This is a genomic window from Aquabacterium humicola (assembly GCF_030167915.1).
GTDB classification, from domain to species: domain Bacteria; phylum Pseudomonadota; class Gammaproteobacteria; order Burkholderiales; family Burkholderiaceae_C; genus Pseudaquabacterium; species Pseudaquabacterium humicola.
Genome location: NZ_JARGNB010000004.1, coordinates 1 through 113,034, shown reverse-complemented (window position 1 = coordinate 113,034; position 113,034 = coordinate 1). Strand labels below are relative to the sequence as shown.

Genomic DNA, 113,034 nt, shown 5'->3' with positions numbered 1-113,034 from the left:
ACCGGCGCGAGGCCGGGATCGATCTCGACGCTGAACTCCAGCCCGCGGCTGTCGGCCAGCGCCGAGTAGGCCTGCTGCAGCGAGTGCAGCAGCTCCAGCAGGTCGAAGGGCGCGGCCTCGACGTCGAGCTTGCCGGCCTCGATCTTCGACAGGTCGAGGATGTCCGAGATGATGGCCGACAGCGTCTCGGCCGACGCGCCGATCTGCTCCAGGTACTGGCGCAGCCGGCCGGGTTCGACATCGGGCATGCGCGCCAGCCGCGCCAGGCCGACCAGTCCGTTCAGCGGCGTGCGGATCTCGTGGCTGGTATTGGCGAGGAACGCGCTCTTCGCGCGGTTGGCGGCTTCGGCCTCGTCGCGCGCGCGGGCCAGAGCCTCGGCGGCCTGGCGCTGCGCGGTGACGTCCTCGGCGATCCAGATCGTGCCGTTCTCGCCCGGCCGGTCGGGGTCGATCGCCTTCGCGCGCATGCGCACGGTGAAGGTGCTGCCGTCGCGGCGCATGGCGACGCGCTCGAACTCCACCTGCTCGCCGCGCCGCAGCAGCGGGGCGACGGACTGGCCGAGGCCCGCGTAGGCGTCGTCGCTCGGCCAGACGACGCGGCCGGGCTGGCCCACGAGTTCGCCCGGCGGCCAGCCGTACATCTGCTCGAAGCACGGGTTGACCATCACGAACTGGCGCTCGCGGGTGAAGGCGATGCCGACCGACGCGTTGTCGAGGATGGCCTCGCGCTCCAGCCGCGTGCGGGTGGTCTCGGTGATGTCGCGCGCGTTGATCACCAGGTAGCCGCGGCCGTCGCGCGCGAAGCGCGCCGCCGACACCAGCAGCGGCACGATCTGGCCGTCGCGGCCGACGAAGTCGACCGGCACGTCGCTCACCGCGTCGTGCTGCGCCAGCTGCTGCATCAGGTGCTGGCGGTCGTCGAGCGAGCGCCAGATGCCGATCTCCAGCGCGGTGCGGCCGACCACCTCGGGCTCGGTCCAGCCGGTCAGGCGCTCGAAGCTGGCGTTGACCATCTCGTAGCGGCCGGTCTGCAGGTCGGTCAGCGTGATGACGTCCGGGCTCATCGACACCACTTGCGACAGCAGCGCCTGCGAGCGCCGCAGCGCGCGCTCGGCGGCCTGTTGCGAGGTCTCGTCGACGTAGATCGACAACGTGGCCGGTTCGTCCTGCGCATCGGCGCGCACCGCGGTCTCGGTGACCTGCAGCGTGCGGCCGCCGCGGGTGACGATCTCGTCGTCGAAGGGCGGCAGCGCCTCGCCGGGCGCCAGCTGCGCGATGCACGACAGGCGTTCGCGCGCCCGCAGCGCACCATCGCCGGGCGGGTGCATCGCGGTCAGGTCGGCGCCCTGCATCGATTGCGCCGAGTCGAAGCCGAACAGCGCCGCGGCGGCCGGGTTGGCGTCGATCACCACGCCATCGCGGTGCAGCACCAGCGGCGAGGGCGTGCGCCTGAACAGCTCCTCGTGGCGCAGCTCGGTGGCCTGCAGGGTCTCGCGCGCACGGCGCTCGGCGGTGATGTCGCGCGCGGCGCCCCAGTAGCCGGTGAAGCGGCCTTCGGCATCCAGCCGCGGCTCGCCGCTGACGAGGAAGTGGCGCAGGTCGCCGTTCGGCGCGCGCCAGGTCAGCGCGACGTCGCGGAAGGTCTCGCGCGCTTCCATGTCGGCGCGCAGCGTGTCGAGCAGGTCGTCGTCGAACTGCAGCTCCGGCAGGTCCCAGGCCGGCCGGCGCGGCAGCGCGCGCAGTGCGACGAACTGGCCGTGCGCATCGCGCTGCGAGACGTGCGCCAGCCGCAGCTGCGCATCGGTTTCCCAGTAGGCCGACGCGGCGATGCCGAGCAGGCCGCGGAAGCGCCGCTCGCGCTCGCCGGCGTCGTGGCCGTGCGCGAGCACCAGGCGGCGGATCATGTGGCCGGCGCCGGCGCCGATGCCCACCGCGGCCAGCTGCACCAGGGCCCGCACCGGCAGCGGCGGCAGCGAATCGCCGCCCGGCGGCAGGAAACCGCTGGCCTCGGCGGCGATCAGCACCGCCAGCACGGCCGTGGCGCCGGCGGCGGTCATCGGTCCCTGGCGCCCTTCGGCCACCGCGCAGACCAGGCAGGCCAGCAGGCCGAAGAACAGCAGCCCGGGCGACTGCAGGCCCAGCCCGGTGGCCAGTGCCGCCGAGCCCATCACGACCAGCGCACCGACGGCCACTGCCAGCAGCGCGCGCTGCGCCTGCGCCGGGGCCAGCCGTGTCGCCGCGCCGCTGCCGACGGCCAGCACCGCGTAGCCCGCGGCCAGCAGCAGGCCGGGCGCGGTCAGCGCCTTCAGTCGCAGCAGGTGGCTGAGGAAGCCGACCACCGCCGCGGCCGCGGCCGCGATGAAGAAGCCGCGCAGGATCGCGGCCCGCAAGGCCTGGTGGGGAGGGTTCTCGGGCGGCACGCCTTGAAACTTCCGGGTTGTCGCGGCGCGAGTGTCGCAGGGATGCCGCGCGCCGGATGCCCGGGATTAGCCGGTCCGCACGAGCCGGGGCGTGATGATTTGGACGTTATGCCGGGGGGCCTTCGGCGTGCCGCCGGGCCTTCAGCGTGCCGCGGCGGCCAGCGTGCGGCGCGTCTCGTCGGCCGCGGCGCGCGCGGCACTGGCGAAATCCTCGCCCGACGACGCGTACAGGATCGCGCGCGACGAGTTGACGATGATCGGCCCGGTGCTCGCGCCGGCGGCATCGCGGCGCAGCCCGGCCTTCACGGTCGCCGCGGCATCGCCGCCCTGTGCACCGATGCCGGGAATCAGCAGCGGCAAGGTCGGCGCGATCGCGCGCACGCGTTCGATCTCGGCGGGGTAGGTCGCGCCGACCACCAGCCCGAGCTGGCCGGTCCGGTTCCACGGCCCGGCGGCCAGCCGCGCGATGTGCTCGTACAGCGGCGTGCCGTCGGCGAGGCGTTGCGCCTGCAGGTCGCTGCCGCCGGGGTTCGAGGTGCGGCACAGCAGGATCAGGCCCTTGCCGTCGTAGCGCAGGTACGGCTCGATCGAATCGAAGCCCATGAACGGCGACAAGGTCACTGCGTCGGCCTGGTAGCGCTCGAAGGCCTCGCGGGCGTACTGCTCGGCGGTCGAGCCGATGTCGCCGCGCTTGGCGTCGAGGATCACCGGCACGTCCGGCGCGACGCGGCGGATGTGCGCCATCAGGCGCTCGAGCTGGTCCTCGGCGCGCTGCGCGGCGAAGTACGCGATCTGCGGCTTGAAGGCGCTCACCAGGTCCTTGGTCGCGTCGACGATGCGGGCGCAGAAGTCGAAGGTGCGGCCGGCATCGCCCTTCCAGGCGCCGGGAAACTTCGACGGTTCGGGGTCGAGCCCGACGCAGAGCATCGAGTCGTGGCGGCGTTCGGCGGCGGCGAGGGCGGCGGTGAATTTCATCGGCGGGCGGGGGCTGGTGCGGGCGGGCGGGACCCCGATTGTCCCGCGCCAGAATCCGGGCCATGTTGATCCTGTCCACCGAGCGCCTGCACCTGCGCGAATTCGACGAAGGCGACGCCGGCTTCATCCATGCGCTGCTGACCGACCCGGCGTGGATCGCCAACATCGGCGACCGCGGCATCCGTTCGGAAGAAGACGCGCGCAGCTACATCCGCGAGCGCCTGGTCGAGAACTACCGGCGCTTAGGGTTCGGCTTCTGGGCGATGGCCCGCCGCGACGACGGTGAGCTGGTCGGCATGTGCGGCCTGACCCAGCGCGACAACCTGCCGGCGCCGGACATCGGCTATGCGCTGCTGCCGGCCTACCGGGGCTTCGGCTACGCGCGCGAAGCGGCCGCGGCCTGCCTGCAGCATGCGCGCGAGGCGCTCGGCATGCGCTGCGTGCTGGCGACGACGGCGCCGGGCAACGCCGCGTCGGCCAAGGTGCTGACCTCGATCGGCCTGCAGCCCGAGGGCCGGGTGCACAGCGAGCAGTTCGGCGAGAGCTGCCTGTTCGGCTGGCGCGCCGACGGCGACCGGACGGCCGGCTGACCGGCGCTCAGATCCGCCGGGCCAGCGTCTCGGCCAGGCCGGTGTAGCTCGCCGGCGTCATCGCCAGCAACCGCGCCTTGTCGGCCGCCGGCAGCGCGAGGCCCTCGATGAAACCCTGCATCAGCGCGCGCGTCATCGGCTGGCCGCGGGTGAACGTCTTCAGCTGCTCGTAGGGCTCGGGCAGGCCGTGGCGGCGCATCACGGTCTGGATCGCCTCGGCCATCACTTCCCAGGCCTCGTCGAGGTCGCCGGCCAGCGCGCCGGCATGCACCTCCAGCTTGTCGAGGCCCCGGGCCAGCGAGTCCAGGCCCAGCAGCGCGTAGCCGACCGCGCTGCCCATGTTGCGCAGCACCGTCGAGTCGGTCAGGTCGCGCTGCCAGCGGCTGATCGGCAGCTTCTGCGCCAGGTGCGCGAGCAGCGCATTGGCGAGGCCGAAGTTGCCCTCGGCGTTCTCGAAGTCAATCGGGTTGACCTTGTGCGGCATCGTCGACGAGCCGACCTCGCCCTCCTTCAGCCGCTGCTTGAAGTAGCCCAGCGAGATGTAGCCCCAGACGTCGCGCGACCAGTCGATCAGGATGGTATTGCAGCGGGTGAGGGCATCGAACAGCTCGGCCATGTAGTCGTGCGGCTCGATCTGGATGGTGTACGGGTTGAACTGCAGCCCGAGGCGCTGCTCGACCACCTTGCAGCTGAAGGCCTCCCAGTCGAACTCGGGGTAGGCGGCGAGGTGCGCGTTGTAGTTGCCGACCGCGCCATTCATCTTCGCCAGCATCGGCACCGCCGCGATGCGCTCGCGCGCGCGCTGCAGGCGCGCGACGACGTTGGCGACTTCCTTGCCGACGGTGGTCGGGCTGGCGGTCTGGCCGTGCGTGCGGCTCAGCATCGGCAGCGCGGCCTGCGCATGGGCCATCGTGCGCAGGCGGTCGATCACGGCGTCCAGCGCCGGCAGCAGCACCTGCTCGCGCGCGGCCTTCAGCATCAGCGCGTGGCTGGTGTTGTTGATGTCCTCGCTGGTGCAGGCGAAGTGCACGAACTCGGCCGCGGCCTCGAGGTCGGCATGGCCCTTGAACCGCTGCTTCAGCCAGTACTCGACCGCCTTGACGTCGTGGTTGGTGACCTTCTCGATGTCCTTGATCGCCTTCGCATCGGCTTCGCTGAAGCGCAGCACCAGCGAACGCAGGTAGCCGCGCGACACCTCGCCGAGGGCCTTGAGCTCGTCGAAGCCGGCGTCGGTCAGCGCGATGAACCACTCGACCTCGACCTGCACGCGGCGGTGCATCAGGCCGAACTCCGACAGCAGCGGGCGCAGCGTGCTCATGCGGCCGGCATAGCGGCCGTCCAGCGGCGACAGGGCGGTGAGGGTGGAGTGGTTCATGGCGGTCGCGCTGGGCTGCAAAGGCAAACGGCGGATTTTATTCAGCCGGGGCCGCGCGCGGCCGGGCGAGGCTCAGCGCTCGGCCGTCGCGGCCTGCATGCGCCGCACGCGCTCGGCATCCGGCGGATGTGTCGCCAGGCCGATCGGCAGCTCGACCGCGCCCCGCTGGTCGCGCTGCTGCAGCCCGCGCAGGCGCTCGAACAGCACCGCGAAGCCGCCGGGGTCGAGGCCGTTGGCGCGCATCAGCCGCGCCGCGTCGGCATCGGCCTCGAACTCGAAGCCGCGCGAATAGGCGGCCTGGCCCAGCAGCACCGGCGCGGCGGTCAGCAGCGACGAGAAGTCGCCCAGCACCAGCGAGGACACCGCCGTCAGCAGCCCCACCTGCACCAGCGACCGCATGCCGTGCCGATGCTGCACGTGGCCGAGCTCGTGGCCGAGCACGCCGATGAGCACGTCGGGCCGGTCGGCGAGCAGGTCGACCAGCGCATCGGTGACGACGATGTGGCCGCCGGGCAGCGCGAAGGCATTGGGGCCGAGGCCGCCTTTGTCGGGCGTGGCGCGGAAGTGCAGCGTCCACGCCGGCAGCGGCGTCGCGGTGCCGCGGGTGGGCGCGGCGGCGTGCGCCGTTTTCACCGCCGTTTTCACCGCCCCCTCGAAGCGCGCGCGCAGGGCCGCCTGGCGTTCGGGACTCAGCTTCGACGCCTGCAGGAAACGGCCCTCGAACTGCTCGAAGGCCAGCGCGCCGAGCTGCGCATCGACGCTCGCCGGCGTCAGCGCGACGAGGCCGTGCGCCGCGGCCGGCAGGCCCCAGCGCCAGCCGCCGACCATCACCCCGACGAACAGCACCAGCGCCACCAGCACGCCGCGCCAGCTCTGCATCCAGCGCGCGGCGAGGCCCTCGCGCAGGCCGCTGCGCGCCGCCCACGCATCCCAGCCGGCGGCATCGGCGCTGCTGATCAGGCCGTGGTCCGGCAGATAGGCCTGGCGTGCGCCGTGGCGCTGGCGCTCCGGCCAGCTGACGCGGCGCAGCGGCACCTGGCGCGCGATGCCGTCGCCGTCGATGTGCAGCAGGCGGCCCTGCACCGTCAGCCGCACCGGGTGGGCGCGGGCGCTGTGGCCGTCGAAGTAGTCGGCGGCGAGGGCCGGCGGCGCAGGCGCGTTCACCGCGTCAGAGGCCGATGTCGATGCCGAGCAGGTCGCCGGCGGCGTCGCCCGCGGCCTCGGGCGTGCCGCGGGCGATCGCCGCGGCGCTCCATTGCTCGATGTCGCCGGCGGCGTCGATGCCGACCGCGTGCAGGCGCAGCCGTGTCATCGCGACCACCGCGAACGGCCGGTACAGGCCCAGCGTGATCACCGTCAGCACCAGGTTCTTCAGCAGCATTCCCATCATCGCCAGCGTGCCCAGGCGGCTGCGGAAACGCAGGCGCGGCGAGCGGGTATGGCTCCAGACCAGGTTCTGCAGCCGGGCGACGCCCCACGACTGCGAGACCAGGAACATCGCCAGGTAGCCGGCCAGCAGCAGCAGCACGAACAGGCCCGAGTTGCGCAGCATCACGTCGCCGCCGATGCGCCCGGCATTCGACGGCGCGATCAGGAACAGCCCGGCGAACACCAGCGCCAGGGGCACCAGGCTGACCAGCAGCGTGCCGACCGCCCAGCCGTAGAACGAGCGCGTGCGTGCATCGAGCTCGGTGCGCTCGCCGGCCAGCTCGTAGTGGCCATGCTGGTAGCGCTTGATGCGCGCCAGCGTCCAGGGCACCAGCAGCATCAGCGCGACCGTGCTGAGGCCGGCGACCGTCAGGCGCAGCATCGACGGCTTGCTGCCCGGCTGGCCGACGCCGGCTGAGGTCAGCAGCATCACCGCCAGCGGCAACAGCAGCGGCAGCATCGCGCCGTAGGCGCCGGCCAGGTCGCCCGAGAAGCGCATGCGCAGCCCGCGCCAGCTGGTATTGGCCAGGCGGAAGCGCAAGGACGACTGCCACAGCGCCGGCCACAGCAGCGCGAACGCGGCACCGGCGATCGCGCCGGCCAGCGCCGAGAACTGCCCCGCGCCGACATAGACCGCGCCGAACACCAGCATCAGCACGTAGCCGCGCAGCATCTTCCAGGGGTCGCCGTGGAAGCCCAGCGCGTGGCCGCCGACCAGCGTATTGCCGTGGAAGTAGCGCAGCCGGCGCACCTTCGCGAACGGGTGGTAGAAGCCCAGCGTCACGATCGTCAGCAGCAGGTTGACGATCCAGATGCGGAAGTACTCGCTGCCCGAGCCGGTGAACTGCAGCGGCAGCGATTCGCCGCCATGGCGGGGCGCTTCGGCGCGCATGCGGGCGGCGGCCGGGGCCGCCGGGGCCGCGGCCATCGGCGGCAGCGGCATCGTGTTCTGGAAATCCATCTCTCCCTCCCCTGCGCCTTGTCCTGGCCGGTGGTGGCGCGTCGGCGCGGCGCGATTCTAGGAGGGCCCCGCGGGGCGCCGACTGTGCGGTCTGCACCTCGAATCGGGGGTGCGGGGTCTCGCGTCCTCAGAAGCAGGTCACGATGGCGTCGACCACGCGGTAGCCTTCGTCGACCACCGGCATCCAGCGCCACTTGTCGAACGTGGTGCACGGGTGGGACAGGCCCAGCACCACGCGGTCGCCGACCGCCAGGTCACCGAGCGTGCCGCGCAGGTAGGCATGCTGGTCGTTCATGCCGGGAATGCGCCAGTCCGACGGCACCGGCTGCAGCGCGCGGCTGCCGCGCCGAAGCCACTGCAGCGGGATCGGCATGCCGAGGTCGTAGGAGATGTCGCGCTTGCCGGCGGCCAGGATCGCGAGCCCCGGCTCGGGCAGCGACTGCACCGTGGCCCACAGCTCCATCGCCGGCTGCAGGCCCTGCGTGTCGTCGCAGCCGATGCGGCGGTTCACCAGCGAGACCAGGCGCGTGTAGTTGCCCTGGTCGTGCGTCACGTAGCAGCCCGAGCGCAGCAGGCCCAGCACCGGCCGCGCCAGCTGCGGCTTGAGTCCCGGCACGACGAGGTCGAAGATTGCCGAGCCGCCGGCCGACAGGACGATCTGGTCGCGCTCGAACAGGCGCTCGCGGTCGGCGCTCAGCACCACTTCCGTGAAGCGCTGCATCAGCGCGTCGGCGTACTGGCGGTCCTGCGCGTCGCCGGCCTGCGCGCCCAGGCCCTCGTAGCACTCGATGCCGGCCAGCGCGAGCGCGGGGCTGGCCTTGACGCGGCGGGCCAGCGCCAGCGCATCGTCGCGGGTGCGGCAGCCGGTGCGGCCGCCGGGCACGCCGACCTCGACCAGCACCTCGAACGCCGTGTCGGGCTGCAGCGCCTCGATCAGCGCCACCTGCGCGGCCGAGTCGACGAGGAACAGCAGGCGCAGGTCGGCGTGTCGCCGCTTCAGCCACTCGATCGACCGCAGGTCGGCTTCGGCGAGCACCTGGTTGGCGATCAGGATGTTGCGCGCGCCGGCCTCGATCGCCACCCGTGCCTGGCCGACGGTGGCCAGCGTCAGGCCCCAGGCGCCGGCGTCGAGCTGGCGGCGGAAGAGCTGGGGCGACATCGTCGTCTTGCCGTGCGGCGCCAGCGCGATGCCGCGCTCATCGCAGAAGCGCTGCATCCACCCGAGGTTGTGCGCCAGCTCGCGCTGCCTGATGACGGCCAAAGGCAGCGGCAGGTCGCCATCGATCACGCTCCAGCCCTGCGCGCCGATCTGCGAACGCGGCAGCGCGGGTGCCTGCTGAGGGAAGCCCTTGTCGGACGGGCCGAGCAGGGGGTCGAGGATCTTGTCGACGCTCATGACGGTTACGGCTCCTGAGGCGGATGCAGGCCGGGCGGCGGCCGGGAGTGCATTCTTTCAGGTGGCGGCTGCGGCGGGCGGATCGCCGCGACGCGCCGGTCAAGCGAAGCGCACCGTGCTCCTGGTGGCGTCCGGCGCGACGAAGCCCAGCAGCCGCAGCCCTTCGCCGCGCGCCTCGTCGCGTTCGGCGCGATCCAGCGTGCGCAATGGGCTGATGCACAGCGTCGCCGACGCGCCGTCGCGCTCGATGCGCCAGTGCGCCGCGACGAAGCCGTCGGCCAGCATGGTGGCGCGGATGATGCCGTTGTTCGTGAACACCCGGGCCTTGTGCGCCGGCGCCAGCACGCGGCTGCGGTCGTCGTGCGACAGCAGCAGGTTGTCCCACTCCGGCAGGAAGCGGATCGGCGCCGGCGTCTGCGCCGCCGGCCGCGGCGCGCGCGGCAGGTCGAAGAGCTCGCGGCCCTGCTCGTCGCGGAAGGTCTTCAGTCGCGGCCGCAGGCGTTCGAACACCGCGCCGAGGCCGGTGAGGCCGGACCAGACCATCGCGTCGCGCGGGCTGGCGGGCCCGAACGCGGCGAGGTAGCGCAGCACCAGCGCATCCGCCGGCGTGTCGGTGGCCAGGGGCCGCTTCAACCAGTCGTCCAGCAGCCCGAGCGGCGCGCTGCGGTGCTCGTCCCACAGCCCCGCCGGTGGCAGCTGCGCCAGCGCCAGTTGGGCGCGCGCGGCCTGCGCCAGCGCATCGGCCGGGCGGTCCGGCCAGGACCGCTGCAGCGCGAGGCCGAGCTGCGCGCCGTTCAGCGGTGCGGCCGCGAGCAGCGGCCGTGCGGTGGCGGCGACCTCGGCCTGCGTCAGGCCGGCCAGCGCCTTGCCGCGACTGGCCTGCACGCCGCGTTCGAGCACCGGCGTCAGCAGCGTGCGCCAGGCCAGCGCGTCGCGCGCGCTGACCAGGTGCAGCGTGGCGCGCATCAGCGCCAGCCGCACGACACGGCGCTTGATCAGCGCCGCCTGCAGCGCGCCGCGCTCGAAGCCCTCGAGCCGCGTCCACAGCCCGACATAGGGCGGGTTCGGCGCCTGCGTCTGCAGCCCGGCCAGCGCCTCGATGGCCTTGACCACCGGCAGCGACGCGCGCTGCAGCAGGTGCTGGCGCGCCAGCAGCGCGCGGTTCAGCGCGCGGCTGTCGAGGACCGAGACGCCCAGGGCGGCGGCCCGTTCAGACGTCGAACTTGACGCCCTGCGCCAGCGGCAGCGCGCGCGAGTAGTTGATCGTGTTCGTCGTGCGGCGCATGTAGGCGCGCCAGCTGTCGGAACCCGACTCGCGGCCGCCGCCGGTTTCCTTCTCGCCGCCGAAGGCGCCGCCGATCTCGGCGCCCGAGGTGCCGATGTTGACGTTGGCGATGCCGCAGTCCGAACCGCGGGCGGACAGGAAGGTCTCGGCTTCGCGCAGGTCGTTGGTGAAGATCGCCGACGACAGGCCTTGCGGCACCGCGTTCTGCAGCGCGATCGCCTCGTCGAACGACTCGTAGCGCAGCGTGTAGAGGATGGGCGCGAAGGTCTCGTGGCAGACCACCGCGGTCTGACCCGGCATCTGCACCAGCGCGGGTTCGACGTAGTACGCGTCCGGCTGCGCATCGGCGAGCACGCGGGCGCCGCCGGCGACCGTGCCGCCCTGTGCGCGGGCATCGGCCAGTGCGGCCTGCATGCCGTCGAAGGCGGCCTGGTCGACCAGCGGGCCGATCAGCACGCCGCTCTCGCGCGGGTCGCCGATCTTCAGGCTCTTGCGGGCGCGGTCGAGGCGGGCCACCAGCTCGTCGTGGATACTGGTGTGCGCGATGACGCGGCGCGTCGTCGTGCAGCGCTGACCCGCCGTGCCATAGGCGCCGAACAGGATGCCGCGCACGGCCATGTCGAGGTCGGCCGACGGCGTGACGATGATCGCGTTGTTGCCGCCGAGCTCGAGCAGGCAACGGCCGAAGCGCGCCGCGACGCGCGGGCCGACCGCGCGGCCCATGCGGGTGGAACCGGTGGCCGAGACGAGGGCCACCTTCGGGTGATCGACCAGGGCCTCGCCGGTCGCGGCGCGGCCGTTGAGCACCTGGCTCAGGTGCGCCGGGGCGTCGGCGCCGAAGCGCGTCACCGCGCGCTCGAAAAGCGCCTGCGTCGCCAGTGCCGTCAGCGGCGTCTTCTCCGACGGCTTCCAGACCACCGAGTCGCCGCAGACCAGCGCCAGCGCGGCATTCCAGGCCCACACTGCGACGGGGAAGTTGAAGGCCGAGATCACGCCGACGACGCCCAGCGGATGCCACTGCTCCATCATGCGGTGGCCAGGGCGCTCGCTGGCGATCGTCAGGCCGTGCAGCTGGCGCGACAGGCCGACCGCGAAGTCGCAGATGTCGATCATCTCCTGCACTTCGCCTTCGCCTTCGCTGGTCACCTTGCCGGCTTCCAGCGTCACCAGCGCGGCCAGCGTGGCCTTGTGCGTGCGCAGCTCGTCGCCGAACAGGCGCACCAGCTCGCCGCGGCGCGGCGCCGGCACGGTGCGCCAGGTCTCGAAGGCGGCGTGCGCGCGCTCGATCGCGGCGTTCATCGCGTCGGCGCCGGCGTCGGCCACGCGGCCGAGGATCTGGCCGTCGATCGGGGAGCGGGCGGAGATATTGCTGGCCGAGTCACCTTGGGCGAATGCGGCGGCGGGCACGCCGAGCGTGCTGAGCAATTGGGCGGGGGTCATGCGGTCCTCTTGGGAGTCAGCCAATGCTCTCGACTTGCCGCGACTGTTGATACGCGCTGCCGAAGCGATTGGCCAGGAAGGCCGGCAACTCTACCTGTTCCTGCCGGATGAAGCCGCGTTGCGGCAGCTTGCCCTCACGGAACAGATCGACCGCCGCGCAGATGCCGGCGGCGGTGGTGATCTGGATCGCCGACAGCGGGTTCTGCTCGTTGCGGTCGGCGAAGATCTTGCGCGCAAACACTTCCTGCAGCAGCGAGCCGTTCTTCATGCCCGAGACGGTGACGAAGACCAGCACCACGTCCTGCATCGTCGCCGGCATCGAGCGCCGCATCACGCCCTTCAGCAGCTCCTGGTCGCCCTTCAACTGCAGGTCGCCGAGCAGGAACTGCATCAGGTTGCGGTGGCCGGGGTAGCGCACCGTCTTGTAGTCGAGGCTGCGCACCTTGCCCTGCAGCGTCTCGCACAGCGTGCCCAGGCCGCCCGAGGTGTTGAAGGCCTCGTACTCGGTGCCGTCCAGCGAGAAGTGCTCCAGGCCTTCCAGCGGCAGCGCGTTGATCAGCTGCCCGTCGCTGATCGCCTCGCACGGATGGCAGTACTCGTTGATCAGCCCGTCGACGCTCCAGGTCAGGTTGTACTTCAGCGCATTGGTCGGGAAGGCCGGCAGCGCGCCGACGCGCATCTTGACGTCCTGCAGCGAATCGAAGCTCTTCGCCAGGTGGTGCGCGACGATGCCAATGAAGCCCGGCGCCAGGCCGCACTGCGGCATGAAGGCGGTCTTCGCGCCGTCGGCGATGCGCATGATCTCCTTGGTTGCCGCGACGTCCTCGGTCAGGTCGAAGTAGTGGCAGCCGGTTTCCAGCGCCAGGTGCGCGGCGGTGGTCGCCAGGTGGTACGGCAGCGCGTTGACGACGGCATCCTGGCCGCGCAGCACGGCGGCCAGCGCCATGCGGTCTTCGGTGTCGACGACCTGCGTCGAGATGCCGCGCCCTGCACAGCGCGCCAGCGCCGCCTCGTTGCGGTCGACCACCGTGACCTGGTAGTCGCCGCTGTCTCCCAACAGGCGGGCAATGGTTTGGCCGATATGGCCGGCGCCGAGCAGGGCGATGCGCATGGTTTGCACTCCGTGATGACAACGAATGCGCGCAGTCTAGGAATCCGGGCGGACGAAAGAAAGCGCGAGATCGTCGAAAAACAATAAGATGCTGCCGATTCGTCGGACAAGTTCGCCGGAACGACTGAACCATGGCGCTGGACACCATCGACCGGGACCTCATCACGCTGCTGCAGGCCAATGCCCGCGAGAGCACCGCCAACCTCGCGCGCAAGCTCGGCATCGCGCGCACCACCGTGGTCGCGCGGCTCGCGAAGCTCGAGCGCGACGGCGCGATCGTCGGCTACACCGCGCGCCTGGGCTCGTCGGCCGGCGCGCCGGCGGTGCAGGCGCACGTCGGCATCCGGCTGCAGCCCAAGAGCGGGCGCGACGTCGTGCGGCGCCTGCAGAAGCTGCCCGAGCTGCAGTGGCTGAGCTCGGTCAGCGGCGAGTTCGACTACATCGCGATCCTGAAGGCCGAGTCGACGGTGCGCCTGGACGAACTGCTCGACCAGATCGGCGAGCTCGACGGCGTGATCAAGACGCACACCTCGGTGGTGCTGGCGGTGCGCGTCGACCGCAACGGCTGAAGGCGGCCGGCCGGCGCCGAGGCTCATCACGAGTGACGAGGCCGCGGCCCCCTGATCGCATTGATCGCCGGGCCGCATCACTCCACAATGCGGCCATGCAGTCCCCTCCCATCGACGACGCGATCTCGCGGTCGCTGCTCGATGACATCGGTCGCCAGGGCAACGTGCGCAGTTTCCCGGCGCACGCGATCCTGATCAACGAAGGCGACGACACCGACTCGCTGTACATCGTGCTGCAGGGCCGCCTGAAGGCCTATGCCAGCTCGGAGGAAGGGCGCGACGTCGTGCTCGGCGAGATGGGCCCGGGCGAGTACTTCGGCGAGCTGTCGTTCGATGGCGGCAAGCGCTCGGCCTCGGTGATGGCGCTGGAGCCGACGACCTGCCGCGTGGTGCCCGGCGTGCAGCTGCGCCAGTTCCTCGCCGACCATCCCGACTTCGCGGTGCACCTGGCGCTGAAGTTGAGCCGCCTGGTCAGGCGCCTGACCGAGCAGGTCAAGAGCCTCGCGCTGCAGGACGTCTACGGCCGCATGGTGCGGGTGCTGATGGAGCTGTCCGACCCGGTCGGCGACGAGCGCGTGGTGCGCCAGAAGCTGACGCAGCAGGACATCGCCGACCGCGTCGGTTCGTCGCGCGAGATGGTGAACCGGGTGATGAAGGAACTGAGCACCGGCGGCTACGTCAGCGTGCGCGACGGCCGCCATGTGATCCACAAGAAACTGCCGGCGGCCTGGTAGGCGCGCCGGCAGCAGCGGGGGCGGTTCGACTCGCGCGCCTGGCGCGCGACCTCGCGCAGGTTGGCGCTCAGAAGATCGCGCCGAACAGCGGCAGCGCCATCAGCGGGGCGACGAGGCCGAAGCAGAGCACGAAGGCGGCGGTGCACAGGTTGTCGAAGAAGGCGTTCATGGCGATGTCTCCTGGTGTCTGGGGTCGAGGTTCAGAACAGGCCGCCGATCACGGCGATCGTCATGGCCGGAGCGACCAGGCCGAAGACGACGACGAGGACCGCGATGCACAGGTTGTCGAAGAAGGCGTTCATGGGGGCTCCTGCTGCTGTTGCTGTTGCCGGTACGACATTCGCGCCGGGCTGAGAACAATGTAGGCAGCAGGCCCCCGCATGCCGAGACGATTGCTGCAAGCGCCCGGAGTGCGGTTTGTCACTGTCGTTCGCGGCGACCGCTGACCGGCCGTGGGCGGGCGGGCGGCGATGCCGGCCGGCGCACAATCGCCGGCCTGATTTCCCGAGGAGCGCCGCACCGTGCTGATCACCATCGAACCCGGCGTGCGCCTGTTCGTCGACGTCGAGGGCCCCGGCTTCGTGCCCGACGGCCCGCGCCTGCGCGAGAAGCCGACGCTGGTGCTGCTGCACGGCGGCCCGGGCTACGACCACTCGGGCTTCAAGCCGGCCTTCTCGCGCCTGGCCGACATCGCGCAGATCGTCTATTACGACCACCGCGGCCATGGCCGCAGCGATCGCCGGTCCGAGGCCGAGTGGACGCTGGACACTTTCGCCGACGACGTCGTGCGGCTGTGCGATGCGCTCGGCATCACGAAGCCCGTTGTGCTGGGCCAGTCCTTCGGCGGCTTCGTCGCGCAGCGCTACATCGCGCGCCATCCCGCGCACGCAGCAAAGGTGGTGCTGTCGAGCACCTCGCCGCACATGGCGCTGGAGCGCAAGCTGGCGATGTTCGAGCAGCTCGGCGGGCCGGAGGCGCGCGCGGTGGCCGAAGCCTTCTGGACGCAGCCGAACGCCGAACACTGGGCCGAGTACAACCGCGTCTGCAAGCGCTGGTACAACACCCGCCCGCCCGCCGATTCCGACGCCGGCGAGCGCATCCTCTTCAACGAGGCGATCCTCTTTGCCTCGGCCGGCGGCGAGCAGCAGACGATGGACCTGCTGCCGGGCCTGCAGTACGCGCAATGCCCGGTGCTGGTGATGGCCGGTGCGATGGACCCGGTGTGCCCGCTGCAGGATTCGCAGGACATCTTCGCGGCGCTGCCGCCCGAGTGGCGGCAGCTCGCGGTCTTCGCCGAGTCGGGCCACGGCGCGTGGCGCGACGAGCCGGAGGCGGCCTTCGCGCGACTGCGCGAGTTCGTGCTGGCCTGAAGCGAGGAAGGCGGTCCGCGGGCCGCCTTCCATTCGCGTCGCTCAGGTCACTGGGAGAGCTTGAGCGTGTAGCCGCCCGAACCGCCCGAGTAGTAGTAGGCCCGCGCGTACACCGTGATCGAGCCGGTGCCGGTGTTCTTGTAGGTCACGGTGTCGACCAGCCCCGTGCTGCGGGTGCTGCTGGCGATGCGCGTGCCGGCGCTGTTGTACAGGTAAAGGTCGTAGTCGGCGGTCGACGGCGGCGTCAAGGTCGCGGTCAGTGTCTTGCCCGCTCCCAGCGTCACCGCGTAGTAGTCGGTGTCGCTCGACGACAGCGTGCCGTTGACCGTGGCCGGATTGGCCGTCGACGGGATCACCTGTGCGGCGCTGCGCGAGTTGTTGCTCTCGACCTCGGCGATCGTCGTGCCGCCGCCGCCCGGGTCGCCCGCCGCCGCCACGGCCGCCGCCGCATTGACGATGCCGGCGCCGCATTGCGAGCAGGTGGCCGGGAACGCCCGTGCCGTGCTCTTCAGCAGGCTCTCGACCTGGTCCGGCGTCAGGCCCGGGTTCTTCGACAGCATCAGCGCCGCGACACCGGCCACGTGCGGCGTGGCCATCGACGTGCCCTGGTAGTACGCGTAGTTGTCGCCGGCCGGAGCGCCGGTGCCGGCGTTCAGGGTCGACAGGATGCCGTCGGCGCTGCTGAAGCGCGTATCGCCGCCGGGCGCGGCGACGTCGACGATGCTGCCGTAGTTCGAGTAGTACGCGCGCCCGCCCGAGCGGTTCACCGCGGCGACCGTGATGACGCCGGAGCAGCTCGCCGGCGAGAAGTTCGCCGCGTTCTGGTTGCTGTTGCCGGCGGCGACAACGACCACCGCGCCACGACCGCGTGCGCCGTTGATCGCCGCCTGCGTCGTGCTGTCGCAGGCGCCGCCGCCGCCGAGCGACAGGTTCAGCACGCGCGCCGGGTTGGCATTCGCCGGCAACCCGGGCACGCTGCCGCCCGAGGCCCAGGTGATGCCGTCGGCGATGTCGCTGGTATAGCCGCCGCACTTGCCGAGCACGCGGATCGGCAGCACGCGCGCGTTGAACGCGACGCCGGCCACGCCCGATCCGTTGTTGGTCGCCGCGGCGATCGTGCCGGCGACGTGCGTGCCGTGCCAGGAGCTCGTATCGGCCGGCTCGCCGGCACCGCACTCGCCGGCAGCCACCGCGTCGCCCGGATCGCGGGCATCGCTGTCGCGGCCGTTGCCGTCGTTGGCCGTCGCCGTGTCGGCGATCATGTCGTAGCCGCCGACGATGCGGCCGCTGAGGTCGGCATGCGGGCGGTAACCCGTGTCGATCACCGCGACGACCACGCCGGTGCCGGTGGACGCGTCCCACGCGGCGGGCAGGTTCAGGCCGCCGGTGGGCTCGAAGTAGTGCCACTGGCTGGAGTACATCGAATCGTTCGGCACCAGCATCGGCTTCATCAGCCGGTCCGGCTCGACGTACTCGATGTCCGGGTCCTGTGCCTGCAGCTGGCGCGCCAGCGCCTGCAGGCTGTCGAGGCCGACGCGGCGGTCGAGCTTCATCACGTGCGCGTCGGCGCCGGTGCGGCGCAGCAGCCGCATCTGCACGCCGGCGCGGTTGGCGATCGCGTGGGCGTTGGACATCGCCATCAGGTCGCCGCGCAGGAAGGCCGTGCTGCCCTTTCGATATCGAATGATGAGCTGGTCGGTCGCCTCGATGCGCGACGACGCGGCCTGGCTCGATGCCGAGGTCAGCGCGGGCTGCGCGCTGCCGGCCATGGCCGAGGTGCTGAACAGTCCGGCCAGGCAGGCGGCCGTGACGAGGGATGCCAGTGGGAGCCTAGAGAGTTGGGTCTGTTTCATGGGATTCGACGGAAGTGAAAAGGGCTGCCCGGCCGCGGGATCGCCGCAGCCAGCAGTGCCATGCGCGGGCCGGGTGTCGTAACGCCCAAACTGCGCGGGGCGAATCCTGACTTGGCGGCTTCCGGCGACAAGCAGGGGGAACCCGGAAAGTGCTTGCCGGACGTAACCGCGCGGCGACAGCAGCAGCAGTCCCGATGGCCGATAAGGCTGACTTATGGCAGCAAGGCAAATCCCGATCGCGCCGGGTTGGGCGGAGCTTCTAGCATCGGGTCCTTCGTTTCCTCGTGCTCTTCACTTCAGCAACGAAAGGACCTCCCAGCATGCGCACGCTTCCCCGCCTGACCGCCATCGCCGCCCTGCTCGCCGCGCTGGTGCCGGCCGCCCATGCCCAGGGCACCGGCACGCTCGACAAGTTGAAGGCCAGCGGGGCGATCACCGTCGCGTACCGCGAGTCGTCGATCCCGTTCTCCTACCTCGACGGCAACGCCCAGCCCACCGGCTTCGGCTGGGAGATCTGCCAGCGCATCGTCGCCGAGGCGAAGAAGGCCACCGGCCGCGCGGACCTCAAGGTGCAGACGCAGTCGGTGACTTCGCAGAACCGCATCCCGCTGCTGGTCAACGGCACGATCGACATCGAGTGCGGCTCGACCACCAACAATGCCGACCGGGCGAAGCAGGTCGCCTTCGCGACCAACTACTTCTACACCGGCACGCGCTTCCTGGTGAAGGCGGACTCGCCGGTCAAGCAGCTGGCCGACCTGAAGGCCAGGAAGGTGGTGTCGACCACCGGCACGACGAACTACCAGATCCTTCGCCGCCTGAACAACGAGCAGGCCCTGAACTTCGAGCTGCTGGCCGCGAAGGACCACGCCGAGTCGGCGCTGATGGTGCAGCAGGGCCGCGCCGACGCCTTCGGCATGGACGACATCCTGCTGTACGGCCTGAAGGCCAGTGCGCAGAACCCGGCCGAGTGGGCGGTGGTCGGCGATGCGATCCAGGTCGAACCCTACGCGATCATGCTGCGCAAGGACGATCCGGCGTTCAAGAAGCTGGTCGACGACACGCTGGCCGGGCTGATGAAGAGCGGCGAGTTCGAGGCGCTGTACAAGAAGTGGTTCCAGTCGCCGATCCCGCCGAAGAACATCAACCTCAACGCGCCGATGAGCAAGGAGCTGCGCGACAACCTGAAGGCGCTGTCCGACAAGCCGGCGATGTGATCCGGGCACCGGTGGCCGCCTCTCATGGACGTTAGCGATTCGAGCCAGCTCGTGGGCGTGCTCGGCGGCATGGGTCCGGCGGCGACGCTGGACTTCCTGCACAAGATGCTCGCCGCGACCCCGGCGCGCTCCGACCAGGAGCACGTGCCGGTGCTGGTGGCGTCGATTCCGCAGGTGCCCGACCGCACAGCAGCGTTTCGCGGTGAAGGCGCGTCGCCCCTGCCGGCGCTGCTGGCCAGCGCGCGGCGCCTCGCCGAGGGCGGGGCGGGGCTGCTGGTGATGCCGTGCAACACCGCGCACCTGTGGTTCGACGAGCTGCAGGCGGCCCTGCCCGATCTGCCGATGCTGCACCTCGTCGATGCGGCCCTGGCCGAAGCCGTGGAAGTCGCCGGACCGTCGGCCCGCATCGGCCTGCTGGCCACCGACGCCACCTTGGCCGCCGGCCTGTACCCGAACCGCACGCCGGCCGGCAGTGCGCTGCAGTGGCTGATGCCGACGGCCGGTGAGATGCTCGACGCGGTGATGCCGGGCATCGTCGCGGTCAAGTCGGGCGAGCTCGAGCGTGGCGCCGGACTGCTGCGGCGCGCGGCCGACGCGCTGGCGCGGCGCGGCGCCCAGGCGCTGGTGCTCGGCTGCACCGAGATCCCGCTGGTGCTGACGCGCGACCGTTCGCCGCTGCCGGTGATCGATGCCACCGCGGCGCTGGCGCGGCGCGCGGTCGCCTGGTCGCTGGCGCGGCGTGCCGCATCGGCGCTGCCAGCCTGATCGGGCGTCGCGATGGCCGCTTCTCCCTCCTCCGGCGGCGGCCGGCATGTCTGCATCGTCGGTGCCGGCATCGTCGGTGCGGCGACGGCCTACGCGCTGGCGCGCGACGGCTGGCAGGTCTCGCTGGTCGATGCGCAGCCGGCACCGGGTCTCGGCGAGAGCCGGGCCAACGGTGCGCAGCTGAGCTACAGCTATGTCGAGCCGCTGGCCACACCCGATGCGCTGCGTGCGCTGCCCGGCTGGCTGCTGTCGGACGACAGCCCGCTGCGCTGGCGGCCACGGCCCGAAGCCGCGCACCTGCGCTGGCTCGCCGCGTTCGTCGCCGCCTGCCGCTGGCGCGAGGTGCATCGCACGACGGCGGCGCTGCTCGCGCTGTCGGGCCTGAGCCGCACGACCCTGCACCGCTGGCTCGCCGAGCAGCCCGGGATGGCGGCGCGCTGCCTGCATGCGCAGCCGGGCAAGCTGGTGCTCTACCGCGACGCCGCGTCCCGCGCAGCGGTCGAGCGCCAGATCGGCTTCCAGCGCCGGCTCGGCTGCGTGCAGCGCATCGTCGACGCCGACGAGTGCCGGGCGCTGGAACCGGCGCTGGGTGCGAGTGCCGGGGCGGGCGGCGGCGACATCGCCTTCGGCGTGTGGACGGCCGACGAGGAGGTCATCGACACCTCGCTGCTGGCGCAGGCGCTGGTCGAGGCCAGCGGCGCGGCCCGCCACTTCGGCGCGCCGGCCTTCGCCTTCGAGCAGCGCGGCGGCCGCATCGCCGCGCTGCGGCTGGAAGGCCGCACGCTGGAGGCCGATGCCTTCGTGCTGGCCGCCGGGCCGGCCTGCGCCAGCCTGCTGCAGCCGCTGGGCTGGACGCCGCCGATCGAGCCGATCCGCGGCTACAGCGTGACGCTGCCGGTGGTCAACGACGCGGCCGCGCCGCGTGCCAGCGTCACCGACAGCGCGCGCAAGCTGGTCTACGCGCGGCTGGGGCCGCAGCTGCGGATTGCCGGCTTCGCCGAGCTCTGCGGGGCCGACCGGCGCATCGACCCGCGCCGCATCGCCGCGCTGTGCGATGCGGTGCGCGCGACTTTTCCCGGCGCCTGCCGCTTCGACGATCCGCAGCCCTGGGCCGGCTTGCGTCCGGCGACACCCGGCGGCCGCCCGCTGGTCGGCGCGACGCGCTGGCCCGGGCTGTGGCTCAACGCCGGCCATGGCGCGCTGGGGCTGACGCTGGCCTGCGGGTCGGCGGCCTTGATAGCGGATGAAATGAGCGGCCGAGCGAAGCGGATCGACGACCGCCCGTTCACCTTCGCGGCCCAGGCGGCGTAGCGCCGGCGCGGGCGGCGGCCCGGCTCATCCGTCCGCCGTCACCGCCTTGAACGCCGCCAGGAAGTCGGCCACCGGCCGCGTCGAGCGCTGGCCCTGCGGCAGCAGCGCCCGCACCTCGACCGGCACCTCGGGCAGCAGCGTGCGCACGTGCAAGCGGTCGCTGGTGCTGGAGCGCGCGGTGAACGAGTCGATGATCGCCGGGCCGAAGCCCTGCTCGGCCAGCAGCATCGCGATGTGGTGGGTCTGCACGGTGATGCCGGCGCGCGGCGCCAACCCCAAGCGCGACCACTGGTCGGCGAGCGCCGCGCCGAGCGGGTCGCGTTCGTCGATGCGGATGAAGGGCGCGCGCAGCAGCTCTTCCAGCGCGACGGTCTGGCGGCGGTCGGCGCGCGGCGTGCTCACCGGCGCCACGCACACCAGTCGGCCGGTGGCCACCACTTCCTCGTGCAGCGCCGGGTGCGGCAGGCTGCCGTAGACGATGCCGACGTCGCCTTCCTGCAGCGCAATCGATCGAACGATCTCGCGCGTGTGCAGCGTCTGGATGGACACCGGCAGCTCGGGATGCTTCTTGCGGAATCTTTGCAGCGCCGCCGGCAGCGCATGCACGGCGAGCGAAGGCACGATCAGGATGCGCAGCTGCGCGCCTTCGCCCTGCCTCAGGGCCAGCGCGAGCCGGCGCACCGATTCGAGCTGCGACATCAGTCGCTGCACTTCGGGGTACAGCGCCTGCGCTTCGCTGGTGGCCACCAGCCGGTTGCGCTGGCGGGTGAAGAGGGCATAGCCCAGTTGCAGCTCGGCGTGCTGCAGCGTCTGCGTGACCGCCGGCTGGGAGACATGCAGCAGCCGCGCGGCGGCGCTGGCGCTGCCGGTCAGCATGATCGCGTTGAAGACCTCGATGTGCTTGAGTCGCATGCGCCGCAGCGTAGAGGCAGCGGCGCCGCGCGCCAAGCCTTGTCGAGGTCGCCGGTGCGTCCGGGCCGGGGCGAGGCGTCCGGCTGCCTACACTCCGGCTCCCATGCACTCCTCCACCCTGCAAACCGCCGACGGCCTTCCGCTGCACCTCAGTCACTGGCCGCTGGATGGCGGCGCACCCGCGCGCGGCACCGTGCTGATCGTGCACGGACTCGGCGAACATGCCGGGCGCTATGCGCATGTCGCGTCCCACCTCAATGCCAACGCCTGGAACGTGGTCGGCTACGACCACCGCGGCCACGGCCGCTCCGGCGGCGCGCGCGGCGCGCTGGCGCATGCCGACAGCCTGCTCGACGACCTCGCGCGGGTGATCGATGCGGTGAAGGCGGCGCACCCGGGGCCGCTGGTGCTGCTGGGCCACAGCCTGGGCGGGCTGATCGTCGGCCGCTTCGTCGCCGAGGGCCTGGCGGCGCAGCCGGCGGCGTGGTGGCGGCTGGTGGATGCGCTGGTGATGTCGTCGCCGGCGCTGGATCCCGGCATGAACGTGGCCCAGAAGGCGCTGCTCGCCGTGCTCGGGCCGCTGGCGCCGAACCTCGCGGTGAACAACGGCCTGAACCCGGCCTGGGTGTCGCGCGATCCGGCGGTCGTGAAGGCCTATGTCGACGATCCGCTGGTGCACGACCGCATCACGCCGCGGCTGGCGCGCTTCATCGTCGACGGCGGCGAGCTGGTGCGCCAGCGCGCCGGCGCCTGGACGCTGCCGACCGCGCTGCTCTATGCCGGCGCCGACCGCTGCGTCGCGCCGCGCGGCAGCGATGCCTTCGCGGCCGCCGCACCGCGCGGCGTCGTGCACAGCAAGCGCTACGACGGCTTCTCGCACGAGATCTTCAACGAGCCCGAGCAGCGCGAAGTGCTGGGCGAGCTGTCGCGCTGGCTGGTGCCGCACGGCGCGCTGAGCGCCTGAAACGAATGCCCGCGCTGAACGCCTGAAGCGAATGCGCGCGCTGAACGCCTGAAGGGCATGGACCTGCGGCGCCCACGGGCGGGCGCGCAGGCCTAAACTCCGCGATCCATCCCCTGAGGGCAGCCGGTGCTGCCCGTGGAGCCACAAGCACCATGAACGCCCGCGACCCGCTGCTGCCGCTGCAGCCCGACGAAGCCACCGCGCTCGGCACCTTCGCCGACCGCCGCTGGGACGAAGCCATCGTTCCCGCGCTGACCGAGTACATCGGCGTGCCCGCCAAGAGCCCGATGTTCGACAAGGACTGGCAGTCGCACGGCTACCTCGACAAGGTGGTGCGCGACGCGGCCGCGTGGGTCGAGAGCCGCAAGGTCGCCGGGCTGAAGCTCGAGGTCGTGCGCCTGGAGGGCCGCACGCCGGTCATCTACTTCGAGGTGCCGGCGACGAAGGCGGGCTCGACCGACACGGTGGTGATGTACGGCCACCTCGACAAGCAGCCCGAGTTCAACGGCTGGCGCAACGACCTCGGGCCGTGGACGCCGAAGTACGAGAACGGCCTGCTCTACGGCCGCGGCGGCGCCGACGACGGCTACGCGGTGTACGCCGCGGTGACGGCGATCGAGGCGCTCGACGCACAGGGCCTGCCGCGCCCGCGCATCGTCGGCCTGATCGAGAGCTGCGAAGAAAGCGGCTCCTTCGACCTGCCGGCCTACCTCGATGCGCTGCGCCCGCGCCTGGGCAACGTGAGCCTCGTCGTCTGCCTCGACTCCGGTGCCGGCAACTACGACCAGCTGTGGCTGACCACCAGCCTGCGCGGCCTGGTGTCGGGCGTGCTGAAGGTCGAGATCCTGACCGAAGGCATCCACTCGGGCGACGCCAGCGGCGTCGTGCCGTCGAGCTTCCGCATCCTGCGCCAGGTGCTGGACCGGCTGGAGGACAGCAAGACCGGCCGCCTGCTGCCCGACAGCTTCCACTGCGCCGTGCCGGCCGACCGCGTCGAGCAGGCGCGCGGCGCGGCCGCGACGCTGGGCGACGAGGTCTGGAAGCGTTTCCCGTGGGCCTGCGGCGCCGACGGCGCGAGCGCGCTGCCGACGACCACCGATCCGGTCGAGGCGCTGCTGAACCGCACCTGGCGGCCGACGCTGTCGGTGGTCGGCGTCGAAGGTTTTCCCGAGCTCGGCAATGCCGGCAACGTGCTGCGGCCGTACTCGGCCTTCAAGCTGTCGCTGCGGCTGCCGCCGCTGGTCGACGGCCACGAGGCGTCGATGAAGCTGAAGGCGCTGCTGGAGGACAACGCGCCGTACAACGCGAAGGTCACCTTCCATCCGGACGGCCGCGCCGGTGCGCTGGGCGCTAGCGGCTGGAACGCGCCGTCGCTGGCGCCGTGGCTGGAGAACGCGCTGAACGCCGCGTCGAACGCGCACTACGGCGCGCCGGTCGGCTACATCGGCCAGGGCGGCACGATCCCGCTGATGGGCATGCTGCAGCAGGGCTTCCCGCAGGCGCAGATGATGGTCTGCGGCGTGCTCGGGCCGAGGAGCAATGCCCACGGCCCGAACGAGTTCCTGCACGTGCCCTACGGCAAGCGGCTGACCGCCGCGGTCGCGCAGGTCATCGCGGCGCACCCCTGACGCGCCCCTGCCGCGCCCCTGCCGCGCCCCTGATGCGCGTCGGGTGCGCGCGCGACAGCGGCGCGCCGATCAGCGGCGCGCGACGTTGGACGAGTCGACGGCGCGCTGCACGGCGCGGCCACGGGTCGTGCCGTCGAACACCTCGCCCGCCGGCAGCAGCGTGCCGGCGGCGCGCGCGGCCAGCACCTCGGCCTTGACGGCCGAACGCGCCACGGCGTAGGTCGGCACCACCGACGGCGCGGCATCGCGCTCGCCGGCCGGCTGCAGCTGATGCAGCGCATGGGCGACCTGGACATCGGCCTTGACCTGGGCGCGCGTCATCGTCGATTGGAAGGGCGTGGTGTCGATGGTGGGATCGTCGGCCAGCGCGGCACCGGAAGCGAAGGCGACGGCGGCGGCGATCAGCAGGGAACGGGTTTGCATGACAAGACTCCTGAGGGGTGAGGCCGGGGCCGTGCGGCATGCATCGGCCTGGCTGAACTCTAGAAATCGGACCCTGTCGCGACGAGTGCGCACTGCGCTGGCAGCGAGTGACGGCCTTCACTCGATGGCGACGGGGTTCGGCCTGGGATGAACTCTAGGCATTCGCGTATTGCGAATAAATGCCGAGATGCTCAACAGGCCATTGCCGATCGACGAATAATCGTGGCCTGTCCCACCGCTGCTCGGAGCGCATCGATGGACCAACTCAAGGCGATGCGGGTGTTCGCCCGCGTGATCGACGAAGGCGGCTTCGCCGCGGCGGCGCGGGCGCTGGACGTGGCGCCCGCGGTGGTGACGCGGCTGGTGGCCGAGCTCGAGGCCCACCTCGGCGCGCGCCTGCTGAACCGCACGACGCGGCGCATCGCGCTGACCGAGGTCGGCGACGCCTTCCTCGAGCGCACCCGGCGCATCCTCGGCGAGATCGAGGAAGCCGAGGCGCTGGCCGGCGCGGCGACCAGCGATCCGCGCGGCCACCTGCGCGTGCTGGTGCCGCCGGCGCTGGCGGTGCACCAGCTCGCGAAGCACCTGCCGCGCTTCCACCACAAGTACCCGCAGGTCACCGTCGAGCTGCATTCGCCGGGGCCGGTCGAGACGCTCGACGAAGCCTTCGACCTGACGCTGTTCAGCGCGCGCCGGCCGCTGGCCGGCGGCGACTTCGTCGCGCGCCGCCTCGCGCGCACCGAGGTGATCCTGTGCGCCTCGCCTGAGTACCTGGACCGCCGCGGCCGCCCGCTGCACCCGAGCGAGCTGGCGCAGCACGACACGCTGCTGCCGCCGATCTCCGAGCTGCAACGCGGCATCGACTTCCACCGCGGCCACTGGGGCGACGACGAACCGGCCGGCGAAATGGTCACGCTGGTGCCGCAGCGGCCGGTGCTCTCGACCTCGCACACCGACACGATGTACGCCGCGGCCCTGCACGGCCTGGGCATCGCCGGGCTGCCGTCCTTCCTGATCGAGGACGCGCTGCTGGAACACGCGCTCGAACGCGTGCTGCCCGAATGGGGGCTGTTCTCGATGACCCTGTGGGCGGCGATGCCGACGCGCAAGCACGTGCCGGCGCGCACGCGCGCCTTCCTCGACTTCCTGCTCGGCGTCTTCGGCGGCGAGGACCGCGACCCCTGGCTGGCCGCCGCCGGCTGCGAGACGCGTGCGTACAGCGGCTGCGCGGCCGCGAAGGCCGCCGGCGAGCCGCCGCGTCAGCCGGAAGCCGGCACCGTCAGCGCAGCGTGAAGCCGGTGGCCGTCAGCGGCCCGGTCATCGGCTCGATCAGCCGCACCAGCGGCTTCAGCTCCGAGTAGCGCAGCGCGACACGCGTGGCGTAGGCGAAGAAGCGGCCGAGGTCGGCGCTGTAGCGCGGCTTGCCGTCGCGGTGCTTCAGGCGGCAGAAGATGCCCAGCACCTTCAGGTGCCGCTGCAAGCCCATCCACTCCAGCGCGCGCCAGCATTCGCCGAAGTCGTCGCCCATCGGGTGATCGCCGAAGAGGCCCGCCGCGCGCGCCTGCTGCCACCAGCGCACCGCCCAGTCGATCTCGCGCTCCTCGTCCCAGGACAGGAAGGCGTCGCGCAGCAGCGAGGCGATGTCGTAGGTGATCGGCCCGCGTACCGCGTCCTGGAAGTCGAGGATGCCGGGATTCGGCGCGGTGACCATCAGGTTGCGCGGCATCCAGTCGCGGTGCACCGCGACCGTCGGCTGCGCCAGCGCGCTCTTCACCAGCAGATCCGTGATCCGGGTCCACTGCGCGCGCTGCGCGTCGGTCCAGGTCAGGCCGTATTCGCGCTCGACGCACCAGTCGGGGAACAGCGCCATCTCGCGCTGCAGCAGTGCCTCGTCGTAGCCCGGCAGGCCGGTGGCGTCGACGCGCTGCTGGAACTGCACCAACGCGCCGATCGCCTCGCGCATCAGCCGGTCGGCGGCGGCGCCGTCGTCGCGCTGCACTTCGTCGAGGTAGAGCGTGCGGCCGAGGTCCGACAGCAGCAGGAAGCCGGCCTCGGCATCGCAGGCCAGCACCGCCGGCGCATGCAGGCCGGCGCGGCCGATGCGGCCGGCGATGTCGACGAAGGGCCGCACGTCTTCCTGCGGCGGTGGCGCGTCCATCACGATCAGCGAGCCGTTGGCGCCGTGCAGGCGGAAGTAGCGGCGGAAGCTGGCGTCGGCCGACGCCGGTTCGAGGCTCGCGAGCTCGAGCCGGTGCTCGGCGCACAGCGGCGTGATCCAGCGCAGGAAGGCGGCTTCGCGGTCGGCGCTGGGCCAGACGATGGGGGCAGGGGAAGCAGACATGCGAGGCCGGGCTCAGGCGCCGGGAGCGCTCGTGGATAATCGATCGATTCTACGAATCGGCCGCGCCGGGCCGCGCCGGGACCACCCCCGACGCCCGCCGTTTGCTGAGTTCCCGACGCGCGCCGTGGCGCGCATTTCATTGGTCGCGCGCCGTGGCGCGCATGTCGCGCCAGCCCGGATCGCCTTGCCCGCTCGTGCCCGTCCCCCGTTGCGCCGCCGCCGTCGCCTGAGCCTGCAGGCCGTGCCGCTGGCCGTGCTGGCGCTCGGCGCCGGCGCGCAGGCGCAGACACCCGCTCCGGCGGCAGCCGCCTCCGCCCCGGCGCCGGCCGCGTCCGAACCGCTGGCGCTGAAGCCGTCGACCTCCCTGGCGCCCCCGCCGCGCGGCGACCAGGTCCGCCAGCGCCCGGTGATCCTGCAGGCCGACGTGCTGCGCGCGCGGCCGGACCTCGACGCGATCGCCGAGGGCGACGTGCAGTTCCGCCGCGCCGGCACCTTCATCCGCGCCGACCGGCTGACCTACGACAGCCCGGAGGACCTCGCGATCGCGCGCGGCGGCGTGCGCATCGAGCGCGAGGGCAGCATCTACCGCGGCCCCGAGCTGCAACTGAAGGTGCAGCGTTTCGAGGGCTTCTTCCTGCAGCCGGAGTTCGAGTTCACGCAACTCGGCTCGGGTGGCCGCGCCGACCGCGTCGACTTCATCGACTCGTCGCGCTCGCGGCTGAGCAACGCGGTCTATTCCAGCTGCCCGCGCGACGGTTCGCAGGACCCCGACTGGCTGCTGACGACCAGCCGCATCCGGCTCGACATGGATGCCAACGAAGGCATCGCCGAAGACGCGGTGCTGCGCTTCCTCGGCGTGCCGATCCTCGGTGCGCCGATCCTGAGCTTCCCGCTCAGCGACGACCGCAAGACCGGCTGGCTGCCGCCGGACATCGGCCTGTCCAGCCGCAGCGGCTTCGAGTTCGGCGTGCCGTACTACTGGAACATCGCGCCGAACCGCGACGCGACCTTCACGCCGACCATCCTGACGCGGCGCGGCGCCGCCGGCTCGGCGCAGTTCCGCTACCTCGAGCCGCACGATCGCGGGCTGCTGCACCTGGACCTCCTGCCGCGCGACCGCGTTGCCGAACGTTCGCGCCATGCGTGGACCTTCGAGCACGACGGCGAGCGCCGCGACTGGCGCTACAAGGCGTTTCTGTTCCGCGTCTCCGACGACGCGTACTGGGAGGACTTCCCGAAGCAGATTCGCAGCTTCACGCCGCGCCTGCTGCCGATGGACTTCTCGGCCGAGCGCCGCTTCGAGACGCCGATCGGGCCCGGCCTGGCCTACACCCGCCTGCTGCACTGGCAGGTGCTGACCGCCAAGGACCCGACGGCCGGCATCATCGCGCCGTACCAGCGCAGCCCGCAGATGGGCCTGAAGCTCGAACCGGCGCTGCCGGGGCGGATCTACGGCGTGCTGGAGACCGAGCTCAACCGCTTCACGCGGCCGGAAGTCGGCGGCGTGCGCGACGACGAGCTCACCGGCTGGCGCGCGCACGCGCTGGGCCAGCTGAGCCGCCGCTTCGGCACTGCCGGCTGGTGGCTGACGCCGAAGGTCACGGTCAATGCCGCCAGCTACGCGACCGACCAGGCGATGAGCGACGGCCGCACGCATGCCAGCCGCGTGATCCCGACCTACAGCGCCGAGGGCGGCATGATCTTCGAGCGGCCCAGCCGCTGGTTCGGCCAGCCGATGCGCCAGACGCTGGAGCCGCGCCTGCTGTACTCGAACACGCCCTACCGCGACCAGAGCCGCCTGCCGAACTTCGACTCGGCCGACCGCGACTTCAACCTCGTCACGCTGTTCGACGACAAGACCTTCTCCGGCATCGACCGCGTCGCCGATGCCCACCAGCTCACCGCCGGCGTGGTCACGCGGCTGGTGCACGCGGCCAGCGGCGCCGAGCTGCTGCGCCTGGGCCTCGCGCAGCGGCTGCTGTTCCGCGACCAGCGTGTCACGGTGCCGCCGGCCGGCCAGCCGCTGACCCGGCGCGTCTCCAACGTGCTGCTCGACGGTGCGACCTCGCTGCTGCCGAACTGGACCTTCGACGCGGCGCTCGAATACAACCCCGACACCCGGCGCACCGTGCGCTCGAACGCCACCGTGCTGTACCAGCCGGGCCCGTTCCGCACGATCAGCGCGAACTACCTGCTGACGCGCGGGCTGTCCGAACAGCTGGCGATCGGCTGGCAATGGCCGGTCTACCGCGGCCAGGCCAGGCCGGTCGGCGCGTCCGGCGGCTGCGGCGGCACGCTGTATGCCGTCGGCCGGGTCAACTACAGCCTGCAGGACAGCCGCGTCACCGGCTCGATCGTCGGCGTGGAGTACGACGCCGGCTGCTGGATCGGCCGCCTCGTTGCCGAGCGCCAGTCGACCGCCAGCAACCGCGCGACCACGCAACTGTCGTTGCAACTCGAACTCGTCGGTCTGTCCCGCCTGGGCTCCAACGCGTTGCAGGTGTTGAAGGACAATATCCCCGGCTACCGCCTGCTGCGCGATCCGCACGGCGTGCCCCCTCCGATCTCCGCGCAGAGCGGCCCCTAAGCGGCCACACACCGCGGCCTCACAGCGGCCCCCATCCATGAACCAGCTTCACTCCCTTCTCCGAGCCGGTGCCCGCGCGACGCTCATGCTGGCCCTCGCGGCGGCGCTGCTGCCGGCGCAGGCGCAAGGCGCCCGCAGCGCCGCATCCGGCGCTTCGCGCAACGGCGACTACATCGTCGCGGTGATCAATTCCGAGCTCGTCACCGCCTTCGAGCTCGAGCAGCGCCTGGCGCGCACCCGGGCTGATGCGCAGCGCAGCAATGCCCGCCTGCCGCCCGACGACCAGCTGCGCCAGCAGGTGCTGGACGCGCTGATCGACGAACGCGTGCAGAGCACTTACGCGCGCGAGAACGGCCCGAAGATCGACGACCAGGAGCTCGAGCGCGCGGTGGCCAACGTCGCGTCGCAGAACCAGCTGAACCCGACGCAGCTGCGCGAGCGCATCCGCGCCGAGGGCATGGACTACACGCGCTTCCGCAACAACCTGCGCGACCAGATGCTGGTCGAGCGCGTGCGCGAGCGCGAGGTCACTGCCCGCATCCGCATTTCCGACGCCGACATCGACCGCGTCGTCGAGCAGCAGCGCAGCGAAGCGGCGGCGGACGTCGAGCTGAACATCGCACAGGTCCTCGTCACCGTGCCCGATGGCGCCAGCGAAGCGGTGGTGGCCGAGCGCCGCGCGCGCATCGAGCAGGCCGCCGCGCGCATCCGCGCCGGCGAGGATTTCGGCAAGGTCGCGCGCGAGCTGTCCGAGGACGGCAACCGTACCAACGGCGGCGTGATCGGCAAGCGTTCGGCCAAGCGCCTGCCGGACCTGTTCGTCGACGCGGTCAAGGGACTGTCGGCGGGCCAGGTCACGGCGCAGCCGGTGCGCAGCGGCGCCGGCTTCCACCTGCTCAAGCTCATCGAGCGCAGCGAGGGCGACGCGTTCAAGGTGACGCAGACGAATGCGCGCCACATCCTGATGCGGGTGTCGGACCGCTCGTCGCAGCAGGCGGTCGCCAACCGGCTGGAGCAGTTGCGCCGGCAGATCGAGCGCGGCGAGCGCAAGTTCGAGGATGTCGCGAAGGAGCTGTCCGAGGACGGCAGCGCGCCCAACGGCGGCGACCTCGGCTGGACCTCGCCCGGCAGCTTCGTGCCCGAGTTCGAGGAAACGATGAACAAGCTGCCGGTGAACGGACTGTCGGCGCCGGTGGTGTCCCGCTTCGGGGTGCACCTGATCCAGGTGGTCGGCCGCCGCGACGTCGCGGTCGACCCGAAGCAGGTGCGCGAACAGGCTCGCAACATGCTGCGCGAGCAGCGCTTCGAGCAGGCCTACCTCGACTGGACCAAGGACCTGCGGCTGCGCGCATACATCGAGATGCGCGAGCCTCCGCAGTGATGATGGCCCACCCCCGTAGCGACTTCGTCGCCTCCCCCTCAAGGGGGCGCCCCCAGCGGCCCGGCAGAGCCGGTTCCGCGGCGGCCGCTTGGGAAGACCCGCGTTGAACCAGCGTGCCTCGTTGCGGGCGCACATCCCGCGCAAGCGCTTCGGCCAGCATTTCCTGGTCGACGAGGCGCTGATCGACGCCATCGTGCGCGAGATCGCGCCCAAACCCGGCGAGCCGCTGGTCGAGATCGGTCCCGGTCTCGGGGCGCTGACACAGCCGGTGCTCGAGCGCTGCGGTGCGCTGACGGTGATCGAGCTCGACCGCGACCTCGCGGCGCGCTGGCGCCAGCGGCAAGGCGTCACCGTGATCGAGGCCGACGTGCTGACGGTGGACATCGGCGCATTGGCCGATGCCGCCGGCCAGCGGCTGCGGCTGATCGGCAACCTGCCGTACAACATCTCGACGCCGATCCTCTTCCACCTGCTGCGCTGGGCCGATCGCGTGCGCGACCAGCACTTCATGCTGCAGAAGGAGGTCGTCGACCGCATGGCGGCGGGCCCCGGCGGCAAGGATTTCGGCCGGCTGTCGGTGATGCTGCAGTGGCGCTATGCGATCGATACGCGGCTGGACGTGCCGCCCGAGGCCTTCGACCCGCCGCCGCGCGTCGATTCGGCGGTGGTGCGCATGGTGCCGCTGGCGACGCCGCCGGCGCTGGACGAGGCGCTGCTGTCGGAAATGGTGACGGTGGCCTTCTCGCAGCGCCGCAAGCTGCTGCGCCACACGCTCGGGCGCTGGCTGGAGCAGCGCGGCTTCGCCGGAACCTTCGACGTGCAGCGGCGCGCCGAGGAGGTGCCGGTGTCCGAGTACGTCGCGCTGGTGCAGGCACTCTGAGCCCGTGCTCTGAGCGCGTGCCCAAGCGAAAGCGGCCCCGCAGGGCCGCTTCTTCAGCGTGGGGCGCGCGCCGTCAGGCGGCGTTGAGCCACATCGCGGTGTCGAACGCGCTGCTCATCATCGGCATGTTCATGCCGAAGTTCGGGTTCACGCCGTTCTTCGACACCGCCTTCGGCGCCGGCTTCTCGGCCGGGACGGGCTCGGCGCGCTCCCAGGCGCTGACTTCGGCGCCGCGGGCGACGGCGAAGGAGTAGAAGCAGCGGAAGGGCACGCGGCGCTCGGCCCAGAAGTCGGCGGCGTCGCGGAAGACGTCGAGCAGCTGCTCGCGCGCCTCGCGGTCGAACTTCGCGCTGTCGGGCAGCTGTTCAAGCACGACGACGAAGCCCGGCTGGGACCCGGCGCGGTGCACGAGGTCCGTCATGCAGTCGAACAGCGCGTCCAGGTTCTTGCCGAAGTGGGCCGGGAACAGGAAGGACTCGGCAATCTTCTCCAGCACGTCCTGCTTCGATTGCGCATCGACCAGGTTGGCGTAGAGGAAATGCTGGCCCGCGCCTTCGGCAGCCTGCATCAGGTCTTCGACGCGATAGGCGCGAATGGCCTGGACGATGTTGGGACGGACGGTCTGCAGCAGCATGGTCGCGATCCTCCGAATGTCAGAACGTGGTTCTAGGTCTCGCCGATCACTGCGCGATGAGCTTGAAGCTCGCGTAGTGGTCGTCGGTGTAATAACAGGCTTCAGGGCGAATCGGTGGACTGCCGCCGCACACGATGCGCCGGGCGCCGCGATCACGCGACCCGGGTGTTCGCACCGTGTATTCACGGTAGTAGCCCCGCTCGCGCCGTGGCAGCAGCCGTTCACGATTGCCGAACACCGTGCCATCCTTGCTGTAAGGAAAGGGGCCGCCGGCGTGGATCAACCGATGCGTCTGCTGAGCCTCGGCCGGCAGGGCGGACACGGCGACCGTCGCCGCGTCCTCCACCGGTTTTTTGGCTTGGGACCCGCCGCCGGCGATTGCCGACAGCACGATCAACGAAGCGAGCCCTAACCTTCCGACTGTTGCTCTCATCGATGACCGACCGGCCCAAACCACGGGATTACCCTGAACTCTGAGGGCAGCATGGTACCGGAAGGCCCCCACGAACTCAAGCCGGCTGCCTCAATTTTGGGCACTGGCCAGTGGAATTGAGTGTGCGCTCACAATCGAGGAAACATCAGATATTCCGCCGTTTTCACGCTTGTCAAGAGCGAATGGGCGGAATGCTCGAAAACACCATCGCGGGAATCCGGGGGGATTGCACCACGATGGTGAATTGCGGGATCTGATACTCCTGCTGCGCCGCAGCAGGGCCAGGGTCAGCGCGCCGCGTTGGCGTCGGCGACGGTCAGCGCGGTCATGTTGACGATGCGGCGCACGGTCGCCGAGGGCGTCAGGATGTGCGCCGGCTTGGCCGCACCCAGCAGTACCGGGCCGATCGCGATGCCGCCGCCGGCCGCCGTCTTCAGCAGGTTGTAGGCGATGTTGGCGGCGTCGATGTTCGGCAGCACCAGCAGGTTGGCTTCGCCGGTCAGCGTCGAGCGCGGCATCAGCTCGGCGCGGTACTTGGCGTCCAGCGCCGCGTCGCCGTGCATCTCGCCGTCGACCTCCAGCCAGGGTGCGAGCTCGCGCACCAGGCCCAGCGCTTCCCGCATCTTCAGCGCCGAGGGCTTGTCGCTGGAGCCGAAGTTCGAATGCGACAGCAGCGCGGCCTTCGGCTGCACGCCGAAGCGCAGCATCTCCTCGGCGGCCAGCACGGTGATCTCGGCCAGCTGCTGGGCGCTGGGGTCGTAGTTGACGTGCGTGTCGACCAGGAAGACCTGCCGGTTGGGCAGGATCAGCCCGTTCATGCAGGCGTAGGTGCCGACGCCGGCGCGGCGGCCGATCACCTGGTCGATGTGCGTCAGGTGCTGCTGCGTCGAGCCCCAGGTGCCGCAGATCATGCCGTCGACCTCGCCCTTGTGCAGCAGCATGCTGGCGATCAAGGTCAGGCGCCGGCGCATCTCGATCTTCGCCAGCTGCTCGGTGACGCCCTTGCGCTCGGTCAGCTGGTGGTAGGTCTGCCAGTAGTCCTTGTAGCGCGGGTCGTCGTCGATGTTGATGACCTCGTAGTCCTTGCCTTCCTTCAGGCGCAGGCCGTACTTCTCGATGCGGCGGCGGATGATCGCCGCCCGTCCGACCAGCCACGGCTTGGCCAGGCCCTCGTCGACCACCACCTGCACCGCGCGCAGCACGCGCCGGTCCTCGCCCTCGGCGAAGGCGATGTTCTTGCGCTCGGCCTTCTTCGCGACGCTGAAGATCGGCTTCATCGTCTGGCCCGATGCGTAGACGAAGCTCTGCAGCTTCTCGCGGTAGGCGTCGTAGTCGGTGACCGGTCGCTGCGCGACGCCGGAGTCGGCCGCGGCCTTGGCGACCGCCGGCGCGATCATCATCATCAGCCGCGGGTCGAAGGGCTTCGGAATCAGGTACTCGGGGCCGAAGCTGGAGCTCGCGCCGCCGTAGGCATTGGCGACGACATCACTCTCCTCGGCCTGCGCGAGTTCGGCGATCGCATGCACCGCGGCGATCTCCATCGCGTCGGTGATCGTCGTCGCACCGCAGTCGAGCGCGCCGCGGAAGATGTACGGGAAGCACAGGACGTTGTTGACCTGGTTCGGGTAGTCGGTGCGGCCGGTGGCCATGATCGCGTCATCGCGCACCGACTTGACGTCCTCCGGCATGATCTCGGGGTTCGGATTCGCCAGCGCGAAGATCAGCGGCTTGGTGGCCATCGACTTGACCATCGCCGGCTTCAGCACGCCGCCGGCCGACAGGCCCAGGAACACGTCGGCATCGGCGATCACCTCGGCGAGCGTGCGCATCGAGGTTTCCTGCGCGAACTCGGCCTTGTCCGGGTCCATCAGCTCCGTGCGGCCCTGCCAGACGACACCGGCGAGGTCCGTGACCCAGATGTTCTTGCGCGGCAGCCCCAGCTTCAGCAGCAGGTTCAGGCAGGCCAGCGCCGCGGCGCCGGCGCCGGAGGTGACCAGCTTGATCTCGTCGATCTTCTTGCCGGTGACCTTCAGTCCGTTCATCAGCGCCGCGCCGACGACGATCGCCGTGCCGTGCTGGTCGTCGTGGAAGACCGGGATCTTCATGCGCTCGCGCAGCTTGCGCTCGACGTAGAAGCAGTCCGGCGCCTTGATGTCCTCGAGGTTGACGCCGCCGAAGGTGGGCTCCAGCGCGGCGATGATGTCGACCAGCTTGTCGACGTCCTTCTCGTTGACCTCGATGTCGAAGACGTCGATGCCCGCGAACTTCTTGAACAGCACCCCCTTGCCTTCCATCACCGGCTTGGACGCCAGCGGGCCGATGTCGCCCAGGCCGAGCACCGCGGTGCCGTTGGTGATCACGGCGACGAGGTTGCCGCGCGAGGTGTAGCGGAAGGCGTTCGCCGGGTCGGCGACGATCTCCTCGCAGGCCGCGGCGACGCCCGGCGAATAGGCCAGCGCCAAGTCGCGCTGGTTGAGCATCTGCTTCGTGGCGGCGATCGCCACCTTGCCCGGGGTCGGGAACTCGTGGTATTCGAGCGCGGCGCGGCGCAGTTCGGCGCGCTTTTCTTCGTAGCTGGGCATCGTCGGGACACTCCACGGGCAGGGGGGCACGGATTCTAGGAGTGTGGCCGTGCACGATGACCGCTCGCATGCGCGAAACTGCGTAGCGAAACCGTTCCGCAGCGCTTGACACTGGCGCTGCCATGAGAGACGACTTGCCACGCAGCATGAGCTTCGGCCCCCGACGCCGCTGGCGCCGCGCGCTGCTGTGGACGGCGCTGGTGATGCTGATGCTGGTGGCGCAGACCCTGCTCGTCGCGCTGACCGTCAGCTACGAATCGAGCCGCACGCAGGAGCTCGCCGAGGAGACCGCGACGCTGGTCGCCGCCGAGATCCGCCAGCGTGCGCAGCTGGTGCTGCAGGGCCTGCAGGCCCTGCACCGCCGCCACGCCGACCGCCAGGCCTGGCAGACGGAGGCTTCGGCGCTGCTGCAGACGCACCGCGAGATCGTGCGCATCGAGCGCCGCGACACCGGCCTGCGCATCGACGACGCGGCCGATTCGCCGTACCGCGACCCGCTCTTCAGCCGCTGGCCGCGCGCCGAGATGGACCTCGAGACGGAGGTTGCCTGCGCGTCGGCGCGGCGCACGATGTCGCCGGTGTTCTCGCGCAGCCAGTTCGTGCCCCAGCACAACGGGCTCGGGCTCGAGGTGGTCGATGTCTGCGTGCCGCTGCAGGAGGCGGGGCAACTCGTCGGCTTCGGCGTCGCCAGCATCGCGCTGACCGCGCTGCTCGACGAGCTGCGGCCGCCGGAGTTCGCGCGCCGCCACGAGATCTCGTTCGTCGAGGCCGACGGCACGCGGCTGGCGCGATCGGGCGCGGTGCGCGGCGCGGGCGTCTATGTGGCCGACCGCGTGGTCGATCTCGCCGGCACCAGCCTGCAGCTGCGCGTCGATGCGGTCGAGCGCCGCCCGAGCCTCATCCCGAACCTGGCGACCGCGCTGGTGCTGGGCCTGTCGCTGGGCCTCTTCGTCGTCGTGCTGCTGCTGGTGCGCGATGCGCGCCGCCGCGCCGCCGCCGAAGAGGCGCTGGCCGAGGCGCTGGCCTTCCGCCGCGCGATGGAGGACTCGCTGATCACCGGCCTGCGCGCCCGCGACCGCGACGGCCGCATCGTCTACGTCAATCCGGCCTTCTGCCACATGGTGGGCTTCAGCGTCGACGAGCTGAAGCAGGCGACCGACCCGCCGTACTGGCCGCCCGAACACGTGCCGCTGTACCGCCACCGCCAGGCGCAGCGCCTGGCGCCCGACTCGATCGCCGAGCCGGCACGCGAGGGCTACGAGACCGTCTTCATGCGCCGCAACGGCGAACGTTTCCCGGTGATGGTCTACGAGGCCCCGCTGGTGGACCGCAGCGGCCAGCACACCGGCTGGATGAGCGCGGTCGTCGACCTGTCGGCGCAGCGCAAGGTCGAGGACCTGTCGCGCCAGCAGCAGGAGCGGCTGCAGGCCACCGCGCGCCTGGCCTCCGTCGGCGAGATGGCGTCGCTGCTGTCGCACGAGCTGAACCAGCCGCTGGCGGCGATCGCCAGCTACGCGACCGGCTCGCTGAACCTGCTGGACGACACGCCGCAGACCAACCAGCCGTCGCTGCCGCCGCTGCCCCCCGAGGAGCTCAACGGCATGCTGCGCCAGGGCCTGCAGCGCATCGCCGAGCAGGCCGAGCGCGCTGGGCGGGTGATCAAGAGCGTGCACGACTTCGTGCGGCGCCGGCACCAGGCGCACGAGGTCATCGCCGCCGACGCGCTGATCGAATCGGTGCTGCCGCTGGTGCGGCTGCAGGCGCGCAAGAGCGGCGCGCGCATCGAGATCGACATCCCGCAGCCGGTGCCGCGGCTGAAGATCGACCGCACGATGGTCGAGCAGGTGCTGCTGAACCTGGCGCGCAACGGCATGCAGGCGATGGAGTCCGACGCGACGCCGCTCGAGCGCCGGGTGCTGACGCTCAAGGTACGCGTCGTGCAGGGCCGCTGGGCCGCGTTTTCGGTCAGCGACGCCGGCCCCGGCATCGCGCCCGAGGTCGGCCAGAAGCTCTTCACGCCGTTCTTCACGACACGCAACGAAGGCATGGGCCTCGGCCTGTCGCTGTGCCGCACGGTGATCGAGCAGCACGGCGGCGCGATCGACTTCGAGTCCGGCAGCGACGGCGGCACGACCTTCCGCTTCACGCTGCCGCTGGCGCAGACGCGGGCGGAAGTGCCGGCATGAGCAACGATGAGTGGCGTGTACCATCGGCCGCCATGCAGCCCGCAGCGCCGCCGCTCGGCATCCCGATGGTCTACCTCGTCGACGACGAGGCGGTGGTGCGCGATGCACTGGCCTGGCTGCTGCGCTCGCGCCGGCGCCTGTCCGAAGGCTTCCCGAGCGCCGATGCCTTCGAGGCCTGGCTGGCCACGCGCGACGTCGCCGGCGGCACCTGGCCCGATGCACCCTCCTGCCTGCTGCTGGACGTGCGCATGCCCGGCACCAGCGGCCTGCAGCTGTTCGACCGGCTGGTCGAGCGCGGCATCATCGAGCGCCTGCCGGTGATCTTCCTGACCGGCCACGGCGACGTGCCGACCGCCGTCGCCGCCGTCAAGCGCGGCGCCTTCGATTTCGTCGAGAAGCCGTTCTCCGACAACGCGCTGGTCGACCGCGTCGAGCAGGCGCTGCTGACCAGCGGCGAAGCGATCGGCAAGCTGCGCCAGCGCCGCCAGGTCGAGCGTTCGGTGGCCGACCTGACCGACCGCGAGCGCGACGTGATGTACCGCGTGATCGAGGGCCTGCCGAACAAGCTGATCGCCGATGCGCTGGGCATCAGCGTGCGCACCGTCGAGGTCCACCGCGCGCGCATGTTCGAGAAGATGAACGTGCGCTCGGCCGTCGAGCTGACGAACCTGCTGCGCGAGCACCAGTCCCCGGCCGGCTGAGCGCCCAGGGGCGCGCCCAGGCCGCTGCGAGAATGAGCGCATGGCGCTCGGCGAATTCGACCTCATCGGCAAGTACTTCCAGCGGCCGCCGAAGCGCGCGCTGCTCGGTGTCGGCGATGACTGCGCGCTGATCGCGCCGACACCCGGCATGCAGCTGGCGATCTCCAGCGACATGCTGGTCGAGGGCCGGCATTTCCTGTCGACGGTCGAACCCGCGCGGCTCGGCCACAAGGCGCTGGCGGTGAACCTGAGCGACCTGGCCGCCTGCGGCGCGAAGCCGCTGGCCTATACGCTGGCGCTGGCGCTGCCGCGTGCCGACGATGCCTGGCTCGAAGGCTTCGCCGAGGGGCTGCACGCCCTCGCCGATACGCACGACATCGAGCTGATCGGCGGCGATACGACGGCCGGGCCGCTGAACATATGCATCACCGTCTTCGGCGACGTGCCGCCGGGCCGCGCGTTGCGCCGCGATGGGGCGCGCGCCGGCGACACGCTGTGGGTCAGCCATCCGCCCGGCGGCGGCATCGGCGATGCGCGGCTGGCACTGGAGGTGTTCCGCGGCCGCGCGGCGGTGGCGGGCGAGGCGTTCGACCGGGTGCGCAGGGCGATGGAGCAGCCGCAGCCGCGCGTGGCGCTCGGCCTCGCGCTGCGCGGCATCGCGACGAGCGCGATCGACCTGAGCGATGGCCTGTGCGGGGACCTCGCGCACGTGCTGAAGCGCTCGGGCGTCGGCGCGCGCCTCGATGCCGATGCGCTGCCGACGAGTGCGGTGCTCGCGGCGCAGCCGTTGGCGCTGAAGCGCGAATGCACGCTGGCCGGCGGTGACGACTACGAGCTGCTGTTCACCGCGCCGGCCTCCGCCGATGCCGCGGTGCACGATGCCGCGGCCAGCGGCGGCGTGGCGGTCTCGCGCATCGGCCGCATCGAGGCCGGGCCGGGCCTGCGCGTGCTCGACGATGCCGGCCGTCTGCTGCCCGTCGGCGCGGGCTTCGACCACTTCAAGACGGCATGACGGCGCAATTGGCCTCCGCCCGCTTCATGCTCCGCCACCCGGCGCACTGGATCGCGCTCGGCTTCGGCAGCGGCCTGTCGCCGTGGGCACCGGGCACGGTCGGCACCTTGTGGGCCTGGGTGGCCTTCCTGGTGCTCGACCGCTGGCTCGATGACCTCGGCTGGGCCGTGCTGCTGGTCGCGAGCTTCGTCGCCGGCTGGTGGGCCTGCACGCGCACCGCGCGCGACCTCGACATTGCCGACCCGGGGTCCATCGTCTGGGACGAGGTGCTCGCGTTCTGGCTCGTGCTGTGGCTGGTGATGCCCACCGGCTTCGTCGGCCAGGCGATCGCGTTCGGTCTGTTCCGCCTCTTCGATGCCGCGAAGCCCGGGCCGATCGGCTGGGCCGACCGCCGCTTCAAGCGCCGGCCCGGCACGCCGATCGGCTGGCGTGAAGGCTTCGGCATCCTGTTCGACGACCTCGTCGCGGCGCTGTGCACGCTGCTGCCGATCGCGTTGTGGAGGATGGTGGCATGAACGGGCTGGTACCGACTCTGGCCGACCTGCTGCGCTCGCGCGGCGAACGTCTGGCGACGGCCGAAAGCTGCACCGGCGGCCTGATCGCCGGCGCCTGCACCGATCTGGCCGGCTCCAGCGACTGGTTCGAGCGCGGCTTCGTCAGCTACAGCAACGCCGCGAAGACCGAACTGCTCGGTGTGCCGGCGGCCCTGATCGACGCGCACGGCGCCGTCAGCGAGCCGGTGGCCCTGGCGATGGCCGAGGGCGCGCTCGCGCAGTCGCCTGCCGACTGGGCGGTCGCCGTGACCGGCATCGCCGGACCCGGCGGCGGCAGCGCGGAGAAACCGGTCGGCCTGGTGTGGCTGGCGTGGATGCGGCGCGGTGGCGCGGCGCAGGCTGAACGCCACGTCTTCCCGGGGGATCGCGCGGCGGTGCGTGCCGCCACGGTCGCGCGGGCGCTCGCGGGACTCACCGAAAGGATCACCGCCGCATGAACCTGCTGCTCGCCGGTACCTGGGACCCGGGCGAAGAAGACGCCTGGGCGCAGGCCCTGCGTGCGGCGCTGCCGAACCACCGTTTCGTGCAGCGGCGCGAGCACGCGCCGTCGATCGACGCCGCGATCGTCGCCAACCCGCCGCCTGGCAGCCTGCAGGGCCTGCCGTCGCTGCGGCTGATCCAGTCGCTGTGGGCCGGGGTCGACCGCCTGCTCGGCGATGCGACGCTGCCGGCGGGCGTGCCGATCGCGCGCATGGTCGACCCGGCGATGAACGCCGCGATGGCCGAGACCGCGCTGTGGGCCGTGCTGTCGCTGCAGCGTGACTTCTTCCGCTATGCCGCGCAACAACGCGAACGCCGGTGGCAGGTGCTGCCGCAGCGCCGCGCCGACGAGTGGTCGGTGCTGGTGCTGGGCTGCGGGCAGATGGGCCGCGGCGCGGCGAGGCGGCTGGTTCAGATGGGTTATCGCGTTGCCGCGTGGAGCCGCTCGGCCGCAGCGGCCGAAGCCGGCGTCGCGATGCACCATGGCGCCGGCGGCCTCGCGGCGGCGCTGCCGCGGACGGACGTGCTCGTGAACCTGCTGCCCCTAACGGACGAAACACGCGGCATCCTGGGCGCGCCGCTGTTCGACGCGCTGCCGGCCGGTGCGGCCATCGTCAACCTGGCACGCGGCGCGCACCTCGTCGAGGCCGACCTGCTCGCGGCGCTCGACCGCGGGCAGCTGTCGCACGCGGTGCTCGATGTCTTCGCGCAGGAGCCCCTGCCGTCGAGCCATGCCTTCTGGTCGCATCCGCGCATCACCGTGCTGCCGCACGCGGCGGCACAGACCGACCTGCGCAGCGCCGCGCGCATCGCGGCCGACAACATCGAGGCGCTGGCGGCAGGGCGGCCGCTGGCGAACCTGGTCGACCGCGGCCGCGGCTACTGAGCGCCGCGGCGGCTAGCCGTGCGGTTCGAGCGCCAGCCGCAGCAGCAGCGGCGCCTGGCCACGCTTCGGCGGCGGTGCTGCCACCGCCTGGGTCAGCAGCAGCGCGAGGCGCCTGATCGCGTCCCAGGGCTCCAGCGGCCAGTCCGGATGCTTCAGGCCCTTGATCACGCCGTCGCAGGTGCTCGCGGCTTCGACGAGGTGCGCGATCTGGTGGGCGCTGATCAGCGGCAGCACCCGTTCGAAAAGCCGTTCCTTCAGGCCCCAGACACGCGCCTCGCGCAACGCCACCGGCAGCGGCTTGCCACTGGCCATCGCGTCGTGCGCGGCCTTCAGCGACAGGATGTCGCCGGCCAGCGTCCAGTGCACTAGCACCGTCGCCTCGCCTTCGGCGCGCAGCCCGTCGAGCATGCGCAGCACGCGCGCGGTCTGCCCGGCCAGCACCGCCTCGCCGAGCTTGAAGACGTCGTAGCGAGCGACGTTGAGCACCGCGGCTTCGACCTGCTCGAAGCTCAGGGCGCCCGCGGGGTACAGCAGCGCGAGCTTCTGCAGCTCCTGGTGCGCGGCGAGCAGGTTGCCTTCGACGCGGTCGGCGAAGAAGGCCAGGGTGCGCTGGCCGGTCTCGCCGTCCTCGACGCGCTGGCCCTGCGCGGCCAGGCGCTGCGCCAGCCACTGCGGCAGCGCGCGGCGCTCGATCGGGTCGACGCGGACCGTGATGCCGGCGGCGTCCAGCGCGGTGAACCAGGCGCCCTGCTGCTGCTGGCGATCGAGCTTCGGCAGGTGCACGATGGTCAGCACGTCGTCGTTCAAGCCTTCGCAATACCGCTGCAAGGCCTCGGACCCGTCCTTGCCGGGCTTGCCGTTCGGGATGCGGATCTCGATCAGCTGCCGCTCGGCGAACAGGCTCATCGCCTGCGACGCACCGAGCACGCCGGACCAGTCGAAGTGCGCGCCGCTGACGGTGAACACCTTGCGCTCGCCATAACCCGCATTACGAGCGGCCGCGCGGATCGCATCGCCGGCTTCCTGCGCCAGCAGCGGTTCGTCGCCATGCACGGTGTAGACGGCCTTCAGCCCGCGGGCGAGCTGGGCGGCGAGCTGGTCGGGGCGCAGTTGCATGGTGCCGGCCTAAGCCTTCTTCACCTCGGCGAGGCGGCGCATCAGCAGCAGCACGATGTCGGTCTGCATCGCGGCATAGAGCTGCTGCTCCTCCTGTTCCTTCGCCAGCGCGAAGGTCTCGCTGTAGCTCATGTCGCGCGCCAGCTGCAGCGTGGTGTCGGGGATGTACTCGCGGCCGCCCGGGGTCGTCAGCCGGAACTCCAGCCGCACGCGCAGCTGCACGCCGCGCACCTGGCCGGCGGCGGTCAGCGCGGTGACGCTGCGCTCGCGCCGGTCGGCGATGGCCTGCAGCACGGCTTCGGCGCGGTTCGGGTCGGCGACCACCTCGACGGTCGGCTCGAGCGTGCGCTTGAGTTCGTCGGCCAGGGGCGAACGCGGCGCGAAGCCGACGAGCGCGAGCTTCGTGAACGGAAGCTCCGGCGCCCGCCGCAGCTGGAAGCCGCAGCCGGCGAGCGCCGGTGGCAGCAGGGCGGCGGCGAGCAGCGAGCGTCTGCGCATCAGACGACGACGTTCACCAGACGCCCCGGCACGACGACGACCTTCTTCGCCGGCTTGCCTTCACCGAACTTCGCGAACTCCGGCGAGGCCAGCGCGGCGGCTTCGATGGCCGCCTTGTCGGCATCGGCCGCGATGCGCACCGCGCCGCGCGTCTTGCCGTTGATCTGCAGCACGAGCTCGATCTGATCGAGCTTCAGCGCCGCCTCGTCGACCTGCGGCCAGGGTGCGTCGAGCAGCTCGCCCAGCTCGGCCGCGAAGCCGAGCTCGACCCACAGCGCCTGCGCGATGTGCGGGCAGCACGGGTACAGCGCGCGCAGCAGCACCGAGGCGCCTTCGCGCAGCGCGGCGTTCGCGCCGACGCTGCCGTCGCCCTTGAACGCCTCGAGCGCGTTCAGAAGCTTCATCGTGCCGGAGACGACGGTGTTGTACTGCATGCGCTCGTAGTCGAAGCTGATCTGCTTCAGCACCGAGTGCACCTCGTGGCGCAGCGCCTTCGCGTCCGCGGCCAGCTCGGCGGCCGCGATCGCGCCGGCCCCCTGGAGCAGCGCCGCGTTCTTCGCCGCGAACGACCAGACGCGGCGCAGGAAGCGGTGCGCGCCCTCGACGCCGGCATCGTTCCACTCCAGCGTCTGCTCCGGCGGCGACGCGAACATCACGAACAGGCGCGCGGTGTCGGCACCGTAGCGCTCGATCAGCGCCTGCGGGTCGACGCCGTTGTTCTTGGACTTGGACATCGTCGTCCAGCCCTCGTAGACCACCGGCTGGCCGTCGGCCTTCAGCACAGCCTTCAGCACGTGCGAGTGTTCGTCGCGCGTGATGTCGAGGTCGTGCGCCCAGTAGTAGTCCTTGCCGGCGCCCTCGTGCGTGCGCGAGAAGGCCTCGTTCAGCACCATGCCCTGCGTCAGCAGCCGGGTGAAGGGCTCGCTGACCTTCACCAGGCCCATGTCGCGCATCACCTTGGTCCAGAAGCGCGCGTACAGCAGGTGCAGGATCGCGTGCTCGATGCCGCCGATGTACTGGTCGACCCCGGGCCCCGAGGCACCGGTGGCCGTGCCGGGCATCCAGTACTGCGTGCCGTCGGCCACCATGCGCTCGTGGTCCTGCGGATCGCAATAACGCATGAAGTACCACGACGAATCGACGAAGGTGTCCAGCGTGTCGGTCTCGCGGCGCGCGTCCTTGCCGCAGGTCGGGCACTTCGCGGCGAGGAAGTCGGCGCGCTTGTTCAGCGGGTTGCCGCTGCCGTCGGGAATGCAGTCCTCGGGCAGCACGACCGGCAGGTCGGCTTCGGGCACCGGCACCGCGCCGTGCTCGTCGCAATGGATGATCGGGATCGGCGTGCCCCAGTAGCGCTGGCGGCTGACGCCCCAGTCGCGCAGGCGCCAGGTGATCTTCTTCTCGCCGATGCCGTTGGCCGCCAGCAGGCTGGCGACCTTGTCGACGGCGGCCTTGTAGTCCAGCCCGTCGAGCATGCCGGACTCGACGCAGCGGCCGCGCTGCTTGTCGGCGTACCACTCCTGCCACGCGTCGACGCTGTAGCTCGCGCCGTCGATCGCGATCACCTGCTTGATGCGCAGGCCGTATTTCTTCGCGAACGCGAAGTCGCGCTCGTCGTGCGCCGGCACGCCCATCACCGCGCCGTCGCCGTAGCTCATCAGCACGTAGTTGCCGACCCACACCTCGACCTGCTCGCCGGTCAGCGGATGCGTGACGAACAGGCCCGTCGGCAGGCCCTTCTTCTCCTGCGTCGCGAGCTCGGCCTCGGTGGTGCCGCCGTGCTGGCACTCGGCGATGAAGGCGGACAGCTTCGCATCGGTGGCCGCGGCGTGCGCGGCCAGCGGATGCTCCGGCGCGACGGCGCAGAAGGTCACGCCCATGATGGTGTCGGCGCGCGTCGTGAAGACCCACAGCCGGCCGCCGCCGATCAGCGCGCCGGCGGCATCGCGGATCTCGTGCGGGAACGCGAAGCGCACGCCTTCGCTCTTGCCGATCCAGTTCTCCTGCATCAGCCGCACGCGCTCGGGCCAGCCGGCGAGGTAGTTCGGGTCCTCGGGGTTGGCGACCGCCGACAGCAGTTCCTCGGCGTAGCCGGTGATCTTCAGGTAGTAGCCGGGGATCTCGCGCTTCTCGACCAGTGCGCCCGAGCGCCAGCCGCGGCCGTCGATGACCTGTTCGTTGGCCAGCACGGTCTGGTCGACCGGGTCCCAGTTGACGACCTGCGTGCGGCGCTCGGCGATGCCCTTCTCGAGCATCTTCAGGAACAGCCACTGGTTCCACTTGTAGTAGGCCGGGTCACAGGTGGCGACCTCGCGCGACCAGTCGATCGCCAGGCCCATCGCCTGCATCTGGCCCTTCATGTGCGCGATGTTCGAGTAGGTCCACTGCGCCGGCGGGACCTTGTTCTTCATCGCCGCGTTCTCGGCCGGCAGGCCGAAGGCATCCCAGCCCATCGGCATCAGCACGTTCATGCCCTTCATGCGCAGCTGGCGCGTGAGCATGTCGTTGATCGTGTAGTTGCGCACATGCCCCATGTGCAGCTTGCCGCTGGGGTAGGGCAGCATCGAGCAGGCATAGAACTTCGGCCTGCTCTGGTCCTCGGTGACGCGGTAGGCGTCCGTCGCGGTCCAATGCGCCTGGGCGGCGGATTCGACTTCGGCGGGGGCGTATTTCTCGTTCATGGGGCCGATTGTAGAAGTCGGCTTCCCACGCCCGGGCGTCCCTACGGTGTCTTGCCCGTCTCGGTGACGAAGCCGATGCGGCTGAGGCCGCCTTCCTGCACCAGGCCGATCAGCTCGGCGATGCGGCCGTAGGGCACGCTGCGGTCGGCGCGCAGCTGCACCTCGGTGGCGGCGTTGCGGATCGAGGCCTCGCGCACGCGCAGCTTCAGCTGGTCGGCGCTGACGGACTCGTCGCCCCAGAAGAGGCGCCCCTCGGCATCGACCGCGACAGTCACGTATTGCGCCGCGTCGCTGGGACGGGCGCCTTCGGTCTTCGGCAGGTCGAGCTTCAGGCTCGAGGTCATCAGCGGCGCGGTGATCATGAAGATCACCAGCAGCACCAGCATCACGTCGATCAGCGGCGTCATGTTGATGTCGCTCATCGGGTTCGATGCGCTGGCGCGCTGCAGGCGGCCGAAGGCCATCAGCGTCCGCCCGGCCGCCCGAAGGACGCTGGCGCCCCCTCGGGGGGCCGTGAGCGAAGCGAGCTGGGGGGCAGCATCGCGTCAACTATCGCGGGAGGGCGACTGGCTCTCGAGTGCCATCTCGCGCAGGTCGTGCGCGAAGCCCTCGAGCTCGGCCTCGCAGGCGGCGACCCACTTGCCGAACAGGTTGTAGGCCAGCACCGCGGGAATCGCCACCGCGAGGCCGGCGGCGGTCATGATCAGCGCCTCGCCGACCGGGCCGGACACCTTCTCGATGGTGATCGCGCCGGCGGCCGAGATGCTGACCAGCGCGTGGTAGATGCCCCAGACCGTGCCGAACAGACCGATGAAGGGCGCGGTGCTGCCGATCGAGGCCAGCAGCACCTGGCCGAACTGCAGGTGCGCGAGGCCGCGGTGCAGCGCGTCGCGCAACCGGCGCGTCAGCTGCGAGGCCAGCGCGCCGTGGGTCTCGAGCGTGCCGCGGGCTTCGTGCGGCGCCGTGGCGGCCAGCAGCGGCAGCAGCACCTGTTCGCGGTCCAGCGCGGAGAGCCGGTCGCGACCGGCATCGAGCGAGGGCGCGGCCCAGAAGGCCGGCACCGCGCGCCGGATGTCGTGGCGCGCACGCTGCAGGATCCAGGCCTTCCACAGGATCACCACCCAGGCGCTGATCGACATCGCCAGCAGCAGCACGGCCACCGCGCGGGCGATGCCGTCGCTCTGGGCCCAGAACTGGGTGAGGCCTTCCATCAGGCCAGTTGCAGCACGTCGGTCATCGTGAACAGGCCGCTCGGCTTGTCCGCCAGGAAGCGCGCCGCACGCAGCGCACCCTGCGCGTAGGCCACGCGGCTGCCGCTCTTGTGCGAGATCTCGATGCGCTCGCCGGTGCCGGCGAACAGCACCGTGTGGTCGCCGACGATGTCGCCGCCGCGGATCGCGGAGAAGCCGATCGTCGACGGGTCGCGCGGGCCGGTGACGCCTTCGCGCGCGAACACGCCGCAGGTCTTCAAGTCGCGGCCGAGCGCGCCGGCGATGACCTCGCCCATCTGCAGCGCGGTGCCGCTGGGCGCGTCGACCTTGTGGCGGTGGTGGGCCTCGACGATCTCGATGTCGTAGCCCTCGTTCAAGGCGCGCGCAGCCTGTTCGAGCAGGCGCATCACCACGTTGACGCCGACCATCATGTTCGGCGCCAGCACGATGGCAATGTGCTTCGCGTGCGCGGCGATCTCTGCCTTCTGCTCGGGGCTGAAGCCGGTGGTGCCGATGACGGCCTTGACACCGAGCGCGCGGCAGGCGGCGATGTGCGCCAGCGTGCCCTCGGGCCGGGTGAAGTCGATCAGCACCTGCGCCGGCGCGAGGCCCGCGCGCAGGTCGTCGGTGATCGCCACGCCGGTGGCCTGGCCGAGCGGCGCGCCCGGGTCCTGGCCGAGCGCCGGGCTGCCGGCGACGTCGAGCGCGCCGGCGAGGCGGCAGTCGGCTGCGCCGAGCACGGTCTCGGCCAGCATGCGGCCCATGCGGCCGGAGGCGCCGCTGATCGCGATGCGCAGCGGATCGTTCGCGGCCGCACCGCTCACGACGCCGGCTCCAGCGGCGGGTAGCTGCGCACGGCGCCGGCGGGTTCGACCGGTGCGCTCTCGTTGCGCGCGGGGCGCGGCAGCGCCTGCTTCTGCGCGTCGGTGAGCTCCAGCACCGGCGCCTTGCCGCTGGCCTTGGTGGTGCTGATCGACGCGACGAATTCGCGCTCAGACGGCAGCGCCGGCGCGTCGAGCTGCTTGAGCTGGTCCTTCTCGAAGATCGCGACCACCGAGCGCCGCTGCGGCTCGGTTCCCGGACGCTTGATCGTGAAGACGTAGTCCCAGCGATCGGCGTGGAAGATGTCGGCGAGCATCGGCGAGCCGAGGATGTCGCGCACCTGCTCCCGGCTCATGCCGGGCTTGACCTGCGCGGCCTGCTCCTGCGTGACGACGTTGCCCTGCACGATGTCGATGCGGTAGGGCGTGATCACGCCGAGGAAGTTGTTTTCCGAGGACTGCAGCGACGCGCAGCCGCCGAGGAGGGACAGCGCCAGCAGCAGCAGCGGTGCGCCGGCGCGGCGCGCGAGGATCGGAGGGGTCATGCGAGGAGGGCGGCGCCCGGTGCGACTGGTCGCAATACTGGTCGCGGTGGCGGGCGTCTGGATATGATGCGGCCGATTCTAGCGACCCGCCTTTCGCGGGCTCCCGGCTTCCACCTCCGCCCATGTCCCACGCCGACGACCTCAAGCACAGCGGCCTCAAGGCCACGCTGCCGCGCCTGAAGATCCTCGAGGTCTTCCAGCGCACCGAACAGCGCCACATGACCGCCGAGGACGTGTTCAAGGCGCTGCTCGCCGAAGGCGCTGACATCGGCCTGGCGACCGTCTACCGCGTGCTGATGCAGTTCGAGCAGGCGGGGCTGCTGTCGCGCAGCCATTTCGAGTCCGGCAAGTCGGTGTTCGAGCTCAACGAGGGCCAGCACCACGACCACCTCGTGTGCCTGACCTGCGGCCGCGTCGAGGAGTTCTACGACGCCGAGATCGAGAAGCGCCAGCGCGCCGTCGCGCAGACGCGCGGCTTCGACCTGCAGGACCACTCGCTCGCGCTGTACGCGGTGTGCAACAAGAACCCCTGCCCGCACCGGCAGAAGTAGGCTGACGGGTACCCGGCCGACGGTCCCGTCGGCCGACGGGCGCTCATTCGTCGCCCTGTTCCATCGCGCGCTGGTGGCGCTCGATGAACTCCTGGTAGGTGTCGATGCCGCGCAGCTGCAGGATGGTGTTGCGCACGGCGGCCTCGACCAGCACCGCGAGGTTGCGGCCGGCGTCGACGGTGATCACCACCTTGCGCACGGGGATGCCGAGGATGTCCTCGTAGAGCGGCTCGTAGGGCAGGCGCTCGAACTCGCGCTCCATCGTCTCCTTGCGCACGAGGTGCACGATGAGCTTCAGCCGCATCTTCCGGCGCACGGCGGTCTCGCCGAAGATCGCCTTGATGTCGAGCAGGCCGATGCCGCGCACTTCGAGCAGGTTCAGCAGCAGCTCGGGGCAGCGGCCCTCGAGCGCGCTCTGCGACACCTTGTAGAGATCGACCGCATCGTCGGCGACGAGGCCGTGGCCGCGCGAGATCAGTTCCAGCCCCAGTTCGCTCTTGCCGAGGCCGGACTCGCCGGTCAGCAGCACGCCGAGGCCGAGGATGTCCATGAACACGCCGTGGCGTGTGATGCGGTCGGCGAACAGCTGCGCGAGGTAGGCGCGCACGATGTCGATGACCTGGCCCGCGGACTCGGACGTCACGAAGAGCGGGATTTCCGCGCGGTCGCACATCGCCACCAGCCGGTCCGGCGGGGAGACACCGTCGGCGCCGATCAGCACCGGCGGCTCGAGCGTGACGATGCGCGAGATGCGGCGCTCCTGGTCCTCGACCGAGGACGACGACAGGTAGGCCACCTCGCGGCGGCCGACGATCTGCACGCGGTAGGGATGGATGTAGTTCAGGTAGCCGACAAGGTCGGCGGCCGACTGCGCGTCGCGCACCGCGGCTTCATCGAAGCGGCGCTCGGGATGCGCATGGCCGGCGATCCATTCCCAGCGCAGGGTCTCCCGGTGGGCCTCGAACAGGGCCTCGGCGCTGATCGAGGTGGGTTTCACCGGCTGATGAGGATCAGGCGACCGACTTCAGCGGCGCCCAGTCGGAGATCAGCTTGTGCAAGGCGGCGGAGTCCTCGGCGGCCTTCATGCGCTCGCGCAGCTCGCGGTCGGACAGCAGCTCGGCAATTTCGGACAGGATCTCGAGGTGGCGCTGCGTCGCGGCCTCGGGCACAAGCAGGAAGATCAGCAGGCTGACCGGCTCGTCGTCCGGGGCATCGAACGGAATCGGCTGCTGCACGCGCAGCACCGCGGCGAGCGGGTTCTTCAGGCCCTTGATGCGGCCGTGGGGAATGGCGACACCATGGCCCAGGCCGGTGGAGCCCAGCCGCTCGCGGGCGAACAGGTTGTCGGTGACAGTGGCCCGCGCGATGGCGTGCAGGTTCTCGAACATCAGCCCAGCATGCTCGAAAGCCCGCTTCTTGCTCGTGGCGTCGACGTTCACCAACACGTTGCTGGCGGGCAGGATGGCGGCGAGACGGTTCATGGCGTTCCCCCGGATCGCGGCGGCTTCTGGCTACGCAAACCGCGGGCTGATGACAGATCGGTGATTATAGAAATGCGTTGCTGCACTGCAGGGTTGACAGCTCCCGCGACTGCGGGATGTTGTCACGGCGCTGCAGCGATCAACGAAACGGCCCCGTTACGGGGCCGTCGGCATCGGGGGGCGGCGCTTCAGCCGCCGGGGCAAGAACTCACACCGCGCCGGCGTCCATGCGCTTGGTCGACTGGTGGTGGTGGTTCTGCAGCCGATCCTTGTGGCGGCAGACCTGGCGATCCAGCTTGTCCATCAGCTGGTCGATCGCTGCGTATAGGTCTTCGTGCGACTGTTCGACAAAGATGTCCTTGCCCTTGACGTGGAGGGTGACTTCCGCCTTCTGCCTGCGCTCCTTTTCGGTCAGCTTCTCGACTGTCAGCAGGATGTTGATGTCCACCACCTGGTCGAAATGCCGGGTGACCCGGTCTAGCTTCGTGAGCACGTACTCTCTCAGAGCAGGTGTCACTTCGAGGTGGTGTCCGCTGATCGTCAGGTTCATTCAGAACCTCCTTTGCACGAGGGTTGGCCTGGGTCGGGCAGCGGGGGCGCTCAGCTTCGACCAGCTCGGTGCCGCCCGTTGCGAGCCCAGTGTGCAACCGATGCGCGGCGCGTGACAAGGGGATGACCGGGTGTAGCATCCGGGGGTTTGCCGGGTGGGTGCACGCCGCGTCCCGGCACAACACCCTGCGCCCGAACGTGCCCAGGCCGTGAGCCCTGATGTGCTCGTTCCGCGGGCCCCGCGTGCCGCTCCATGCTGCGATGGCTGACGCGCTCGTTCCGTGGGCCTGACGTACTCGTGCGCATTCCCTCTGCCGGGAACGCACGAAAACGAGCTAAAGTGCGGAATCTGCAGTTAACGATTTGCGCTCGGTCGAGGCGCGGTCGACAACCCCGGGGCGCCGCTGATCGGTGCCGTCGCGGATCGATCCTGTCGGACCGGCCCTTCACTCCCGAAGCGAGCTCGATGAGAAAGAGCGCGACCAACGCCGATGTGCTGTCCACCCGCGAGGCTGCGGAACGCCTCGGCGTGGCGCTGCGCACCGTGCAGCTGTGGGTCGAAGGCGGCGTGCTGCCGGCCTGGAAGACCGCCGGCGGCCACCGCCGCATCTCGCGTGCCGCCGTCGAGAAGCTGATCGCCGAGCGCAACAACGCGCTGCATGGCGCCGACGAAGTCCCGGCCGCGACCGAAGCCGATGAGCGCCGCATGCGCATCCTCGTCGTCGAGGACGATCCCGACCTGCTGCGCCTGTTCTGCATGGTGATCGAAGGCTGGGACATCCCGGTCGAGCTGAGCACCGCCACCAATGGTTTCGAGGCGCTGCTGCGCATCGGCGACCGCTGCCCCGACCTGCTGCTGACCGACCTGAACATGCCCGGCATGGACGGGTTCCGGATGATCGATACGCTGAAGAAGCACCAGCAGGAACGCGAGCAGCTGCGCATCGTCGTCGTCACCGCGCTCGGTCCGGCCGAGATCGCCCACCGCGGCGGCCTGCCCGACGGCGTGAAGGTCTTCACCAAGCCCTTGCCCTTCGACGAGCTCGAAGCGCTGGCGCGCGAGCAGTACACCCGGCTCGCTGCGCCCGAACTGCAGTAGCGCCGTTTCGGCGCACCGCACCCGCTCGCGCGCCGGAGAAGCCGCATGCTGAACGTGTTCGTGCTGGCCAATGGCAGGCTGGTGCAGGAAGAGATCGAGGACGCCGCCGGCCTCGCGCGCGCGAGGCCCGTGTGGGTCGACCTGGAAGCGCCGTCGCCGGTCGAGAAGGGCTGGATCGCCGCGCGCTTCGGCGTCACGATTCCCGAGGACATCGTCGACGACGACCTGGAAGAGTCCGCCCGCTTCTACGAGGAAGACAACGGCGAGCTGCACATCCGCTCCGACTTCCTCATCGGTGGCGAGGACGCGCCGCACAACGTGCGCGTGGCCTTCATCCTGAAGGAGGGCGTGCTGTTCTCGGTGCATGCCGAGGACCTGCCGGTGTTCCGGCTGCTGCGGTTGCGCGCACGCCGCACGCCGGCGCTGATCGAAGACGCCAAGGACGTGCTGCTGAAGCTCTACGACGCCGATGCCGAGTACTCGGCCGACCAGCTCGAGGGCATCTACGACAACCTCGAGCAGGTCAGCGCGCGCGTGCTGAAGCAGGACGTCGGCGACCAGGCCGCCGGCGCCGCGCTGGCGGCGATCGCGCGCGAGGAAGACCTCAACGGCCGCATCCGCCGCAACGTGATGGACACGCGCCGCGCGGTGAGCTTCATGATGCGCAGCCGGATGCTCAATGCCGAGCAGTTCGAGGAGGCGCGGCAGATCCTGCGCGACATCGATTCGCTCGACTCGCACACCGCATTCCTCTTCGACAAGATCAACTTCCTGATGGACGCCACGGTCGGCTTCATCAACATCAACCAGAACAAGATCATCAAGATCTTCTCGGTCGCGTCGGTCGCGCTGCTGCCGCCGACGCTGATCGCCAGCATCTACGGCATGAACTTCAAGGCCATGCCGGAGCTGGACTGGTCGTACGGCTACCCGTTCGCGATCGGGTTGATGATCGCGTCGGTGGCGGCACCCTTCATCTACTTCCGCCGCAAGGGCTGGCTGCGCTGATCGCGCGTTCGCAGCGCCCCAATGAAAAGCGCGGTGAGGTGACTCACCGCGCTTTCGCTTGTGGAAGAAGCCGTGCAGCGCCCTGACGCGAACGAGGGAGGGAGGGAGGAGGAGGAGAAGCGCCTCAGGGTTGCACTCCGGTTGCCCGGAAGGCTGCACGGCTGAAAACTGGGTCGGATGTCGGCGGGCAAAAGCATCACGCGCGGCGAACCGATGGGGCATTGACACCCGTCATTGGAAAAGGTTCCGCCATCCGGCCGCCCGTCGTCTGCATCGAAGCCGAACAAAGGCTGCAAGACGAAAGCGGTTTCTGCGCGCAATACAGCGTGCGAACGGGCGAATTGACCCTGAAAGACGCCTGTAACGGTAGGCAGCCTAGAATGACCTGTTCTTCACAGGAAGCGCCATGCTCTACCCCGAACTTTTCAAGCAACTCGAGTCCGTTCGCTGGAACATGGATTCGGACATCGCCTGGGACAAGTTCGACGCCTCGCTGCTCAGCGAAGAGCAGGCGCAGACGGTGAAGATGAACGCGATCACCGAGTGGGCGGCGCTGCCGGCCACCGAGATGTTCCTGCGCGACAACCGCGACGACAGCGACTTCTCCGCCTTCATGAGCGTCTGGTTCTTCGAGGAGCAGAAACATTCGCTGGTGCTGATGGAGTACCTGCGCCGCTTCCGTCCGGACCTCGTGCCGACCGAGGAAGAACTGCACCAGGTCCGCTTCGAATTCGATCCCGCGCCGGCGCTCGAGACGCTGATGCTGCACTTCTGTGGCGAGGTGCGCCTGAACCACTGGTACCGCCGCGCGTCCGAGTGGCACACCGAGCCGGTGATCAAGCAGATCTACGAGACGCTGGCGCGCGACGAGGCGCGCCATGGCGGCGCCTACCTGCGCTACATGAAGCGCGCGATGGGCAAGTTCGGCGACGAGGCGCGTGCCGCCTTCGCGAAGGTCGGCGTGCTGATGGCCAGCGCGCGCCGCACCGCGCAGGCGCTGCACCCGACCAACCTGCACGTCAATACGAAGCTCTTCCCGCGCGACACGATCCAGAGCCGCCTGCCGGACCCGGCGTGGCTGGAGAACTGGCTCGACAAGCAGATCCAGTTCGACGCCGTCTGGGAGAACAAGGTCGTCGAGCGCATCCTGCACAACATGAGCCTGCTGATGGAGCGCAGCTTCGCGAGCGTGCAGGAGCTCAATCGCTACCGCAAGGAGCTGACGACGAAGCTCGCCGCGGCCGCCGCCCAGCGCGGCGCGGGCGGGGCCGAGCCGCAGCCGGCCTGAGCGGTACGCCCGGGCGGCGCGATCAGCGCGCCGGCCGGTTGACCACCGCGATGCCGATCGCGACCGCCGCGCAGGCGGTCACCAGCCGCGCCGTCAGCGGCTCGCCCAGCAGCCCCACGCCCGCCAGCAGCCCGAACAGCGGCGTCAGCAGCGTGAACGACGCCAGCCGCGTTGCCGGGTAGTGGCGGATGAGCCAGAACCACAGCAGGTAGCTCGCGAAGCAGACCACCACCGTCTGGTAGCCCAGCAGGCCGATGCCTGCGGCCGACCACTGCGCCGGCCAGCGTTCGCCGGCAACGAGCGCCGCGGCGCCGAGGGCGATGCCCGAGACCCCCAACTGGTAGAGCAGCGTCACCTCCGGCGCGGCGGTCGTCAGCCGGCTGCCGCGGATGACCAGCGTCGTGCCGCCCCACAGCAGCGCGGCCGCCACGCCCAACGCGTCACCCAGCCACTGCCGGTCGCCGACGCTCGGCGCATGCCAGCCTTCGGCGAAGGCCCAGGCGACGCCGGCGAACGCCGCTCCCAGGCCCACCAGCTGCACCGCGTCGGGCCGTTCCGTCCTGGCCACCAGCGGCATGCCCAGCGCGACGACGAAGGGCGCGAGGTAGATGAAGACGATCATGCGCGACGCCGAGGTGTACTGCAGGCCGACGAAGATGCAGCCGAACTCGACGGCGAACAGCAGCCCGGCGAGCAGGCCGCCCTTGAATGTGCCATCGCCGAAGTTCAGCGGGATGCCGCGCACGCGTGCCCACAACGCGACCAGCAGCGCCGCGCCCAACGAGCGCAACGCCGCCTGCGTCAGCGGCGGCACGTGGGCCAGGGTCAGCTTCGTGGCGACCTGGTTGAGGCCCCACAGCGCGCAACACAGCAGCAGCAGGCCGATGGCCAGGGCATCGAGGTGGGTCTTGCGTTCGGTCATCGTCTGACGAGCAAGGCCGCGCAGAGCAGCCCGGTGAACGATCCGCTGGCGTGCGCCCCGGGCGCGATCAGGATGTCCCAGCCCGGCACGCTGCGCAGCGGGCCGCCGCGCCACGGCGCCTCGAACCACAGCTTGAGCGCCAGGCCGGCGAGCAGGGCGACGCCGACCAGCCGCTGCAGCAGGCCGCGGATGCACAGCAGCTGCCAGGCGACAATCGCGACGCCGGCGTGCAGCACGCCCGACAGTCCGCCGTAGTGCGCGAGCGCCGGCTGCAGCAGCAGCGCGACGTGCGTCAGCGGCCAGGCCAGCAGCCAGGCCAGCGTCGCGCGGCGGCCGCAGCCGGCCGCGCGGCCGAGCAGCGCGACCAGCAGCAGCCCGAGCCCGTTGGCGACGAGGTGCAGCGCGCTCAGGTGCACGAAGGCCGCGGTCCACCAGCGCCAGGGCTGGCGCAACGCAAGGCCGGGCTGCCAGTCCCAGCGCGTGGACGGCAGAAACCACATGACGAGGCTGCCGGCCGCGAGCAGCGCGGCCAGCAGCAGCCACGACGATGCGCTCAGCCGAAGACGGCCCGCCACAGCGCGAGGATCGCGTCCCGCTCGGCCGCCAGCTGGGGCGCGGGAAACTGCGTCGTCTGTTCGTCCAGGCGGGCGCGGTGCTGCGCGCGCCGCAGCTCGCGGTAGGCGTCGGCCGCGGCGGTGCCGGTGCCGGCGGGCAGCAGCCCGGCGCTTTCCGCGCGTTGCAGCAGCGCGATGTTGCCGGCGTTGTCCAGCAGCGGCGGGTGCGCCGCGCCATGCGCGAGCACCAGGTACTGCACGACGAACTCGGCGTCCATCATGCCGCCGGCGCTGTGCTTGACGTCGAAGAGCCCGGCCTTCACCGGCCGTGCCTGGCGCACCTTCTCGCGCATGCCGACGACCTCGGTCTTCAGCGCCTCGATGTCGCGCGGCGCGGCGAGAACCTGGCGGCGCACCGCCTCGAAGCGTTCCGCCAGGTCCGGCGAGCCGGCGCAGAAGCGCGCGCGTGTGAGCGCCTGGTGCTCCCAGGTCCACGCGGTGTTGCCGCCGCGGCCGACCTGGTAGCGCTCGAAGGCGGCGATCGAGGTCACCAGCAGGCCCGAGTTGCCGTTGGGCCGCAGCGCGGTGTCGATGTCGAACAGCTCGCCGGCGCCGGTGCGCAGCGTCAGCCAGGTGATCAGCTTGCGCACGCAGTGGCCGTAGACCTCCTGCGCGCGGTCGGCGTCGGGCTCGTCGGCATCGTCGTAGAGGAAGACGACATCGAGGTCGCTGCCGTAGCCGAGCTCCTTGCCGCCGAGCTTGCCGTAGGCGATGACCGCGAAGCGCGGCGATTCGCGGTGGCGCTGCTTCAGCCGCGGCCAGGCCCAGCGCAGCGTGATGTCGACGGTGGCGTCGGCCAGCGCCGACAGGTCGTCGGCGACCTGCTCGACGGTGATCAGGCGCTCGACGTCGCGCACCAGCGTGCGGAAGACCTCGGCATGGTGCGCATGGCGCACGGTGTCGAGCAGCGACTCCTCGTCGGCCTGGCCACTGCGCTCCCATGCCGCGTGGCGTTCTTCCAGCGAGGCCAGGTACTCGGCGCGGTCGAAGCGGCTGTGCACCAGCCGTGCGTCGGCCAGCTCGTCGATCACGCCGGGATGGCGCATGAGGTACCGCATCGGCCACCGCGCCAGCCCCAGCAGCCCGAGCAGGCGCTTGAGCACCGAGGGCCGCTCGGCCAGCAGCGCGAGGTAGCTGTCGCGGCGCAGCAGCGGCTCGAGCCAGTCGACGAAGCGCAGCGCGGCATCGAGCGTGCAATGGCCTTCGTCGACGCAGGCCGCGGCGCGCTGGATCAGCTTGCCCAGCCGCAGCTTCGGCTCGTCGCGCAGGTTCTGCACGCGCGGCTGCGCGCACCACTGGCGCACGCGCTCGGCGAGCTCGGGCGGCAGCTTCTCGGCCAGCGCGTCGCTGTCCAGCGCCAGCGGGCCGTTGCCGCACTGCTTGCAGCCGCCCTTGCCGGCGTTCGGCGCGGGGGCCTGGCCGTCGTGCAGCAGCGCGTCGAACTCGGTGGCCACCAGCTCGCGGATCTCGCACAGCCGGTCGAGCAGCTCGCAGGCATCGGGCCGGCACGCGGCCAGGCCCATCGACTGCGCGATCCAGGTCAGGTCGCCGTCCTGCGTGGGCAGCAGGTGCGTCTGCTGGTCGTCGAGGTACTGGATGCGGTGCTCGACGCGGCGCAGGAAGGTGTAGCCGGCGGCGAGCTTCTCGGCCGTCTCGGGTGTCATCAGCCCGCGCGCGGTAAGCTTGCCCAGCGCCTTCAAGGTCGAGCGGGTGCGGATCTCGGGGTATTGCCCGCCGCGCACGACCAGCAGCAACTGCACGATGAACTCGATCTCGCGGATGCCGCCGCGCGAAAGCTTCACGTCGTTGGCGCGCTCGGGCCGGCCGGCGGCGCGACGCTGCGCTTCTTCGCGGATCTTGCGATGCAGCTGGCGCAGGCCCTCGAAGATGCCGTAGTCGAGGTAGCGGCGGTAGACGAAGGCCGTGACCAGCGGCCGCAGCGGCAGCGCGCGGCCGGTGATGACCGCCGCACGCGGCGCGACCACGCGGCTCTTCAGCCAGGCGAAACGTTCCCACTCGCGGCCCTGGACCTGGAAGTACTCCTCCAGCATGCCCATGCTGACCACCGGCGGGCCGGAATTGCCGTTCGGCCGCAGCGCGAGGTCGACGCGGAATACGAAGCCGTCCTCGGTGGTGTCGCCGATCAGCGCGTAGAGCCGCTTGGCCACCGCCGAGAAATATTCGTGCGCACTGCGGCCCGGCGTTCCGGCCAGGCCCGGCGTCTGGCCGTCGTCCTCGTAGACGTAGATCAGGTCGATGTCGGACGACACGTTGAGCTCGCGCGCGCCGAGCTTGCCCATGCCGATGATCCAGAAGTCGATCGACTTGCCGTCGGCGGTGACGGGCGCGCCGCTGCGGGCGTCCTCGTCGGCGCGGGCCTGCGCCAGCGCCAGCTCCAGCGTCGCCTCGGCCAGCGCGGTCATCGCCGCCGTGATGTCGGCCAGCGGCGCCTGCTGCTCGACGTCGAGCACCGCCAGCCGTTCGAGCACCAGCTGGCGCGCGACGCGCAGCGCCGACACGAGCGGGCGGCCGCCGGCTTGCAGCCGCTCGACCAGCGCGGTGATGGCCGCGGCATCGGGCAAACCCGCAGGCAGCTCGGCGAGCTCGGCCGCGTACCGGCGCCGGATGCGCTGCACGTAGCGGCTGTGCAGCGCGGAGGCCGCCAACGGAATGTCTGAGAGGTCGGAACCCATCGATCGCGCCGAAGTCTGTGTGCTAGATTGCCCCGATCGCCGGGGCGCTCCGGCGGCTCGATTGCTTCGTCATCAGCAGGCGTCGCTGCGTACTACAACCGACGTTCTCGCTGCTGGTCCCTCATTCATGTCGTCCTCGCCTCGCGCCGCCGAACCGTCGGCCGTCCTGCCGGCCAGCGCGCCGGCCCGCACGTGGCGTTGGTGGCGTGCCGGCCTGCGCTGGGGCGCCTGGGGTCTGTTCGCGGCGTGGACTTTATGCCTCGTCGCGTGGCTGACTCTGCATTGGGGGATTCTGCCTCGCCTGGACGACTGGCGTCCGCGCATCGAGGCGCAGGCCAGCCGCGCGCTCGGCGCGCCGGTCGAGATCGGCCGCATCGAGGTGCGCTCGTCCGGCTGGGTGCCGGCCTTCGAGCTGAAGGACGTCGTCCTGCGCGATGCCAAGGGCCGCGAGGCGCTGAAGCTGCCGCGCGTCGCCGCGGCGTTGTCGGTGCCCGCGCTGCTCGGCCTGCACCTGCGTTTCGAGCAGCTGCTGATCGACGATGCGCGGCTCGAGGTGCGCCGAGATGCGCAGGGCCGCCTCCATGTTGCCGGCATGGACGTCGAGGCCGACCATGTCGGGGGCGAGAACGGCCAGCAGTTCGCCGACTGGGTCTTCGAGCAGCATGAGTTCGTGATCCGCCGCGGCACCGTGCGCTGGGTCGACGAGCAGCGCGCGGCGCCGGCGCTGGCGCTGTCGGACGTGCAACTGGTGCTGCGCAACCGCCGCCGCACGCACGAGCTGCGGCTGGACGCGACACCACCGGCGGACTGGGGCGATCGCTTCAGCATCGTCGCGCAGGCGCGCCAGCCGCTGCTGTTCGCGCGCGCGGGCGACTGGCAGCGCTGGCGTGGCACCGTGCATGCCGATCTGCCGCGGGCGACGGTGTCGGAGCTGCGCCGCCATGTCGACCTGCCGTTCGAGTTGTCGCAGGGCAGCGGCGCGCTGCGCGCCTGGGTCGACTTCGACCAGGGCCTGGCGCGCGGCGCGACGCTGGACGTGGCGCTGAACGACGTCTCGGTGCGCCTGGGCAAGGGCCTGGAGCCGCTGGCGCTGGCGCAGGCGGGCGGCCGCCTGGTGGCCGAGCGGCAGGCCGACGGCGTGCGCTTCAGCGCCAAGGGATTCGGCTTCACGACCGCCGAGGGCCAGACCTGGCCGGCGGGCAACCTCGCCCTGTCGTGGCGGCAGCGCCAGCCGCAGCGCGCCAGCGAGCCGGCGGGTGATCACCCGATCACCGGCGGCGAGCTGTCGATCGACCAGGCCGACCTGGCGGTGACCGCGGAGCTGGCCGAGCGGCTGCCGCTGGGCAGCGGCGTGCGCCAGTTGCTGGCGCAGCTGGCGCCGCGGGGGCAGGTCAGTGACCTCGCCGCGAGCTGGCAGGGCGCGCTCGATGCGCCCGAGCGCTACCAGGTCAAGGCGGCTGTCAAGGCGATGTCGATCGCCGCCGCGGCGTCGGCGCCGGGCGTGGTCGGCCGCCCCGGCTGGCGCGGCGCGGACGTCGAATTCAGCGCCAGCGACAGCGGCGGCGAGGCCCGCCTCGCCCTGACCGACGGTGCACTGGAATTCCCGGGCGTGTTCGAGGAGCCGGTGGTGCCGCTGAAGCGCTTCGGCGCGCGGCTGCAGTGGCGCATCGAACGCCCGGCGACCGCCGACGCGGCGCCGCGCATCAGCCTGGACGTCGACGATGCGCGCTTCGAGAACGACGACGCGCAGGGCGAGTTGAGCGCGCGCTGGCACACCGGGGCCGGCACCGGGTTCGGCAAGGGCAACCGGCTGCCGGGCGCGCTGGAGCTGAACGGCAAGCTGTCGAACGGCCGCGCCACCGCCGTCGCGCGCTACCTGCCGCTCGGGCTGGGGCCGGGCCCGCGCAACTACGTGACGCATGCGGTGCAGGCCGGCCGCATCAACACCGCCACCTTCCGCGTCAAGGGCGACCTGTCGGACTTCCCGTACCTGAACCGCAAGGACGGCGAGTTCCGCATCGCCGGCCAGGTGCAGGGCGTGGCGCTGGCCTACGTGCCCAACCTCGCCGGCGGCGAGCCAACCTGGCCGGCCTTCAGCGACATCGCCGGCGAGCTGGTGTTCGAGCGCACCGGCATGCAGATCCGCCAGGCGCGCGGGCGGCTGTGGGGCATCGAGCTGCACGAGGTCAACGGCGGCATCCGCGACATGGCGACCGACCAGCGCACGCTGACCATCGACGGCCGCGCGCGTGGACCGGCCGCTGATTTCATGCGTTACGTCGTGGCGACGCCGATCGACGGCTGGATCGGCCATGCGCTGGCACCGGCCAGCGCCGCCGGGGCGGCCGAGCTGCAGCTGTCGCTGAACCTGCCGCTGACGCACCTCGACCAGTCGACGGTCAAGGGCAGCGTGATGCTGCAGGGCGGCGACGTGCGCCTGCGGCCGGAGACGCCGCTGCTGGCCGGCGCGCGCGGGCGGGTGGACTTCACGCACAAGGGCGTGCAGGTCACGGGCGCCACCGCCCGCCTGTACGGCGGCGATGCGCTGATCGACGGCGGCACGCAGCCGGACGGCAGCCTGCGCTTCCAGGCCAGTGGCCAGGCGAGCGCCGAGGGCCTGCGGCGCGCGCCCGAGCTCAGTGCCTATGCGCGCTGGACCGCGCGGCTGCAGGGCCAGGCGGCCTACCGCGCGCAGCTGGGCATCGTGCACGGTCACTCCGAGCTGCTGATCACCAGCGGCCTCGCCGGCATCGCGATCGACCTGCCGGCGCCGCTGCGCAAGCCGGCTGAGGTGATCTGGCCGCTGAAGCTGCAGACGTCGATAGCGCCTGAAGTGCGCGGCCAGGCCGGTGCGCCGTCGCGCGATGTGCTGCGCATCGAGCTCGGCAGCGTGCTGCAGGCCCAGTACCTGCGCGACCTGTCCGGCCCGTCGCCGCAGGTGCTGCGCAGCGCGCTGGCGCTGCAGGCGCCGCTGCCGGAGATGGCGCCCGGCGGTCGCGCGGTGCTGGAGCCGGCGTCGTTGAACGTCGATGCCTGGCAGGCGGTGCTTGGCGGTTCCGGCGGCACCGGCGGCTCAGGCGCCGCCGGCGCTGCGGGCGGCGGGCCGGGCGGCGCGATCGACAACGCCTACGTGCCGCAGTCGATCCACGTGAAGACGCCCGAGCTGGTCTTCGGCGGCCGCAAGCTGACGCAGTTGACGCTCGCGCTGAACCGCCACGGCAGCGGCGCCGACGAAGCCTGGCGCGCCCAGGTCAGCGCCGATCAGGTGCAGGGCCAGATCGACTACCGTGAGCCGCGCGGCCCGGCCAGCGCCGGCCGCATCCACGCGCGGCTCGCGCGGCTGTCGCTGCCCAAGGCCGATGCCGAGGGCGTCGAAGGCCTGCTGGAGCAGGCGCCGGCCAGCGTGCCGGCGCTGGACATCCAGGTCGACGAGTTCGAGCTGCGCGGCAAGAAGCTCGGCAAGCTGGTGGTCGAGGCGGTGAACCGCGGGGCGAGCGGTGTCGAGTCGGCGCGGGAATGGCGGCTGAACAACCTGAGCCTGCAGACGCCCGACGGCACGCTGCATGCGAACGGCCAGTGGGGCTATGTCGCCGGCGCGCCGCCCAACGCGCCGAACAGGCGCCGCATGGCGATGGACTTCCGGCTCGACATCGCCGACGGCGGCGACCTGCTCGAACGCCTGGGCTTCGGCCGCGTCGTGCGCGGTGGCAAGGGCCGGCTGCAGGGGCAGATCGGCTGGGCCGGGTCGCCGCTGGACTTCGACGCGCCGACACTCGACGGCCAGATGACGCTGGCCCTCGATGCCGGCCAGTTCCTGAAGGCCGACCCGGGCGCCGCGCGGCTGCTGGGCGTGCTGAGCCTGCAGGCGCTGCCGCGGCGCCTGGCGCTGGACTTCCGCGACGTGTTCCAGGAAGGCTTCGCGTTCGACAACGTCACCGGCGACGTGCGGCTCGAACGCGGCATCGCGCACACCAACAACCTGCGGCTGCGCGGCGTGCAGGCGGCGGTGCTGATGGAAGGCTCGGCCGACATCCAGCGCGAGACGCAGGACCTGCGCGTGATCGTCGTGCCCGAGATCAACGCCGGCACCGCGTCGCTGGCCTATGCCGCGATCCACCCGGCGATCGGGCTCGGCACCTTCCTGGGCCAGTGGCTGCTGCGCGGGCCGCTGGCCGAGGCCAATACCCGCGAGTTCCGCATCAGCGGCGCGTGGGCCGATCCGAAGGTGGTGCAGGTCGAGCGCAAGCCGGGCGAACCGGCGCCGTCGATACCCGCCAGCCCCGCGGCAGCGGCTTCGGCGCCGCCGCGCAATCCGTGAGGGCGGCGGTGTGCGCGCCGCCGCGCAGCCATTTGAACCTTTCGCGAGCCGCCACATGAAGATCGCCGCCCTGCAGATGGTCTCGACGCCCGACGTCGATCGCAACCTCGCCGCCGCGGCGCGCCTGGCCGCCGAGGCCTCGGCGGCCGGTGCGCGGCTGGTCGCGCTGCCCGAGTACTTCTGCCTGATGGGCCGCAACGACCGCGACAAGCTCGGCGTCGCCGAAACGCTCGACGACGGGCCGATCCAGGCCGCGCTGTCGACGATCGCGCGCGACCACCAGGTGTGGGTGATCGGCGGCACGCTGCCGCTGCGCACGGCCGATCCCGAGCGCGTGCGCAACAGCACGCTGGTCTACGCGCCCGACGGCTCGCGCATCACGCGCTACGACAAGATGCACCTGTTCAACTTCGACAACGGCCGCGAGCGCTACGACGAAGGCCGCGTGCTCGAGGCGGGCACCGAACCGGTGGCCTTCGATGCCGACGGCTGGCGCATCGGGCTGTCGGTCTGCTACGACCTGCGCTTCCCCGAGCTCTACCGTGCGCTGATGCGCCCCGCCTGTGACCTGATCGTCGTGCCGGCGGCCTTCACCTACCCGACCGGCGAGGCGCACTGGGAACTGCTGCTGCGCGCCCGCGCGGTCGAGAACCAGTGCTACGTGATGGCGCCGGCGCAAGGCGGGGTGCACGAGAACGGCCGCCGCACCTGGGGCCACACGCTGATCGCCGACCCGTGGGGGCAGCTGCTCGGCTGCCGCGACGAAGGCGAGGGCGTCGTGATGGGCGAGCTGTCGCGCGCGCGGCTGGACGAAGTGCGCACGCGGCTGCCGGCGCTGTCGCACCGGCGTTTGTGAGGTCCGCCGCCGCCGCCGGCGATGCGGGCGCCGGCGCCGGTGACGCGCCTTTGACGGGTTAGCGGTCCGGCAGCTCGGCGCGCCGCGGCAGGTCGGCGCCGCGGCGCGAGCAGGTGATGGCCGCGGCCTGGGCGGCGAAACGCAGCGCGCCGTCGAGCTCGTCGCGTCTCAGCGATGCCAGCGCCGCCGCGTCCAGGCGGTCGCGCTCGGCCAGCCAGGTCAGCAGCGCGGCCTGGAAGGTGTCGCCCGCGCCGACCGTGTCGACCAGCGCCACCGGCACGCCGGGCACCGCGACCGTCTCGCGCGCGGTGAAGCCGAGCGCACCGTCGGCGCCGCGCGTGACCACCACCAGCGCGGTGCCGGCGGCCAGCGCCTCGGCCGCGAAGGCCTCGGGCGTGCGGCCGGGGTGCAGCAGCGCGAGGTCCTCGTCGCTGATCTTCAGCAGGTGCGTGCGCGGCAGCATCCACAGCAGCGTGCTGCGCCACACCGCGAGGTCCGGCTCGACGTTGGCGCGGATGTTCGGGTCGTAGCTGATCAGGCTGCGAGGGTGCTCGCGCTCGACCAGCAGGCGCTGCGTCGATGCCACCGGGTCCACCACCATCGCGTAGGAGCCGAAGTGGAAGGCGCGCGCCTCGGGCGGCACCGCGTCCAGGTGCTCGGGCCGCAGCGCGCGGTCCGCCGCGCCGTGGCCGTAGAAGGCGTAGGAGGGCACCCCGCGCGCATCGAGGCCGACGAGGCTCAGCGTCGTCGGCGCGTCCAGGCGCGCCGCGCAGCGCGTGTCGATGCCTTCGTCGAGCAGCGCGCGCATCAGCCGCTCGCCGGCGAAGCCGGTGCCGATGCCGCCGAGGAAGCCGACCGGCTGCCGCAGCCGGGCCAGGCCCATGGCGACGTTGAACGGCGAGCCGCCGATGCGGCCGTCGAAGGCCAGGCCGGTGGCGGTGTCGCCGGTCGAGAAGACATCGAAGAGCGCTTCGCCGCAGACGATGAACATGACAGGGCCTCCGGGATAACCATTAATCAATCAACTTGATTTATTAAAGCATGGCGCCGAGAATTTCACCATCGGGTCCGACCCGGGCCCGCCGCACCCGCCCTACCCCGCTTGCCCTTCCAGGAGACCGCCATGCGCCGTTGTTTGCTGACTTCCCTGCTCGCCCTGTCCGCCACCGGCCCCGCGCTGGCCGCCGACGCGCCGGTGATCGGCCTGATCACCAAGACCGAGACCAACCCGTTCTTCGTGAAGATGAAGGAAGGCGCGGCCGAGGCCGCCAAGGCGCAGGGCGCCAAGCTCTTGACCGGTGCTGGCAAGACCGACGGCGACAACGCGGGCCAGGTGACGGCGATCGAGAACATGATCGCCGCCGGCGCGAAGACGATCCTGATCACGCCCAGCGACTCGAAGGCCATCATCCCGGCGATCAAGAAGGCGCAGGCCAAGGGCGTGCAGGTGATCGCGCTCGACAGCCCGACCGACCCGGCCGAGGCCACCGATGCGCTCTTCGCCACCGACAACTACAAGGCCGGCGTGCTGATCGGCCAGTACGCGAAGGCCGCGCTGGCGGGCAAGCCGGCGAAGATCGTGATGCTCGACCTCTTCCCCGGCCACCCGGTCGGCGCGCAGCGCCACAACGGCTTCCTGAAGGGCTTCGGCCTGGCGGCGCCGGACGCGAAGAGCAACGAGCTCGGCAAGGCCGCCGAGGTGGTCTGCATGGCCGACAGCTTCGGCGACCAGGCCAAGGGCCAGACGGCGATGGAGAACTGCCTGCAGAAGTCCGCCGACGTCAACGTGGTCTACACGATCAACGAGCCGGCCGCCGCGGGCGCGTTCAACGCGCTGAAGAAGGTGGGCAAGGACAAGGGTGTCGTGATCGTGTCGGTCGACGGCGGCTGCCAGGGCGTCAAGGACGTCGGCGACGGCAAGATCGCCGCCACCTCGCAGCAGTACCCGCTGAAGATGGCGGCGATGGGCGTCGACGCCGGCATGGCCTACGCCAAGGGCGGCAAGAAGGTCAGCGGCTACACCGACACCGGCGTCACGCTGATCGCCGCCAAGGCGGTGCCCGGCGTCGAGAGCAAGGACGTCGCCACCGGCACCTCGCTGTGCTGGGGCAAGAAGTGACCGGGGCCTGAGACATCATGGGCACCACCGCCGTCCCCCTGCCAACCGGCCCGCAGCACACCATGCGCACCCTGAAGGACAAGCTTCCCCCGCTCGGCACGCTCGGGCCCTTCATCGCGCTGCTCGCCGCCTGCGCCTTCTTCGCGACCCAGAGCGACCGCTTCCTCACCGGCGGCAACCTGTCGCTGGTGCTGCAGCAGGTGATGGTCGTCGGGGTCATCGCGATCGGCCAGACGCTGATCATCCTGACCGCCGGCATCGACCTGTCCTGCGGCATGGTGATGGCACTGGGCGGCGTCGTGATGACGAAGTTCGCCACCGAGCTCGGCCTGCCGCCGGCACTGGCCATCGGCTGCGGGCTGGCGGTGACGACGCTGTTCGGCCTGATCAACGGGCTGCTCGTCACGCGCATCAAGCTGCCGCCCTTCATCGTCACGCTGGGCACGCTGAACATCGCGTTCGCGATCACGCAGCTCTACTCCGGCTCCCAGACGATCACCGGCCTGCCCGATGCGCTGACCGCGCTCGGCGCCACCTTCTCGATCGGCGGCACCGAGGTCGCCTGGGGCACGCTGCTGATGCTGGCGCTGTTCGGGCTGACCTGGTTCGTGCTGCGCGAAACCGCGGCCGGCCGCCATGTCTACGCGGTGGGCAACAACGCGGAAGCGACGCGTCTGGTCGGCATCCCGACGCAGAAGGTGCTGCTCGGCGTCTACGTGGTCGCGGGGCTGTTCTACGGCATCGCCTCGCTGCTGTCGGTGGCGCGCACCGGCGTCGGTGATCCGAACGCCGGGCAGACCGAGAACCTCGACGCGATCACCGCCGTCGTGCTCGGCGGCACCAGCCTCTTCGGCGGCCGCGGCGTCGTGCTGGGCACGCTCGTCGGCGCGCTGATCGTCGGCGTGTTCCGCAACGGCCTGACGCTGATGGGCGTGTCGTCGATCTACCAGGTGCTGGTCACCGGCGTGCTGGTGATCCTGGCGGTGGCCACCGACCAACTCTCGCGCAAGGGAGCCCGCTGATGAACGCCGCATCGAACGCCGCGCCGCAGATCGTCATGCAGGCCCGGGGCCTGGTGAAGCGCTACGGCCAGGTCACCGCGCTGGACGGTGCCGATTTCGAGCTGCGCGCCGGCGAGATCCTCGCGGTGATCGGCGACAACGGCGCCGGCAAGTCTTCGCTGATCAAGGCGCTGTCCGGCGCGATCGTGCCCGACGACGGCGAGATCCGCCTCGACGGCCAGCCGATCCGCTTTCGCAGCCCGATCGACGCGCGCCGCGCCGGCATCGAGACGGTCTACCAGGACCTCGCGGTCGCGCCGGCGATGACGATCGCCGAGAACCTCTTCCTCGGCCGCGAGCTGCGCCGCCCCGGGCTGGCCGGACGCGTCTTTCGCATGCTGGACAAGAAACGCATGTTGCAGCAGAGCATCGAGCGCATGCAGGACCTGAAGGTCGGCATCCGCTCGATGACGCAGGCGGTCGAGACGCTGTCCGGCGGCCAGCGCCAGTGCGTCGCCGTGGCGCGCGCGGCGGCCTTCGCGCAGCACGTGGTCATCATGGACGAGCCGACTGCCGCGCTCGGCGTCAAGGAAGGCAACATGGTGCTCGAGCTGATCCGCCGCGTGCGCGACCAGGGCCTGCCGGTGGTGCTGATTTCGCACAACATGCCGCATGTCTTCGAGGTCGCCGACCGCATCCACGTCGCCCGCCTCGGCCGCCGTGCCGCGGTGCTGAACCCGAAGAAGATCAGCATGAGCGATACCGTCGCGGTGATGACCGGCGCGATGCGCCCCGAGGAGATTCCGTCTGAATGTCTAGCCCACTGACCGTGGTGGTGACCGACCCGGTGGCCGAGCCCCCGCCGCGCCTGCTGCCGCGGGGCTCGCGCCACGGCGGCCAGCGCCAGTACAACGAGCGCGTCGTGCTGCAGGCGATCCGGTTGCATGGCGCGCTGCCGGGGGCCGAGATCGCGCGGCAGACGCAGCTGACCGCGCAGACCGTCTCGATCATCACCAAGCGCCTGCTCGACGACGGCTTGATCGTCAAGGGCGCGCCGCAGCGCGGCAAGGTCGGCCAGCCGTCGGTGCCGCTGGCGCTGAACCCGGACGGTGCGTTCGCGATCGGCATCAAGGTCGGCCGGCGCAGCGTCGACGTGCTGCTGGTCGACTTCGTCGGCGCGGTTCGCGCGCGCTGGACGATGGACTACCGCTACCCCGAACCGGCGCAGCTGCTGGCCGAGATCGGCGCGCGGCTGCAGGCGATCCGCGCGCAGCTCGACGATGCGGCCTACGCCCGCGTGCAGGGCATCGGCATCGCCGCGCCGTTGTCGCTCGGCGGCTGGCAGACGCTGCTCGACATGCCGCCGGAGGTCGCCGCGCGCTGGCCGTCGACCGACCTGCGTGCCGAGGTCGCGCGGCTCACCGAGCTGCCGGTCGAGCTGCTGAAGGACACCGCGGCCGCCTGCGTCGCCGAGCTGGTGGCCGGCCGCGGCCGCAGCATCCAGAGCTTCCTGTACGTCTTCGTCGACACCTTCATCGGCGGTGGCCTGGTGATCGACAGCCACTTGCGCGCCGGGTCGCACGGCAACGCCGGCGCGATCGGCTCGCTGCCGCTGCAGCGCCACGCCAGCGGCGCCAGTCCGCGCCAGTTGCTGAGCGTGGCCTCGCTGGTCAACCTGGAACGCCTGTATGCCGACGCCGGCCTGGACATCGGCGCCGCGGCCGACGAGCGGGCGCTGCAGGCGCCCTGGGCGCCGCACACCGAAGCCTGGCTCGCCGACGCGGCCGACGCGATCGCCTTCGCGGTCAACGGCGCGGCCTGCCTGCTCGACCTGGACGGCGTGATCGTCGACGGCTCGTTCAGCCGCGCGCTGCAGGCCGCGCTGCTGGTCGCACTGGAGCGGGCGCTGGCCGGCTACAGCTGGGAAGGCGTCGACCGCCCGCCGCTGCTGCCCGGCACCATCGGCTCCGACGCGCGCGCGCTCGGCGGGGCGCTGCTGCCGCTGTACGCCAACTTCGCGCCGGACCGCGAGCTGTTCCTGAAGATGGCGATCGAGTGAGGCTTCAGCGCCGCCCGAACATCATCTGCCGCGCCAGCGCCGACTTCAGCGGCGGCAGCGCCTGCAGCGCCGCCAGGCCCAGCCCGCGCGCGGCCGGCAGCCCCGGCCAGCGCCAGGTGAAGCTGCGGGCGAGGAAATCGGTGGCGGCGATCGCCGCCCAGCGGTCCGGCGCGCGCGACCATTCGACGCGCCGCAGCGCGCCGGCGACGCTGGACGCGTCCCGCAGCGCCAGCACCAGCTCGAAGGCGTCGCGCAGGCCGAGGTTGAGGCCCTGGCCGGCCACCGGGTGCAGCGTCTGCGCGGCATTGCCGATGCGCACCGTCGCGCCGTCGACCAGCGTGCGCTCGGCGTTGAGCCCGAGCGGGAAGGGCTTCAGCGCGCCGATCGACAGCACGCGGCCGGCGGCCTCGGGCAGCAGGCTCTGCAGCACGACGAGGCGCTGCGCATCGTCGAGCTCGCGCACCGGGTCGTCGTCGCTGGGCACGCACCACACCAGCGCCGCTAGCGCCTGCGCGCCGTCGGGCTTCAGCGGCAGCAGCGCGACCGGCCCGTGGCGCGTGAAGCGTTCGAACGCCCGGCCCGCCATGCCGCCGTCGACCGCCACGGTGCCGACCCAGGCGGTCTGCCTGTAGTCGTGCCGCAGCGGGCCGCGTGGCCGTGGCGCGATGGTGGTGCCGGGCGGTTCGGCCGAGAACACGCCGCCCTCGGCGATCACCGCCAGGTCGAAGCGCTCGGCGATGCCGGCATCGATCTCGACACCGCCGTCCTTGGGCTGCAGCGCGGTGACCGGCGTGCCGAAGCGGGTGAAGAGCCGCTCGGGCGCCTGCGCGGCCACTTCGAGCCAGGCGCGCTGCAGCGGCGCGACCAGCTGGCCGTAGCCCAGCACCGCGCCGAGCAGCGGTACCGCCTCGTCCTCGGCACGGATGCGCACGGTGGCCTCCGCGTCGCCCAGGCCCAGGCGCTGCAGCCCGCCGGCGAAGGCCAGCGTCGGCGGCGCCTGCGACACATGCACCTCGAGGATCGGCTGCGCATCGGCCGCCGGCCAGGCCTGCAGCCGTTGCAGCAGCTGCACGCTGCCGAGGGACAGAGCAAGCGTACGCGGGTCGGCGGAGACGTCCTTGTCCACCGGACGGGCGTCGAACACGCTGATGCGGCTGGTCGGCAGGGTGCGCGCCGCGTGCAGCGCCAGCGCCAGCCCGACCGGGCCGGCGCCGATGACGGCAATGTTCAGGTCGGGGCTCATGTGGGGTTCGATCCGCGCCGGGTTGGCACGTATTATTCGCCGGCACCCCCGTTCCGCCGGGGTGTTGATGCAAGGAGCGTTGCCATGGGCCTGATGGACTTCATCAAGAAACAGTTCATCGACATCCTCGAGTGGACCGAGAGCCAGGACGGCGTGATCGCCTGGCGCTTCCCGATGGCGCAGAACGAAATCCAGTACGGCGCGTCGCTGACCGTGCGCGAGAGCCAGATGGCCGTCTTCGTCAACGAAGGCAAGGTGGCCGACGTCTTCGGCCCCGGCATGTACAAGCTGACGACGCAGACGCTGCCGGTGCTGACCTACCTCAAGAATTGGGACAAGCTGTTCGAGAGCCCGTTCAAGAGCGACCTGTACTTCTTCAGCACGCGCCAGCAGATCGACCAGCGCTGGGGCACCCAGCAGCCGGTGACGATCCGCGACAAGGACTTCGGCGCCGTGCGCCTGCGCGCCTTCGGCAACTACGCCTACCGCGTGGTCGACCCGAAGAAGTTCCACACCGAGATCTCGGGCACGCGCGACACCTACACGGTCGCCGACCTCGACGGCCAGTTGCGCGGGCTGATGCTGCAGCACATCAGCGATGCGGTCGCGCGCAGCGGCATCCCCTTCCTCGACCTCGCGGCGAACCAGATCGAGTTCGCCAAGCAGATCCGCGAGGCGACCGGGCCGTCCTTCGACGCGATCGGCCTGAAGCTCGAGGGCGTGACGGTGCAGAACGTCTCGCTGCCGGAGGAGCTGCAGAAGATCCTCGACCAGAAGATCGGCATGGGCATGGTCGGCAACGACATGGGCAAGTTCATGCAGTACCAGACCGCGCAGGCGATGCCCGAGCTCGCCAAGGGCGCGGCCTCGGGCGACGGCGGCGGCATGGCCGGCAGCGCGATGGGCCTGGGTGCCGGCGTTGCGCTGGGCCAGGTGATGGCGCAGAACCTCGCGGCCGGGCTGCAGTCCAGCCAGGCGCAGGGCGCAGCCGCCGCGCAGCCCGCCGCGATCCGCCCCGACGAGGTGATGGCCACGCTGGAGAAGCTGGCCGACCTGAAGGCCAAGGGCATCCTGACCGAGGACGAGTTCGCCGCGAAGAAGGCCGAGCTGCTGAAGAAGCTGGTCTGACGCACCGAACGTGACGGTCCACCATTCCCTGACCTGAGCCGGCGCGCGCGGCCTTGGCCACCGGCTCACAGCGCGTCTGGCGCGCGGCGTGCCCGAACTGCGGCGCGCCGGTCGAGTTCGCCTCGGCGGCCTCGGCCAGCGCGGTCTGCAGCTTCTGCCGCTCGACGCTGCTGCGTGACGGCGAGGCGCTGAAACGCATCGGCCAGAGCGCCGAGCTCTTCGACGACCACTCGCCGCTGCAGCTGCAGGCCGCGGGCAAGCTCGAAGGCCACGCCTTCACCATCGTCGGCCGCCAGCAGATCGGCTACGAGGGCGGCAGCTGGAACGAGTGGCACATCCTGCTGGACCAACCTGGCAGCGAGTCCGGCTTCACCAGCGCGTGGTTGTCCGAGGACAACGGCGCCTACGTCGTCGCGGCCGACCAGCCGCTGACCGGCCCGGTCCCGACGCCCGACGAGCTCTTCCCCGGCCAGCGCCGCGTCGTCAGCGGCGCGGTGTGGGACGTCGCCTCGGTGCAGCGCGCGAAGCTGCTGGCCGCCGAGGGCGAGCTGCCGGTGCCGCCGCGGCTCGATGGCGGCGAGTTCTTCGTCGCCGACCTGCGCAACCAGCAGGACCAGGTCGGCACGCTCGACTGGCGCGATCCGCAGCGTCCGAGCTGGACCGTCGGCCGCTCGGTGCGGCTGGCCGACCTGGCGCTCACCGGTCTGCGGGGCGAGAGCGAAAAGACGCTGCGCGGCAACGCGATGAACTGCCCGAACTGCGGCGCATCGCTGGAACCGAAACTCGACAGCACGAAGTCCATCGTCTGCGGCCAGTGCGAGGCGGTGGTCGACATCTCGAAGGGCGCCGGCGCCGACCTCGAGCACTACGTGCAGCAGTCGCACGGCACGCCGCCGCTGATCCCGCTGGGCCGCAGCGGCAAGATCGCGCTGGGGCCGGCCGGCACGCCGGCGATCGACTGGCAGGTGGTCGGCTACGTCGAGCGCATCGAGGTCGACGTCGAGGCCGGCGAGGAGCAGGCGACCTGGCGCGAGTACCTGCTCTACAACGCCACCGAAGGCTTCACCTTCCTCGTCGATGCCGAGGACGGCTGGAGTTATGCACGGCCGATCACCGGCGTGCCGCAGATCCAGGACCGCCGCGTGATCTGGCGCGGCAAGAGCTACGACCAGCTCTACAGCTACTCCGGCGCGGTGACGCACGTGCTGGGCGAGTTCTACTGGCGCCTTGCGCGCGGCGAGAAGACGCGCAACACCGATTTCGCCGCCGGCGCGCTGCGCCTCAATCGCGAACAGGCGGGCCAGGAGGTCACCTGGTCGGCCGGCGGGGCGCTCGATTCGGATGCCGTCGCCAAGGCCTTCGGCCTCGGCACGGCCGAAGCGCTGGCGATGCGCCGCGACACCAAGGCCTTCGCCAGCACCTCCGGCGGCGCCAAGGGGCTCAAGACCTGGCTGATCGTGTTCGTCGTCGCGATCGTGCTGTTCTCGATCATCGGCAGCTGCAGCAGCAGCAGCGACGACTGCCAGCCGCTGCGCGAGAACTTCGGCGAAGCCAGCGCCGAGTACCAGCAGTGCCTGCGCAGCCAGCGTTCGGGCGGCGGCTTCCGCACCGGCGGCGGTTCGTACGGCGGCTTCAGTTCGGGCGGCGGCAGCCACAAGTGATCGCGCCGGCACTCACCAAGACCACGGAAGGAGCGACAAGATGGGATTCGAATGGCTCAAACCCGCCATCGTGTTGGGATCGATCCTCTATGCCGTGATCGGCATCGCGGTGTTGTGGATCAGCTTCGTCGTCATCGACAAGCTCACGCCCTACAAGCTGTGGGAGGAGATCGTCGAGCACAAGAACATCGCGCTGGCGATCATCGTCGGCGCCAAGTTCATCGCCATCGGGCAGATCATCGCGGCGGCGATCCACGGCTGATCCGGCGGGTCAGGGCGCCTTGGCGGCCGGCGCTGGCGCTGGCGCCTGACCTTTCAGATGCTCGGCGAGGAAGGCCTCCAGCTCGCGGAAGAACTGCGTGCGGTGGCCCTGGTGGCCGAGGTCATGATCGCCTTCCTCCAGCGTCACCAGGCGATGCGGCTTGCCGGCCCGCTTCAGCGCGCTGGCCATCAGCTCGCTGTACTCGACGGGCACACTGCGGTCCGCCGTGCCGTGCACCAGCAGCACCGGGGCCTTGAACTGCTCGGCCAGGCGGCGCGGCGAGTTTGCCTTCAGCCGGTCGCTGTCGTCCCAGGTCGAGCCCACCAGGCGTTCGAACATCGCCTGGCCGTGCAGGTAGTTGCGGTACTGCGCGCCCAGTTCAAGCAGGTCGGTGATGCCGGCGAAGCTGACGATGCAGCGATACAGCCCGGGAGCCGTCGCGCCGCTCATCAGCGCGGCATGGGCGCCGAAGCCGCTGGCGACGATGCACACGCGGGTCGCGTCGACCCGCCCGGGCTGGGTCAGCCACTGCGCGGCGTCTGCGAGGTCGTTCTGCATCTCCGGTCCGACGCGTTGCAGGCCCAGGTCGTTCTGCACAACCCCGGTCGATCCGCGAGACGCGAGCTGCAGCACCGCGTAGCCACGGTCGGCGAGGAAGTGCGCCAGCGGGTTGAAGTCGATCGTGTCGCCGCGCGGCAAGCCGCCCTGCGGCAGGATCACTGCCGGAAGCGACTGCAGTTGACGTGCGCCCGGCGGCAGCATCAGGGCCACCGGCAGCAGCTCGCCGTCGCGTGTGGGAATCGTCAGCAGCGTCCTGCGCGCGAGCGTCCGGTCGCCGAGCTCCGGGTAGGTCTCCGCCAGCAGCGCGAGGTTGCCGGTGGCGCGCGTGCCGACGAAGTACTGCGCCGGCTGACCGTTGCCGGCCGACTTCAGAAGGTAGCGTGCGCCGTCGGCGCTGAACTGCAGCAGCTGGTTTCGGCGCTGGGGCAGGGCCTGGTCGATGGCTTGCAGCAGGCGCTTCGTGTCGGCGTCCCAGAAGCCGGCGGCGGCGTCGCCCAACACGTCGATGCGCACGCCGATGGCCTGTCCGGTCTTCGGCGCGGTCATCAGCTCACCGCGCAGGTCGAACCTCGGATGGCTCAACAGCAGCTGGCGCGTCAGGGCGTCATCGGTCAGGTTCACCTCGAACAGCGCGCGGCGGCCGTCGTGTTCGGCCGTGACGATGAGCTTGTCCGGGTCGGCACCGAAGCCCAGCGGCCAGACCGCGGTGCGGTCGAGCACGTCGAAGGTCCAGGCGGTGCGCCAGCGCGTGCCGTCGCGGTCGCTGACGAGGATGTCGACGCGCGCGTCGTGTCGCTTGATGCCCACGCGCACGCGGTGCGTGGCGTCCGTGATCCATTGCCGCACGCCGCCTCGCGCCGCGTGCACCGCGCTGCGCCGGCCGGTCTCGACATTGACGCGGAAGACCGTGGGTTCGATGGCGTGGTCCTCGACGAGCTGCAGCAGCACGTGCTGGCCGTCGTCCGGCAGCCAGTCGATGACCCCGTCCTGGTACTGCGCGACGTGCGCGAGGCGGTCGAACGACGGCGTGCGCACGAGATTCACCATGCCCGTGCCGTCGCGGCGGATCGAGAACAGGCGCGTCTCGGTGCTCTCGATCCAGCCGCGCCGGCCGGGATAACGCACGCTGACCAGCAGCCGTTCATCGTTGACCCAGCGCGCCCACGCGAACCGGAACTGCTTGTTGTCGCTCTTCAGCAGCGCCTTCAGCGGTCCGCCGCCTTCGAGCTCGCGCACGGCCAGCCAGGTGTCGGCGCCCTGGTTCAGCAGCACGGCGAAGCGCTGGCCGCCGGGCGCGAGCGTCACCCCCTCGACCATCGGCAGCCGCGCGAAGGCTTCGAGCGGGATCGGCGTCGCCGCTGCAGCGGCATCGGCCGCGTGCGCCGGCCCGCCGAGCGCAACGACAGCGGCGGCGGTCGCCAGCAGCAGCCTGGCGATCAGCGTGCGGATCATCGAATGTCCTCCCGTTTTCCGCCGCGGATGATAGGCGGCGCGGCCTGCTACGCTCGCCGCCACCGTGAGCCTTCCTGCCACCGCCACCGCCGCACCCCGCATCGCCCCGGGCGAGCTCGCGCTGCTGGCCTCGGTCTTCGTCGTCGCCGCCTGCGGCCTGGTCTACGAGCTCGCCGCCGGTGCGCTGGCGAGCTACCTGCTCGGCGACTCGGTGCTGCAGTTCTCCACCGTCATCGGCAGTTATCTGTTCGCGATGGGCGTCGGCTCGTGGCTGTCGAAGCATGTCGAGCACCAGCTGGTCGCGCAGTTCCTGCGCATCGAGCTGCTGGTGGGCCTGATCGGCGGGCTGATGCCGGCGGCGCTGTTCGCCGCGCACAGCCTGCTGCCCGCGGGCCATGCGCTGCCGTTCCGCCTGCTGCTGTACGGGCTGGTGCTGGTGGTCGGCATCCTGGTCGGGCTGGAGATCCCGCTGGTGATGCGCATCCTCAAGCGCCACTTCGCCGAACGCTACGCGCTGAAGGAGCTGGTGTCGCAGGTGCTGACCTTCGACTACCTGGGCGCGCTGGCGGTGTCGGTGGCCTTCCCGCTGCTGCTGGTGCCGCACCTGGGGCTGGTGCGCACCGGCGTCTTCTTCGGGCTGCTGAACGCGGCGGTCGCGGTGTGGGCGCTGTGGCTGTTTCGCGCCGAGCTGCGCACCTTGCGCGCGCATGCGCTGGCCTGCGCCTTCGTGGTGACCGCGCTGCTGGTCGCCTTCGCCTTCGCCGACCGCATGACCAGCTGGGCCGAGGACCGCTTCTACGGCGACCGCGTCGTGCTGCGGGAATCCAGCCCCTACCAGCGCATCGTCGTCACCTCCGGGCCGGCCGGCGTGCGGCTCTTCCTCAACGGCAACCTGCAGTTCCACTCGCGCGACGAGTACCGCTACCACGAGGCGCTGGTGCATCCGGCGATGGCCGCGCACGGCGCCCCGAAGCGCGTGCTGGTGCTCGGCGGCGGCGACGGCATGGCCGTGCGCGAGGTGCTGAAGTACCCAGGCGTCGAACGCGTGACGCTGGTCGAGCTGGACCCGCACATGACGCGGCTCTTCGCCGAGTTGCCGATGCTGCGCGCACTGAACGCCGATGCACTGCGCTCCCCCAAGCTCACCATCGTCAACACCGATGCCTTCGGCTGGCTGGAGCAGCATCGCGACATGTTCGACGTCATCGTCGTCGACTTCCCCGACCCCAGCAACTTCTCGCTCGGCAAGCTGTATTCGACGAGCTTCTACGAGCGGCTCGACCAGCACCTGGCCGCCGGCGGCTACGCGGTGGTGCAGACCACCTCGCCGCTGATCGCGCGCAAGAGCTTCTGGACCGTCGCGGCGACGATCGAAGCCGTCGGCCTGACCGCCACGCCATACCACGCGCACGTGCCGAGCTTCGGCGAGTGGGGCTTCATCCTCGCCAGCCGCCGCCCGTGGCGCGTGCCCGAGGCGCTGCCGCCGGGCCTGCGCTTCCTGGGGCCCGACACCGCCTGGCCCGCGCTGTTCCATTTCCCGCCCGACATGGCGCGCGTGCCGGTCGAGCCGAACCGGCTGTCGAACCAGACGCTGGTGCACACCTTCGAGGCGGAGTGGGGCAAGGTGCACGAGTGATCGGGCTGCGGCGGCGCGGCCTGCTGGCGGCCGCTGGCGCGGGTGCGCTGGCGGCGTGTTCGCCGCGGCCCCCGGGCCCTCAGGCGATCGCCGGCGCGCAGTGGCACGGCGTCTCGCACGCCCGCGGCCACCGCCTGCGCGAGGCCCGCCACAACGGCCTGCCGCCGGCGGCCATCACGCGCCGCACCGACGTGCTGGTGATCGGCGCCGGCATCGCCGGCCTTGCCGCCGCACGGGCCCTGCAATCCGAAGGCATCGCCGACATCGCACTGCTGGAGCTGGAAGACACGGCCGGCGGCAACAGCCGCGGCCACACGCTCGGCGCGCAGCGCTGCCCGCTCGGTGCGCACTACCTGCCGGTGCCGGGCGACGCCGCGCCCGAGGTGCGCGGCTGGCTGGCCGAGATCGGCCTGATGCGCCACCAGGCCGGGCGCTGGATCGCCGACGAACGCCACCTCGCGCACAGCCCGCAGGAGCGCCTGTTCATCGACGGCGCGTGGCACGACGGCCTGCTGCCGCCGGCCGAGCCGGGCTCGGCGACGCTGGCGCAGTACCGCGGCTTCGCGCAGCGCGTGGCCGCCGCGCAGCGGCTGGGCTTCGCGATGCCGACGCAGCGCGCCCCGTGGACGCCCGAGCATGCGGCGCTCGACGCGCTGACCTTCGACGCCTGGCTCGCGCGCGAAGGCCTGGCCGATCGGCGCCTGCGCTGGTACCTGGACTACGCCTGCCGCGACGACTTCGGCGCCGGCCTCGGCGAGGTCTCGGCGTGGGCGGGGCTGCACTACTTCGCGAGCCGCCACGGCTTCAGCGCGCCGGGGGAAGGGGACGGCGAACGCGATGCCGTCTTCACCTGGCCCGAAGGCAATGCCTGGCTTGCCGAACGCCTGGCCGCGCCGCTCGGCGAGCGGCTGCAGCCGGCGCGCACGGTGCTGCAGGTGAGCGAGACGCGCGAGGGCGTGCTCGTGCGCGCCTTCGACGAACGCGCGCAGCGCCATGAGGCCTGGGCTGCGCGCGCGGTGCTGCTGTGCGTGCCGCTGTTCGTCGCCGCGCGGCTGCTCGACGCACCGCCCGACGCGCTGCGCGAGGTGCTCACGCGCCAGGCCCATGCGCCCTGGCTGGTGGCCAACCTGCAGCTGAACGCGCCGCTGCTCGACCGCCTGATCGGCGCGCCGCCGGCCTGGGACAACGTGCGCTACGGCAGCGCGTCGCTCGGTTATGTCGATGCCGGCCACCAGCGCCTGGACCCGTCGCCGCAGCCGACGGTGATCACGCTGTACTGGGCGCTGCCGCGGGCGCAGCGCGGCGCGCTGCTCGAAGAGGCCGCGCCCGCGTGGGCGCAGCGCGTGGTCGACGAGTTGCGGCCGCTGCATCCGGACCTGCCCGACAAGCTCGAGCGCATCGTGCTGACCCGCTACGGCCATGCGATGAGCATCCCGGTGCCGGGCCTGCGCTCGTCGCCGGCGCTCGCCGCGCTGGCGCAGGCCAGCGGCCGCGTGCGCTTCGCGCATGCCGACCTGTCGGCCTATTCGGTGTTCGAAGAAGCCTTCACCCATGGCGACGGTGCGGGAACGAAGCTCGCGCGCTGGCTGCGCGCGGCCGCCTGATACGCTGCCGCCCCTTCCCACCCTTCACCCTCCACACACATGCGATACCGCCGCCTCGGCCGCTCCGGCCTGCGTGTGAGCGAGCTCTCGCTCGGCTCCTGGGTCACGTACCACAACCAGGTCGACGTCGACGCCGCGGTCGAGATGCTCGCCGCCGCGCTGGATGCCGGCATCAACTTCTTCGACAACGCCGAGGCCTATGCCGCCGGCCGCAGCGAGGAGGTGATGGGCGCCGCGCTGAAGCGCCTCGCTAAGCCGCGCCTGAACTACATCGTGTCGACCAAGTTCTTCTGGGGGCTGGACCGCCAGGGCGACGCGGTCAACCGCAAGGACACGCTCAACCGCAAGTACCTGATGCAGGCGATCGACGGCTCGCTGCAGCGCTTCGGCCTCGAGCACATCGACCTCGTCTACTGCCACCGCCCCGATCCGCACACGCCGATCGAGGAGACGGTGTGGGCGATGAGCGACATGATCACGCGCGGCAAGGCGCTCTACTGGGGCACCAGCGAGTGGTCGGCCGCCGACATCCGCGCCGCGTGGGAGATCGCCGAGCGCCACCACCTGCACAAGCCGGTGATGGAGCAGCCGCAGTACCACCTGTTCCACCGCAAGAAGGTCGAGCAGGAGTACGCACGGCTCTACGAGGACATCGGCCTGGGCCTGACGACCTGGAGCCCGCTGGCCTCGGGCCTCTTGACCGGCAAGTACAAGGACGGCATCCCGGCCGGCACGCGCGGCGCGATGGAGACCATGGGCTTCCTGCGCGAGCAGCTGACCGACGCGGCGAAGAACGCCGCGGTGCAGCAGCTGGCCGGCATCGCCGCCGAGCTCGGCGCGACGCCCGCGCAGCTGGCGATCGCCTGGGTGACGAAGAACCCGCGCGTCTCGACGGTGATCACCGGCGCGTCGAAGCCGGCGCAGCTGCAGGACAACCTCGGCGCGCTGGCGATCGCCGACAAGCTGACGCCCGAGGTGCTGCAGCGCATCGATGCGATCGCGCTGCCGCTGGTCGCGCCGTAGACCGCCGCCCCCGCGCGTCCTACACCGCCACGCGGCGCATCACCGCCCGGTGCTGCGCCGCGCTGCCCAGGCCCGCGCGCTTGAGCGCCGTGTTCAGGTGGCTCAGGTGCGCGTAGCCGGCGGCCTCGGCCACCTGCGGCAGCGGCAGCCGGCCCGCGCCCAGCAGCGCGCGCGCCTTCGCCAGCCGCCGCTGCATCACCCAGGCGTGCGGGCTCTGGCCGAAGCTGGCCTTGAACATGCGCAGGAAGTGATAACTCGACAGGCACGCGGCCGCGGCCAGTTCGTCGAGCGACGGTGACGCGCCGGCCGGCGCGGCTTCGATGCAGTCCAGCACGCGCCGGCGTGCGGCCGCCGACAGGCCGCCGCGCACGGCCGTGCCCGTCACCGGCCGCTGCGAATCGCCGTGCGCCTGCAGCAGCCGGGCCTGCATCTGCAGCGTCAGCTCCTGAAGCGCGAGGCCGGCGTCGGTGTGCGTCCAGTCGAGCGCGACGATGCGCCGGCCCAGGGCGGCCAGCACCTCGTCGTCGAACCAGATGCGGTCGCGCAGGCTCGCCAGCCGCGGATCGCGGTCGAACCACTGCTCGGCGGCCAGCGCCAGCGGCAAGGTCGGCAGGTACAGGTGCAGCAGCTGCAGCGTGCCGTGCACCTGCCAGCGCGACTGGTGCCCCGCCGGCATGCAGCACAGGCTGCCGGGCGCGCCGCGCGCCTGCGGCTGCTCGAGGCAGCGCACCTGCTCGCCGCCGTCCAGGTACAGCGACAGCGTGTGATGGCCGGGCTGCGCGTAGGCGGTCTCGGTGTCGGCATTGCGCCAGTGCACCAGCCAGGCGTTCGAATCACCCCCGAGCGCGACCGTGCGCAGCGGCGTCGCGCGCGAGCGCAGCAGCTCGCGGCAGACGGCGAACTCGGCGGCGGGCGGGGCAGGGGAGGACATCGGCGCGAGCTTACGCGTGCGGGCCGCGCGCGTGCCGCGCCTGCCGCACAAAACCGCAAGATCCTGCGATCCGACCTGGGCGGTGCGCCGCAGACTTCCGCGCATGACCACCACCGCCGGCCTCTACCTCGCCACCGTGCTGATCTGGGGCACCACCTGGATCGCCCTGAAGCTGCAGTTGGGTGTCGTGCCGGTCGCCTGGTCGATCGCCTGGCGCTTCGCGCTCGCGGCGGCGGTGCTGCTCGCCTGGCTGGCCTGGCGGCGCGAGGCCAAGGCGCCGCCGCGCAGCGCCTGGCCGCTGCTGCTGGCGCAGGGCCTGTGCCTCTTCTGCGTCAACTTCCTGTGCTTCCTGCACGCCAGCCGCTTCATCGCCAGCGGCCTGGTGGCGGTGTGCTTCTCGACCGCGCCGCTGTGGAATGCGCTGAACGGGCGGCTGTTCCAGGGCCAGCCCTTGAAGCCGCGGGTGCTGCTGGGCGCGCTGTTCGGGCTGGCCGGCCTGGCGCTGCTGTTCGGCACCGAGCTCTTCACCGGGCTGGGCGCGCGGGACACGCTGGTCGGCCTGGCGCTGGCGCTCGCCGGCACCTGCAGCTTCTCGCTCGGCAACCTGCTGTCCGGCGCGCTGCAGCGCCAGGGCCTGAAGCCGCTGCAGACCAACGCCTGGGCCATGCTCGCCGGCACCACGCTGGTCACGGCCTACGCGCTGGCCAGCGGCCAGCCGCCGGCCTTCGATGCCTCGTTCACCTACGTCGCCGCGTGGCTGTACCTCGCGATTCCCGGCTCGGTGATCGGCTTCACCGCGTACCTCACCCTCGTCGGCCGCCTCGGCGCGGACCGCGCGGCCTACTGCACGGTGCTGTTCCCGGTCGTCGCGCTGAACGTCTCGGCGTGGGTCGAGGGCTACCGCTGGACGGCCGGCGGCCTGGCCGGGCTCGGGCTGGTGGCGGCCGGCAACGTCATCGTGTTCTGGCGTCGTTCAGCGCCGCCAGCTGCGCCGGCGTCCCGAGGTTGTGCCACGGCCCGCTGAGCATCCGACCCGCCAGCCGGCCGGCCGTGGCGGCGTCGAACAGGAACTGGTTCAGCTTGGCATGCGCGCCGGGCGTCACCGATTCGACGAGCCGCCGGCGGACCAGCGCGATATTGGCGTAAGTGAGCGGCCGCGGGCCGCCCTCGCGATGCACGCGGTCGCCTTCCAGGCGGAAGTCGCCGGCGGCGTTGAAGTCAGGGTTCGGCACCAGCCAGATCAGCGCGTCGTCGGTGCCCGCGGCGAAGTCGGCTGCCAGCGCCGCATCGAAGACGAAGTCCGGGATCACGATGTCGCCGGAGACCACCCAGAAGCACTCGCCCAGCAGCGGCAGCGCCTTCGCGATGCCGCCGGCGGTCTCCAGCGCGCCGCCGTGGTCGCGGCCTTCCATCGAGTAGGTGATCGACGTCAGGCCGAAGCGCGTGCCGTCGCCCAGCGCGGCGGGGAACTGGTCTTCCAGCCACGCGCTGTTGATCACCACGTCGCGCACGCCGTCGCGCGCCAGCGCGTCCAGGTGCCACTCGATCATCGGCTTGCCGTGCACCGGCAGCAGCGGCTTGGGCGTGACGTCGGTCAGCGGCCGCATGCGCTCGCCGCGGCCGGCGGCGAGCACCAGCGCCTTCAGGTTCGCCGCGGCCATCAGGCGCGGCCCCGCTCGATGCGCTGGCGCTGCGTGGTGTCGGCCGCGAAGGCCTGCTCCAGCCGCTGCAGCAGCGCGTCGGCCCGGTGCGAGTTGTCGGCGCCGAAGTTGCAGACGTAGACGTCCAGCGTCACCGCGGCCAGCTCCGGCCAGGTGTGCACCGCGAGGTGCGACTCGGCGAGCAGCACGACGCCGGTGATGCCGCTGCCGCCGGCCGTCGGATCGAAACGATGGAAGAGCTCGCCGACCGGCGTCAGCCCGACCGCGCGCACGGCATCGACGCACAGCGTGCGCAGCGCGGCCGTGTCGGTCATCACGGGAAGCGCCGGGGAACAGCCCCGGAGGTCGGCGGTGAGGTGCAGGCCCTGCATGGGCGCGGATTATCGAGCCGCTAAAATCCGCGTTTCCCCCAGGTTCCACCCCCTCCCCCCATCGTTCGCCAACGAGCGGTGCCTCCACGCATGTCCTCGACCCTCAGCCAAGACACCTCCAAGGACACGACCCTCATGGCCAACGCGATCCGCGCGCTGGCGATGGACGCCGTGCAGCAGGCCAATTCCGGCCACCCCGGCGCGCCGATGGGCATGGCGGACATCGCCGTCGCGCTGTGGGGCCGGCACCTGAAGCACAACCCGGCGAATCCGCACTGGCCCGACCGCGACCGCTTCGTGCTGTCGAACGGCCATGGCTCGATGCTGATCTACGCGCTGCTGCACCTCACCGGCTACGACCTCGCGTTGTCCGAGCTGCGCAACTTCCGCCAGCTGCACAGCAAGACGCCGGGCCATCCGGAAGTCGGCATCACGCCGGGCGTCGAGACCACCACCGGCCCGCTCGGCCAGGGCATCACCAACGCGGTCGGCATGGCGCTGGCCGAGAAGTTGCTGGCAGCGGAATTCAACCGTCCCGGCCATGCGATCGTCGACCACCACACCTACGTGTTCCTGGGCGACGGCTGCCTGATGGAAGGCATCAGCCACGAAGCCTGCGCGCTGGCCGGCGCGTGGAAGCTGAACAAGCTGGTCGCGATCTACGACGACAACGGCATCTCGATCGACGGTCCCGTCGCGCCCTGGTACATCGACGACGCCGGCAAGCGCTTCGAGGCCTACGGCTGGGACGTCATCGGCCCGGTCGACGGCCACGACGTCGAGGCGATGGACCGTGCGATCGCCCGCGCGAAGCAATCGGCCTTGAAGCCGACGCTGGTCATCGCCAAGACGACGATCGGCAAGGGCTCGCCGAACCGCGCCGGCAGCGCCAAGGCGCACGGCGAGGCGCTGGGCGTCGACGAATGCAAGCTCACGCGCGATGCCCTGGGCTGGACGCACGAGCCCTTCGTGATCCCCGAGACGGCCTACGAGCTGTGGGACGCCAAGGCCGCCGGCGAAGAAGCCGAGACCGCGTGGGCCGCGCGCTTCGCGACCTACAAGGCCGCGCATCCGGAGCTGGCTGCCGAATTCGCGCGCCGCGTCGCGGGCGAGCTGCCGGCGAACTTCGCGCAGACCGTGGTCGATGCCGCCGTCGGCGCGCATGCCGCGGCGCAGACCGTGGCCTCGCGCAAGGCCAGCCAGCTGGCGCTGGAAGCCTTCACGAAGGCGCTGCCCGAGATGCTCGGCGGCTCGGCCGACCTGACCGGCTCGAACCTCACCAACACCTCGTCGACGCCGCCGCTGCGCTTCGATGCCGACGGCCAGCCCACCGTCGATGCCAACGGCCGCCTCGGCCGCCACATCAACTACGGCGTGCGCGAGTTCGGCATGGCCGCGATCATGAACGGCGTCGCGCTGCACGGTGGCCACATCCCCTACGGCGGCACCTTCCTGACCTTCAGCGACTACAGCCGCAATGCGATCCGCATGGCCGCGCTGATGAAAACGCGCGTGATCCACGTCTTCACGCACGATTCGATCGGCCTCGGCGAGGACGGCCCGACGCACCAGAGCGTCGAGCACGCGTCGGCGCTGCGCCTGATCCCGGGGCTGGACGTCTGGCGCCCGGCCGACACCGCCGAAACCGTCGTCGCCTGGGGCTGCGCGCTGCAGACGAAGAACCGCCCGTCGGCGCTGCTGCTGTCGCGCCAGAACCTGCCGTATGCCCCCAAGGCGACGTCAGGCGCCGCTCCCGATGCCAGCGGCCTCGACGCCATCGCCCGCGGCGCCTACGTGCTCGCCGAGCCGGCCGAGGTCGGACTGAAGCAGAAGGCGCGCGCGGTGATCATCGCCACCGGCTCCGAAGTGCAGCTGGCGCTGCATGCGCAGGCCGAGCTGGCGCAGGTCGGCATCCCGGTGCGCGTGGTGTCGATGCCCTCGACGACGGTGTTCGACCGCCAGGCGGTGGCCTACAAGCGCAGCGTGCTGCCCGACGGCCTGCCGCGCATCGCGGTCGAGGCCGGCGTCACCGACTACTGGTGGAAGTACGGCTGCGCCGCGGTGGTCGGCATCGACACCTACGGCGAAAGCGCGCCGGCGCCGGCGCTGTTCAAGCACTTCCACCTCACCGCGGAGAACGTCGCGGCGACGGTGCGCCGCGTGCTCGGGCGCTGATCTGCGGCAAGCAACGCCCTGAAGACCTCGACTTCGTTCCGTCGCGGTAACCGCCACCGGCCACAATTTCGCACTCACCCCTGGAGAGACAGATGACCCTCAAGATCGGCATCAACGGTTTCGGCCGCATCGGCCGCATGGTGTTCCGCGCCGCGGTGCAGAACTTTTCCGACATCGAGGTCGTCGGCATCAACGACCTGCTGGAGCCGGACTACCTGGCCTACATGCTGAAGTACGACAGCGTGCACGGCCGCTTCAAGGGGGACGTGGCGGTCGACGGCCATACGCTGATCGTCAACGGCAAGAAGATCCGCCTGACCGCGGTAAAGGACCCGGCCGAGCTGAAGTGGGGCGAGGTCGGCGCCGAGGTGGTGGTCGAGTCGACCGGCCTCTTCCTGACCAAGGAAACCGCGCAGAAGCACATCGACGCCGGCGCCAAGAAGGTCATCATGAGCGCGCCGTCGAAGGACGACACGCCGATGTTCGTCTTCGGCGTCAACGACAAGACCTACGCCGGCCAGGCGATCATCTCGAACGCCTCGTGCACGACGAACTGCCTGGCGCCGGTCGCCAAGGTGCTGAACGACGCCTTCGGCATCAAGCGCGGCCTGATGACCACCGTGCACGCCGCCACCGCGACGCAGAAGACCGTCGACGGCCCGAGCAACAAGGACTGGCGCGGCGGCCGCGGCATCCTCGAGAACATCATCCCGTCGTCGACCGGCGCCGCGAAGGCCGTCGGTGTCGTGATCCCCGAGCTGAACAAGAAGCTCACCGGCATGTCCTTCCGCGTGCCGACCTCGGACGTCTCGGTGATCGACCTGACCGCCGAGCTGGCCAAGGAAGCCAGCTGGGACGACATCTGCAATGCGATGAAGGCGGCGGCCGCCGGCCCGATGAAGGGCGTGCTGGCCTACACCGAGGACAAGGTCGTCGCCACCGACTTCCGCGGCGAACCCTGCACCAGCGTCTTCGACGCCGAGGCGGGCATCGCGCTCGACAAGACCTTCGTCAAGGTCATCGCGTGGTACGACAACGAGTGGGGCTACTCGAACAAGGTGCTGGAGATGGCCCGCGTGATCGCGGCGCGCTGATCGAGCACTTTTTGGCCTGACACGGCGGCGCGTTGCGCTGTCGCACGGGGTGGCGAGCGGACTCTGGCTAGAGTCCCGCCACCCCGATTTCATGAGGACGTACAAGGATGAGCCAGACCCCGATCCTGTCCCGCGCGCCGCTGGCCGTGCTGTTCGCGGCCGTGCTCGCGGCGGGTTGCGTGACGACCGGCAGCAAGAGCGACTCGGCCAGCGCGCCCGCGCCCGCGCCGGCCCCGGCGGCCACCACCGCGAAGGCGCCCGCACCCGCACCGGCGCCCGCCACCAAGAGCAAGGCCGGCCTGAACGACCGCGGCGAAGTGGTCGATTCGTCGAAGGTCGAAGCCGGCAGCGGCCAGCAGGTCAAGGGCCTGGGCGGCTGGGAAGGCGAGATCACCGGCAAGCCGGCGCCGGGCAGCAAGTTCACGAAGCTGCAGATCGGCATGTCGATGCGCCAGGCGATCGACCTCGCCGGCCAGCCGACCGACCAGGGCGCCTACGTCACCGGCAAGGCCTGGATCCCGTTCTACTTCGGCAGCGACCGGCACCGCTACGAGATGGTGTTCAAGAACCAGGGCCGGCTGATCTTCGCCGGCGGCTCGCTCGGCGACTACACCGGCGGCAACCTGATCTGGATCATCCACAACCCGAAGGAAGGCGGCTATCGCTGACCGGCGGCGCCGGCAGGGGCCGTCCGTGCGGTACGGCACGCCTTGCCGGCCGGGACGCGGCGGCGTTGCGCTTCTTCACCGGGGCTTTACCGCGTTGACCTAGCATCGCGCACACCGTTCACTCGCCGGGCCGCCGTGGCGGCCCGCGTCCTCTTGCGATGAAGCTTCGCTTGCCCCGACCCTTGCTGCTGCTGCCGGCCCTCCTGGCGGCGCTGGTGTCCGTGACCGCCGCCCCGGCGACCGAACCGGGCCCGCGCGGGCGGCGCGAGGCAACGTCGGCCGACGTCGAGGACGCGTCCAACGCCCGCGTCATCGTCAAGTACCGCGCCGACGCCACGTTGATGCGCGCGCTGTCCGCCCCCTCGGCCCCCTCGGACACCTCGGCCGGCACGTCGACGGCGGTGCGCCCGCGGCATGCTGCCGCGCTGTCGCGGCGCCTGTCGGTGCCGCTGGACGACGGACCGGAGCTCGGTGCGCGCATGCAGGCGATGCGCGGCCGCGGGCTGTCGTCGTTGCAGCTGGCGGCCCGCCTGGCCGCGCAGCCGGAGGTCGAGTGGGCCGTGCCGGACCAGCGCCGCCGCCTGCTGGCCGTGCCGAACGACCCCTATTTCGGCGCCAACCAGACCTCGATCACACCGGCCGTGGGCCAGTGGTACCTGCGCGCGCCGACATCCACCGCGGTGTCGGCGGTGAACGCGGTTGCCGCGTGGGACATCACCACCGGCTCGGCAAACCTGGTGGTCGCGGTGCTCGACACCGGCGTGCGCTACGACCATCCCGACCTCGCCGGCAAGCTGCTGCCGGGCTACGACTTCATCGCCGATACCGACACCGCCAACGACGGCAACGGCCGCGATGCCGACGCCAACGATCCGGGCGACTGGACACCGGCCGGCGAGTGCGATGCGGGCGATCCGGCCTTCTCGAGCAGCTGGCACGGCACGCAGGTGGCCGGCTTGATCGGCGCAGCCACCGACAACGGCCAGGGCATCGCGGGCACCGGCTGGAACGTCAAGGTGCTGCCGGTGCGCGTGCTCGGGCGCTGCGGCGGCTACGACAGCGACATCCTTGCCGGCATGCGCTGGGCCGCCGGCCTGTCGACCGACCCGGTGGCCAATGCCAATCCGGCGCGCGTGCTGAACATGAGCCTCGGCTCGGCGGGCAGCTGCCCGGCGTCCTACCGCGACACCATCGCCGAGCTCAACGCGGCCGGCGTGGCCGTGGTGGTGGCCGGCGGCAACGACACCGGCATCGCGGTCAGCACGCCCGCGAACTGCGCCGGCGCGATCGCGGTCGCCGGCATCCGCCACGCCGGCACCAAGGTCGGTTATTCGAACGTCGGGCCGCAGATGAGCATCGCCGCCCCGGCGGGCAACTGCGTCAACCTGTCCGGCGCCTGCCTGTACCCGCTGCTGACCACGAGCAACAGCGGCAGCACCAGCCCGGCGTCGAACATCTACAGCGACAGCTTCAACTACTCGGTCGGCACCAGTTTCGCGGCGCCCATCGTCGCCGGCACGGTTGGGCTGATGATGTCGCTGGACCCGACGCTGACGCCCGCGCGCGCCAAGGCGACGCTGCAGGCCACCGCGCGGCCGTTCCCGACGACCGGCGCGGATGCCACCGTCACCGCCTGCCATGCGCCGAACGGCACCGAGCAGATCGAGTGTTATTGCACCACCACCACCTGCGGCGCCGGCATGCTCGACGCCGGGGCCGCGGTGGCCAAGGTGCAGGCCGACGGCGCGCCGGCCCCGACGGTGCGCATCGGCGTCTCGAACGCCACGCCGACCGCCGGCACCAACGTGACGCTGAACAGCACCGGCACCACCGCCGGCACCGGCCGCACGATCGCGCGCTACCAGTGGACGATCACATCGGGCGCCAGCATCGCCGTCTTCACCGGCTCGACCAGCGAGGCGGGCGCGATCCTGTCGACCACCGGCGCCGGCACGGTCACCGTGCAGCTGACGGTCACCGACAGCGCCGGTGCCAGCAGCGCGGCGCTGACGACGATCATCGTCTCCGCGCCGGCGACCCCGTCGACCGGCGGCGGTGGCGGGGGCGGTGGCGGTGGGGCGCTCGGATTCGGCTGGCTCGCGGGGCTGGCGGCGGCGCTGGCGCTGCTGCACCTGCCGGCGCGGCGCGCCCGCGGCTGAGGCCCCGGGCGCCCAGGCCCGGTCACGTCAGGAAGACGCTGCGCGCGAGGCGGGCGGCGTCGCTGCGCGCGGCGCGGCAGCGGACGGTGGCATGCGGGCCGCGGCCGGCCCCGGAGCCGCCGAGGCGGCTGACGAGGCCGGCGCCGCGGCGACCGCCGCGCTGCAGGCCACAAAGCCGTTGAGGCCCGGGCCCAGCTTCAGCGCCGCGAGCTTGTCGCGCAGCGCCGGATCCACCGACGGCAGCCGCAGCGTCACCGCCGGCGTCGGCGGCACCATCGTGATGACGCGCGCGGTGCGCAGCCCGCGCTGAGACAGCCGGCCGAGCTCGGCTTCGGCGGCGGCCTTGTCGTCGAAGCGCGCGATCACCAGCCCCGGCATCAGCTCGGGCGCGTTCTTCATCGGCTGCGCGTCGATGCGCAGGCGCTTCAGTTCCTCGATCTTGCGGTCCTGCGTCTCGTCGTCGGCGTAGCGGCCCATGTAGATCAGGAAGCTGCCCTTGCGCTCGCTGGCCACCGTCTGCCAGCCGCCTTCGGCGATGCCGGCCTGCACCAGCAGCTTCCCGGCCGCGGCGACAGCCGCCGGCGCGAGCGGGCCGGCCTCGAGGCAGACGCCGGTGGGTGCCGCCGCACTGGCCGCCGCCGCGGCGTCGCTGGCCGCCTGGGCACGGGCTTCGGCGGCCATCGCGGCGCTGGCCGCGGCCGGCTTCAGCAGCGTGACCCGCTCGGCATTGACCTGGCGCTGCAGCCGCTCGGGCTCGCGCTGCGCATCGCCGCGGCGTGCGCCGACGCCGTCGAAGGCTCCTTGGGACCAGGCGAGGACGAGGGCATTGGCCAGCAGCAGGAGCAGCACCAGCGCCCTCAGCATGCGGGCGCCTCCGGTCCGGGTGCCGCGCCGCCGCCCTCAGGCGCCAGCCGCACGCTGATCACTTCGCCGCTGGACAGGCGCTGGCGCGTGCCGCCGACCTGCAGCAGCAGCGCGCCGTCGGCGTCGATGCCCTCGGCCACGCCTTCGGGCACCTCGGCGAAGTTGGTGAACACCGGCCTGCCAAGCAGCGCATCGCGCCGCGCGTAGGCCGGATGCAGCGGCGCGAAGCCGGTGCGTTCGAACTCGACCAGCGTGCGCACCAGCGGTTCGGCCACCAGCGCCAGCGCCGCCGGCGCGTCGATCTCCGGCCGGAATTCCTGCAGGCAGGCATAACCCCAGCTGAGGTCCTTCAAGGCCTGCGGCTGGATGTTCAGCCCGATGCCGATCACCGCCATGCGGCGCCGGCCGACCGGCACGGTCTCGATCAGGATGCCGCCGAGCTTGCGCCCCGGGCCGTCGCCTTCGAGCAGCAGCAGGTCGTTCGGCCATTTCAGGCCGATGCGCGGCGCCTGGCCCGGTTCGAGCGGGTCGAGCGCGTCGGCCACCGCGACGCCGACCGCCAGCGACAGCCCGGCCCAGTCCGGCGGCTCGAGCGGCAGCGACAGCGAGAAGGTCAGCGACGCACCGGGCGTCGAGTACCACGGCTTGCCCTGGCGGCCGCGGCCGCGGGTCTGCGCTTCGGCCACCAGCAGGCAGGGCTGCGTGTCGCCGGAACGGCGGCCGTGCGTCTGGGCCGACGCGGCCTCGTCGTGCGCGCCGGCGCGGCGGGCGCGTTCGAGCAACTGCGTATTCGTCGAGTCGATGCGCGCGACCATCTCCACCGACAGCCCGGGCAGCAGCGGGCTCAGCCGCTGCCACAGCGCCTCGGCGCCCCAGTGCAGGTGGTGGGTGTCCGACATGTCGCGAACCAAAGCGGATGCGCTCAGCCGAGCTTCTGTCGCTTCGGGGCGAGCATCGTGCCACGGCAACGCGCGCTGCCGCAATGGCAGGCGAACTGGCGCTTCAGCGCCGGCGTGTAGCGCTCGTCGATCACCAGCCCATAGTCGTAGAACAGCTCTTCGCCGGGCTTGATGTTGCGCAGCGCCTTGATGAACACGCGCTCGCCGTCGTCGTCGGCCTCGCAGTTCGGCGCGCAGGCATGGTTGATCCAGCGCGCCGCGTTGCCGCCGTATTTCGCATCGATGACCCGGTCTTCGTCGATGTGGAAATAGAAGGTGTGGTTGGGGTCGCTCGGATCGTGCGGATGGCGGCGCAGCGCCTCGGGCCAGGTGATGATCTCGCCGGTGTACTCGATCACCGTCTCGCCCTTCTTCAGGGGCCGCCGCGCGAATACGCCCTTGCCGTGCACGCCGCTCTTGCGCACCTGGATGCGGCGGCCGCCGGCCGGGGCGTCGGCCTCGGCCGCGTGCCCGCTGCCCTTGCCCGCGGCCTGCCGGGCCGATCCCGTGGTGGGCTTGCCGGCGGGCTTTGCGCTGGGCTTTGCGCCGGGCTTTCCGGCGGGCTTTCCGGTCTTGGGGGCGGCGGCTTGCGTGCTCGGCTTCATTCGGTAAAGTGAATTCATGGGCGCGCGCACGTGTACGTGTGTACAGGCGTGCGCGCGCGAAGACACGGATTGTAGGCAGACCGCCTTTCCAGACCTTTCCCCGGATCCATGAGCAAGACCCTGATCATTGCCGAGAAGCCCAGCGTTGCGCAGGACATCGTGCGTGCGCTGACGCCCGTCACCGGCAAGTTCGAGAAACACGCCGAGCACTTCGAGAACGAGACCTATGTCGTCACCAGCGCGGTCGGCCACCTCGTCGAGATCAAGGCGCCGGAGGAGTACGACGTCAAGCGCGGCAAGTGGAGCTTCGCGCACCTGCCGGTGGTGCCGCCGCACTTCGACCTGGCGCCGATCGACAAGGCCAAGACGCGGCTCAACGCGGTGGTCAAGCTGGTCAAGCGCAAGGACGTCACCGCGCTGATCAACGCCTGCGACGCGGGCCGCGAGGGCGAGCTGATCTTCCGGCTGATCGTGCAGTACGCCGATGGGGGCAAGACGCCGCTGAACAAGCCGGTGAAGCGGCTGTGGCTGCAGAGCATGACGCCGCAGGCGATCCGCGAAGGCTTCGAGCAGCTGCGCAGCGACGAACAGATGCTGGGCCTGGCCGACGCGGCGCGCAGCCGCTCGGAGGCCGACTGGCTGGTGGGCATCAACGGCACGCGCGCGATGACGGCGTTCAATTCGCGCGACGGCGGCTTCTTCCTGACCACCGTCGGCCGCGTGCAGACGCCCACCCTGTCGATCGTCGTCGAGCGCGAGGAGAAGATCCGCAAGCACGTCGCGCGAGACTACTGGGAGATCAAGGCCGGCTTCGCCTGCGCCGCCGGCGAGTACGAAGGCAAGTGGTTCGACCCGAAGTTCAAGAAGTCCGACGATCCCGATGCGCGTTCCGACCGGCTGTGGGACGAGAAGACGGCCAACCAGATTGCCGACGCGGTGCTGGGCAAGACCGGCACGGTCAGCGAGGAATCCAAGCCCAGCAACCAGTCGAGCCCCGGGCTGTACGACCTGACCACGCTGCAGCGCGAGGCCAACGGCCGCTTCGGCTTCTCGGCGAAGACCACGCTGTCGCTGGCGCAGGCCCTGTACGAGAAGCACAAGGTGCTGACCTACCCGCGGACCGACTCGCGCGCGCTGCCCGAGGACTACGTCGGCGTCGTGAAGAAGACCTTCGAGATGATCGCCGGCGAGGACCTGCCCGGCCCGTTGCGCGAACTGGCGCAGCATGCCGCGAAGGGCCTGAAGGAAGGCTACGTCAAGCCGATCAAGCGCGTGTTCGACAACAGCAAGGTGTCGGACCACTTCGCGATCATCCCGACGCTGCAGCCGCCCAAGAGCTTGACCGAGGCCGAGGCCAAGCTCTATGACATGGTCGTCAAGCGCTTCCTCGCGGTGTTCTTCCCGCCCGCCGAGTTCCTGGTCACCACGCGCATCACGACCGTCGCCGAGCACCAGTTCCAGACCAACGGCAAGGTGCTGGTGAACCCGGGCTGGCTGGCGGTCTACGGCAAGGAGGCGCAGGACGAGGACGCCAACCTCGTGCCGGTGCAGCCGAACGAATCCGTGGCCAACGAGCACATCAGCGTCAATGCGCTGAAGACCAAGCCGCCGGCGCGCTACAACGAAGGCACGCTGCTGAGCGCGATGGAAGGCGCCGGCAAGCTGATCGACGACGACGAGCTGCGTGCCGCGATGCACGAGAAGGGCCTGGGCACGCCGGCGACGCGCGCGGCGATCATCGAAGGCCTGATCATGGAAAAGTACATGCTGCGCGAGGGCCGCGACCTGATCCCCACCGCCAAGGCCTTCCAGCTGATGACCCTGCTGCGCGGCCTCGACGTCGAGGACCTGACCAAGCCCGAGCTCACCGGCAACTGGGAATACCAGCTCGCCGAGATGGAGCACGGCCGGCTGTCGCGCGACGCCTTCATGAAGGAGATCGCGAAGATGGCCGAGCGCATCGTGCGCAAGGCCAAGGAGTACGACCGCGACACGATTCCCGGCGACTACGCGACCTTGAAGGTGCCGTGCCCGCAGTGCGGCGGCGTCGTCAAGGAGAACTACCGCCGCTTCACCTGTACCGGCAGCGACGGCGCGAGCGAAGGCTGCGGCTTCTCGATCACCAAGATCCCCGGCGCGCGCAGCTTCGAGCTGCACGAGGTCGAGACCTTCCTGCGCGACAAGAAGATCGGCCCGCTCGAGGGCTTCCGCTCGAAGGCCGGCTGGCCGTTCACCGCCGAGCTGCGCCTGGTCTACGACGAGGAGATCGCCAACTGGAAGCTCGAGTTCGACTTCGGCGAGGACCAGAAGAACGCCGAGGGCGACGGCGAGCCCGTGGACTTCAGCGGCCAGCCCTCGCTGGGCGCCTGCCCGAAGTGCAAGGGCCACGTGCACGAGTACGGCGCGAACTACGTCTGCGAGCACGCGGTCGGCGCGCACGTGACCTGCGACTTCAAGACCGGCAAGATCATCCTGACGCAGCCGATCGCGCACGAGCAGGTGAGCAAGCTGCTCGCCACCGGCAAGACCGACCTGCTCGACGGCTTCGTCTCCAACCGCACCAAGCGCAAGTTCAAGGCCTTCCTGGTCTGGGACCCGAAGGAAGGCAAGGTCGGCTTCGAGTTCGAGCCGCGCGGCGCGAAGGTTCCGGCCGCGAAGAAGACCGCGGCGGCGAAGAAGGCGGTGGCGGCGAAGTGACCGCCGCCTCCTGAGCATGGCCTCGCCCGTGCAGCCGCGCGGCGAGACGAGCTGCGTGCTCGACGTCAGCGTGGTGCCGAACGCCAAGCGCACCGAGGTCGACGGCCTGCACGACGGCGCGCTGCGCGTGCGCCTGGCGGCGCCGCCCGTCGACGGCAAGGCCAACGCGCGGCTGCGCGACTGGCTCGCGGACGAGCTCGGCTGCCCGAAGCGCGCGCTGACGCTGCTGCGCGGCGAGACCGCGCGGCGCAAGCAGCTGCAGATCGACCTGCCGGCGGCGGCCGTCGATGCCTGGGTGGCCGCGCAACTCGCGCGTTAGCTCGACCCCGCTCGCCTGATCACCGCATCGCCTCCCGGCTCAGGGCCTCGATCTCGGCGCTGACCTCGACCAGCCGTGCCGCGACCACGCCGAACTCGCGCCCGGCGTCGCCCGCGCGTGCGGCGACGATGCGCGCGTTCAGCGCGACGAAGTGGGCCTCGCCGGCGATGCGCTCGATGCGCCCGATCAGCCCGGCCTGGTGCGCCTGCGCCTGCGCGGCCGCGTCGCGCGCGAGCGTCTCGTACAGCTGCGTCAGCCGGTTCAGCAGCGCCAGCACCGGTGTCGCCAGCGCGACCAGCCGGCCCATCGCGGGGCGCGCGAGCGCCGGATCGGTGCGCAGCGCCTCGGCGGCGAGCGTGGCGAAGTCTCGCACCGCGGCATCGACGCTGGGGCTGCCGGCGCCGGCCGAACAGGCGGCCAGCGCCAGGCGTAGCGGCGCGGGCGGCGGCGGCAGCCCGTCGCCGCCGTGGGTCAGCCGCTGGTGGGCGGCGTTGAACTGCTGCAACGCATCCTTGGCGGCGATGCGCGCGGTGGCGTCGCCGCGGTCGGCCAGCAGCGTCATCAGCACGATGCGTTGCGACAGCATGCGCTGCCGTCCGGCCAGGTTGATCAGCGCCGACCATTGCTCGGGCGCCACCGCCGGCGCGACGCCGTCCCTGGCCGTCGCGGGCGGGGCCGTGGCTGCGCTGCCCATGGTCTGCTCCTGAAGCCTGTGCCGGCGAAGCCTCGCAAGCCCCGTGCCGGCCGGGGCGGCCGCAAATGCGGGCATCATCCACCAGCCTATGTCGCTGCTCGTCTTCCACAAGCTGCTGGCGATCTTCGTCACCGTCGCGCTCGGCTGGATCGCCGGGCGCCTGCGCTGGCTGGGCGAGGGAACACCCGGCAGCGACCCGGCGCGCACGCTGGCCAACGCGGCCTTCTACATCTTCGTGCCGGCGCTGCTGTTCCGCACCACCGCGCGGCTCGACCCGTCGCAGATGCCGTGGGCCTCGATCGTCGCGTTCTTCGTGCCGGTGGTGTTGATGCTGCTGGCGGTCTACGGCGTGCTGCGCTGGCGGGTGCGCGGCCAGCCGGCGGGCGACGACCTCGCGGCCCACGAGCGGGCGGTGGCCTCACCGTCGACCCGCGCGATCGCCGCCACCTTCGGCAACTCGCTGCAGGTCGGCGTGCCGTTGGCCGCGGGCCTGTTCGGCGAAAAGGGCCTGGCGATCCACATCGCGTTGATCAGCCTGCATGCGCTGATCCTGCTGTCGGTGCTGACCGCGCTGGTCGAGATGGACCTGGCCCGCGCACGGGCCCGCCACGAGGCCACTGCCGGCCTGCTGAAGACCTTGCGCGCGACGGTGCGCAACACGCTGATCCACCCGGTGGTGCTGCCGGTGCTCGCCGGACTGGCCTGGAACGCCACCGACTGGCCGCTGCCGGGGCCGCTGGACGAGACGCTGGCGCTGCTGGGCACCGCGGTGGCGCCGATGTGCCTGGTGCTCATCGGGCTGTCGCTGGCGTACGGCGGCATCGGCAACCGGTTCAAGGGCGCGATGGCCATCAGCCTGCTGAAGCTCATCGCGCTGCCGGCGCTGGTGCTGGCCGTCGCCAAGGGCGGCTTCGGCCTCGCCGGCCTGCCGCTGCAGGTCGTCGTGATGATGGCCGCGCTGCCCACCGGCAGCAACGCGCTGATCTTCGCGCAGCGCTACCGCTCGCAGGAGGCCGAGGCGACGACGACGATCGTCGTCTCGACCTTCAGTTTCGTGTTCACTGCACCGCTGTGGCTGATGGTGCTGGGAGCCCTTGCATGAGCGCGCCCGGCCGTTCCGAAGCGCTCATCCCGGAGCGCGCAGCGCGGAGGGTTTGGAAATGACGGATCTGTACGACCTGCGCGCCGCGGACGCCATCGACGGCGAAGCGCTGCGCGAGGCCTTCAATGCCGCCTTCGCCGACTACCTGATCGGCCCGATGACGGTGACGCCCGACAGCTGGCCGCTGCTGCTGGCTCGCCAGGGCGCGCAGCTGGCCGCCAGCCGCGTGGTGGTCGATCGCGACGGCCGCGTGCTGGCCTTCGCGCTGATCGCGCCGATCGGCGCGGGCCGAAGCCGGCTCGCGACGATGGGTGCGCGGCCCGACGCGCGCGGCGGCGGGCACGCGCCGCGGCTGCTCGACCGGGTGGTGGCCGAAGCCGAAGCGCGCGGCGAACGCACGATGGAGCTGGAAGTCTTCGCGCGCAACGAACGCGCGCTGGCGCTGTACCGCTCGCGGGGGTTCGAGCCGGTGGCCGAGCTGCACGGCTACACCCGGCTGCCGGGGGCGGCCGGCGCCCCGGTGGAGGACCGCATCGACGAGTTCGGCCTGGCCGACGCGGTGGCCTGGCTCGAACACGGCGGCATCGAGGGCCTGCCGTTCCAGCAGACCGCGCCGTCGATCGCCGCGCTGAACGGGCCAGGCAGGGGCCCGCTGAAGGCCTGGCGCTGCGCCGGCGCGCAGGTGATCTTCAGCGATGCCGACCCGCAGCGCGTGACGCTGCAGGCGCTGGTCGATGCCGACGTGCGCCAGCACGGCGCCCGCCAGCTCGCGCGGGCGCTGGCAGCGCACTACCCGCAGGCGACCCTGCGCATGCCGCAGCTGCTGCGGCCCGACCGCGGCGGCGATGCGCTGGCCGGCGAGGGCTGGCAAACCGAGCCGCTGCACCAGCTGCTGCTGCGGCGAACGCTGGTGCCCAAGCGCGCCGCGGGGTGATCTGGGAAAATCCGCCGCATGCAACACCATGGTTTTGGCGGGCGGGACGAGGGCTGACATGACGAACGACATTCCCGCCTACATGGCCCACGTGGGCACCGCGGCCCGTGCCGCGGCCACCCGCATGGCCGCCGCGCCCACCGCGGCGAAGAACACCGCGCTGCGCGCGCTGGCGCGCCGGCTGCGCGAAGCGGTCGAGCCGCTGCAGGCCGCGAACGCGCTGGACCTCGGCGCCGCGCGCGCCAACGGCCTGGCCGAGCCGATGGTCGACCGCCTGAAGTTGAAGCCGGCGGTCATCGAGACGGTGGCCGAAGGCTGCGAGCAGATCGCCGCGATGCCGGACCCGATCGGCGAGATCACCGGCGTCAAGCGCCGGCCCTCGGGCATCAGCGTCGGCCAGATGCGCGTGCCGCTGGGCGTGTTCGGCATGATCTACGAGAGCCGGCCGAACGTGACGATCGAAGCCGCCTCGCTGGCGATCAAGAGCGGCAATGCCTGCATCCTGCGCGGCGGTTCCGAGGCGCTGCAGAGCAACCTCGCGCTGTGGAAGCTGGTGCAGGCCGCGCTGCTCGAAGCCGGGCTGCCCGCCGAGGCCGTGCAGCTGGTCGAGACCACCGATCGCGCGGCGGTTGGCCGGCTGATCGCGATGCCCGAGTACGTCGACGTCATCATCCCGCGCGGCGGCAAGGGCCTGATCGAGCGCATCAGTGCCGAGGCGCGCGTGCCGGTGATCAAGCACCTCGACGGCAACTGCCACGTGTTCGTCGATGCCGAGGTCGACCTCGAGCTCGCGGTCACGGTGACCGACAACGCGAAGACGCAGAAGTACAGCCCCTGCAACGCCGCCGAGTCGCTGCTGGTGCATGCGGCGCAGGCGGCAGCGTTCCTGCCGCGCATCGGCGAGCGCTTCGCGGCCAAGGGCGTCGAGATGCGCTGCTGCCCGCGTGCGAAGGCGGTGCTGGCCGCGGTGCCCGGCGCGACAGTGGTCGACGCCACCGAGACCGACTGGTCGACCGAGTACCTCGCGCCCATCATCAGCATCAAGGTGGTCGATTCGCTCGACGAGGCGATCGCGCACGTCAACCGGTACGGTTCCCACCACACCGACGCGATCCTGACGACCAACCATCCGAACGCGATGCGCTTCCTGCGCGAGGTCGACTCGGCCAGCGTGATGGTCAATGCCAGCACGCGCTTCGCCGACGGCTTCGAGTACGGCCTGGGCGCGGAGATCGGCATCAGCACCGACAAGTTCCACGCCCGCGGGCCGGTCGGCCTGGAGGGGCTGACGTCGATGAAGTGGATCGTGCTGGGCCAGGGCGAGGTCCGCACTTGACGTCGGCGCCGTCCGCGCAAGACCCGCGCACGGCGATCGTGCTGTTCTCCGGCGGGCAGGACTCCACCGCCTGCCTCGCCTGGGCGCTCGAGCGCTATGCGCGCGTCGAGACCGTCGGCTTCGACTACGGCCAGCGCCACCGCATCGAGCTGAAGTGCCGCACGCGCGTGCGTGCCGAGATGGCCGCGTCCTTCCCGCATTGGGCCGAGCGCCTGGGCGACGACCATCTGTTGAACATGGCGCTGCTGGGGCAGATCTCGGACACCGCGCTGACCGACCAGCGCGCGATCGAGCTGCAGGCGGACGGCCTGCCGAACACCTTCGTGCCCGGCCGCAACCTGCTGTTCCTGACCTTCGCCGCGGCGCTGGCCTATCGGCGCGGCGGATCGGTGCTGGTCGGCGGCATGTGCGAGACCGACTACTCCGGCTACCCCGACTGCCGCGACAACACGATGAAGGCGACGCAGGTCGCGCTGTCGCTCGGGTTGGCCACGCCGATGACCATCGAGACGCCGCTGATGTGGCTGGACAAGGCCCGCACCTGGGCACTGACCGAGGCGCTCGGCGGCGCCGCGCTCACCGAGATCGTGATCGCGCACACCCACACCTGCTACCTCGGCGTGCGCGGCCAGCGCCACGACTGGGGCCACGGCTGCGGCACCTGCCCGGCGTGCCGGCTGCGCGCGGACGGGTACACGGCGTGGCGGCGGGAGCTGGGCGGATGAGCGCGATGCCGTGGTGGGCCTGGGTCGCCCTCGGGCTGCTGTTCTTCTGGATGCTGGGCGCGCACAACCGCGTCGTCTCGCTGCGCACCGCGATGATCCAGGCCTGGACGCAGTGCGACGGCGTGCTGCAGGCGCGCCTGCAGGCGCTGGCCGCGTTGCGCGCGGCGGTGGAACCGCGGCTGGCCGCGGAACAGGCGGCGCTCGACGCGGTGGCCGGCGCCCATGCACAGCTGGCCGCCGCGGCGGACGCGATGCGCCCGCGCCCGACCGACGAAGCGGGCCCCGCGGCGCTGGCCCGCGCCGAGGCCGCGCTGGCGCCGGCGCTGGTGCGGCTGGCCGCGCTGATCGAGCAGCATGCCGACTGGCGCCACGAAGAGGCGGTCGCGAAGCCGCAGCAGGTGCTCAAGGAGCTCGCCCCGCGCTGGCAGTTCGCGCGCCAGATGTTCAACGACGCCGCGGCGGCCTACAACGCGGCGATCGACCAGTTCCCGACCCGGCTGCTGAAGCGGCTGTTCCGCTTCCGCCGCGCCGGCAGTTTCTGAGCGACACTCGTCGCCCTCTGCCGCCCCGGAGGAAGACGCGATGAGGAGTTGGGTACCTGGCCTTGCCGCTGCGTTCGCACTGGTGCTGCCGGCCTCGGCCGCGCTGGCCGCCGACGACGTCCAGCAACTGCGCACCGCGGCGCTCGCCGCCACCTGCGCGAACTGCCACGGTACCGCGGGCCAGGCGCTCGACAGGAGCGCCGTGCCGGGGCTCGCGGGCCTGTCGCAGGCGTATTTCCTGGCGCAGATGAAGGACTTCCGCAGCGGCGCCCGCACGCCCACCGTGATGCACCAGATTGCCAAGGGTTATTCCGAGGCGCAGATCGAGCAGCTGGCCGCGTACTTCGCGGCCCAGCCCAAGCGCTGAACGGGAGGCGACGATGAACCCATCACTGAATCTCCTGGCCGGCCATCGCCGCGACTGGCTGCGCGGCGCCGCGGCGCTCGGCGGCACGGCGCTGTTCGCCGGCTGCGCCTCGACCCCGGCCATCCCGGAGCGCACCCGCGTGCTGGTGGTCGGCGGCGGTTATGGCGGCGCCACGGCCGCCAAGTACCTGCGCCTGTTCTCCGGCGGCAAGCTCGACGTCGTGCTGGTCGAGCCGAACGAGGCCTTCGTCAGCTGCCCGGTCAGCAACCTCGTGCTCGGCGGCAGCAAGACGCTGGCCGACATCACGACACGCTACGACACGCTGGCCTCGCGCCATGGCGTGCGGGTGATCAAGGACACGGTGGCCGCGATCGATGCGGCGAAGAAGACCGCGACCCTGGCCTCCGGGCCGACCATCGCCTGGGACAAGCTGGTGCTGTCGCCCGGCATCGACCTGATGTTCGACAGCGTCGCCGGGCTGCGCGCCGCGCAGGCCGAGGGCCGCATCCTGCAGGCCTGGAAGGCCGGGCCCGAAACGGCCGCGCTGCGCCGCCAGCTGGAAGCGATGCCCGACGGCGGCGTCTATGCGCTGGTGGTGCCCGAGGCGCCCTATCGCTGCCCGCCGGGGCCGTACGAGCGCGCCTGCCAGGTGGCCGCGTATTTCAAGGCCGCGAAGCCGAAGTCCAAGGTGCTGATCCTCGACGCCAACCCCGACGTCACCTCGAAGGGACCGCTGTTCAAGAAGGTGTGGGCCGAGAGTTACCCCGGCTTGGTCGAGTTCCGCCCGCAGCACAAGGCGACCGCGGTCGATGCCCGCACGAACACAGTGAAGTTCGAGGTGCAGGAAGACGTCAGGGCCGACGTGCTGAACGTGCTGCCGCCGATGCGCGCCGGTGCGATCGCCGTCCAGGCGGGCCTCGCGAACATGAACCAGCGCTGGTGCGGCGTGAACTACCAGACCTTCGCATCGACGGTCTCGCCGGACATCCACGTGCTCGGCGACTCGATCCAGATCGCCCCGGCGATGCCCAAGAGCGGCCACATGGCGAACAACCACGCGAAGGTCGCCGCGGCGGCCATCGTCGCCGAGTTCGCCGGCTGGGAGATCAACCCGGCGCCGATGCTGACGAACACCTGCTACAGCTTCGTCGACGCGAAGCGCGTGATCCACGTCGCCAGCGTGCACGAGTACGTCGCGGCCGAGAAGACGTTCAAGACGGTCGCCGGCTCCGGCGGCGTGTCCACCGGCCCGACCGAGCTCGAGGGCGACTACGGCTGGAACTGGGCGCGCACGATCTGGGCCGACATGCTCGGCTGAGCGCCAACGTCCGAAGGACGCGTCAGTCGGCGTCGAGGAACAGCGCGTCGAGCCGGCCGCTGGCCAGCTCGGCATCGAAGGCCTCGCCGATGCGGCGGATCATCTGCTGGCAGTCGGGCGGGTGCGCCACCGCGCCGCGCGGCGCCGGGCCGTAGAGGCCGACATGGCGCTCGTGCAGGCCGAGCGCCAGCACGTGGCTGCAGCCGGGCAGGCGGAAGGTGTCGCCGCCGGTCATCGACGGGTCGATCCAGTCCGGCGCCACCTGCGCGCCGAAGCGCTCGGCCATGAAGCGCACCAGCGCGTCGCCCATCTCCGGCCGCACCGGCGCGACGCGGTACTCGACCTGCTGGCCGAAGTCGACGAAACGTCCCCGCCACGGCAGCGGCCTCGCGTCCGGAGCCGGCTCGAGCCGCTCGCGTCCATCGGCATCGCGCGTCCAGCGGAAGTGGTGCCGCACCCAGTCGGCGGTGAAGTCGTTGGCGTCGATGTAGCGGCTGCGGGCGCGCGACACGCGCAGGCCGCTCGCGTCGCCGCGGGCGATGTCGACGACGATCAGCCCGTCGTAGCGCCGGTCCTGCGCGTCGCCGCTCTGGTAGGCCGGCACGACGTAGGCGCTGCGGCCCGGCGACAGCAGCACCGCGCCGCGGCCACCGCCGTTCAGGCCCGCCAGCGGGTCGCTGCTGCCGGCCCGGATCCACGGCCGCACCGGATGCACTGCCAGCGTCTGCACGTCCAGCACGTGGCGGTGACCGAGCTTCAGCCAGCGGGCATCCCGAACCACCGTGTCGTCCGGCGTGACCTTCTCGATGCCGAAGCGCCGTGGCTGGTCGGGCTGGCCGTCGGGCGCCGCGTCCAGTCGCTGCAGCTCGGCGATGTCGGTGCTCGGCTCGCCGATCGAGCGCACGACGAGCTGGCCGTCCTGCTCGGTGATCAGGTGGAAGTCGGTCGTCGAGACCAGCAGCGCCGGCTGCGGCGCATCGACCAGGCGCAGCACGCGCCAGAAGCGCAGAAGGGTCTGTTCGCCCACCGGCACGGCCACGTCCTGCCCGCGCCAGCGCACGCGGAATCCGGTGACTTCCATCGTCTCGAACGGATTGCCGCCGTTGTTCGGGAAGGTGCCGGTCGAGATGCGCCGGCCCTCGGCGACGATCTGAAACGGGCCATGCTGCAGCGTCTCGTGCGCGAGCGGCTCCGCGGGCGCCTCGGGCGTGCGGCTGACCCACACGATCAGGGCCAGCAGCATGAGGCCGCCGGCGATCCACCACGGTGCGCCGCCCATCGTCGAAGCAGACCCCACGGCGGCGGCTCAGAGCCCGGCCATCAGCGCGTCGCGGATCGTGCCGTCGCTCAACATGCCGGACGCGCCGTGCGCGTAGGCGCAGTGCATCTCCAGCACGCCGCCGGCGAAGGCGATGTGGCGCTGCGCCGGCTCGGCGACGTTCTTCAGCTTCACCAGCTTCAGCGTCTCGCGCACCGCCTCGCGGCCCATGTCGTCGATGCAGATCGTGCGCAGCGCCATGTTCAGGCGATGGCAGGAGAGGTTGTCGAGGAAGTTCAGCGCCGACGCATCGTTCTCCAGCGTCGCCCAGTCGACTTCGTAGGGGATCTCGCGGCCGCAGATCTCGGCGATCTCGCGGCTGCGCGCAGGCAGCGTGTTGTCCTGAAGGTCCTGGATCTTGCGGCGTTCGGCGAGGCCCATCGGCAGCTCCGGCATCGTGGAAATGCCGGGCAGTGTCGGCGCCGGGCGTTGCAGCGCCGCTGCGCCCCGCGCGCCGCGTGTTTCATTCGTTCGCGCGCGGCCGCGCGCTCAGCACATCACCGACGCGGTGGCCACCAGCTCGTCGAACAGCGCCATCGAGGCCTTGCCGGAGACGCTGTACGGATCGAGCGTCGCGGTGGCCGAGTACTTCAGCAGCAAGGCCGGGTTGAGCCGCGCCATGTTGACCTGGCCCATCGACCAGCCTGCGAAGCGGCGCTCGCCGATCTCTTCGTAGTTCAGCAGGATCAGGTCGCCATGGCGCGGATCGGCGGCGATGCGGCCGTAGAGCCGGCTCACCGCCGAGCGGCCGCCTTCGAGCGCCTGGATGAAGATGCCGCCGGAGTAGCACAGCAGCCCGGTGATGCCGTGCTGGGGGTTGTTGAGCTTGCTCTGGCGCAGGATGTTGTGCAGCTCGTCCTGGTCCAGCGTCGGCACCGCGCGGCTCGCATACATCAGTCGTACCAGCATCATCGTGGCCTCTTCGATCGCTCGCGCGTTCAGTTGCCGGACTTCTTCGACAGCAGCGCCAGGAATTCGCGCCGCAGGTTCGGGTCCTTCAGGAAGGCGCCGCGCATCACGCTGTTGGTCATCGACGAGTCGTCGTCCTTGACGCCGCGCCAGTGCATGCAGAAGTGGTCGGCCTCCATCACGATCGCCAGGCCGTCGGGCTTGACGCGCTCCTGCAGCGCGTCGGCCAGCATCACCACCGCCTCTTCCTGGATCTGCGGCCGCGTCATCACCCAGTCGGCCAGGCGCACGTACTTCGACAGCCCGATCAGGTTCGAGTGTTCGTTCGGCAGCAGGCCGATCCACACCTTGCCGAGGATCGGGCACAGGTGGTGCGAGCAGGCGCTGCGCACGGTGATCGGCCCGACGATCATCAGCTCGTTCAGGCGCGAGAAGTTCGGGAACTCGGTGACCGAGGGCGGCGGCACGTAGCGGCCGCGGAACACCTCGTCGATGAACATCTTTGCGACGCGCTTGGCGGTCTCGTTGGTGTTGTGGTCGCTGTCGGTGTCGATCACCAGCGCCTGCAGCACGTCCTGCATCTTCGCCTCGACCTCGCGCTTGAGTTCGTCGAGCTCGCCCGGGCGGATGTGCTCGGCGATGTTGTCGTTCGCGTGGTAGCGGCAATCGGCGCCGATCAGCCGGTAGCGGATGCGTTCGGAGGCCGGCAGCCGCGACAGCTCCTCCTCGTTGCGAAAGATCGGCAGGGTGTCGGAGGTCGGCATGGCAGTGCGCGGCACGGTTCGGGGAAGGGCGCATTGTGCGCCGCGGGGGCGAAGCCTGCAGGGCAGGGGCCTGCCCGCGTTCCCGGGGGATAGACTGACCGCGATGAGTGCTTCCCCGGGTGCCTTGGGGCCGCCGCTGGCCCGCCTGCTCGACCAGACCGCCGACGCGGTGGCCGCCGTGCGCAGCGGCCGCTCGCTGACCGAGGTGCTCGCGCGCTGCCCGGTCGACCTGAAGCCCGGCACGCAGGCGCTGGCCTTCCACGTGCTGCGCTGGTGGGGCGGCGCGCAGGCGGTGCGGGCGAAGCTGGCGCCGAAGGCGCCGCCGCCGAACGTCGATGCGCTGCTGTGCTCGGCGATCGCCTTGCTGTGGCCCGGCAGCGGTCCGCCGTATGCCGAGCACACGCTGGTCGATCAGGCGGTGACCGCCGCACGCCAGCGCACGCCGGCGGCGGCCAACTTCATCAACGCGGTGCTGCGCCGCTTCGTGCGCGAGCGCGACGCGCTGGTGGCCGCGGTGCAGTCGCAGCCGGTGGCCGCGTTCAACCACCCGCTGTGGTGGATCGAACGCATCAAGCAGGACTGGCCGCAGCAGTGGGCCGCGCTGCTGACCGAGGCCAACCGCCATCCGCCGATGGCCTTGCGTGTCAACGCGCGGCGCGGCACCGCCGCGGCCTACCTGTCGCGGCTGGTCGCGCAGGGCCGCGGGGCCCGCGTGGTGGGCGAACAGGCGCTGGTGCTCGACAAACCGCTGCCGGTGCAGGAACTGCCCGGTTTCGCCGAGGGTGAGGTCTCGGTGCAGGACCTGTCGGCGCAGCGCGCCGGCCCGCTGCTGCTGGGTGAAGGCTCGCAGCGGTTGCCGGCGGGGGCCCGCGTGCTCGACGCCTGCTCGGCCCCCGGCGGCAAGACCGCGCAGCTGCTCGAGCTGGCCGACCTCGACCTGACCGCGCTCGACAGCGACCCGCTGCGCCTGGCGCGCGTGCAGGAAACGCTCAACCGGCTGCAGCTGAAGGCCCACCTGCAGGCCGCCGATGCGCGCGAGCCGGCACGCTGGTGGGATGGCCGGCCCTTCGACGCGATCCTGCTCGACGCGCCGTGCACCGCCTCGGGCATCGTGCGCCGCCACCCCGACGTGCGCTGGCTGCGCCGGCCGGACGACGTGGTCGCGCTGGCGCGCATCCAGGCCGAGCTGCTGGACGCGCTGTGGCCGCTGGTCAAGCCCGGCGGCCGGCTGCTGTACGCCACCTGTTCGCTGTTCAGGCTCGAAGGCCAGCAGCAGATCGACGCTTTTTTGCAACGCCACGGCGCCGACAAACCCTGGCTCGACCCCGCCTCGCCGGGACATCTGCCGGGCCTGCCGGACAATGGCCAGAGGCCCGGACTTGCAGACGAAACAAGCGGTGACGGCTTCTTCTACGCGCTGATCCACAAGCCCTGAGCCCGCCGGGCTGCCCCTCTGGGGTCGACCGGAGGCCCAGCCCGAACGTCCTGCAGAGAATCCCGCGCCCCGATGCGCCGCACCATCGCCCCAGCCCTGTTGCCGCGCTTCCTGACCAGGCTGGTGTTGTGGGCCGCATTGATCGTCGGCCTCGGCGGCATGCCGCCGGCGCGCGCGCAGGGAGTCGACCTCACCAGCCTCGAGGTCACCCGCACCGAGGGCGCGCTGACGCTCGAGTACGCCGCCCGGCTGACCCTGTCGCATGCCATCGAGGATGCGCTGCAGCGCGGCGTGCCGATGTACTTCACCGCGCACGTGACCGTGCTGCGCAGCCGCTGGTACTGGCGCGACGAGCGCATCGCCCGCATCGCGCGCACCTGGCGCCTGTCCTACCAGCCGCTGACGGCCACCTGGCGCGTCAGCCTCGGCGGCCTCGCGCAGAGCTTCCCGACGCTGGCCGAGGCGTTGGCGCCGATGTCCCGGGTGGCGGGCTGGCGCCTGGTCGAAGCCGAGAAGCTCGAGCCGGCGGAACGCTACTACGTCGAGTTCAGCTTCCAGCTCGATAACAGCCAGCTGCCGCGGCCGATGCAGCTCGACCTCGGCCAGGACTGGAAACTCGGCATCGAGCGCAGCGCGCGGGTCGAGTGACGGACGGGCAGCGGCGATGACGAAGTCGGCCCGCTGGGCGCTCGCGGTCTCGCTGGTCGTCGTGACCGGCCTGTCGCTGCTGCTGGTCTACCTGCTGTCGATCGGCACCGCGGGGCGTGCGGTCGAGCGCCATTTCGTCTGGCTGTTCTGGGCCAACGTGGCCGTCGGCGGGCTGCTGCTGGTGGCCATCGGCGTCGCCGCGCTGCGGCTGGTGGTGCGGCTGCGCCAGCGCAAGTTCGGCAGCCGGCTGCTGGCGAAGCTGGCCGGCATCTTCGCGCTGGTCGGCGTGCTGCCCGGGCTGCTGATCTATGCCGTGAGCTACCAGTTCGTCGCCCGCAGCATCGACAGCTGGTTCGACGTGCAGGTGGCCGGCGCGCTCGATGCCGGCCTGGCGCTGGGCCGCGGCACGCTCGATGCGATGGCCGGGGACCTCGCGGCGAAGACCCGCAGCACCGCCGAGCGCCTGTCCGACACCCGGGGCGCGATCGGCCCGCTCGCGCTCGAACGTGTGCGCGAACAACTCGGCGTGCGCGATGCCGTGCTGCTCGGCGCGTCGGGCCAGGTGCTCGCCAGCGCCGGCGGCAGCGCCGGGGCCATCGTGCCCGAACGCGCCCCGACCTCGCTGCTGCGCCAGGCGCGCGCCGCGCGCAGCGCGAGCCACCTCGAAGGTCTGGACGACGAGCCGCAGCCCGGCGGGCGGCCCGAGGCGCGGGTGCGCGCCGTGGCGCTCGTGCCCAGCAACGACATCAGCCTGACGGGGGGCGAGGACCGCTTCCTGATGGTCGTGCAGCCGGTGCCCCAGGCCCTGGTGGCCAATGCGCTGACGGTGCAGGGCGCCTACCGCGAGTACCAGCAGCGCGCGATCGCGCGCGACGGCCTGCGCCGCATGTACATCGGCACGCTGACGCTGGCGCTGGTGCTGTCGGTGTTCGGCGCGCTGCTGCTGGCGGTGATGCTGGGCAACCAGATCGCGCGGCCGCTGCTGCTGCTGGCCGACGGCGTGCGCCAGGTGGCCGACGGCGACCTGACCGCCAAGCCGGTGTTCGCCTCGCGCGACGAACTGGGCGGGCTGACGCGTTCGTTCGCCGAGATGACCGGCCAGCTCGCCGAGGCGCGCGCGCAGGTGCAGCGCGGCGTGGCGCAGCTCGAAGGCGCGCGCACGCGGCTGCAGACCATCCTCGACAGCCTGACCGCGGGCGTCATCGTGTTCGACAAGCGCGGCCTGATCGACACCGTCAACCCCGGCGCCACCCGCATCCTGCGCCAGCCGCTGTCGGCCTACCGCGGCCGCGCGCTCGACGAGGTGCCGGGGCTCGCGGAGTTCGCGCAGGCGGTGAAGCAGCGGGCCGAGCTGCACAGCGAAAGCCCCGAGGCCGGCGAGCGCGATCACTGGCAGGACGCCTTCGAGCTGAAGGTCAGCGCGCAGGACACCGTCAACCTGCTGCTGCGCGGCGCGTCGCTGCCGGCCGGCGCGCGGCTGCTGGTCTTCGACGACATCACCGAGATCGTCTCCGCGCAGCGGTCGGTGGCCTGGAGCGAGGTCGCGCGCCGCCTGGCGCACGAGATCAAGAACCCGCTGACGCCGATCCAGCTGTCGGCCGAGCGCCTGCAGCACAAGCTGGAGGCCAAGCTCGAAGGCGCCGACCAGTCGATGCTGCAGCGCTCGGTGGCCACCATCGTCGCCCAGGTGCAGGCGATGAAGCAGCTGGTCAACGAGTTCCGCGACTACGCGCGCCTGCCCGCCGCGCAGCTGCAGCCGCTGGACCTCAATGCGCTGGTCGGCGAGGTGATGGCGCTGTACGCGTCGACGCACGAGCAGGGCCACCTCGATACGCGCCTGGAACCCGTGCTGCCGCCGATCCTGGGCGACCCGACGCAGCTGCGGCAGGTGATCCACAACCTGGTGCAGAACGCGCTCGACGCGGTGGCCGAGCGGCCCGACGGCCATGTCGTGCTGGCCACCGAGGTCGCGCGCAACGAAAGCGGCGCACCGCGTGCGGTGCGCCTGAAGGTCACCGACAACGGCGCCGGCTTTGCCGACAAGGTCCTGAAGCGCGCCTTCGAGCCCTATGTCACGACCAAGAGCCGCGGCACCGGGCTGGGGCTGGCCGTGGTCAAGAAGATCGCCGACGAGCATGGCGCACGGGTGCGCATCGCCAACCTGCACGTGGGCGACGAAACCGCGGCCGAGGCGACATTGGCGGGCCTGGCCCCGGCCACCGAAGGCGCTGCGGACGAGGGCGCGGTCATCGGCGCGCAAGTTTCGCTATCATTTTCCCGCTTCGCCCCTGCGCCCAACGTACCTGCCGCGGCCTCGACGCCGGCCGGCAGGCCTTCAGAACACCCACCAGGCGCCGGGCGCTGGTCCTGACACCGGCCACCACCAGGGGCTTGTAGCACTCGCATGGCAACGATTCTTGTAGTGGACGACGAGCTGGGCATCCGCGGCCTGCTGTCGGAAATCCTGTCCGATGAAGGGCACACCGTCGAGCTGGCCGAAAACGCCGCCGACGCCCGTGCCGTGCGCGAGCGCCTGCGTCCGGACCTGGTGCTGCTGGACATCTGGATGCCCGACGTCGACGGCATCAGCCTGCTGAAGGAATGGGGCGCCGCCGGCATGCTGAGCATGCCGGTGATCATGATGAGCGGCCACGGCACCATCGACACCGCGGTCGAGGCCACCAAGTACGGCGCCACCGCCTTCCTCGAGAAGCCGATCACGCTGCAGAAGCTGCTGCGCGCGGTGGAGCAGGCGCTGGTGAAACCCTCGCCGCGCGCCAACGCCGGCCTGCCGCCGGGCGTCTATCGGCCCGAAGCGGCGCTCGGCGCCGCCGACCTCAACGGCCTCGTGCCGCCCGGGCTGCCGAGTGCGCCCTCGCTGCCGCTGGGCCCGCAGCCCGAGCAGCTGTTCGACCTCGACCGCCCGCTGCGCGAGGCCCGCGACGCCTTCGAGAAGAGCTACTTCGAGTTCCACCTCGCGAAGGAGAACGGCTCGATGACGCGCGTGGCCGAGAAGACCGGCCTGGAGCGCACGCACCTGTACCGCAAGCTCAAGCAGCTGGGCGTGGACCTCTCGCGCAACAAGCGCGGCGGCGTGATCTGACGGGGCGGTCCGAGATTCCGGCTATACTCGCCGGCTCGACAAGTTTCGAGGCCTGGTAGCTCAGTTGGTAGAGCAGCGGATTGAAAATCCGCGTGTCGGTGGTTCGATTCCGCCCCAGGCCACCAACAGGCGTCCGGGAACGTCCGAAGACATCCGGTAGTGACAAGAAAGCCCTAGAGAATCAACGCTCTAGGGCTTTTTTCATGCCCGCGAGCGTCCGAACGCATCCGGTTGAAGCCGGGGAAACTTGGGGGCAAGATCGGGGGCATACCGGCCAGCTGCGCAGATTCCGCGGGGATGTGCCCCCGGCACGGTCCGAGCCGTCGTTGTTGCCCCCGATGCCAACCGACAAGCTGACGGACACCGCGATCAAGAAGGCCAAGCCCATCGACAGGCGGATCAAGGTCTCGGACGGCGGCGGTCTCTACCTCGAGCTCTGGCCGAACGATGCGCACTACTGGCGCCTGAAGTACCGCATCGGCGGCGTCGAGAAGTGCCTCTGACTGTGCTGCGCCGGATCGAAGGCCGCGGCGCGATCGAGACGGCGCGTCGGGCTCGGGAGAACTGCTCGCAGTTTTGCGAGCGGCAGCCACTCAGCCGGGCCAGCGTGTACGTGGTCCGCGGCGAGCGCCACCACGACAGGCCCATGTCCGAAAACACCGTGAACGCGGCGCCGCGTGCCATGGGATTCCTAGCAGACGAAGTAACCGGCCACGGGTTCCGAGCGACGACCCGCACGATCCTGGCCGAGAGGCTTGAGTTCGACGAAGCGGTGATTGAGGCGCAACTCGCTCACAGCGTTAAGGACAGCCTACGTGGGGCGTACAAGAGAAGCGAATATGTCGACCAGCGCCGCAAGATAATGCAGGCGTGGGGGGACAACCTGGGCATGTTGCGAGGCGGTGCTAGTCACGCACGGTAGGGCTGCTATGCGAGATCCAAGTGACAAACTTCATCCGAGCGCGGCTTTCGGTCTGGTCCGGCTCGTCCTGAGTAGCTTGGGCTTCGTCAGGATTGATGAGGACCGCTACAGACGCATTGAGGCCGCACGAGATGCATTGACCGCGGCGGTCGCGTCGGAGCAAAAGTTCGATCTTGTTATTGAGAACTACCTGGAACTAGAGGAGACGCTTCTTTCGCTCGCTACGAGACACATGGTGCTCGGAGGCCAGACAGCACAAACGATCTGGGTCGAGAAGGATCTGCTAAACCGGCGAATGCTCAACCTTCTTGCTGCGGCGCGCGCATACACGGATCAGGTTAGACAGCATGTCGATGTCGTTCCGGGTTTAAGCGAAAGGACAAAGACCGCGCTTAGTCAGCAATATGACGGCCGTCTGGGCTTTCGCACGATGGAAGCGCTTCGCAATTACGTTCAACACCGCGACGTTCCGGTTCACTCCTATGCGGTGCTGAGTAAGTGGATCGAAAACCGGACCAAGCTCGGCTACTCAATGGCGCCTGCTCTGATGCCGAAGGAGTTGAAGGGCGATCGACAGTTCAAGCAAAGCGTTCTTTCAGAGCTGGAAGCTCTGGGAGAACAGGTCCCGTTGATGCCGTTAATCCGCGAGTACGTTGAAGGGTTGAGTGCCGCGCACGAAACCGTGCGCGATGGCTTGAAGGCGCCTTGTGAGGAGTGGGAGGCTGTCTTCTCTGCCGCCAAGGCGGACTACTCCCGCGAGAACGAAGGGGAGTCATCAATCATCGGTCTTGCTGCCGTCGAAAGGAGTGAGGAGGGCAAGCTCCTGCGCCCCGTGTACGTGCTTGATCGGCTCGCCGAGTACCGAGGGCACCTTCTGAAGAAGAATGCTTCGCTGGTCAACTTGGCGCGTCGGTTCGTCAGCAGTGACTCAACGATCGTTGAGTGACGCTCGTTGTGTCAGGGTCTTGTGGAAACCAACGGTCGAGCCCGGCGCGCCATGTCGGAAACACGAACCTTGTGAATGGCGCTGCCCCGATCCGGGTCCGCGGCCACGCGGCGATCGCCGATGCCGCTATCGCGCGCCGTTGGCAAGCTCATCCGTTGAGACCGTGTCGTGGCTGAACGCCGGCACTTGTCGGCTGGACAACTTGGCCAGCGCCGTCGGGTGATTGATGTCGAGCTACTTTACAAAGTACGTAACTAAGATCGGCTAAGCCTTTGATACATAAGGGTGGAACGTCGCGTGCTTCAACGGGGTCAATGACATCACTGCCTTGCGGTTATCCCCTACAATGCTGCGTCGCAGCATCGTGGAACAATGTGAAACACTGCGATGCCATCAAGTTTCGGAGCTGAGTGCCGAACAGATGCGAATACAACGAAGGAGCGGGCAATGGAAAACGATCGCTGCCTCCAGAAGAGCGAAAAGAACGTCGACGACATCGCTGATCTCTCTGCGGCCACCTTGCAGTACGAGCGCTATCTGCAGCTCCAACTCCTGGCGAACGCCGACGAACGCGGCCCGGTCACTGAGCAGCGGCGCGCGGACTGGACCCATCCGATGGGTCTTGTAATGATGGCTTGCTGAGGTGGCAGCCTGGACAGCCCTGCTTAAAGAAGCGAACGCCGTCCCCCCTCAACAGCGGGCGGCGTGGTTCGAGACCCGCCTCGGTCAAGCCCTGGCAGACATCTCGTCGCTGCGATCAGGGCGGCACGTTCTGCTTTACGCAACTGCGTTCTTGCAGAAACCACAGCTGCCCTCGTTCCAGGTCGCACTGACCTCCGAGGAAATCAATGGGTTCATGTCATGCATGTTTGGCATGAACGTCCAGCGTGGGCTAACCCTCATCCTTCACACGCCGGGGGGCCAGACAAACGCGGCTGAGACGGTCGTTCAGTACTTGCACAGCAAGTACAACGATATCGAGGTCGTCGTTCCAGCCTTCGCGATGTCGGCCGGAACAATGATCGGCCTTGCCTCCAACCGGTTGATCATGGGTCGCCAGAGCCAAATCGGCCCCATCGACCCGCAAATGCCGATGAACGGCAAGTTCGTTTCAGCTCGGGCCATCGTGGACCAGTTTGAGCGCGCCAAGAAGGAGATTAGCGCCGATACAGGGCTCGCCCACGCGTGGGCCCCAGTTCTGGCGTCACTTGGACCGGCGCTACTCGTCGAGGCCCAGAACGCACTGGACTACGGTGAACGGATGGTTCGTGAGTGGGCGGAGGCGCGCATGTTCGCTGGGCAAACGGACGGGCCAGCGAAGGCTGCTGCGGTCGCCCAATTCTTCAACGATGCCGGAACCCACAAGAGCCACGGTCGCAGGATAGGTCGTGACGAAGCCGCGGCGCAGGGTGTCGTGATCGAGAGTCTAGAGGCATCGCAGGACCTACAGGACAAGGTGCTGACGGCGTACCACCTGGCGACCCTGATGTTTGAGCAGACGCAGGTCTGCAAGATGATCTGGGCCGACCATGGTCAGCAGTGGATCAAGAACGCTTAGAGTTCCTGCACATGCAAGAACCTCGGGCAACATTGGGGGAAGGCAGGCGTGGTCAGGGCATGAAACGCAGGAAATGCGCCACGTCCCGCTGAACTTTGCCTAGAGGCCCAGCCACCAAGATTCCCGTTGTAGGATGAACATCCAGCCCAACCCTCACCGGTTGGGCTTTTTGCTTTGTGGGCCGGGGACCCAGCGGCGCCTCAAGAACGGCGCGCGTCACGGGCAGGGTTGGGGCGCGCTGATCCCGGACGGGCGAAGGTGCCCGGCAGCAACCAGTTGGGTTCTTGTTTCTGTCGATCGCCTTGGCCACCGCAGCTCCTCACCCCCCGAAGATCCCCGCCGGCGTCTGGGTGCTGGGCTTCGTCAGCCTGCTGATGGACGTCTCGTCCGAGATGATCCACAGCCTGCTGCCGCTGTTCATGGGTAAGCGCTCCTCCAGACACGTCCCTTGCGGACGTGTCTATTTGGCGCTAGGAGGCGTGAGCCGCCAGGGCAGCAGGGCTTCGAAGTCGTCGGCGGTCTTGGCCTTGGGCAGCTCCACCAGGAGCGC

100 protein-coding genes, 1 tRNA gene and 2 pseudogenes (1 of these 103 only partly in view) are annotated in these 113,034 nt (G+C 71.0%); 60 read left to right on the top strand and 43 right to left on the bottom strand.

Going from position 1 to position 113,034, the window contains the following annotated elements:
* Positions 1–2,390, bottom strand: the 5' portion of a protein-coding gene (locus P1K89_RS19385) for a PAS domain-containing hybrid sensor histidine kinase/response regulator (RefSeq protein ID WP_284618144.1). Its footprint begins 883 nt before the window's first position; only the first 2,390 of its 3,273 coding nucleotides appear in the window; its start codon is at positions 2,388–2,390; the stop codon falls past the left edge of the window.
* A gap of 171 nt (positions 2,391–2,561) precedes the next feature.
* Positions 2,562–3,395: an orotidine-5'-phosphate decarboxylase gene (pyrF, locus tag P1K89_RS19380; RefSeq protein ID WP_284618143.1), complete on the bottom strand. Its 834-nt coding sequence runs from the start codon at positions 3,393–3,395 to the stop codon at positions 2,562–2,564.
* Between the two features lie 62 nt (positions 3,396–3,457).
* Here pyrF and P1K89_RS19375 point away from each other — a divergent pair, with 62 nt between their 5' ends.
* Complete coding sequence (locus P1K89_RS19375; protein ID WP_284618142.1) at positions 3,458–3,985, top strand: GNAT family N-acetyltransferase; 528 nt, start codon at positions 3,458–3,460, stop codon at positions 3,983–3,985.
* A gap of 7 nt (positions 3,986–3,992) precedes the next feature.
* Here the strand turns inward: P1K89_RS19375 and purB are convergent, their stop codons facing one another.
* The 7 genes from purB to P1K89_RS19340 form a co-directional block, all read right to left on the bottom strand.
* The gene (gene purB / locus P1K89_RS19370; protein ID WP_284618141.1) at positions 3,993–5,360 is read right to left on the bottom strand and encodes an adenylosuccinate lyase; all 1,368 of its coding nucleotides are present in this window, start codon (positions 5,358–5,360) and stop codon (positions 3,993–3,995) included.
* Between the two features lie 72 nt (positions 5,361–5,432).
* Positions 5,433–6,524 (bottom strand): M48 family metallopeptidase, encoded by a 1,092-nt coding sequence (locus P1K89_RS19365; RefSeq protein WP_284618140.1) that lies wholly within the window; start codon positions 6,522–6,524, stop codon positions 5,433–5,435.
* Positions 6,525–6,528: 4 nt separating this feature from the next.
* Entirely contained in the window at positions 6,529–7,749 is a 1,221-nt protein-coding gene (locus P1K89_RS19360) for a YjgN family protein (protein ID WP_284618139.1), read from the bottom strand.
* A 127-nt stretch (positions 7,750–7,876) separates the two neighbouring features.
* Positions 7,877–9,145 (bottom strand): amino acid deaminase, encoded by a 1,269-nt coding sequence (locus tag P1K89_RS19355; RefSeq protein ID WP_284618138.1) that lies wholly within the window; start codon positions 9,143–9,145, stop codon positions 7,877–7,879.
* A gap of 99 nt (positions 9,146–9,244) precedes the next feature.
* Positions 9,245–10,258, bottom strand: coding sequence for a winged helix DNA-binding domain-containing protein (locus tag P1K89_RS19350; RefSeq protein ID WP_284618137.1), 1,014 nt, complete (start codon positions 10,256–10,258; stop codon positions 9,245–9,247).
* A gap of 97 nt (positions 10,259–10,355) precedes the next feature.
* Entirely contained in the window at positions 10,356–11,870 is a 1,515-nt protein-coding gene (amaB, locus tag P1K89_RS19345) for an L-piperidine-6-carboxylate dehydrogenase (RefSeq protein ID WP_284618136.1), read from the bottom strand.
* Between the two features lie 16 nt (positions 11,871–11,886).
* Positions 11,887–12,981 (bottom strand): saccharopine dehydrogenase family protein, encoded by a 1,095-nt coding sequence (locus P1K89_RS19340; protein WP_284618135.1) that lies wholly within the window; start codon positions 12,979–12,981, stop codon positions 11,887–11,889.
* A gap of 131 nt (positions 12,982–13,112) precedes the next feature.
* Here P1K89_RS19340 and P1K89_RS19335 point away from each other — a divergent pair, with 131 nt between their 5' ends.
* The 3 genes from P1K89_RS19335 to P1K89_RS19325 all read left to right on the top strand — a co-directional run bounded on the left by P1K89_RS19335 (position 13,113) and on the right by P1K89_RS19325 (position 15,654).
* A complete protein-coding gene (locus P1K89_RS19335; protein ID WP_284618134.1) occupies positions 13,113–13,550 on the top strand; it encodes an Lrp/AsnC family transcriptional regulator in 438 nt (145 codons plus the stop codon).
* Positions 13,551–13,645: 95 nt separating this feature from the next.
* Positions 13,646–14,284 carry a Crp/Fnr family transcriptional regulator gene (locus P1K89_RS19330; RefSeq protein WP_284618133.1) on the top strand — a complete coding sequence of 213 codons (639 nt, stop codon included), beginning with the start codon at positions 13,646–13,648 and terminating at the stop codon, positions 14,282–14,284.
* Positions 14,285–14,805: 521 nt separating this feature from the next.
* Positions 14,806–15,654, top strand: coding sequence for an alpha/beta fold hydrolase (locus P1K89_RS19325; protein ID WP_284618132.1), 849 nt, complete (start codon positions 14,806–14,808; stop codon positions 15,652–15,654).
* 47 nt (positions 15,655–15,701) lie between these two features.
* On the opposite strand, the gene P1K89_RS19320 is transcribed toward P1K89_RS19325, so the two are convergent.
* Positions 15,702–17,507, bottom strand: coding sequence for a S8 family peptidase (locus P1K89_RS19320; protein ID WP_284618131.1), 1,806 nt, complete (start codon positions 17,505–17,507; stop codon positions 15,702–15,704).
* 320 nt (positions 17,508–17,827) lie between these two features.
* Between P1K89_RS19320 and P1K89_RS19315 the strand changes: the two genes are divergently transcribed.
* From P1K89_RS19315 to P1K89_RS19305, 3 genes are read left to right on the top strand one after another with little or no spacing between them, the layout of a single operon-like run.
* A complete protein-coding gene (locus P1K89_RS19315) occupies positions 17,828–18,724 on the top strand; it encodes an amino acid ABC transporter substrate-binding protein (protein WP_284618130.1) in 897 nt (298 codons plus the stop codon).
* Between the two features lie 24 nt (positions 18,725–18,748).
* Positions 18,749–19,489 (top strand): cysteate racemase, encoded by a 741-nt coding sequence (gene cuyB, locus P1K89_RS19310; protein WP_284618129.1) that lies wholly within the window; start codon positions 18,749–18,751, stop codon positions 19,487–19,489.
* A 12-nt stretch (positions 19,490–19,501) separates the two neighbouring features.
* Positions 19,502–20,800 (top strand): FAD-dependent oxidoreductase, encoded by a 1,299-nt coding sequence (locus P1K89_RS19305; RefSeq protein ID WP_284618128.1) that lies wholly within the window; start codon positions 19,502–19,504, stop codon positions 20,798–20,800.
* A gap of 24 nt (positions 20,801–20,824) precedes the next feature.
* Here the strand turns inward: P1K89_RS19305 and P1K89_RS19300 are convergent, their stop codons facing one another.
* Complete coding sequence (locus tag P1K89_RS19300; RefSeq protein WP_284618127.1) at positions 20,825–21,712, bottom strand: LysR family transcriptional regulator; 888 nt, start codon at positions 21,710–21,712, stop codon at positions 20,825–20,827.
* A gap of 103 nt (positions 21,713–21,815) precedes the next feature.
* Between P1K89_RS19300 and P1K89_RS19295 the strand changes: the two genes are divergently transcribed.
* Both P1K89_RS19295 and P1K89_RS19290 read left to right on the top strand, forming a co-directional pair.
* Positions 21,816–22,676, top strand: a complete 861-nt coding sequence (locus tag P1K89_RS19295) for an alpha/beta hydrolase (RefSeq protein ID WP_284618126.1) — start codon at positions 21,816–21,818, stop codon at positions 22,674–22,676.
* A 152-nt stretch (positions 22,677–22,828) separates the two neighbouring features.
* Positions 22,829–24,304, top strand: coding sequence for a M20 family metallopeptidase (locus P1K89_RS19290; RefSeq protein ID WP_284618125.1), 1,476 nt, complete (start codon positions 22,829–22,831; stop codon positions 24,302–24,304).
* 69 nt (positions 24,305–24,373) lie between these two features.
* Here P1K89_RS19290 and P1K89_RS19285 read toward each other — a convergent pair whose 3' ends face one another.
* Positions 24,374–24,727, bottom strand: coding sequence for a DUF4148 domain-containing protein (locus P1K89_RS19285; RefSeq protein WP_284618124.1), 354 nt, complete (start codon positions 24,725–24,727; stop codon positions 24,374–24,376).
* 255 nt (positions 24,728–24,982) lie between these two features.
* On the opposite strand from P1K89_RS19285, the gene P1K89_RS19280 reads away from it, so the two are divergent.
* The gene (locus P1K89_RS19280; protein WP_284618123.1) at positions 24,983–26,020 is read left to right on the top strand and encodes a LysR family transcriptional regulator; all 1,038 of its coding nucleotides are present in this window, start codon (positions 24,983–24,985) and stop codon (positions 26,018–26,020) included.
* On the opposite strand, the gene P1K89_RS19275 is transcribed toward P1K89_RS19280, so the two are convergent.
* Complete coding sequence (locus P1K89_RS19275) at positions 26,007–27,068, bottom strand: aminoglycoside phosphotransferase family protein (RefSeq protein ID WP_284618122.1); 1,062 nt, start codon at positions 27,066–27,068, stop codon at positions 26,007–26,009. The genes P1K89_RS19280 and P1K89_RS19275 overlap by 14 nt on opposite strands.
* 208 nt (positions 27,069–27,276) lie before the next feature.
* On the opposite strand from P1K89_RS19275, the gene P1K89_RS19270 reads away from it, so the two are divergent.
* The 3 genes from P1K89_RS19270 (at position 27,277) to rsmA (ending at position 31,916) form a co-directional block, all read left to right on the top strand.
* A complete protein-coding gene (locus P1K89_RS19270) occupies positions 27,277–29,655 on the top strand; it encodes an LPS-assembly protein LptD (protein ID WP_284618121.1) in 2,379 nt (792 codons plus the stop codon).
* 85 nt (positions 29,656–29,740) lie between these two features.
* A complete protein-coding gene (locus P1K89_RS19265) occupies positions 29,741–31,036 on the top strand; it encodes a peptidylprolyl isomerase (protein ID WP_501040106.1) in 1,296 nt (431 codons plus the stop codon).
* A 103-nt stretch (positions 31,037–31,139) separates the two neighbouring features.
* Positions 31,140–31,916 carry a 16S rRNA (adenine(1518)-N(6)/adenine(1519)-N(6))-dimethyltransferase RsmA gene (rsmA, locus tag P1K89_RS19260; RefSeq protein ID WP_284618119.1) on the top strand — a complete coding sequence of 259 codons (777 nt, stop codon included), beginning with the start codon at positions 31,140–31,142 and terminating at the stop codon, positions 31,914–31,916.
* Positions 31,917–32,160: 244 nt separating this feature from the next.
* Here the strand turns inward: rsmA and P1K89_RS19255 are convergent.
* From P1K89_RS19255 to P1K89_RS19245, 3 genes and pseudogenes are all read right to left on the bottom strand, one after another.
* Positions 32,161–32,550: pseudogene (locus P1K89_RS19255) on the bottom strand (barstar family protein); the annotation flags it as partial.
* Positions 32,551–32,596: 46 nt separating this feature from the next.
* On the bottom strand, positions 32,597–32,983 hold the full coding sequence (locus P1K89_RS19250; protein ID WP_439898009.1) for a guanyl-specific ribonuclease: 387 nt from the start codon (positions 32,981–32,983) through the stop codon (positions 32,597–32,599).
* Between the two features lie 287 nt (positions 32,984–33,270).
* Complete coding sequence (locus P1K89_RS19245; RefSeq protein WP_284618117.1) at positions 33,271–35,565, bottom strand: NADP-dependent malic enzyme; 2,295 nt, start codon at positions 35,563–35,565, stop codon at positions 33,271–33,273.
* A gap of 122 nt (positions 35,566–35,687) precedes the next feature.
* Here P1K89_RS19245 and P1K89_RS19240 point away from each other — a divergent pair, with 122 nt between their 5' ends.
* Genes P1K89_RS19240 through P1K89_RS19215 form a run of 6 tightly spaced genes read left to right on the top strand, consistent with a single transcriptional unit; the run spans position 35,688 to position 41,384 of the window.
* Positions 35,688–37,751, top strand: a complete 2,064-nt coding sequence (locus P1K89_RS19240; protein ID WP_284618116.1) for a sensor histidine kinase — start codon at positions 35,688–35,690, stop codon at positions 37,749–37,751.
* 32 nt (positions 37,752–37,783) lie between these two features.
* Positions 37,784–38,452, top strand: coding sequence for a response regulator transcription factor (locus P1K89_RS19235; RefSeq protein ID WP_284618115.1), 669 nt, complete (start codon positions 37,784–37,786; stop codon positions 38,450–38,452).
* A 40-nt stretch (positions 38,453–38,492) separates the two neighbouring features.
* A complete protein-coding gene (gene thiL, locus P1K89_RS19230; protein ID WP_284618114.1) occupies positions 38,493–39,464 on the top strand; it encodes a thiamine-phosphate kinase in 972 nt (323 codons plus the stop codon).
* On the top strand, positions 39,461–39,979 hold the full coding sequence (locus P1K89_RS19225) for a phosphatidylglycerophosphatase A family protein (RefSeq protein WP_284618113.1): 519 nt from the start codon (positions 39,461–39,463) through the stop codon (positions 39,977–39,979). Before thiL ends, P1K89_RS19225 begins: the two co-directional genes overlap by 4 nt.
* Positions 39,976–40,455, top strand: coding sequence for a CinA family protein (locus P1K89_RS19220; RefSeq protein ID WP_284618112.1), 480 nt, complete (start codon positions 39,976–39,978; stop codon positions 40,453–40,455). Before P1K89_RS19225 ends, P1K89_RS19220 begins: the two co-directional genes overlap by 4 nt.
* On the top strand, positions 40,452–41,384 hold the full coding sequence (locus P1K89_RS19215) for a 2-hydroxyacid dehydrogenase (RefSeq protein WP_284618111.1): 933 nt from the start codon (positions 40,452–40,454) through the stop codon (positions 41,382–41,384). Before P1K89_RS19220 ends, P1K89_RS19215 begins: the two co-directional genes overlap by 4 nt.
* 12 nt (positions 41,385–41,396) lie before the next feature.
* Here P1K89_RS19215 and holA read toward each other — a convergent pair whose 3' ends face one another.
* The 7 genes from holA to P1K89_RS19180 all read right to left on the bottom strand — a co-directional run bounded on the left by holA (position 41,397) and on the right by P1K89_RS19180 (position 48,253).
* A complete protein-coding gene (gene holA / locus P1K89_RS19210) occupies positions 41,397–42,500 on the bottom strand; it encodes a DNA polymerase III subunit delta (RefSeq protein ID WP_284618110.1) in 1,104 nt (367 codons plus the stop codon).
* 9 nt (positions 42,501–42,509) lie between these two features.
* Positions 42,510–42,998, bottom strand: a complete 489-nt coding sequence (locus P1K89_RS19205; protein ID WP_284618109.1) for an LPS-assembly lipoprotein LptE — start codon at positions 42,996–42,998, stop codon at positions 42,510–42,512.
* Positions 42,998–45,676, bottom strand: a complete 2,679-nt coding sequence (gene leuS, locus P1K89_RS19200; protein ID WP_284618108.1) for a leucine--tRNA ligase — start codon at positions 45,674–45,676, stop codon at positions 42,998–43,000. The genes P1K89_RS19205 and leuS overlap by 1 nt, the downstream gene beginning before the upstream one ends.
* A gap of 41 nt (positions 45,677–45,717) precedes the next feature.
* Positions 45,718–46,140 carry an ExbD/TolR family protein gene (locus tag P1K89_RS19195; protein WP_284618107.1) on the bottom strand — a complete coding sequence of 141 codons (423 nt, stop codon included), beginning with the start codon at positions 46,138–46,140 and terminating at the stop codon, positions 45,718–45,720.
* 81 nt (positions 46,141–46,221) lie between these two features.
* Positions 46,222–46,887: a MotA/TolQ/ExbB proton channel family protein gene (locus P1K89_RS19190; protein WP_284618106.1), complete on the bottom strand. Its 666-nt coding sequence runs from the start codon at positions 46,885–46,887 to the stop codon at positions 46,222–46,224.
* Positions 46,887–47,711, bottom strand: coding sequence for a 4-hydroxy-tetrahydrodipicolinate reductase (gene dapB / locus P1K89_RS19185; protein ID WP_284618105.1), 825 nt, complete (start codon positions 47,709–47,711; stop codon positions 46,887–46,889). The genes P1K89_RS19190 and dapB overlap by 1 nt, the downstream gene beginning before the upstream one ends.
* The gene (locus tag P1K89_RS19180) at positions 47,708–48,253 is read right to left on the bottom strand and encodes an outer membrane protein assembly factor BamE (RefSeq protein WP_284618104.1); all 546 of its coding nucleotides are present in this window, start codon (positions 48,251–48,253) and stop codon (positions 47,708–47,710) included. The genes dapB and P1K89_RS19180 overlap by 4 nt, the downstream gene beginning before the upstream one ends.
* A gap of 122 nt (positions 48,254–48,375) precedes the next feature.
* On the opposite strand from P1K89_RS19180, the gene fur reads away from it, so the two are divergent.
* Positions 48,376–48,804, top strand: a complete 429-nt coding sequence (gene fur / locus P1K89_RS19175) for a ferric iron uptake transcriptional regulator (protein WP_284618103.1) — start codon at positions 48,376–48,378, stop codon at positions 48,802–48,804.
* 43 nt (positions 48,805–48,847) lie between these two features.
* On the opposite strand, the gene hprK is transcribed toward fur, so the two are convergent.
* The 3 genes from hprK to hpf form a co-directional block, all read right to left on the bottom strand.
* Positions 48,848–49,801: an HPr(Ser) kinase/phosphatase gene (gene hprK, locus P1K89_RS19170; RefSeq protein WP_284618102.1), complete on the bottom strand. Its 954-nt coding sequence runs from the start codon at positions 49,799–49,801 to the stop codon at positions 48,848–48,850.
* A 13-nt stretch (positions 49,802–49,814) separates the two neighbouring features.
* Positions 49,815–50,285: a PTS sugar transporter subunit IIA gene (locus P1K89_RS19165; RefSeq protein ID WP_284618101.1), complete on the bottom strand. Its 471-nt coding sequence runs from the start codon at positions 50,283–50,285 to the stop codon at positions 49,815–49,817.
* Positions 50,286–50,493: 208 nt separating this feature from the next.
* The gene (hpf, locus tag P1K89_RS19160; RefSeq protein ID WP_173120997.1) at positions 50,494–50,835 is read right to left on the bottom strand and encodes a ribosome hibernation-promoting factor, HPF/YfiA family; all 342 of its coding nucleotides are present in this window, start codon (positions 50,833–50,835) and stop codon (positions 50,494–50,496) included.
* Between the two features lie 465 nt (positions 50,836–51,300).
* Here hpf and P1K89_RS19155 point away from each other — a divergent pair, with 465 nt between their 5' ends.
* The 3 genes from P1K89_RS19155 (at position 51,301) to P1K89_RS19145 (ending at position 54,229) form a co-directional block, all read left to right on the top strand.
* A complete protein-coding gene (locus P1K89_RS19155; protein WP_284618100.1) occupies positions 51,301–51,933 on the top strand; it encodes a response regulator in 633 nt (210 codons plus the stop codon).
* 45 nt (positions 51,934–51,978) lie between these two features.
* Entirely contained in the window at positions 51,979–52,941 is a 963-nt protein-coding gene (gene corA, locus P1K89_RS19150) for a magnesium/cobalt transporter CorA (protein WP_284618099.1), read from the top strand.
* 406 nt (positions 52,942–53,347) lie between these two features.
* The gene (locus tag P1K89_RS19145; protein ID WP_284618098.1) at positions 53,348–54,229 is read left to right on the top strand and encodes a ferritin family protein; all 882 of its coding nucleotides are present in this window, start codon (positions 53,348–53,350) and stop codon (positions 54,227–54,229) included.
* A gap of 22 nt (positions 54,230–54,251) precedes the next feature.
* Here P1K89_RS19145 and P1K89_RS19140 read toward each other — a convergent pair whose 3' ends face one another.
* From P1K89_RS19140 to glnE, 3 genes are read right to left on the bottom strand one after another with little or no spacing between them, the layout of a single operon-like run.
* Entirely contained in the window at positions 54,252–55,151 is a 900-nt protein-coding gene (locus P1K89_RS19140) for a DMT family transporter (RefSeq protein ID WP_284618097.1), read from the bottom strand.
* Positions 55,148–55,726, bottom strand: a complete 579-nt coding sequence (gene rrtA / locus P1K89_RS19135) for a rhombosortase (protein ID WP_284618096.1) — start codon at positions 55,724–55,726, stop codon at positions 55,148–55,150. The genes P1K89_RS19140 and rrtA overlap by 4 nt, the downstream gene beginning before the upstream one ends.
* Positions 55,705–58,458, bottom strand: coding sequence for a bifunctional [glutamate--ammonia ligase]-adenylyl-L-tyrosine phosphorylase/[glutamate--ammonia-ligase] adenylyltransferase (gene glnE / locus P1K89_RS19130; protein WP_284618095.1), 2,754 nt, complete (start codon positions 58,456–58,458; stop codon positions 55,705–55,707). The genes rrtA and glnE overlap by 22 nt, the downstream gene beginning before the upstream one ends.
* A gap of 127 nt (positions 58,459–58,585) precedes the next feature.
* Here glnE and P1K89_RS19125 point away from each other — a divergent pair, with 127 nt between their 5' ends.
* Complete coding sequence (locus P1K89_RS19125; RefSeq protein WP_284618094.1) at positions 58,586–62,776, top strand: YhdP family protein; 4,191 nt, start codon at positions 58,586–58,588, stop codon at positions 62,774–62,776.
* A 55-nt stretch (positions 62,777–62,831) separates the two neighbouring features.
* Positions 62,832–63,632: a carbon-nitrogen hydrolase family protein gene (locus P1K89_RS19120; protein WP_284618093.1), complete on the top strand. Its 801-nt coding sequence runs from the start codon at positions 62,832–62,834 to the stop codon at positions 63,630–63,632.
* Positions 63,633–63,690: 58 nt separating this feature from the next.
* On the opposite strand, the gene P1K89_RS19115 is transcribed toward P1K89_RS19120, so the two are convergent.
* A complete protein-coding gene (locus P1K89_RS19115) occupies positions 63,691–64,623 on the bottom strand; it encodes a carbohydrate kinase family protein (RefSeq protein ID WP_284618092.1) in 933 nt (310 codons plus the stop codon).
* A gap of 132 nt (positions 64,624–64,755) precedes the next feature.
* Here P1K89_RS19115 and P1K89_RS19110 point away from each other — a divergent pair, with 132 nt between their 5' ends.
* From P1K89_RS19110 to P1K89_RS19095, 4 genes are all read left to right on the top strand, one after another.
* A complete protein-coding gene (locus P1K89_RS19110; RefSeq protein ID WP_284618091.1) occupies positions 64,756–65,751 on the top strand; it encodes a sugar ABC transporter substrate-binding protein in 996 nt (331 codons plus the stop codon).
* Positions 65,752–65,813: 62 nt separating this feature from the next.
* Positions 65,814–66,773: an ABC transporter permease gene (locus P1K89_RS19105; RefSeq protein WP_284618090.1), complete on the top strand. Its 960-nt coding sequence runs from the start codon at positions 65,814–65,816 to the stop codon at positions 66,771–66,773.
* Positions 66,773–67,579: an ATP-binding cassette domain-containing protein gene (locus P1K89_RS19100; RefSeq protein ID WP_284618089.1), complete on the top strand. Its 807-nt coding sequence runs from the start codon at positions 66,773–66,775 to the stop codon at positions 67,577–67,579. Before P1K89_RS19105 ends, P1K89_RS19100 begins: the two co-directional genes overlap by 1 nt.
* Positions 67,564–68,811: an ROK family transcriptional regulator gene (locus P1K89_RS19095; protein ID WP_284618088.1), complete on the top strand. Its 1,248-nt coding sequence runs from the start codon at positions 67,564–67,566 to the stop codon at positions 68,809–68,811. Before P1K89_RS19100 ends, P1K89_RS19095 begins: the two co-directional genes overlap by 16 nt.
* A gap of 4 nt (positions 68,812–68,815) precedes the next feature.
* Here P1K89_RS19095 and P1K89_RS19090 read toward each other — a convergent pair whose 3' ends face one another.
* Positions 68,816–70,054: an FAD-dependent monooxygenase gene (locus tag P1K89_RS19090; protein ID WP_284618087.1), complete on the bottom strand. Its 1,239-nt coding sequence runs from the start codon at positions 70,052–70,054 to the stop codon at positions 68,816–68,818.
* Between the two features lie 84 nt (positions 70,055–70,138).
* Between P1K89_RS19090 and P1K89_RS19085 the strand changes: the two genes are divergently transcribed.
* Genes P1K89_RS19085 through P1K89_RS19075 form a run of 3 tightly spaced genes read left to right on the top strand, consistent with a single transcriptional unit; the run spans position 70,139 to position 73,105 of the window.
* Positions 70,139–71,182, top strand: coding sequence for an SPFH domain-containing protein (locus P1K89_RS19085; protein WP_284618086.1), 1,044 nt, complete (start codon positions 70,139–70,141; stop codon positions 71,180–71,182).
* A gap of 53 nt (positions 71,183–71,235) precedes the next feature.
* The gene (locus tag P1K89_RS19080; RefSeq protein ID WP_284618085.1) at positions 71,236–72,843 is read left to right on the top strand and encodes a DUF4178 domain-containing protein; all 1,608 of its coding nucleotides are present in this window, start codon (positions 71,236–71,238) and stop codon (positions 72,841–72,843) included.
* Positions 72,844–72,883: 40 nt separating this feature from the next.
* On the top strand, positions 72,884–73,105 hold the full coding sequence (locus P1K89_RS19075; protein WP_284618084.1) for a DUF350 domain-containing protein: 222 nt from the start codon (positions 72,884–72,886) through the stop codon (positions 73,103–73,105).
* A 9-nt stretch (positions 73,106–73,114) separates the two neighbouring features.
* Here the strand turns inward: P1K89_RS19075 and P1K89_RS19070 are convergent, their stop codons facing one another.
* Positions 73,115–75,118, bottom strand: coding sequence for a S9 family peptidase (locus P1K89_RS19070; protein ID WP_284618083.1), 2,004 nt, complete (start codon positions 75,116–75,118; stop codon positions 73,115–73,117).
* A gap of 64 nt (positions 75,119–75,182) precedes the next feature.
* On the opposite strand from P1K89_RS19070, the gene P1K89_RS19065 reads away from it, so the two are divergent.
* Genes P1K89_RS19065 through P1K89_RS19055 form a run of 3 tightly spaced genes read left to right on the top strand, consistent with a single transcriptional unit; the run spans position 75,183 to position 79,381 of the window.
* Complete coding sequence (locus P1K89_RS19065) at positions 75,183–76,754, top strand: polyamine aminopropyltransferase (RefSeq protein ID WP_284618082.1); 1,572 nt, start codon at positions 75,183–75,185, stop codon at positions 76,752–76,754.
* Entirely contained in the window at positions 76,751–78,358 is a 1,608-nt protein-coding gene (locus P1K89_RS19060) for an FAD-dependent oxidoreductase (protein WP_350081676.1), read from the top strand. The genes P1K89_RS19065 and P1K89_RS19060 overlap by 4 nt, the downstream gene beginning before the upstream one ends.
* A gap of 39 nt (positions 78,359–78,397) precedes the next feature.
* Positions 78,398–79,381: a potassium channel beta subunit family protein gene (locus P1K89_RS19055; RefSeq protein WP_284618081.1), complete on the top strand. Its 984-nt coding sequence runs from the start codon at positions 78,398–78,400 to the stop codon at positions 79,379–79,381.
* A 19-nt stretch (positions 79,382–79,400) separates the two neighbouring features.
* Here the strand turns inward: P1K89_RS19055 and P1K89_RS19050 are convergent, their stop codons facing one another.
* A complete protein-coding gene (locus P1K89_RS19050) occupies positions 79,401–80,312 on the bottom strand; it encodes a helix-turn-helix transcriptional regulator (protein ID WP_284618080.1) in 912 nt (303 codons plus the stop codon).
* Positions 80,313–80,415: 103 nt separating this feature from the next.
* Here P1K89_RS19050 and P1K89_RS19045 point away from each other — a divergent pair, with 103 nt between their 5' ends.
* Positions 80,416–81,336: a DMT family transporter gene (locus tag P1K89_RS19045; protein WP_284618079.1), complete on the top strand. Its 921-nt coding sequence runs from the start codon at positions 80,416–80,418 to the stop codon at positions 81,334–81,336.
* Here P1K89_RS19045 and P1K89_RS19040 read toward each other — a convergent pair.
* A complete protein-coding gene (locus P1K89_RS19040) occupies positions 81,266–81,973 on the bottom strand; it encodes a nucleotidyltransferase family protein (protein WP_284618078.1) in 708 nt (235 codons plus the stop codon). The two genes, P1K89_RS19045 and P1K89_RS19040, sit on opposite strands and share 71 nt — an antisense overlap.
* Positions 81,973–82,287, bottom strand: a complete 315-nt coding sequence (locus tag P1K89_RS19035) for an S-adenosylmethionine decarboxylase family protein (RefSeq protein ID WP_439898008.1) — start codon at positions 82,285–82,287, stop codon at positions 81,973–81,975. The genes P1K89_RS19040 and P1K89_RS19035 overlap by 1 nt, the downstream gene beginning before the upstream one ends.
* 147 nt (positions 82,288–82,434) lie before the next feature.
* Here P1K89_RS19035 and tkt point away from each other — a divergent pair, with 147 nt between their 5' ends.
* The 4 genes from tkt (at position 82,435) to P1K89_RS19015 (ending at position 88,440) form a co-directional block, all read left to right on the top strand.
* Entirely contained in the window at positions 82,435–84,519 is a 2,085-nt protein-coding gene (tkt, locus tag P1K89_RS19030; protein WP_284618076.1) for a transketolase, read from the top strand.
* A 92-nt stretch (positions 84,520–84,611) separates the two neighbouring features.
* A complete protein-coding gene (gap, locus tag P1K89_RS19025; protein WP_284618075.1) occupies positions 84,612–85,613 on the top strand; it encodes a type I glyceraldehyde-3-phosphate dehydrogenase in 1,002 nt (333 codons plus the stop codon).
* Positions 85,614–85,720: 107 nt separating this feature from the next.
* Positions 85,721–86,281, top strand: a complete 561-nt coding sequence (locus P1K89_RS19020) for a hypothetical protein (RefSeq protein ID WP_284618074.1) — start codon at positions 85,721–85,723, stop codon at positions 86,279–86,281.
* Between the two features lie 170 nt (positions 86,282–86,451).
* Positions 86,452–88,440 carry a S8 family serine peptidase gene (locus P1K89_RS19015; protein ID WP_284618073.1) on the top strand — a complete coding sequence of 663 codons (1,989 nt, stop codon included), beginning with the start codon at positions 86,452–86,454 and terminating at the stop codon, positions 88,438–88,440.
* A 27-nt stretch (positions 88,441–88,467) separates the two neighbouring features.
* Here the strand turns inward: P1K89_RS19015 and P1K89_RS19010 are convergent, their stop codons facing one another.
* Genes P1K89_RS19010 through P1K89_RS19000 form a run of 3 tightly spaced genes read right to left on the bottom strand, consistent with a single transcriptional unit; the run spans position 88,468 to position 90,847 of the window.
* The gene (locus tag P1K89_RS19010; RefSeq protein WP_284618072.1) at positions 88,468–89,304 is read right to left on the bottom strand and encodes an SPOR domain-containing protein; all 837 of its coding nucleotides are present in this window, start codon (positions 89,302–89,304) and stop codon (positions 88,468–88,470) included.
* Positions 89,298–90,203: a biotin--[acetyl-CoA-carboxylase] ligase gene (locus P1K89_RS19005; RefSeq protein ID WP_284618071.1), complete on the bottom strand. Its 906-nt coding sequence runs from the start codon at positions 90,201–90,203 to the stop codon at positions 89,298–89,300. Before P1K89_RS19005 ends, P1K89_RS19010 begins: the two co-directional genes overlap by 7 nt.
* 23 nt (positions 90,204–90,226) lie before the next feature.
* The gene (locus P1K89_RS19000; protein WP_439898015.1) at positions 90,227–90,847 is read right to left on the bottom strand and encodes an SET domain-containing protein; all 621 of its coding nucleotides are present in this window, start codon (positions 90,845–90,847) and stop codon (positions 90,227–90,229) included.
* Between the two features lie 108 nt (positions 90,848–90,955).
* Between P1K89_RS19000 and P1K89_RS18995 the strand changes: the two genes are divergently transcribed.
* Together P1K89_RS18995 and P1K89_RS18990 are read left to right on the top strand one after the other, a co-directional pair.
* Positions 90,956–93,544: a DNA topoisomerase III gene (locus tag P1K89_RS18995; protein ID WP_284618070.1), complete on the top strand. Its 2,589-nt coding sequence runs from the start codon at positions 90,956–90,958 to the stop codon at positions 93,542–93,544.
* Positions 93,545–93,560: 16 nt separating this feature from the next.
* Entirely contained in the window at positions 93,561–93,863 is a 303-nt protein-coding gene (locus tag P1K89_RS18990; RefSeq protein ID WP_284618069.1) for a DUF167 domain-containing protein, read from the top strand.
* A gap of 19 nt (positions 93,864–93,882) precedes the next feature.
* Here P1K89_RS18990 and P1K89_RS18985 read toward each other — a convergent pair whose 3' ends face one another.
* Positions 93,883–94,557, bottom strand: a complete 675-nt coding sequence (locus tag P1K89_RS18985; protein ID WP_284618068.1) for a type IV pili methyl-accepting chemotaxis transducer N-terminal domain-containing protein — start codon at positions 94,555–94,557, stop codon at positions 93,883–93,885.
* An 88-nt stretch (positions 94,558–94,645) separates the two neighbouring features.
* On the opposite strand from P1K89_RS18985, the gene P1K89_RS18980 reads away from it, so the two are divergent.
* Genes P1K89_RS18980 through P1K89_RS18950 form a run of 7 tightly spaced genes read left to right on the top strand, consistent with a single transcriptional unit; the run spans position 94,646 to position 100,881 of the window.
* Positions 94,646–95,659: an AEC family transporter gene (locus P1K89_RS18980; protein ID WP_284618067.1), complete on the top strand. Its 1,014-nt coding sequence runs from the start codon at positions 94,646–94,648 to the stop codon at positions 95,657–95,659.
* A 58-nt stretch (positions 95,660–95,717) separates the two neighbouring features.
* Positions 95,718–96,593, top strand: coding sequence for a GNAT family N-acetyltransferase (locus P1K89_RS18975; RefSeq protein ID WP_284618066.1), 876 nt, complete (start codon positions 95,718–95,720; stop codon positions 96,591–96,593).
* Positions 96,594–96,651: 58 nt separating this feature from the next.
* Positions 96,652–97,929: a glutamate-5-semialdehyde dehydrogenase gene (locus P1K89_RS18970; protein ID WP_284618065.1), complete on the top strand. Its 1,278-nt coding sequence runs from the start codon at positions 96,652–96,654 to the stop codon at positions 97,927–97,929.
* Positions 97,926–98,654 (top strand): 7-cyano-7-deazaguanine synthase QueC, encoded by a 729-nt coding sequence (gene queC, locus P1K89_RS18965; RefSeq protein ID WP_284618064.1) that lies wholly within the window; start codon positions 97,926–97,928, stop codon positions 98,652–98,654. The genes P1K89_RS18970 and queC overlap by 4 nt, the downstream gene beginning before the upstream one ends.
* On the top strand, positions 98,651–99,196 hold the full coding sequence (locus P1K89_RS18960; protein ID WP_284618063.1) for a LemA family protein: 546 nt from the start codon (positions 98,651–98,653) through the stop codon (positions 99,194–99,196). Before queC ends, P1K89_RS18960 begins: the two co-directional genes overlap by 4 nt.
* Before the next feature lie 40 nt (positions 99,197–99,236).
* Complete coding sequence (locus P1K89_RS18955) at positions 99,237–99,563, top strand: c-type cytochrome (protein WP_284618062.1); 327 nt, start codon at positions 99,237–99,239, stop codon at positions 99,561–99,563.
* 13 nt (positions 99,564–99,576) lie between these two features.
* Positions 99,577–100,881 carry an NAD(P)/FAD-dependent oxidoreductase gene (locus P1K89_RS18950; protein ID WP_284618061.1) on the top strand — a complete coding sequence of 435 codons (1,305 nt, stop codon included), beginning with the start codon at positions 99,577–99,579 and terminating at the stop codon, positions 100,879–100,881.
* Between the two features lie 22 nt (positions 100,882–100,903).
* Here the strand turns inward: P1K89_RS18950 and P1K89_RS18945 are convergent, their stop codons facing one another.
* The 4 genes from P1K89_RS18945 to folE all read right to left on the bottom strand — a co-directional run bounded on the left by P1K89_RS18945 (position 100,904) and on the right by folE (position 103,872).
* The gene (locus tag P1K89_RS18945; RefSeq protein WP_284618060.1) at positions 100,904–102,178 is read right to left on the bottom strand and encodes a hypothetical protein; all 1,275 of its coding nucleotides are present in this window, start codon (positions 102,176–102,178) and stop codon (positions 100,904–100,906) included.
* A gap of 9 nt (positions 102,179–102,187) precedes the next feature.
* A complete protein-coding gene (locus P1K89_RS18940) occupies positions 102,188–102,595 on the bottom strand; it encodes a hypothetical protein (protein WP_284618059.1) in 408 nt (135 codons plus the stop codon).
* Between the two features lie 93 nt (positions 102,596–102,688).
* Positions 102,689–103,108, bottom strand: a complete 420-nt coding sequence (locus P1K89_RS18935) for a BLUF domain-containing protein (protein WP_284618514.1) — start codon at positions 103,106–103,108, stop codon at positions 102,689–102,691.
* A gap of 29 nt (positions 103,109–103,137) precedes the next feature.
* Complete coding sequence (folE, locus tag P1K89_RS18930; protein ID WP_284618058.1) at positions 103,138–103,872, bottom strand: GTP cyclohydrolase I; 735 nt, start codon at positions 103,870–103,872, stop codon at positions 103,138–103,140.
* A gap of 103 nt (positions 103,873–103,975) precedes the next feature.
* Here folE and rsmB point away from each other — a divergent pair, with 103 nt between their 5' ends.
* The 11 genes and pseudogenes from rsmB to P1K89_RS18875 form a co-directional block, all read left to right on the top strand.
* On the top strand, positions 103,976–105,307 hold the full coding sequence (gene rsmB, locus P1K89_RS18925) for a 16S rRNA (cytosine(967)-C(5))-methyltransferase RsmB (RefSeq protein WP_284618057.1): 1,332 nt from the start codon (positions 103,976–103,978) through the stop codon (positions 105,305–105,307).
* Between the two features lie 72 nt (positions 105,308–105,379).
* Complete coding sequence (locus tag P1K89_RS18920; RefSeq protein ID WP_284618056.1) at positions 105,380–105,955, top strand: DUF4390 domain-containing protein; 576 nt, start codon at positions 105,380–105,382, stop codon at positions 105,953–105,955.
* Positions 105,956–105,971: 16 nt separating this feature from the next.
* Positions 105,972–108,326, top strand: a complete 2,355-nt coding sequence (locus tag P1K89_RS18915; RefSeq protein ID WP_284618055.1) for a sensor histidine kinase — start codon at positions 105,972–105,974, stop codon at positions 108,324–108,326.
* A 33-nt stretch (positions 108,327–108,359) separates the two neighbouring features.
* On the top strand, positions 108,360–109,058 hold the full coding sequence (locus tag P1K89_RS18910) for a response regulator (protein ID WP_284618054.1): 699 nt from the start codon (positions 108,360–108,362) through the stop codon (positions 109,056–109,058).
* Positions 109,059–109,107: 49 nt separating this feature from the next.
* A tRNA-Phe gene (locus P1K89_RS18905) sits at positions 109,108–109,183 on the top strand.
* 213 nt (positions 109,184–109,396) lie between these two features.
* Complete coding sequence (locus tag P1K89_RS18900; RefSeq protein ID WP_284618053.1) at positions 109,397–109,561, top strand: Arm DNA-binding domain-containing protein; 165 nt, start codon at positions 109,397–109,399, stop codon at positions 109,559–109,561.
* 143 nt (positions 109,562–109,704) lie between these two features.
* Positions 109,705–109,980 carry a tyrosine-type recombinase/integrase gene (locus tag P1K89_RS18895; RefSeq protein WP_284618052.1) on the top strand — a complete coding sequence of 92 codons (276 nt, stop codon included), beginning with the start codon at positions 109,705–109,707 and terminating at the stop codon, positions 109,978–109,980.
* 76 nt (positions 109,981–110,056) lie between these two features.
* Positions 110,057–110,926, top strand: a complete 870-nt coding sequence (locus P1K89_RS18890; protein ID WP_284618051.1) for a hypothetical protein — start codon at positions 110,057–110,059, stop codon at positions 110,924–110,926.
* A gap of 447 nt (positions 110,927–111,373) precedes the next feature.
* Complete coding sequence (locus P1K89_RS18885) at positions 111,374–111,568, top strand: hypothetical protein (RefSeq protein ID WP_284618050.1); 195 nt, start codon at positions 111,374–111,376, stop codon at positions 111,566–111,568.
* Position 111,569: 1 nt separating this feature from the next.
* Positions 111,570–112,484, top strand: coding sequence for an SDH family Clp fold serine proteinase (locus tag P1K89_RS18880; RefSeq protein WP_284618049.1), 915 nt, complete (start codon positions 111,570–111,572; stop codon positions 112,482–112,484).
* A gap of 284 nt (positions 112,485–112,768) precedes the next feature.
* A pseudogene (locus P1K89_RS18875) lies at positions 112,769–113,034 on the top strand (hypothetical protein); the annotation flags it as partial.

Coding starts and splice junctions, on each gene's coding strand:
- pyrF (WP_284618143.1), bottom strand. CDS start 3,395: ATGAAATTCACCGCCGCCCTCGCCGCCGCCGAACGCCGCCACGACTCG.
- P1K89_RS19375 (WP_284618142.1), top strand. CDS start 3,458: ATGTTGATCCTGTCCACCGAGCGCCTGCACCTGCGCGAATTCGACGAA.
- purB (WP_284618141.1), bottom strand. CDS start 5,360: ATGAACCACTCCACCCTCACCGCCCTGTCGCCGCTGGACGGCCGCTAT.
- P1K89_RS19360 (WP_284618139.1), bottom strand. CDS start 7,749: ATGGATTTCCAGAACACGATGCCGCTGCCGCCGATGGCCGCGGCCCCG.
- P1K89_RS19355 (WP_284618138.1), bottom strand. CDS start 9,145: ATGAGCGTCGACAAGATCCTCGACCCCCTGCTCGGCCCGTCCGACAAG.
- amaB (WP_284618136.1), bottom strand. CDS start 11,870: ATGACCCCCGCCCAATTGCTCAGCACGCTCGGCGTGCCCGCCGCCGCA.
- P1K89_RS19340 (WP_284618135.1), bottom strand. CDS start 12,981: ATGCGCATCGCCCTGCTCGGCGCCGGCCATATCGGCCAAACCATTGCC.
- P1K89_RS19335 (WP_284618134.1), top strand. CDS start 13,113: ATGGCGCTGGACACCATCGACCGGGACCTCATCACGCTGCTGCAGGCC.
- P1K89_RS19330 (WP_284618133.1), top strand. CDS start 13,646: ATGCAGTCCCCTCCCATCGACGACGCGATCTCGCGGTCGCTGCTCGAT.
- P1K89_RS19320 (WP_284618131.1), bottom strand. CDS start 17,507: ATGAAACAGACCCAACTCTCTAGGCTCCCACTGGCATCCCTCGTCACG.
- P1K89_RS19315 (WP_284618130.1), top strand. CDS start 17,828: ATGCGCACGCTTCCCCGCCTGACCGCCATCGCCGCCCTGCTCGCCGCG.
- cuyB (WP_284618129.1), top strand. CDS start 18,749: ATGGACGTTAGCGATTCGAGCCAGCTCGTGGGCGTGCTCGGCGGCATG.
- P1K89_RS19305 (WP_284618128.1), top strand. CDS start 19,502: ATGGCCGCTTCTCCCTCCTCCGGCGGCGGCCGGCATGTCTGCATCGTC.
- P1K89_RS19300 (WP_284618127.1), bottom strand. CDS start 21,712: ATGCGACTCAAGCACATCGAGGTCTTCAACGCGATCATGCTGACCGGC.
- P1K89_RS19295 (WP_284618126.1), top strand. CDS start 21,816: ATGCACTCCTCCACCCTGCAAACCGCCGACGGCCTTCCGCTGCACCTC.
- P1K89_RS19290 (WP_284618125.1), top strand. CDS start 22,829: ATGAACGCCCGCGACCCGCTGCTGCCGCTGCAGCCCGACGAAGCCACC.
- P1K89_RS19285 (WP_284618124.1), bottom strand. CDS start 24,727: ATGCAAACCCGTTCCCTGCTGATCGCCGCCGCCGTCGCCTTCGCTTCC.
- P1K89_RS19280 (WP_284618123.1), top strand. CDS start 24,983: ATGGACCAACTCAAGGCGATGCGGGTGTTCGCCCGCGTGATCGACGAA.
- P1K89_RS19275 (WP_284618122.1), bottom strand. CDS start 27,068: ATGTCTGCTTCCCCTGCCCCCATCGTCTGGCCCAGCGCCGACCGCGAA.
- P1K89_RS19265 (WP_501040106.1), top strand. CDS start 29,741: ATGCTGGCCCTCGCGGCGGCGCTGCTGCCGGCGCAGGCGCAAGGCGCC.
- P1K89_RS19250 (WP_439898009.1), bottom strand. CDS start 32,983: ATGAGAGCAACAGTCGGAAGGTTAGGGCTCGCTTCGTTGATCGTGCTG.
- P1K89_RS19245 (WP_284618117.1), bottom strand. CDS start 35,565: ATGCCCAGCTACGAAGAAAAGCGCGCCGAACTGCGCCGCGCCGCGCTC.
- P1K89_RS19240 (WP_284618116.1), top strand. CDS start 35,688: ATGAGAGACGACTTGCCACGCAGCATGAGCTTCGGCCCCCGACGCCGC.
- P1K89_RS19235 (WP_284618115.1), top strand. CDS start 37,784: ATGCAGCCCGCAGCGCCGCCGCTCGGCATCCCGATGGTCTACCTCGTC.
- thiL (WP_284618114.1), top strand. CDS start 38,493: ATGGCGCTCGGCGAATTCGACCTCATCGGCAAGTACTTCCAGCGGCCG.
- P1K89_RS19225 (WP_284618113.1), top strand. CDS start 39,461: ATGACGGCGCAATTGGCCTCCGCCCGCTTCATGCTCCGCCACCCGGCG.
- P1K89_RS19220 (WP_284618112.1), top strand. CDS start 39,976: ATGAACGGGCTGGTACCGACTCTGGCCGACCTGCTGCGCTCGCGCGGC.
- P1K89_RS19215 (WP_284618111.1), top strand. CDS start 40,452: ATGAACCTGCTGCTCGCCGGTACCTGGGACCCGGGCGAAGAAGACGCC.
- holA (WP_284618110.1), bottom strand. CDS start 42,500: ATGCAACTGCGCCCCGACCAGCTCGCCGCCCAGCTCGCCCGCGGGCTG.
- P1K89_RS19205 (WP_284618109.1), bottom strand. CDS start 42,998: ATGCGCAGACGCTCGCTGCTCGCCGCCGCCCTGCTGCCACCGGCGCTC.
- leuS (WP_284618108.1), bottom strand. CDS start 45,676: ATGAACGAGAAATACGCCCCCGCCGAAGTCGAATCCGCCGCCCAGGCG.
- P1K89_RS19195 (WP_284618107.1), bottom strand. CDS start 46,140: ATGGCCTTCGGCCGCCTGCAGCGCGCCAGCGCATCGAACCCGATGAGC.
- P1K89_RS19190 (WP_284618106.1), bottom strand. CDS start 46,887: ATGGAAGGCCTCACCCAGTTCTGGGCCCAGAGCGACGGCATCGCCCGC.
- P1K89_RS19180 (WP_284618104.1), bottom strand. CDS start 48,253: ATGACCCCTCCGATCCTCGCGCGCCGCGCCGGCGCACCGCTGCTGCTG.
- fur (WP_284618103.1), top strand. CDS start 48,376: ATGTCCCACGCCGACGACCTCAAGCACAGCGGCCTCAAGGCCACGCTG.
- P1K89_RS19165 (WP_284618101.1), bottom strand. CDS start 50,285: ATGAACCGTCTCGCCGCCATCCTGCCCGCCAGCAACGTGTTGGTGAAC.
- hpf (WP_173120997.1), bottom strand. CDS start 50,835: ATGAACCTGACGATCAGCGGACACCACCTCGAAGTGACACCTGCTCTG.
- P1K89_RS19155 (WP_284618100.1), top strand. CDS start 51,301: ATGAGAAAGAGCGCGACCAACGCCGATGTGCTGTCCACCCGCGAGGCT.
- corA (WP_284618099.1), top strand. CDS start 51,979: ATGCTGAACGTGTTCGTGCTGGCCAATGGCAGGCTGGTGCAGGAAGAG.
- P1K89_RS19145 (WP_284618098.1), top strand. CDS start 53,348: ATGCTCTACCCCGAACTTTTCAAGCAACTCGAGTCCGTTCGCTGGAAC.
- P1K89_RS19140 (WP_284618097.1), bottom strand. CDS start 55,151: ATGACCGAACGCAAGACCCACCTCGATGCCCTGGCCATCGGCCTGCTG.
- glnE (WP_284618095.1), bottom strand. CDS start 58,458: ATGGGTTCCGACCTCTCAGACATTCCGTTGGCGGCCTCCGCGCTGCAC.
- P1K89_RS19125 (WP_284618094.1), top strand. CDS start 58,586: ATGTCGTCCTCGCCTCGCGCCGCCGAACCGTCGGCCGTCCTGCCGGCC.
- P1K89_RS19120 (WP_284618093.1), top strand. CDS start 62,832: ATGAAGATCGCCGCCCTGCAGATGGTCTCGACGCCCGACGTCGATCGC.
- P1K89_RS19115 (WP_284618092.1), bottom strand. CDS start 64,623: ATGTTCATCGTCTGCGGCGAAGCGCTCTTCGATGTCTTCTCGACCGGC.
- P1K89_RS19110 (WP_284618091.1), top strand. CDS start 64,756: ATGCGCCGTTGTTTGCTGACTTCCCTGCTCGCCCTGTCCGCCACCGGC.
- P1K89_RS19105 (WP_284618090.1), top strand. CDS start 65,814: ATGCGCACCCTGAAGGACAAGCTTCCCCCGCTCGGCACGCTCGGGCCC.
- P1K89_RS19100 (WP_284618089.1), top strand. CDS start 66,773: ATGAACGCCGCATCGAACGCCGCGCCGCAGATCGTCATGCAGGCCCGG.
- P1K89_RS19095 (WP_284618088.1), top strand. CDS start 67,564: ATGTCTAGCCCACTGACCGTGGTGGTGACCGACCCGGTGGCCGAGCCC.
- P1K89_RS19090 (WP_284618087.1), bottom strand. CDS start 70,054: ATGAGCCCCGACCTGAACATTGCCGTCATCGGCGCCGGCCCGGTCGGG.
- P1K89_RS19085 (WP_284618086.1), top strand. CDS start 70,139: ATGGGCCTGATGGACTTCATCAAGAAACAGTTCATCGACATCCTCGAG.
- P1K89_RS19075 (WP_284618084.1), top strand. CDS start 72,884: ATGGGATTCGAATGGCTCAAACCCGCCATCGTGTTGGGATCGATCCTC.
- P1K89_RS19070 (WP_284618083.1), bottom strand. CDS start 75,118: ATGATCCGCACGCTGATCGCCAGGCTGCTGCTGGCGACCGCCGCCGCT.
- P1K89_RS19055 (WP_284618081.1), top strand. CDS start 78,398: ATGCGATACCGCCGCCTCGGCCGCTCCGGCCTGCGTGTGAGCGAGCTC.
- P1K89_RS19050 (WP_284618080.1), bottom strand. CDS start 80,312: ATGTCCTCCCCTGCCCCGCCCGCCGCCGAGTTCGCCGTCTGCCGCGAG.
- P1K89_RS19045 (WP_284618079.1), top strand. CDS start 80,416: ATGACCACCACCGCCGGCCTCTACCTCGCCACCGTGCTGATCTGGGGC.
- P1K89_RS19040 (WP_284618078.1), bottom strand. CDS start 81,973: ATGGCCGCGGCGAACCTGAAGGCGCTGGTGCTCGCCGCCGGCCGCGGC.
- P1K89_RS19035 (WP_439898008.1), bottom strand. CDS start 82,287: ATGACCGACACGGCCGCGCTGCGCACGCTGTGCGTCGATGCCGTGCGC.
- tkt (WP_284618076.1), top strand. CDS start 82,435: ATGTCCTCGACCCTCAGCCAAGACACCTCCAAGGACACGACCCTCATG.
- gap (WP_284618075.1), top strand. CDS start 84,612: ATGACCCTCAAGATCGGCATCAACGGTTTCGGCCGCATCGGCCGCATG.
- P1K89_RS19020 (WP_284618074.1), top strand. CDS start 85,721: ATGAGCCAGACCCCGATCCTGTCCCGCGCGCCGCTGGCCGTGCTGTTC.
- P1K89_RS19010 (WP_284618072.1), bottom strand. CDS start 89,304: ATGCTGAGGGCGCTGGTGCTGCTCCTGCTGCTGGCCAATGCCCTCGTC.
- P1K89_RS19005 (WP_284618071.1), bottom strand. CDS start 90,203: ATGTCGGACACCCACCACCTGCACTGGGGCGCCGAGGCGCTGTGGCAG.
- P1K89_RS19000 (WP_439898015.1), bottom strand. CDS start 90,847: ATGAAGCCGAGCACGCAAGCCGCCGCCCCCAAGACCGGAAAGCCCGCC.
- P1K89_RS18995 (WP_284618070.1), top strand. CDS start 90,956: ATGAGCAAGACCCTGATCATTGCCGAGAAGCCCAGCGTTGCGCAGGAC.
- P1K89_RS18990 (WP_284618069.1), top strand. CDS start 93,561: ATGGCCTCGCCCGTGCAGCCGCGCGGCGAGACGAGCTGCGTGCTCGAC.
- P1K89_RS18985 (WP_284618068.1), bottom strand. CDS start 94,557: ATGGGCAGCGCAGCCACGGCCCCGCCCGCGACGGCCAGGGACGGCGTC.
- P1K89_RS18980 (WP_284618067.1), top strand. CDS start 94,646: ATGTCGCTGCTCGTCTTCCACAAGCTGCTGGCGATCTTCGTCACCGTC.
- P1K89_RS18975 (WP_284618066.1), top strand. CDS start 95,718: ATGACGGATCTGTACGACCTGCGCGCCGCGGACGCCATCGACGGCGAA.
- P1K89_RS18970 (WP_284618065.1), top strand. CDS start 96,652: ATGACGAACGACATTCCCGCCTACATGGCCCACGTGGGCACCGCGGCC.
- P1K89_RS18960 (WP_284618063.1), top strand. CDS start 98,651: ATGAGCGCGATGCCGTGGTGGGCCTGGGTCGCCCTCGGGCTGCTGTTC.
- P1K89_RS18955 (WP_284618062.1), top strand. CDS start 99,237: ATGAGGAGTTGGGTACCTGGCCTTGCCGCTGCGTTCGCACTGGTGCTG.
- P1K89_RS18950 (WP_284618061.1), top strand. CDS start 99,577: ATGAACCCATCACTGAATCTCCTGGCCGGCCATCGCCGCGACTGGCTG.
- P1K89_RS18940 (WP_284618059.1), bottom strand. CDS start 102,595: ATGCCGGAGCTGCCGATGGGCCTCGCCGAACGCCGCAAGATCCAGGAC.
- P1K89_RS18935 (WP_284618514.1), bottom strand. CDS start 103,108: ATGCTGGTACGACTGATGTATGCGAGCCGCGCGGTGCCGACGCTGGAC.
- folE (WP_284618058.1), bottom strand. CDS start 103,872: ATGCCGACCTCCGACACCCTGCCGATCTTTCGCAACGAGGAGGAGCTG.
- rsmB (WP_284618057.1), top strand. CDS start 103,976: ATGAGTGCTTCCCCGGGTGCCTTGGGGCCGCCGCTGGCCCGCCTGCTC.
- P1K89_RS18920 (WP_284618056.1), top strand. CDS start 105,380: ATGCGCCGCACCATCGCCCCAGCCCTGTTGCCGCGCTTCCTGACCAGG.
- P1K89_RS18915 (WP_284618055.1), top strand. CDS start 105,972: ATGACGAAGTCGGCCCGCTGGGCGCTCGCGGTCTCGCTGGTCGTCGTG.
- P1K89_RS18910 (WP_284618054.1), top strand. CDS start 108,360: ATGGCAACGATTCTTGTAGTGGACGACGAGCTGGGCATCCGCGGCCTG.
- P1K89_RS18900 (WP_284618053.1), top strand. CDS start 109,397: ATGCCAACCGACAAGCTGACGGACACCGCGATCAAGAAGGCCAAGCCC.
- P1K89_RS18895 (WP_284618052.1), top strand. CDS start 109,705: ATGTCCGAAAACACCGTGAACGCGGCGCCGCGTGCCATGGGATTCCTA.
- P1K89_RS18885 (WP_284618050.1), top strand. CDS start 111,374: ATGGAAAACGATCGCTGCCTCCAGAAGAGCGAAAAGAACGTCGACGAC.